The organism is Alloprevotella sp. oral taxon 473 str. F0040, from assembly GCF_000318095.2.
GTDB lineage: Bacteria > Bacteroidota > Bacteroidia > Bacteroidales > Bacteroidaceae > Alloprevotella.
The window spans coordinates 307,875-423,217 of sequence record NZ_KB290714.1; the positions used below are offsets into that span (position 1 = coordinate 307,875).

Here is a 115,343-nt window from a genome sequence, read left to right on the forward strand (position 1 = left end):
CTTTCACAACCTTCACAGAATTGTCACTATTCTATTGACTATTCGTAGATTATATAGGTATTAGGAACAGTGTTCATGAGAGGGCTTTCGAATCGTACGTTAGCACTCTAATGTTGTCCTTCAAATAGGGTAGAGAAGCAGGGGATTTTCATAGATTATCTCCATGCTGCGAAAGATAATCTCCGAGATTTTCTGTAATATCTCCCATGTTTTTGGGAAAATCTCCTACGTTTAGTTGATTAACTCCCATGGTTGTCCGTCAAACTTCAACAGAGAAGAAAGCTTCATTCAAGAATCAAAGATAGATGGCTACCTTTTCATGGATTTCATCACTAGATGATTGCTCTCCTTTTCCGATTGCTCAGCATACTATCATACCAGTTTCAGAGCTCTTTTTCATCCTTATAGGATGCCCTATTTGCTCTTCGGAGGCTGTTGTGTTAAAATATGTCCGAAAGAAGGGCGTTAGAGGTTGTCTTTGAGTGCTTTACAGCGAAATCGGTGAAGGTTGTGAAAGTAAAAAGACTAAAATCCCTGAAATGCGCGCACGCGTATGCGCGCGAGAAGAGATGTTTTAACATTTTGAAAGTGGTCTCTGATGTGTGTTCCTTTTGCTATTTGGAGCTTGTTGAGGAGTCTGTTTAAAAAGTGGGGTGGAAGCGCGAACATATCGCGAATATTTGGTATTTTTGCTGTGGCTTTGCTGAATGCCTTCATGTTGGGGTGCATCAAGAGTCCGAGACTCTGTGGCGCTATCTTGAAGGGCAGCAGCCGATTTCCTTTTTACTACACAAAAACGCTACCTCCAACACTAAACTTCATGTCTTTCTTTCATCGTTTTTTGCCGCAGTCGAAGCAATCGCAACGACTAAGCAATGCTCCGCAACGGCGCCGCAACCGAAGGCTTCGTTGGATACATAAATGGGGTGGACTTTTTTTTACCTTCTTCCTCATTGTCTTTGCTTTATCGGGCATTGTGCTCAATCATCGCGCCTCATTGAGTGAAATGGATGTGCCACGCTCCGTGCTACCGCCAGAGTATCGCATGCAACATTGGAACTTGGGCGCTGTGAAGGGCACGCTTCGTATGTCGAGCGACTCCATCTTGTTGTATGGAGAGAATGGTCTTTGGCTTACCGACTCTGCACATACAGCTTTTACTCGCTTTGATCGTGGACTACGCCCAGGAGCCGACAACCATCTTGTGGCCAATGTGGTGCGCACTCGTAGTGGGCAACTCTTTGCTGTCACCACCTTCGATGCTTACCAGTGGAATTATGTCTCTCAAACGTGGCAAAGGCTGACGGAGCGTTTCAGACCTGCAGACCGAATGACGGATGCAGCAACCAAAGGTGACACCTTGGTGCTACAAAGCCGTTCTGAACTTTTTCTTGCCACGCCACCTTATCAACGCTTTGAGCGCATACAGCTCAAAGAGCCCACTAACAGCACAATCGGCCGCTTCACTTTTCGCACCCTGTGGATGCTACATAGTGGTGAGCTCTTTGGAGCTTGGGCGCAATACTTTGTAGACTTTTTAGGTGTGATTCTCATCGTGCTTTGCATCACAGGGGTCGTGCTGGCCTTTTTTCCAAAGCTCTTAAAGAGACAGCGCAAACGCCAACCACAGGGTAAGAGTGCTTGGCGTAGCATTTTCAGATCTTCTCTCCAGCTTCATAATAAATTGGGAGTATATCTCCTCGGATTTCTGCTGCTGCTCACCCTCACGGGCATGTTTCTCCGTCCGCCGCTCTTGATAGCCATAGCCACTCATCGACATCAGCCTCTGGCTCTAACTCACGAGAACAACCCTAATCCATGGTGGGACAATCTGCGCATGATTCGCTACGACCGTCACCACAATCGGTGGTTGTTGCAGACTCCATTTGGCTTCTTCACGACTAGAGATCTACATGTAGCTCCCACTAAGTTGGAGCATGAGCCTCCTGTAGGCTTTATGGGCACCAATGTGCTTCTGCAGGAAGATGCGGAACATTGGATTGCAGGATCGTTCAGTGGGCTCTATCGCTGGAATGCACGCACTGGGCAGAGCGTTAATCTCTACACAGGGCAGCTCTATGTCGCTCCGAAGCATCAAGGAATCCCAGATTTTACTTATTCTGTATCTGGATACAGCACTGATTTGGGAAAACGTCCCGTCGTGTTCGACTACAATCGTGGAGCGGAGTATGCTCTCGGGCGGCCTTCAAAGCCTGAGGCTCCTGAAAGCTCTGTAGATGCCGTGAGCTATCTTCGTGCTGATTTTAGCGAGATGCCGACAGTCGTCCGTGATGGTCGTTTATCTTTATGGCGAGTCGCATTGGAAACGCATACAGGTCGAATTTACACCTTCCTCCCAAACCTCGTTGTTCAGCTTTTCGTCTTCCTCTCTGGAGTGTTCTTACTCACTGTTCTGGTGTCAGGTTTTATCCTTTGGCGCAGATTCCATCGTTTTGCAAAGTCTAGATGAAAAATAAAGTGGAAAAACTACGAAAATCCATTTTTTATTCCGAACTTTGTAGCTGAGAATGTGGTGATGATTAGCTTCGGTTTAATGAGGTTGTTAGCCCTTTGTTATTGATATATCCTTGTCATCATCATCTCCCTATACTCATCACTCCCAAACATCCTTACGTATGTCTTTATTCTTAGCTTGCAGTTTGCTTTTTAGCCTCGGTGCATCCGCGCAAACCGCACCCGCTTCTAGTGACCACATGCCAGGATTCGCCTATGATCTAAAGGTGAAAACTCCACTCGGCACAGAATGGCAAAGCCCCACGCAGGTGGCACTCAATAAGGAGCGTCCCCACGCTTGGTTCTTCTCTTTTGCTAACGAGCAAGAAGCCCTCAAGGTGCTCCCTGAAGCCTCTACGTTCTATCAAAGCCTAAATGGCGAATGGAGCTTCCACTGGGTGGGAAATCCTGAAGAACGTCCCATGGACTTCTACAAACCCACCTACAATGTGAGTGGTTGGGACAAGGTGCAAGTGCCTATGAACTGGAACATCGTAGGTATTCAGAAAGACGGTGCGCAGAAGTATGGCATGCCCATCTATAGCAACCAGCGCGTGATTTTCCAGCACGAAGTGGCTGTGGGCGACTGGAAAAAGGGCGTGATGCGTGAACCCAGCAAGGATTGGCTCACCTATAAGAACCGCAATGAAGTGGGTTCGTATCGCCGCACCTTCACGATTCCTCAAAATTGGGATGGTCGTGAAGTATATCTCAATTTCGATGGCGTAGATTCTTTCTTCTATCTCTACATCAATGGCAAGTATGTGGGTTTCTCTAAAAACTCTCGCAACTTGGCTTCCTTTGATGTGTCACCTTATTTGGTGAAGGGAGAGAACGTGATTGCAGTCGAAGTTTATCGCCACAATGATGGTTCCTTCTTGGAAAGCCAAGATATGTTCCGCCTGCCTGGTATCTTCCGCAACGTAGGTTTGGTGGCGAAGCCCAAAGTGCAAGTGCGTGACGTCGTGGCTATCCCCGACTTCGACGCAAACCTCATGAATGCTTCTCTAGACATCAAAGCCTCTTTAAGCAATCTCTCCAAGAAGAATCTCAAAGGCTTGCGTGTGCGCTATCGCCTCTTTGAGAAGGAACTCTATGGAGAAAACACGACTCCCGTAGCTGGCGTGAATGCCGAGACAGCTCCAGTGGCAGTGCGCAAGGGGGGTGAAGCCACTGCTGCCGTGAAATTCCAAGCTGGTGCGCTGGTAAAGAAGTGGAGTGCAGAAGCTCCTTGGAGATATGTGCTCGTGGGTGAGTTGGTAGATGCCAAAAATCAAGTGCTCGAAACCTTCTCTACGATTGTCGGATTCCGTAAGATTGAGATTAAGCAAACTGCTGCTCACGATGACGAATTTGGCAAGGCAGGTCGCTACTACTATCTCAATGGCAAGCCCATCAAGATGAAGGGTGTGAACCGTCACGAAACAAACCCCGAGCGTGGTCATGCCATCACTCGTGAGCAAATGGAGAAGGAAGTGATGCTGATGAAGCGTGGTAACATCAACCACGTGCGCAATAGTCACTATAGCACCGACCCCTATTGGTATTATCTCGCCGACAAGTATGGTATCTATCTCGAAGATGAATGCAACATCGAGAGTCACCAGTACTATTATGGCAAGGAGTCTTTGAGCCACGTCCCCGAATTCCGCGATCACCACGTGTCGCGCAACCTCGAAATGGTGCACGCCACAGTGAACCATCCTTCAGTGTGCATTTGGAGTTTGGGTAACGAGGCAGGTCCTGGAGATAACTTTGTGGAGGCCTACAATGCCATCAAGGCTTTCGACACGAGCCGTCCTGTGCAATATGAACGCAACAACGACATCGTTGACATGGGTTCTAACCAATATCCTTCCATCGGTTGGATGAACTACGCTGTTCAAGGCACTGACAAGGGTATCAAGTATCCTTTCCACGTGTCGGAATATGCGCACTCCATGGGTAATGCTGTGGGTAACTTGGTGGACTACTGGAAAGCGATGGAGAGCACCAACTATTTTATGGGTGGTGCCATCTGGGACTGGGTAGACCAAGCCATGTACAACTACACTCCCGACGGCACTCGTTATTGGGCGTATGGTGGTGACTTTGGCGACAAACCCAATGATGGCATGTTCTGCATGAATGGTGTGATGCGTCCTGACCTCACTCCTAAGGGACAGTACTTTGAAGTCAAAAAGGTTTATCAAAATGTCGATGTGCGTGGCGTAAAGCCCGAAGAAGGCATTATCGAAATCTTCAATAAAAACTATTTCACAGACCTTTCTGGCTACGATATTCGTTGGTCGCTCTATGCCGATGGTCTACCTGTTGAGGAGCTCACCAACCAACCTCTCTCTTCTACGCGTCTCACACTTGGTGCTCGCGAACGTAAGAACTACCAGCTCAACTTCAAGGGCTACCAGTTTGATCCTTCAAAGGAATACTTCCTCAAAGTGCAATTCCTCCAAGCTGAAAAGAAACCATGGGCTGAGAAAGGCTATGTGCAAATGGAGGAACAAATCGCGGTGAAACCTGCTGCTGCACAACCTGCAATGGCTAGTGTGGCGAAGGGTCGTGTGGCTGCACCTGTGGTGGATGGCAATTTGCTCCGTGTTAAAGGAGAAGGTTATGATCTCACCTTTGATAAGAACACCGGTGGTCTTTATTCTGCAGCTTATAATGGGGTAACTGTCATCCAACCTGGTCATGGTCCTCGTCTCGATGCCTTCCGTGCTCGCACCGACAACGACAACTGGATGGATGCTAAGTGGCCTAAGCTCGGACTCCACAACTTGAAGCACAAGGCTACGGCATTTGCACAAAATGTCACTAAGGAAGGCAATATCCAACTCATCTTCACTGTGGAGAGTCAAGCACCTTATGGAGGTGTAGACCACTACTCCAACCGTGACCGTGAGAAGGACGAGGTGTATAAGATTGTAGATGACAAGTCTAAGCCTTTCGGACCTAATGACTTCAAATTTACCACGCATCAAATCTATACCATCTATGCCGATGGTAGCGTAGAACTTCAGAGTGCCATCTCTTCCAACATGCCAAAGGTAAAATTACCTCGTTTGGGATATGCCTTTGAAATGCCTAAGGATTATCGTCACTTCACTTATTATGGTCGCGGCCCAGTCAATAACTATGCCGACCGCAAGACTGGACAGTTCATCGAACGCCATGAAGGTATCGTAGGAGAACAAGACATCATGCTCCCCAAACCCCAGTCTATGGGTAATCGCGAAGATGTACGTTGGTGCGCACTAACCAATGATGCAGGACAAGGAGTAGCCTTTGTCGCAGATAGCACCATGAGTGCTTCAGCTCTGCCTTGGAGTCATCTCCAACTCATGGGAGCAGCTCACCCTTATCAGTTGCCAACTTCCGATGGCACTTATGTGCATCTCGATACGAAGGTAGCCGGACTCGGTGGTAACAGCTGTGGACAAGGTGGCCCTCTCGCTCCCGATTGTGTGTATGGTAATGCTTACCGTTTCGGGTTTATCATGCGTCCTGTAACGAACGACAATCTCAACACTGCTGTTAAAGTAAAGCCTGCGGGACAACAGCCCATCAGTGTGACTCGCAGCACAGTTGGAGAAGTAAGCCTCAATTCTCCTGAAACTAACCGCACTGTGCTCTACACCATCAATGGTGGAAAGGCACAAGTGTACAAAGCTCCCTTCAATCTGCGCGATGGTGGTATTGTCAAGGCTTGGTTCAAGGATAATGCAAAACTCTCTGTGGAGCAAGCTTTCACAAAGATAGAGGATGTACCCCTCAGTGTTGCTTTTGTGTCTAGTCAAGAGACAGGAAGTTATGATGCTGATTTGATGGTCGACGAAGACACCGACACCTTCTGGCACACCATGTACTCTGTCACCGTGGCTCAGTTCCCCCACTGGGTGGACTTTGATGCTTCTGCGGTGAAGACTATGAAAGGTTTCGTTTATGTGCCTCGTCAAAAAGGTGACAATGGTCTCATCAAAGACTACGAAATCTATGTCAGCGAAGACGGCAATAACTGGGGAGAACCCGTGGCAAAGGGTAGTTTCCCCAATAGTAGAGCCGACCAGCGAGTTATGTTTGCTCAGCCCGTCAAAGCGCGCTACATTCGTTTCAAAGCCCTCAATAGCTTGAACGGACAAGACTACGGTTCTGCTGCAGAATTCCGTCTTTTAGCAGAATAAATCACACTGCGAGAGCCTATAATGGCTCTCGCAGTTCTTTTTGACGACAGTTGGTATCTTATGAGATCCCAGACTTAGTCGATGTGTGCGTGATACTTATCTTCAGTCCTATCCTGTAGTTCGGCAGGGTAGGGCTATTTGTGTTAGGAATAGCTGAATGTTCAATTCTCGTGTGTTTATAGATGCGTTTTCTTACAAGTCAAGCATTCGTTTTATCTACTTATTTTGCTATATATATGTTGCTATTAGACGTGTTTTGATTGTTGAGTAATGAATAAATGTAAGTTTCTCTTAGCAAAACTCGTATATAAAGCTAGAAAATATACACATTGTACTCGTTATTTGTTAAAACATAGCACCATAAAGGAAGAAAAGAGCTGGAAGTCTTGCCTTTCTGCCATCTTTACTGTAAATTTGTGGCCAATTAGCGTTGTTTTGAAGAGATTTCTTGCAACTCTAAAACATTTCTTGCGAAATAGGGATTCGCATGCATCTAGATATAGTATATCTTCTTCTATTCCCTGCACATTTCAAAACCACAATTCCTATATGAAAAGCGTCTACAAACTTGCTTTGCTTGCGGCTGTAGTTTTTCCTGCTGCCTTGCAAGCTCAGCCCGTTGTCGATCGTAGCAAATATCCAGACTACGATCCAACTGTTCGCCCCGACCGTTCGCTTCGTCGCTATGGTCGTGCGCTCAAGGTAAAGGGAGCAGTCGCGCCCTCTGTGAGCCAGCGTCCTGCCTATGTGAACAATGCGGCCAATATGTATTTCCCCCCCGTGTTTAACCAAGAGGGAGGATCTTGCGGATCTGCATCCCGTATTGGTTATATGTTCACCTACGAGTTGAACGCCTATCGTGGCACTGATGCTTCAAAGTTTGAGAATCAATATCCCACTCACTTTGTTTGGTTGCTTACCAATGGTAACTCCGGTAAAGACCAATTTGTCCAATTTGTAGGTGTGCCTTCTGCTAAAACCTATGGTGGACGCATGAACTCTGCTCTATTTGGTTATAGAGAAGAAACCAACAACGACTTCGGTTGGATGACAGGCTACGAGAAGTGGTTTGAAGCCATGCACAACCGTATGTATCAGCCGGCTCACATTCCTAACAACTTAGGTACAGAGGAAGGTCGTGAACAAATGAAAAACTGGTTGTGGAACCACAATGGTGATACAGACTTTCGTGCCGGAGGTATTGCAGGTATTGGCGTAGCTTCTGCTGTGACCCCAGAACGCATTCCGAATACTGCTGCTAACCAAGCTGCTGGTGTTGTGGGACAACAATACGTGAAATACTGGGGTGTAGGTGTCGACCACGCCCTCACGCTTGTTGGTTATGACGATCGCATCGAATTTGACCTCGACGGCAATGGTAAGTATGGTGAAAAGGAAAAAGACGAAGTAGGAGCTTGGATTATCGCCAACTCATGGGGACTTTGGGCTAACAATGGTCTCATCTATTGTCCCTATGCCAATGCCTTCCCCGCCCATACACAGCCTGATGCTAAGGGAGTGCGCCACCAAAGTGGTGGATATTGGCAACCAGAAATCTACCACGTGCGCAAAGACTACCGTCCATTCCGCACCATTAAGGTGAAGATGGACTATTCACGTCGCTCTGAGCTTCTCTTGCAAGTGGGTGTCTCTGCCAATCTTGATGCCAAGAAGCCCGATGCTATCATCGATCTTCACCACTTCCGTTGGGCTGGTGATGGTCACGGAGGAGACATCGGCACTGGTGAGAAAGACCAAAAGGAATTGCCCGAAATGCCTATGTTGGGACGTTGGGCAGATGGTCAGTTGCACACCGAGCCCATGGAGTTTGGTTATGACCTCACCGATTTGAGTGCAGGATTCGACCGTTCACGTCCTTTGAAATACTTCTTCATCATCAACTCCAAAACGAAGTCTGGTATTTCTAGCAAGGCCAAAGGTTCTGGTCATCTCTATGACGTAAGCATTCTTGACTATGAGTTTGACAAGGAAGGTGTAGAAACTCCCTTCGTGCTTGAAAAGAAGGAGGGAGCTAACAGTGTAGACATCAACAAAGGTACGGTTGCAACTTACAGTACGATTGTCTATGGTGAGCAATTCTTCGCTCCCACCAATGCTGCTGTGAGTGACAACAAGTTTACTTGGTCTGCACCTCAAGCTAATGGTCACAAGATTAAAGAATACAAAGTCTTTGTCAATGGTGCGCTTCGTGGCACCACAAAAGAGCTTTCTTACCCTGTCACTGATGCTGGTAGCTATGCTGTAAAGGCTGTATATGAAGGCGGACATGAGACATCTATGATCTCTGCCATTTCTTCTGTAGCTCGTCAAGAGAAGAATGTGGCTGTAGACTTTAAGCAAGCAGGTTTCACCATTCCCGATGTGTTCAAAGACACATATCCCGAGTGCACCATTGAGTTTTGGATGAAGCCTCACTCTGTGACCAACTGGAACCAACAAGGTGGCCCTGGTTGGGGTAGCTTCATGTGTCACGCTAATGCCGATGGCACTTACACCGCAGGTTGGGATGCAGCAGGTAATGCACGTGCCAACGCTTCTGGCGCACTTCGTGTGAACCAATGGAGCCACATAGCCATGGTCGTACAACGATCCAACTTCCGTATTCTAGTTGATGGTAAACCACAGGCTTCGGCTCCTGCCTCTGGTGGTCATAGTGGTATTGGAGGTTTTGGAAATCTTGTTTTTGCTGCTGGCGATAATGGTCAGGATGCCATCTATGATGAAATCCGTATTTGGAACAAAGCTCGTACCAATGCTGAGCTAAGTGGTGCCCACACCAAAGAGTTTAGTGGCGAACTTATGCCACAAGGTCTCTTGGCTTATTATAAGGGTGATATTATCACAATTGATGGTAAACCTTATCTGCGTGACTGTGTGGGCGGATATCATGCCCCCCTCACGGGTTCTGGCTACAAGCAAGTAGATTCCGACATGAAGTTGGGTGAGCCTTCAGGTTATAGCTTTACGAATACTTCCATTTCAGGGGCAAGAACCATTGAAGCTGGTCAGCCTCTCACGCTTAAGGCCAATTATCAAGACCACGTTAAGCAGCTAGAGTGGAGTGCTCCCGATGCTAATGTTGATAAGTATGCTGGTGCAGAACTCACTCTCGTATTCCCCAAGGAAGGTAAGTATAAGGTGACACTGACAGTGAAGGGAGAGAAGGATAAGACAAGAACAGTGACCAAGGAAATCATGGTGACAGCTCCAGCTCCTTGTTCTGCTGACTTCGTTGCATCTCTCAAGGAAGTACCCGCTGGTCAGCGAGTGAGCTTCAATCCTGTGAATCCCGTGGCTGGATACCAATATGCATGGGCCATGCCTGGGGGTAGTGTTGTAGCCTCTAACGCAGTTTCTGCAGGTACTTCTTATGAGACTCCTGGCAAACACGAGGTGACCCTCACCGTAACGTCTTCTACTGGTGAAGTAAAGACCAGTAAGCAAGCAATCAATGTAGTGAATGTTGCTCCAGAAGCTGCATTTAGTATCCAGAACCCCGTAGTTCTTAAAAACGAAAAGGGCTGGATGACGAGCGAATCTAAGTTCCGTCCTAGCACCCTCGAATGGATTTTCAATAGTGGCAAGAACGTACTTGTGAAGCAGGTAGCTCTCAAGGACAAGAAGGACAACGCACTCCCCTATGAAGTAAAGCAGCCAGGTGTTTACGATGTAACTCTCAAGGCCAGCAACGAAGTAGGTAAGAGCGAAACAACTCAAAAACGTGGCTTGATTGTGGTGAATGCAGACTCCAAGAATGGTCTTTCGTTCAACCATCTCGGCGCAAGTGTAGAGTTGAGTCAACAGCCCATTACGAAGGAGACCAACAACTTCACCATCGACTGGTGGATGAATCCTGCTAAGCTCTCCGATTTCTGCTGCGGTATAGGTGATGTAGATGCCACTTTCCAAATCAAAGCAGACTATCGTGGTCGCTTGCAAATCCATAAGAATGGTCGTCTGGTTCAAACTGGCGAAGGCGTTGTTAAGTCTGGCGAATGGCACCACTATGCTGTTAGCGTAAGCAATGGCAGCAACGTCAAGGTTTATTGCGATGGCGAGCTTGTTGGAAGCTCAGGCAATATCTCTGGTAGCCAAATGCCTAACCTCTCTCGATTTACCATCGGTAATGAGTCTGCCGACATGAGCGGTCAAATCGACGAATTCCGCATCTGGGAGAAGGTACTCACCCCTGCAACTATCCAAAAGTATGCCAATGTACCTCTCGAAGGAGAGCTGCTCAACAAGGCGAAATCAGAAGATAAGTTGAAAGTCTACTATAATTTCAACCAAACTTCTGGCAACGTGGTAGACCAATCTGGCAACGGCTACGAAGGTGTTCGCAAGAACTTCGGCCCTGAAGGTGATGCTTGGGCACTCTCTCGTGGTGTCTTCAGCTTGAACTTCGATAACACGATGGAAGACGTAAGCAGCGAACTCAAGAACAATCGTGCTTACTTTAAGCATACAAACAAGAAAGTCAATGGTTCAAACTCTCGTTGGTATGAACTTGCTGATTGGCTTGTAGAAAACACTTCTAAGGAAGGTAACATCACAGCTGGTGCGCACTACGACAATGCTAAGGGCGGTGCCTTCACCGTAACTTCTGGTTGGGACGGATTCCCCAATTTGAAGGACCACAAGGTGTATCAAGTGCTTCACCTCAAGGCTGGTGCTTATGCTCTCACCACTTCCTTCGGTCAGCATGGCGAAAGTGCAAACTGCTTCCTCGTTGCTGCTTTGGGCAACAAGTTGCCCGACTCCAACCAGTTGGATCAAGCATTGTCTAGCACTCCGCTCAAGCCTGGCAACATGGGTGCTGAAAACACGCTCAACTTTGTCCTTACTGAAGACACGGATGTGGCACTTGGTATCGTGGCCAACATGATTGGCAACAAGATTTTCTGCATCCACAACTTCAAGCTCGTGCGTAACAGCGTTGAAACCATCACCAACATCGGTGGCGTGAAGACTAACGTGCAAATCTCCAATGCAGAAGGCACATTCGACCTCTCTGGACGTCGCGTAGAAAAGACTGAAAGCGGTCAAATCTACATCCAAAACGGTCAACGTGTAGTGGCTCAGTAATTCCTGAGTATTCTGATGTCTCTTTAGAGATACAGAAAATGATGAAATGATCAACGGACATATCCAGCAATGGGTATGTCCGTTTTGCGTTGAAACCGACATTTTTATCGCCACATTTTTTTTAGCCCCGTAACCAATGTTACGCTTTTCAATTGTTACACTTCGTACCTTTGCATCACTAAACTTAAAGACTTTGTTGTTTCCCTGTCTTGCTCATTTATGCAAGGGAAACATCCTGCGATGATTTCGCAGCCCATTAACCAACACGAGATGACCTAGCTATTCTATTCATTTGTCTCTTGCAAACACAATTCAAGAAGGTGCACCCACAATTGGGTGCACCTTTAATTTGTCTAGGCAATCCTAGTAGAAAGTAATTTTTCCAATACTGCCTTATAATCTCCCCCTCTATCTATTATATGGGTAGATATTAGGCAAAAGAGAGAAAAAACGATGGAAATCAGCAGAAAAATTTTTTACACCCTCTGTTTTGCTATTTATACATGTCAGAATGCAGTATAGTGATGCTGTTTTGTATGAGTGTTAATTTCTCTTTTCCTTTGCGCTGGCCGATGTTTTGCGCTCCTCTCGAGCAATACTTCCACCTCAACTCGTTGCAAACCTTTGTGCAGCGTAGAAATGAGACTCTCGCGCCCGCGTACGCACACGCACTACAGGGATTTTGCACTTTTTGCTTTCACAACCTCACACTAGTCCCATCTGTTCCTCCCTTTTTTGCTTAGAAATCAAGGAGATGTCGTCTAAAATGTCGGACTTTTTTCCACTTTTCTCCGACGTTTTCCCGCACATCTCCGACTTTTCTCTCAAAAACTCCAACATTTCCGTTTTTCTCTCCCCAAACGACAGGTGACGTTCTCGCTTGTTCAAGCTCCCTTTTTCGCCTATTTTCTGCCTCTTTTCAGTCGCTCAACCTGGATATTCTGAAAATATGTTTAAAAACGTGTGGTAATAAACAGATTAATAGCCACTTATAAAGAAATCTGTGAAGGTTGTGAAAGCAAAAAGTGCAAAGTTGCAGGGTGCGTGCGCATGCGCGCACGCGAGAGAGGGTGATGTAATCTTTCTTAACAGATGAAAAGGAGGGCTTTGCAGGCTCTAATACCCTAATCGTTTGATCATACTCATTTTTGCAGGATAAACATGCGCAACCGTAACTGATGTTACGTTTTCCTCCTGTAGCACTTTGTATCTTTGCAACGACATAAACAAATATAGACATAATATGGATCCTAGAATGTTCTGTTTTCAGTGCCAAGAAACGGCACGCAACACAGGTTGCTTGATTAAAGGAGTATGTGGCAAAGAAGCCTCTACGGCCCGTTTGCAAGACCTTCTTCTTTTTGTAGTTCGCGGTATTAGTGTAGCTGAAACACTGCTTCGCCAACGTGGTGAGACAATTCCTGCCGAGGTGTATCATTTCAACACAGATGCTTTGTTCTGCACCATCACCAATGCTAACTTTGATGATGACAGTATTGCTGCCCGCGTGGAGCGCGGACTAGAACTGCGTGACCAACTGGTGGCACGTCTGCAAGAAATCGGTGTAGAACTGCCCGCCACTGATGCCCTCACCTGGCGTGACGTACGTGACAACTTTGATGCAAAAGCAGGCGAAGTGGGTGTATTGGCAGAGACTGACGAAGACAAGCGTTCTCTCACCGAATTGATCATCTATGGTCTTAAGGGAATGGCTGCCTATGTAGAACACGCAGAACGCCTTGGCTATGAAGACCTCACCATCAATCATTTCACTTGTGACGCTTTGTCTGCGCTCACAGTGGGAAATCTTGACGTTGCTGCACTCATCGACCTCACTTTGCGTACCGGTGAATATGGCGTGAAAGCTATGGATGTGCTCGACCGTGCCAACACGGGCACTTATGGACATCCTGAGGTGACAGAGGTGTCAATCGATGTGCAAAATCGTCCTGGCATCTTGATCAGTGGTCATGATCTCAAAGATTTGGAACAATTGCTCGAACAATCGGAAGGGCAGGGCGTAGACATCTACACTCATGGCGAGATGCTTCCTGCTCACTACTATCCAGCGTTCAAGAAATATAAGCACTTTGTGGGCAACTACGGTAATGCTTGGTGGCAACAACGTGCAGAGTTTACGACTTTTAATGGTCCGATTCTCTTCACCACCAACTGCATTGTGCCTCCGCTTCCCAATGCCACCTACAAAGACAAGGTCTTTACTACCAACGCTACGGCCTTCCCAGGATGGAAACACATTGTGGCTGATGCAGACGGCCGCAAGGATTTCTCTGAAATCATAGCCTTGGCGAAGACTTGTCCTGCTCCTCAACGCCTCGAAACGGGTAAAATTGTTGGTGGCTTTGGTCATAACCAAGTGTTTGCGCTTGCCGATAAGGTGGTGGAAGCTGTGAAAAGTGGAGCCATCAAGAAGTTTGTGGTGATGAGCGGTTGTGATGGTCGTCAAGCAGGTCGCGACTATTATGGTGATTTTGCGAAAGCACTCCCACAAGACACGGTGATCTTGACTTCTGGTTGTGCAAAATATCGCTACAACAAATTGGCGTTAGGCGACATCAACGGCATTCCTCGTGTGCTCGATGCTGGTCAGTGCAATGACAGCTATTCGCTCGCACTCATTGCATTGAAATTGAAGGACATCTTTGGCCTTGAAAGTGTGAACGATTTACCCATTGCTTATAATATCGCATGGTATGAACAGAAAGCAATCATCGTTTTGCTTGCGTTGCTCTATCTTGGTGTGAAGAACATCCACGTGGGTCCCACGCTTCCTGCTTTCCTTTCTCCTAATGTGGCGAAAGTGTTGGTAGAAAACTTTGGCATTGCTGGCATCACAGATGTAGAGAACGATATGAAGATTTTTGGCATTGAATCTGTTTCCCAAACCAGCTGCTAAAAGTCTTAGGATGGTGCATCGCTCCATCTAAAATGAATCATCCCCATTGACACCGATATGGTCAATGGGGATGCTGTGTTTTGGCTTACATGGTCACCTTAGTCTTGATGAGGCTAGGACTATTGTTCGTCTTTACGGTGCCTTGCAAATCCATCGTCATGGTGCCTTGCAAATCCATCGTCATGGTGCCTGGTATTTGCTGGCCAGTGGTGCGATCGTATTGTACCTCAGTTTCAAAGGTGAGATTATTCTCTGTGTTCATTTTCAATACGCCTTTACTCTTGATGGTCAGAGTGCTTGGTGTAATCTTCGTCAAGCAATATTCTACTTGCATCTCCCTTTGGTCGTCTTTGATGTTGTTTTTCCAGGTGTCACCTTCACCAATGGGGGTGCTTGGGAAGTGTTGAATCTGGCTGTTAAGCTCCATTTGCTCTAATTGCGAGAAAAATTGCCCCAACAACTCTTGGGGTAGTCCTTTGATTTCTACATTTTTCACGTTACCATGTTTATCCTTTTGGCTGGTGATCGTGATTTGAGAAATCTGCTCATTGAATTTTTTCAACATAGCTTCCATTGCTGCATTTTGGGGCATATCTGGAAGAGAAATAGCGAGGTCGGCCATGCTCATGTTCATCGTATAGACTTCATTTTCCAGTGAGGTTGCCTTGATATGAGTTGTCATACTCGTTTCCATCTTCTTGGGGTTGTTGCTGGAGTTAGAGTATTCTATCGTAGAAGTCATGCGATAGGTGAGGGTTTTGCCCAATTCTGGAGCGAAACGGTAGGTGATTTTTTCGCCTGCGACGGCGAGGAGGGTGCCAAGTGCAAAGACGAGGCAAAAACTAAGCAATCGTTTCATCATGATGTTAAGATTTTAGGATGAATAAATAGGATTAGAGGGATGGAGTGAATAGCAGATGCTCACTGAGAGCTTGTCTGACTTTCCGAGAAGAATAGGGGTATAAACAATTACTCACCAGAACAGACCTTAGGCCTGTCCGGTGAGAATTTTACGAATTTCATGCAAGCGGTTGAGGGCTTCCATAGGGGTGAGATTGTTGATGTCGAGATGGAGTATCTCATCGCGCACAGCCGTGAGCACGGGGTCGTCGAGTTGGAAAAACGACAGTTGGGTGTTGGGAGCTGCTACATTGAGTGTTTCGGTGGTAACATCTGAAGTCGCTCCTACGTTTTCGCGGTCGTCGGCTCGGTTAGCTTCAAGATGGTGGAGGATGCTTTCGGCTCTACGCACGATGTTGCTGGGCATACCGGCTAAGCGCGCCACGTGAATACCAAAGGAGTGTTCGCTACCACCGCGTGCGAGTTTGCGGAGGAAAACGATGCGGTGATCCACTTCGCGCACCGACACGTTGTAGTTCTTGATGCGTGCAAAGCGATTTTCCATCTCGTTCAACTCATGATAGTGGGTGGCAAAAAGCGTGCGCGCATGAGCAGTAGGATTCTCGTGGATGTGCTCCACGATGCTCCAGGCGATGGAGATGCCATCGTAGGTGGAAGTGCCTCGGCCGAGTTCGTCAAAAAGCACGAGAGAACGCTCCGTGAGATTGTTCATGATGTTGGCGGCTTCGCTCATTTCCACCATAAACGTACTCTCACCCACGGAGATGTTGTCGGATGCTCCAACACGGGTGAAGATTTTGTCGACCAATCCTACGCGTGCGCTGTCGGCAGGAACGAAAGATCCCATCTGCGCAAGGAGGGTGATTAAGGCTGTTTGGCGCAAGAGTGCACTCTTACCCGCCATGTTAGGACCGGTGACGATGATGATTTGCTGACTCTCGGTGTCGAGCAGAATGTCATTGGCGATGTATTCTTCCCCCACGGGCATTAAGGTTTCGATCACGGGGTGACGTCCAGCTTTGATGTCGAGGGTGGTGGTGTCACCCACCACGGGGCGTACATATTTTTGCGTTCTAGCCAGATGGGCGAGAGAGTGGTAGCAGTCGAGGTCGGAGAGGGCTTGAGCATTGTGTTGGAGTGCCACGATGCACTCCGCTGCAGCAGCCACCAACTGACCATAAAGGCGGGTTTCGAGAATGAGAATCTTGTCTTCCGCACCGAGGATTTTCTCCTCATATTCTTTGAGCTCTTGCGTGATGTAGCGTTCCGCATTGACCAGGGTCTGTTTGCGAATCCACTCTTCGGGCACAAACTCTTTGTAGGTGTTGCGCACTTCCATGTAGTAGCCGAAGACGTTGTTGAATCCTATCTTCAAACTTTGGATGCCGGTGCGTGCGATTTCGCGCTCTTGGATTTGGAGCAAGTAGTCCTTGCCCGAAGTCTGGATGTTGCGCAGTTCGTCGAGTTGCGCATCCACTCCTTCGTTGATGACTCCCCCTTTGTTCACCAATAGTGGTGGGTCAAGGCGCAGTTCGCGTTCGATGCGCTGGCGCAGTTCTGTGCAAGGCGCGAGTTTTTCTCCAATGGCGCGGATGCTTTCTTGTGGAGAAGCCAAACACACGTTTTTGAGCACCATTACCGTTTCCAAGGCTGCGCGGAGTTGTTGCATTTCGCGAGGGTTGATGCGTCCTGTAGCTACTTTAGAAACGATGCGTTCGAGGTCGCCCACCTTGCCGAGTTCCATCTCGCAGAGTTCGCGAAATTCGGGTTGGCGGAAGAATTGTTCCACACTGTCGAGGCGCGTGTTGATGTCTTTGACCGAACGTAAGGGGAAGAGTACCCATCGGCGCAGTTGGCGCGCTCCCATCGGGGTGAGGGTGCGGTCGAGCACTTGCAGAAGCGAACGTCCGTCGCCGTGGTTGGTGCTCACCAATTCGAGATTGCGGATGGTGAACTTGTCGAGGCGCACGAAGCGTTCTTCTTCGATGCGTGTGATGCGTGTGATGTGGTCGGTGTGGTGGTGCTGCGTTTGCTCGAGATAGGTCAAGATGGCTCCAGCTGCTGTGATGGCAGCATGGAGGTGGTCGATGCCGAAGCCTTTGAGATTCTTGACATCAAAGTGTTTCAGCACTTTGGTGCGCGCAGAAACATCGGCGAAAGCCCAGTCGTCGAGTTCAAAAACAAAATATTTTCCAGCGAAGAGATTGTCAAACTTTCCCTTCAAACCGCGTTCCACTAGGATTTCTTTAGGGGAGAATCCAGCTAAAAGTTTGTCGATATATTCCACATCTCCTTCGGCAACCAGATATTCTCCCGTGGAAATGTCCAACAAAGATAATCCCACGCTTGCGGCTCCGAAGTGAATGGCTGCCAAGAAGTTGTTTTCCTTGCTCGCTAGCACGTTGTCACCTAGTGCCACACCAGGCGTTACCAATTCGGTGATGCCACGCTTCACGAGTTTTTTAGTGAGTTTGGGATCTTCGAGTTGGTCGCAAATTGCCACACGATGTCCAGCGCGGATGAGGCGTGGGAGGTAGTTGTCGAGCGCATGGTGTGGAAAGCCAGCCATAGCAATAGAACCCGACGAACCTTTTTGGTTGCGTTTGGTGAGCGTGATGCCCAAGATTTGTGAAGCCACCACCGCGTCGTCACTATAGGTTTCGTAGAAGTCGCCACAACGGAAGAGGAGAATCGCATCGGGATTCGTCGCCTTCATATCGTGAAACTGCTTCATCATTGGGGTGAGTGCTTCTTGCGCCATATTGGGATATAGTTGTTTACAGAGAAATCTTATTTGATAGTGGTTGGAGCAAAGTTACAAAAAACCAGTGGTTTGAACAAATACAAAGAAGTTGACTTCGGGTTACCCAGTATCCCTTTGGAGTTGGCTGCTGAATGTGGAGAAAAAGAAAGCGGAGTTGCACCAGAAAAGACTGGTACAACTCCGCTGGAGGTTGTTGCGTTTGCAATCAATCGTTGCTGTTTACTTGGTGAGGTTCACAGGCGTAAGACGCAAGCGGAATGATTGTGGAGCTTGTGGCACCCAGAAAGGCTTGATAGTGTCTACACCACCGCAGGAAGCGTTGCCCACACCGCGATAAGTAGCATCTATTTGCAGCACGAGATAAGGACGTTTCACCAATTCCCATGCGTGCTTAGCTTTCGCTAAATCTTCTTCGCTGTAAGGGAGGGCGGAGAATCCTACTTCACCTTCGGTCTCGATGCGTACACCCTGCCCCTTTTTGTCGGTGAAAGTGGCTTCACGGAGTTCGTAGCGATAGCCAGAACTTTGGGGCTTCATGTAGCTTTCCATCGAGCTGAGCGGAGTGGTGGAGTAGCGTCCCACGGTGACACCGTCACGACGGTCGTTGTAGTTCTCCCAAGGACCGAGTGCCCAGTAGTTGATGTGCTGGAGCGTGCTGTCGAGACCGACTTGGAAACCGGTGCGACGGAGGTCTCCGCGCTTAGGATCAAACTGCACGTTCATGTCTACCACATTTCCACCACGAAGGGTGTAGAGAATGGTCATATCACTCAAACTACCGCTGCGCTTGGTGAGGATTTGGTAACCATCAGCCGTGCGAGAAGCTGAAATCTTGCCTTCTACAGCCATACCATTGCTGGCGTTGGACTGGCGGTCGTTTTCAATGAAGCGGAAGTTGGTGTAGTCGAGGTTGAGACCTTGACCGAGGATTTCGCGATTACCCCAACGGAGGCTCTTTAGTTCGGCTGTCTTCGCGTCGAAAGTCAGTTGCACTTGGTCGGCAGTGTAGGAAATTTCATTGCCGTTGCGGGCTTCTTTGACTTCTGCAGCGAGAGATTGTGCTTGAGCTAAAGGAGAGCGTTGAGAGAGGACGAATTGTTTCATCGCTTCTTCGTGCTGCTTGTTGCTCCAATGAGTGGCAGCACGACGGAAAGCATAGAGATTGAGCATCCATTCTTCGCCATTGGCTGTAGCTTTCGCAAGTTTCACCTTGGGAAGTGCGAGGGTGAGCATCACACTGTCGCCAGGAGCCACAGTGGGGAGCTTCATCTTGCGTGTGCCTTGAGCATATCCATTGCGCAAAGTGCTCCAGTGGAGATCAAAGTCACGGAGATTGGTGAAAGCATATCCGTTGCGCACCACCACTTGTGCCGTGTTCTTTTGCGTATCTAGGCTAGCCAGACGGAATTTCACAAACTGGTGTGCTGCTTTCACCTCCTTGAGTTTCGCACTCTCCTCACGTGTGCCGGGGAGAATACCATTACTCATGAAGTTGCCTTGGTGAGGACCAGGGTAGTCATAGCCAGTGTGGAGGCGATAGATGCCTTGTTTCATCTCCTTTGGATCGTAGATGGTCTGGTCTACCCAGTCCCAAACGGCAGCACCGATGCAAGAGTTGCTGGCTTCAATGGCATCCCAGTAAGCACCAAAGTTACCCATAGCGTTACCCATGGCGTGAGCGTATTCACAGATAAACATGGGTTTGTCCATGTTGTTGGTGTATTGGCTCATCCAGTTCATGTCGGGATACATCTTAGAATACATATCCGAGAAGCGTTCTCCACCGAAGGGACGGTGGATGCGTGTGCCTTCGTAGTGAATGGGGCGTGTAGGATCGAGCTTTGCGGCATGATTGTAGCAAGCACCAAAGTTTTCACCATTACCTCCTTCATTACCCAAGCTCCACATGATGACAGAGGGGTGATTGAAGTCGCGCTTAACCATGCGGTCTATGCGATCCACGAAAGAAGGTTCCCAACTCTTGAGGTCGGAGATGCTTTGGTTAGCGTGGTCTTCGAGGTCAGCTTCGTCGCAGGTGTACAAACCATAGTAGTCGTACATCGCATACATGCGCGCATTGTTGGGGTAGTGTGAGGTGCGAATCGTGTTGATGTTGTTTTGCTTCATCAACAAGATGTCGCGGAGCATCGTTTCGTTCGTCACAGCACGGCCGAGTTTGGGATCGGTGTCTTGACGGTTTACGCCTTTCAAGAAGACGCGCTTACCATTGACATAGAGGAGTGAGCCTTGGATCTTCACTTCGCGCATACCTACTTTGGTGCTCCATGCCATTTCCTCTTGTCCTTGTGCATCGCGTTGTACGAAGCGCACGGTGTAGAGGTTGGGAGTTTCTGCAGTCCAGAGAGCGACATCGTTGAGCTTCAGATGGAGTGCATATTGGCTGAAGGTGGAGTCTTTGCGCGCTTCTGCGGTGAATTGTAAGAGGTCTTTCGCCACCAGTTTACCCTTGGGGTCGAACACCTTCACATCGAGTTGCTTTTCTTGCTTTTGATTGCTAGGATTTCTCACGCTGAAGTTGAAATGCACCGTCGCATCTTTGTAGTTCTGGCTGAGACTTGTGGTGATGTTGTGGTCAAACACGTAAGCAGTGGGCACGTTGAAGAGATAAACATCACGGAAGATGCCCGACATGCGGAACATATCTTGGCATTCCAAGTAAGAGCCATCGCTCCAGCGAAACACTTGCACCGCAAGACGGTTTTCACCTTCGCGGAGATAAGGTGTCAAATCATATTCGCTCACATTGTTCGCTCCTTGACGGTAGCCTACAAAGTGGCCATTCACCCAAATCATTGCGGCACTATATACGCCAGCAAAGTGAATGATGGTGCGTTGTTTCGACCATCCTTGGGGAAGGTTGAAGGTGCGCACATACGAACCCACGGGGTTGATACCATAGTTCGCACCGCCATCGTTGTATCCTGGACGCGCCATGATGTAAGGTGGCGTGTTGGCGTGAGGATATTCCACATTGCAGTAGATAGGATGGTCATATCCTTGCATCTCCCAGTTAGAAGGCACAGGGATGTCGTCCCATTTTGACACATCAAAGCCTTCTTGGAAGAAAGTTGTGGGACGAAGTTTGGGTTCGCTCACCAAATTAAACTTCCACGTGCCGTTGAGCGAAAGATAACGATCGCTCACTGGCACAGACCATGGGGTGTTGTAGAAAGTCTTGTCTTTGAGCATCTCTGCTTCGCTCGCATAAGGCTGATAAGTGGCGTGAGCAGGCAAGCGATTGAGCGCAAAGATGGTTTCATCTTCCCACCAAGGAGATTTGATTTTAGGCTTGTTCACCTCGTCAAAAGCCACCCAAGCCGTGGAATCTTTGAGATTGAGCGGCACAATTTTCATTTCATCTCCGCGCAACGCAAACATCTTCTCTTTTTTGTTGAAAGAAGCAATGACGTAAGCATCTTCTTGTCCAGGAACAGGCAGGATGGTGAGTTGCGCATTTCCGGGATTTCTCAGCGAAGCCGGCCACTGCAACAAGTAGTCAATCGAAGCATTGTTGCCGCCATCGTCAAAATGTTGCACAAAATAAGCATTTTCCACCACGCGGCGGTTGAGATCGAGCATTTTCACCGACCAGTATTGACCGCGATGCGTAGAGTCTTGAGGTTCTGCTAAGATGGGACGACCATTTTCAGCCACTTCTCCGTTACCCAACACAAAACCTGGTTTGTTGACAAGACGCAAACGATACGTTTGTTGATCGTCAAATCCCGAAACACCTGCCGCAACAGCGCGAAGTTGAGGTTGTTTTCCTTTCAAACTCGCCAAATCAACGAGGTGAAAGTGTCCATTTTTGTCCAAACTGACAGCTTTGTCGCGACGTGTTGCTGGCACAAGCACCACACCAGCAGGCGATTGTTCGATGCTCCACATTTGGTTTTCGTCCGAACCATTGATTTCCCCAGTCTCCACGCGGTTACCGTTGTGTCGCAACGCTTGTTGGGTAAAGGGGTTAAGGATGCGCCATGCTCCAGAAAGCGGAGCGATCGTCCAGTATTGCTGTGTGCGCTGGGCATCGGTGGGCGCAGTCACGGCTGCTGAGCCCGAAACATCAAGCACGCGTCCCGAGGTTGTAGCTTGGAGTTGATAAAGTGCTCCCTTGCGCCAGCTCGTCGTTTGTGCTATCGTCGGGAGCGAACATGTCATCAACATGGCTCCTAGACAAAGTTTGCTGAAGAAGTTCATTGGAATGTTTGGATAGAGTGATAGAATATGCGACAAAGATACGCAATTCTCTTGAGATAACCACCTAAAAATCCCATCCGATGCCGATTTCTGCAAAGTCCGCTTTCAATTTATGCGCTTTTATCCCGAGGCTCAAAGTAAGTCCCTGGTGCTTCAATCCTTGCGAAAGGCTTCCCAAGTGATAGCGCAGTCCCACACGTTCGTAATAGGGTGTCTCGTCTGTGGAAGGCAGTCCTCCAGTCTCTCTAAATAGATAGTAGCCCAGATGGACATAGCTCGACAATCTTTGATAGTAGCTCTCGTGTTTCAATGCTATGCCCAAAGAAAGCGGAGCATATTTGCGTCCTTCTCCATGATGAGGCGCATAATTGCGGAGTTCATTGACATAAGGCAAGGTGAAAACGTCCAACCCTCCACCGACAGCCCAACGGCGTGCATAGCGACGCATTACATCGCCTTGAAGATTATAGACGTAATATCGTTTGAAGTGATCAGTGCGATAGTCGGGAGCTGAGGGAGAAGTGTTATACTGCGTGCGCAACCATTCTTCGAGTAGCGTGCGTATCCCTAAATTCCCCTCTAGATGAACAAACCAGTGCGGTGAGAATTTGGGAAAACTCCCCGAATTCACCGCGTTTCTTTCGCCTGTTTGGTCGAAAATGCTCGGTTTCATCGCAGCTTTTCTGAAAGAGATAGGTTGAAGCTCGTATTGCAATGCGAGTGTAGGTTGCCACATGTTCGCCCCCTTGTTGGGACGATAGGTCGCCCCATTACTCACGTGTCGAAAAGCCAAATCCGCGCGCAGAGAAATACGAGAGGAAAGTCGAAGTTCTCCGTAAAGACTAGCTCCAAAATGGAAAAGCAAAGAAGAACCTGTGAGTTCATTGTCGGCATTGTTCTTCTTATTATAAGGATGCGTGTTAAAAGCTAAACCTTCCTCAATGGCATACCCCCATTCTCCCCAAGAACCACGTTGGAGCGGTCGCGAAAAACTCCCCACGAGTGCAAGAAGATGACCAGGATGTGAGGTGTAATTCACGGGGTGCAGCAGCCCCCAAGCCGAGGAAGCCTTCTTTTGCATCGTGGCGCGAGTAAGATTTGCCCATTGTAGTGAAAGCCCCCAGGTGGGGTGATTATAATCGCGGGCAAAAAGGTCTGTAGAATCAGATAAAGTGCGATGGCGCAGCGTGAATATCACATTAGACAGAGCTGTTCCACTAGTCCAAGCGCGTTGATATTGATCCATCACAAGCACATTTCCCAGCGACCCTCCTACTTCCAAAGCATCAATGCGTGAAAGTGAAGACCGATATGGCTGAGGGGGCAAGGGTTGCCCTCCGATGGAGACTACATTTTGCGCCCAGAGGGGCAGAAAAGATGCGACAAACCAGCCACTTAAAAAGAGAAAAAGGGAAAAGCGCATGGGCGGTATTCAAAGAGTTAGAAGTAGAATATCTGTATTTCAGACTAAACTATCCTTTAATGAACGACAAAGTTACTCAATTCGTGGGAGCTAAGCTTCGTGTTGTTCTTAGAAAATCGTATTTTTGTAGGGAACACCAACCTAGGCACTAGAGTTTAGTGCTTCGACTTTTGTTGATGTTACGTGCAAATCCATCATTATCCGTTTTCTCATCCTATGTGCATTGCTTCTTTTTCCCTCTATCTTTTATCTTTGTGGGGGAGTGTTCCGAATGCTCATGTAGCTATATCGATCTCCCAGACCAAGTCTCCCACTGAGCAGCGGATGGAAGCACAAGGGTTAGTGGACGTTACTACGGTGATTCCTGATATTCATGTTAGTCTTATGTATGCACGTGCGGACAATTTTGTTGGACGAGTGATGTATCGCGACTTGCATCGCGCTTACCTTCTTCCCGAAACGGCAGCTGCATTGAAGAAAGCCCAAACAGCTTTGCAAAAAGCACACCCCGAACTTAGTTTGAAGGTCTATGATGCTACGCGCCCTATGTCAGTGCAACAGCAAATGTGGAATATCGTAGCAGGGACGTCTAAGTCCATCTATGTGAGCAATCCTAAGAATGGCGGAGGACTGCACAATTATGGCTTAGCAGTAGACATCACTCTCTGCTGGCGCAACGATGTGCGCAATGCTCAGGGGAAACTTTTGCACACCGCAGGAGACACCACCGGTTTGTCGATGGGAACACCTATTGATTATCTAGGAAAACTTGCTCATGTGCGCGATGAAACCGAATTTTTAGAAAGAGGATGGCTCAAGAAAGAGCATATCCAGAGAAGACAATGGTTGCGCACAGCCATGGCAGCCGGAGGCTTCAAAGTCTTGCCCACAGAATGGTGGCATTTCAATTTCAAAACTCGCGCACAAGCCAAAGCACACTACAAAGTGGTGCGATAGAATAACGCCTTAATAACTTTCAAGTCTTTTAGACCCTCAGTGATATGAACCCAGATTTTTCGGTATTTTTACTAAAAACATCCGATTTCATCGCGGAACATCGACATGAACGTCCCGATGCTGTAGCTCTTGTTTTGGCTAATCAAGGAGAAAAAATGGGCTTCGACAAAGAGGAATCAGCTTTTATCGTACGCCAAATCGAAGGTTGGCAAAAGCTCTCTGCCAAAGTTCCCCGTTGGACTGAATCTTCTACACTCATCTATCCCCCTCGTTTGTCTTTAGAACAATGTAGTAGCCAGGTTGCAGCTGAGTATAAAGCCAAGTTGGTGGAGCGTATCATTACCACAAGCACTTCTTCTGAATCTCATCTCAAGACAATGGTAGATCTCACTGGTGGACTTGGAGTAGACTTCTCGTTTATGGCTCCTTTGTTTGATGAGGCCACTTATGTAGAGCAACGAGAAGAATTGGTGCAACTCGCTCTTCATAATTTCCCTTTGCTAGGATTGTCGCACGCAAACTGCCTTTGTGGAGATGCTGTGACTCATCTTTCTGCGATGAAATCGGTGGATTTGGTCTATCTAGACCCGGCGCGGCGTGACGAACATGGTCGAAAAACAGTCCGTATCGAGGACTGCACACCCAATGTGTTGGAACTGTTGCCGAAGTTGCGCGAGAAGGCGAGATGGTTGTTGGTGAAACTCTCTCCCATGTTGGATGTGCACCAAGCCATCACCGCGCTTGGGTGTGTGAATGAAGCCCACGTGGTGGCAGTTGATGGAGAGTGCAAAGAAATACTTTTGTTGTGTGATTTAAGTTTACAGCGAGAAACACAAACTAGATCCCGCGCGAGTTCAGAAGAACCAACATCAGGAACTGCGACACGCTGGATTTGTACGAGTGAAAAAGGAATATTTGCCTTCACGCAGCAAGAAGAGCAGACAACGCTTTGCCCCATGGCTTCGCTGATAGAGGGATATCTCTACGAACCTGACGCAGCAGTCATGAAGGCTGGAGGCTATAAAACTTTTGGTATGCGATATGGGTTGAAAAAGCTTCATCCCAACACCCACCTCTTTGTGGGTGAGCACGCCGACTGCACTTTGCCCGCCCGCTGTTTTCGTATTCTCGAGGTCGTAGGTTTTCAAAAGAAAGCACTCCGCACGATTACGGCTTTGAAGAAAGCTAATCTTACCGTGCGCAACTTTCCCACTTCAGTGGCAGAACTCCGCAAACGACTTAAACTAGCGGAAGGTGGTGAGTATTATCTTTTTGCTTGCACCACCGCCCAAGATGAGAAAGTCATCATTGTGACGGAAAAAGTGATTCCTACAGTTCCCTTAGTATAATCATCCTTTTCATCTTTTGCTTCAAGACAGTTCTTTTTTTCTCTATCTTCTTCCAAACATTAGACAAATATCCACATTTTCCATTAGTGCGTTTTTTACTGTATCTCATTGTTTATCAGGTGTATGATTGGGGGTTTCTAGTATAGCTCAGCAAAAAAAGAAATTTTTCAGAGAAAAAAATGCGATTTCTTGTAACTTTTCCTCCCCCTTGTCCGTCTTACCTATAGAGGCATGAAAGAAATAGACTTCCTTAATGACTTGCTGCCGCTCAAACATAAGCTCTATTGCTTGGCGCAGCGCATCACCCTCGACAGCCTCGAAGCTGAAGACGTGGTGGAAGATACCCTCGTCCGTGTTTGGGAACGTCGCAAGACGCTCACCGAAGTGGATAATTTGGAAGTTTATTGCTTGACTATCTGTCGAAACCTAGCTCTTGACCGAGCAGAGCGCAAAGATGCTCAGCACGCGACTATAGATGCTAATTTTGATGCACCAGCCGACACGACCGCGCTCCCCGATGCACAATTAGAAGCTGATGAGCGACTAGTTTGGGTGCGCCGCTCTTTTGAGACATTGCCCGAGAAACAGCGTACAGCATTGCAGTTGCGCGACATTGAAGGACATAGTTATCAAGAAGTAGCCACGGCGATGGATATTTCCGAAAGCGATGTCAAAGTAACGCTACACCGCGCTAGACAAGCTCTCAAAGACAAACTCAGTCATTTGAGGTCTCACCTCTAATTATCCTAAGAAACTTCTCGTCATGAACTACCAGTACATTGAACAATTGATTGAACGCTACTTCGCAGCTGAAACTTCAGTGGCTGAAGAACGCATCCTCCGTGCTTTCTTCGCGGAGAGCAACGTGCCCAGTCATTTGCAGCAATATGCTTCAATCTTCCGATTTGCTGCCGAAGAAGCCGAAGCTCCCAAAGTACTTGGTGCAGATTTTGACGAAAAGGTGTTAGCTCGTCTGCGTGCAAAGGGAGATATGCCCGAAATGCATGTGCGTGCCATCAAGATGACAATCGGTGCTCGCCTTCGTCCTTTGTGGCGTGCTGCAGCAGCGGTGGCTCTTCTTGTGGCCGTCGTAGGTACAGCAGAGGAAGCTATCGACAAAACGACAAGTGTACCGATGGATTTGCAAGCTATAGAAGCAACTCAGTCTGTTGACAGCACAGATGCGGCTCACAATCCTTACCGCCAAGTGCAAGAGGGGTTGAAGATGGCCGTCACCAATGATTCCCTACCTCAAGAGTCGCCAAGACCTTGACAACCACATACGAGATAGACTGACGCACCAATTGCTTATTAAAACACCTCCTGAACCCTTTGGTTTCAGTTCTCTCTCTCCTTCGTCCCACTAAACGATGACTATAACGCTCGTTACTGACGAACGATCACACCAGGAAGTAGCTCCGCTGCTTTCTGGTGTGTCGTTTTATGGTATGGTAGGGTGTTATGAGATATTTCGCGCCCTTTTTCTTGCATTTTTTCTCCAAGTTGTCTAGTCTAAGTTCGCATATCACAGAAAATCTTGTTAGATTTTGTGTCTCTTGTTGTAATCGCTGGTAAGATTTATACGATATTGTAGCAGTTCTCGCTCAAATTCTAGGAGGACTGCTGTTCAACTCTAGGAGAGTTTATAGAAAAAGTCGGAGATTCATGAAAGAATCTCCGACTCTTTTGTGATTAGCTTGAAGAGAGCTCTACTTGAGATGAAAAGCACTAAAAACCATCTTTGTGAATTAGTGTTTATTCAGCCTTCTCACGCGCGTGCGCGCCCGCACACTACAGCAAATTTGTGCTTTTTGCTTTCACAACCTTCACAGAAAGCTCTGTAAATATATGTGAGTGAGGGTTTTAAACGTGTATTTCGGACATTTTTTAACTAAGTGATCTTTCAATTGCATGTAGAACTCCAAAATATGGCTCGCGGGAGGTGTTTTGAGTCATGATTTTGCTGATGGTGTGAGAAAACCTTAAATCACCATTTTACGCTCCGTTGTGTGAAGGTTGTGAATGCAAAAAAGCTAAATCTCCAGGGATGCGCGCGCGTACACGAGAAAAACGAGGGGCTAAAATCAATGCCAAAATGATGGAGGTGAGATCACAAATGCTCACATGCTTCTTCTGTCGTATGATAGGCAAATTGAGGACAGAATATCATTCAATATACTTGATTTTGCTTTGTGTACTTTTCAATATTAGGGGTGACTCAAGAAAAAACTTCACTTTTCGGTTGATTTTTCACGCTTTTCCCCTATTTCAACCCCTATATAAGTAAGGGGGTATTTGGGAAAAGGAATGCAGAATCAACCCAAAAGTGAAGTTAGCAATGAGCAATCACTACGAATAGTCAGAGACTAGGGGAGTGTGGGGGTAAGTATGCGGGCAGAAAGAATCCGCACATCAACGCGTGGGCGGTCATTGCGATCGGTATTGACCTTTTGAATTTTGTCGATAATCTCTAACCCTGTCGATACTTCTCCAAAGACAGTGTATTGACCATCCAGGTGGGGCGATCCGCCACGCGTGTAGTAGTCTAGAGCCATATTGTCAGTGATGAGGCCATTAGCTCCTGTTTCCGCATCCACATGTTCACGCACGTTGGCCAGTTCGTTAGGCGTCCATCGTTTGCCCCATACTACGTAGAACTGGGTGGCACTACTTCTGCGTTCTGGATTCACATCATCACTTTCACGTGCTGCCGCCAAGGCTCCGCGGTGATGATAGTGGAGAGGTGTGCGAAATTCTGGGGCGAGGGTGTAGTTGCGGTCGGCTTCTCCCAAGGGTTGGTTGGGTTTAGCGGTGCGTGAGGTCGAGTCGCCAGCTTGAATCATGAAGTTGCGGATGACACGATGGAAAAGGAGTCCGTCGTAATACCCCTCGCGGACGAGCTGAGCAAAGTGTTGGCTATGAATGGGAGTGTCGCTGAAAAGGCGTACGCGAAAATCCCCCATTGTGGTTTTGAACTCTATTTCAATGTCTTGATTGAGCGAAGCAGTGCTAGAAGACTGCGCAAACGTAGGTGTAGTCAGCAGTAAAAGCAGAAAGAGTAGTATTTGCTTCATGACAAGCGAAGAGCTAGAAGTTAATCTTTGGTGAATTCAGCTGCTGTAATAGCGTCAGGAGCATCGGTGATGGCTGCTGCATCATCGGGGCGTTTGCGCTTTATGGTGCGGCTTGCAGAGAGGATGATGCCGATGTAGGCTCCTGTGATGATGGTAGCTGTTCCCCCTTTGGAGATGAGTGGAAGGGGTTGTCCCGTGACAGGGCCAAGACCCACAGCTACGGCCATGTTGATGAGAGCTTGCCCCACTAGCATGATGGCAAAACCCATGGCCACAGCAGCTGGGAAGACTCGGTCGGTTTGCGAAGCGATGCGCCCGCAGCGGAAAAGGAGCCATAGGTAGAGCATCACTACTAGGATACAACCACCAAGCCCAAGTTCTTCGGCGATGATGGCATAGATGAAGTCCGAATATGCTGCTGAGAGATAGTCGCGTTGAACGGAACGCCCAGGGAGTACACCAGTGCCGTGTGAACGTGCCACAGCGATGCGTGCATTGACCACTTGACGATTGCCATCGGTGACTTCAAAATCCTTAGGATCGGGAGTCATGACAATCTTCTTGTCGCCCGAAACACGAGATCGCCAAGTAGTGACACGATGCATGAGGGGGTTCTTGTAAATCTCCGCATCAGGATCTTTGGGCAGAAAACTAATGCTGATGGCTGCAAACAAAAATAGACCAGCCAGTATGCCATATGTCTTAATCATCGCTTTGCGAGGAGGACGATATAGGATAAACATGGCATTGACACCAGCGAAGATGATGGCTGCTGTGGAAAAATTTTGAGTGACAATAAGTCCGCAGTGCACTAGAGCGCAGATGACGATGCCATTGAAGGTGGTGGCACTGATTCTCCCATCTTTTTGCCAACTAGCGATGGCTGCTGCAGCGGTGATGACCAACACCCCTTTTGACAGTTCGGAGGGCTGGAAGTTGAAGAGGCCTAGAAAACTGACCCAGCGCGCACCATTGTTCAGCATCTGACCATTGAGCAAAGCATATATGAGCAGAGGGACACAAATGAGGTTGCCAAAGATCATGACAGCTTTGTAGATGCGACAGGGGATGTGATGAAGCACCCAAGCAGCCGAGAGAGCAACGGTGACATAGGTAGCCTGCTGTATCATGGGTTTGGCAAAACTCCCCTCTTTAAGCACGAGATAGGAGCCCGCACTGGACACTTCCACAACGGAGATGATGCAGAGCAAGATGAAGATGGCCCAGATGACTTTGTCGCCTTGTAAGAGATTATGCTTCATGAAGAGAAGAGATTAGCGTTGGCGTACGAGTGTTTTGAATTGATCACCACGATCTCCCATGTTCTTAAAGAGGTCGAATGAGGCACAGCAAGGAGAGAGAAGGACTGTGTCGCCTTCTTGTGCAAGATTAGCGCATGCGGCTACGCAGTCGAACATCGAACTTGTGTCGGCTATGGCGATGCCGTGTTCTGCACAGAGATTGTCGAAGACTTCATGCAAGGGAGCATTGTTAGCACCGAGGAAAACGAGGGCGCGACATTTGCGGGTGATGAGGGGGAAAAGTGTCGAGTAGTCGTTGCCTTTGTCGAGTCCACCGACGATGAGCACCACAGGGGTGGTCTGAGCATCGAGTGCAACGTAGCAGGCATCGACATTCGTAGCTTTCGAGTCGTTGATATAGTGCACACCATCAAAAGTGCCTACGCGTTCGAGACGGTGTGCCACGCCTGAGAAGTCGCTCAAGCAGCGCGTAAGGGTGACTTCGTCTACGCCAGCTGCAAGAGCTGCAAGAGCTGCAGAAAGGCAGTTGCGGAGATTGTGTTTGCCAGGCAGTGAGAGTTGAGAGAGGGCGATTTCAAACGGATGTGGTTCGTCCACCTTGAGTTGCGCCCCGTCAGCGAAACCGTAAGAATCATTGCCACTCTCGCCTTGTCCGTAGGCTACGATGCCTTCGCGCTGATGATCAGCAAAGGGAAGCATACGCTGACCGTGGTCGTGCGTAGCCAGCTGGCTAGGAATATATTCATCGTCTGCCCAATAGATGAAGCAGTCGTCTGCTGTTTGGTTTTGAGTGATGCGCATTTTAGAGCGTACGTAGCGCATCATCTCAAAGTTGTAGCGGTCGAGATGGTCGGGAGTGATGTTGAGCAAAACGGCAATGTTGGCACGAAAATCGTACATATTGTCGAGTTGGAAAGAAGAGATTTCCAATACATACCAGTCGCGATCTCCCTTGTCTTCGATCTCGGCCACTTGTAGGGCTAGTGAGCGGCCGATGTTGCCAGCCAATCCTACGTTGAATCCTGCTGATTCGAGGATATAGTAGATGAGGGAAGTCGTGGTGGTTTTGCCGTTTGATCCAGTGATGCAGAGCATCTTGGCATTGGTGTAGCGCGCGGCAAACTCGAGTTCGGAGAGGATGGGGATGTTTTTCTCTCGCAGTGCCACCACCATAGGAGCATTGTCGGGGATACCCGGGCTTTTCACCACTTCGTCGGCATCGAGGATGCGCTCGGGCGTGTGTTGGCCTTCTTCCCACGCGAGGTGGTGGGTATCAAGCATCTCTTTGTAATGCGGACTTATGGTGCCCATGTCAGAGACAAAGACATCATAACCTTTTTGTTGAGCAAGGATGGCGGCACCAACACCACTTTCGGCGGCACCGAGAACAGCTAGTTTCATCGTGAGGAGAGGGTTTGCTGGGAGAAGGGATTAGCGAATCTTCAGTGTGATGATGGTGAGTGCGGCAAGGAGGATGGTAGTGATCCAGAAACGCACGGTAATCTTTGATTCATGCCATGCACCACGAGGCCAGTTGCGGAAGATGTACTTGGAAGTTGGATCGAGCTGGCTGTCGAGACGACGGAAGGTGTCGTGGATGGGAGTGCTCTTGAACACACGGACACGTTTGCCTTTGCGCTTGAAGAATTTGAAGACTTGTGTTTGGATGATGACACTCAGACTTTCGATAAAGAAGACCCCACAGAGGATAGGAATCAAGAGTTCCTTGTGAATAATGATGGCAAAGACGGCAATGATGCCTCCGATGGTGAGTGAGCCCGTGTCGCCCATAAACACTTGTGCTGGATAAGCATTGTACCACAAGAATCCGATGAGTGCTCCCACCATGGCACAGATGAAGACGACTAACTCTTGGGAACCAGGCACAAACATGATGTTGAGGTAGGAGGCGTATTCGATGTGGCTCGACACATAGGCTAGTATGCCGAGCGCGATACAGATGAAAGCACTGTTCCCCGCTGTCATGCCATCCATGCCGTCGTTGAGATTGGCACCATTGGACACGGCTGTGGTGACGAGTATCACCATCAATACAAAAACCATCCAGCCTACGGCTTGTTTATGGTCGCCAACAAAACCGATGATGTCGGCATAGTCGAGATTGTTGTTCTTAAAGAAGGGGATAGTGGTCTTAGTGCTCTTCACAGCTTCGCTTTTGTGCACAATCTCCACTTTGTCTCCTACGCGACCGCGTTCCACATTTTCGCGAATCACAGCGTCGGGACTAAGGTAGAGGGTGAGTCCCACTATAAGACCCATGATGACTTGCCCTATAATTTTCCACTTTCCTGCCAATCCGTCTTTGTTCTTCTTGAATATCTTGATATAATCGTCTAAGAAACCGAGAAGTCCGAACCACAATGTGGTGACAATCATGAGGATGGTGTAGATGTTGCGCAGACGTCCGAGGAGAAGTGTAGGCACGAGTATGGCGACAATGATGATGATGCCTCCCATGGAAGGGACACCAACTTTCTTTTCGCCGAAAGGATCGATGCTAGCATCGCGTGCTGTTTCGCCAATATTGCGACGGCGCATATAGCGGATGAAGCGTTCTCCAAACCACATGGAGATGATGAGGCCAAGCATCAGTGCCAACAAGGCGCGGAATGAGATATATCCCCAAATGGCGGAACCAGGGATGCCGAATTGTTCGAGAAAACGAAAGAGATAGTAGAGCATTGTCCTATACTATATGAATGAGTGGGTGCATCAAAAGTGGTGATGCGTGTTGAGAGGTAACAAAAGAGAGGGAATACTAGGAGATGCCAAAGGCGGCACGCACTTCCTCATGATCATCGAAATGGTGTTTTACTCCTTCGATTTCCTGATAAGGTTCGTGTCCCTTGCCAGCTATGAGGATGACATCGCCTGTTTGTGCCAAAGCTGCTGCTGTGCGAATGGCTTCGCGGCGGTCTGTAATGGTTAGCGTCTTGGCACGTCCTGCTTCATCTAAGCCAGCAAGCATGTCGGCAATGATGTCTTCTGGGCGTTCAAAACGTGGGTTGTCTGAGGTGATAATGACACGATCGGAGCGTTTGACTGCTTCCTGCGCCATGAGTGGGCGTTTTCCCTTGTCGCGGTTGCCACCAGCACCGCAGACAGTGATGATCTGTCCTTTGCCGTTTACGATTTCCTGAATAGCGGTGAGCACATTTTCGAGGGCATCTGGAGTATGGGCATAGTCGATGACGGCACTGCATCCTTTGGGAGAGCGGATAGCCTCAAAACGACCATTGACAGGACGAAGGGTGGAGAGCACGCGGAGCACTTCGGATGCATCTTCGCCTAGCATTACAGCGGCCCCATAGACACCGAGCAGATTGCTTACATTGAATCGACCAACGAAGGGCACACTCACTTCACTACCGTTGATGTCGAGCAACATACCTTCGATGCTTTCTTCTACGATGCGGCCTTTGTAGTCTGCCATGCTGCGCGTGCTGTAAGTGCGTACTTGTGCTTTGCAATTTTGCACCATGACTGCGCCATTGCGATCATCGAGATTGGTGATGGCAAAGGCAGATTTGTCCAAACCATCGAAGAACATCTTCTTGGCATCACGATAGTTCTCAAAGGTCTTGTGATAATCCAAGTGGTCGCGGGTGAGATTGGTGAAAATCCCTCCCATAAACTTGAGACCACCAATGCGATGCTGGTGGATGGAGTGTGAAGAACATTCCATGAAGGCATATTCACAGCCTGCCTCTACCATATCGGCAAGGAGCTTGTTGAGGGAGATGGGATCGGGAGTGGTGTGAGTGGCTTCCACGGCATGGTCGTCGATGTAGTTGCACACAGTCGATACCAGGCCAACTTTGTAGCCAAGTCCGCGGAAAAGCTGATAGAGCACAGTGGCGATGGTGGTTTTACCATTGGTTCCTGTGACTCCTACCAGTTTCAGTGTTTTTTTTGAAGTTGGCTCTGATGAAGAGCTCGGTAGAGTTTGAGTCTTAGTGTTTGAAGACGTGGGGGTAGAGTGGGTAAATTTGCCCGTAGGATCGCCATAGAATGTGGTGGCAATCACGCCCACAGCTTGTTCGGTGTCAGCCACACGGACGAAGGTGACCTTATCGGAGAGATTGGAGGGGAAATCCTCACACACTACCACTGCGCGCGCACCTTGCTCCACTGCTTTTTCGATAAAAGCGTGACCATTAGTTTGAGTGCCCTTGACAGCAACAAAAAGATGATTTTCTGTGACCTGTCTGGAATCAATGTCGATGCCGCAGATGTTGCAGTTTAGGTCGCCATGGCTCTCGAGAATCTCTACATGGCTGAGAATTTCTTTTAAAATCATTGAGGCTGAGTGCTATATTGCTATGCGTGTAGAAACACGTTATGCTTGTTTTTTATTGGTTTTTGGGGAAACGTCGTCTTTCTTTTTGACTGCGGTCTCCTTAGGTTTGGCAGTGCTGTCTTTCTTTTTGGAAGTCTCGTCTTTTTTCTTGGAAGAATCGACCTTCTTTTGAGCAGGAGTTTCCTTTTTCTCTTTAGAGGAAGAGTCTTTTTTCTTTGTACCCTCTTCTTTCTTTGAAGGTTTTTCTTCCTTCTTCACTGCTTTGTCTTCTTTCTTCGGCTTCTCTTTTTTCGTGTTTTCTTCCGATTTAGAAGTTGTTTTTGATTTCAGTGTTCCCTTTTCTTTAGAAGAACTTGTTTTGTTAGGGGAGGCTTCTTCCTTTTTCTTGGTTTTGTCTTCCTTTTTTTCAGTGGGAGCTGTCTTCTTCTCTACCTTTTTCTCTGATTTTTGCTCAGATTTAGCAACAGTGCTAGGGGGTGAGGTCTCTGTTTTAGGCTTTGCTTCGCTGCCTTGTGGATGAGTCACTGCAACAGCGGTGGCAGATGCTTCAGAAGCAGTTTCCGTTGTTTCGATCTCACTCATGTCAATTTGGGGTTTACGCTCCATAGAGAGGGCTATCTTTACGACCATTCCTCGTTTTAGGGGTGTTCCGGCTGGGAGGCTTTGTGCGACAACGTGACCAAATCCTGTGGTCTTCACTTTTACACCCATACGTTCTAGGCGATACACGGCATCTCGCAAGCCATAGCCGATGACGGAAGGTAGACCTCTAGTGGCTGTTTCATTGTTGAGCGTTACTGACCCTTGGTGAGTTGGTGCGCCCCATGCGAGACCTTCGGATGTGCGGTAGTTGTTGTGGTGGGGAACTTGTAGTTCTTTGAGCACCTGGCTGAGGGTGACCAAATTACCGCTTTGCATCATGGGTGGAGCAGTGCGGTGTGCGGTGGTGTCAATGGCGGCTTCGTAGTTCGTTTTTCGATTCTTGGCCATCACTCCTTCTGCTATTTTTTTGAATACTGGGCAGCAGTGGATACCCCCATAGGCTGGTGCTCCCTTTTCGATACAGACAATCATGGAGTATTGTGGGCGATCGGCTGGGAAATATCCAGCGAAGCTCACTAAATAGTTGGAGGCAAAGCCCCCCTTGCTCCAAATCTGTGCTGTTCCTGTCTTGCCTGCTACTGAGAAGTATTTGGAGTAAGCTAATTTGCCCGTACCCGTGTTCTTGCCTACCACTCCTTCTAAGCAGATTTGGATGTTGCGCAGTACATCTGGTTTGCACATGCGTTCGCGTAGTACTATGGTGGGATATTCTTGCATCACCTCCTCTCCACGGCGCACCTCTGTTACGAAGCGAGGCGCAACAAGTTTGCCACCATTGGCCACACCATTGTAGAAAGTAAGCGTGGAAATGGGAGGAATCTGTGTTTCATATCCGATGCTCATCCAAGGGAGTGTGGTTCCATACCAACGATCGGGGTTGTCTCTACGATAGCGAATGCGAGGCTTTTTGTAGCCTGGAATGGGGATATGAAGATCTTCCATGATACCGATGCGCTGCAGTCCAGACACAAACTGGTCGGGATTGCTGGCATAGGCATTGTCGATGAGGGTGCTCACTCCGACATTCGATGATTTTTTAATAATCTCGGGGACTGTGAGTACACCATTACCGCCTTTACGCCAGTCAGAGTCGCGCATCTTTCGACCGTGCATTTCTCGAATACCATTGCCTGTGTTGCAGGTGGTGTTCATGGTAATCTTGCCATCGTCCATGGCCACCATAAACGACATGGGCTTGAACACAGAGCCAGGTTCCATCATATTGGTCACAGCACGCGGGTCAATCTCTGCATAATTGCCGTTCTCAAGACGTGAAAGGGAGGAAATTGCCTTCACATTTCCTGTTTGCACCTCCATGAGAATGCACATACCTGCTCTTGCCCCAATAGAGCGGAGCTGATCTCCAAGTACTTTTTCTGTCAAATCCTGCATCCCCACATCAATGGTGGTGACCACATCGTAGCCATCCACGGCAGGGGTGTCCACCAGATTGATGTATCTGTTGGAGACTTTTTGTTTGTGATAGATGCCTGGCTTTCCACTCAATACCGAATCGAAGGCTAATTCCAAACCATTGAGTGGTTCGTCATTCTCGCTACGTAGATTGCCAATAGTGCGAATGGCCAGACGTCCATAAGGATTTTTGCGACGGCGGAATTCCTCTGTGTAGAGTCCACTTTTGCCAACGGGGAGATTGAGCAGAGGCACTTTTTTCAACTCCGTTAGTTGAATGTAAGTGACGCGTTTGGGATAGAGTGAAATCGAGTGACTTCGTTTGGCACGTCCTTTTAGTATGGCTTCTCTGGTTTTAGCCACATCTAAGTCTGGGATAATGCGTTTCATGCCAGTAAGCATGCTGTCCATCTTGGTGTGGAGGATAGAGTCACGCTTTATTTGGTCTTTTTCTCGTCGAGCAGAATCGGGTTCCCAGGACATGGGATCGAGATAGATGCGATATTCTGGCAACGAAGTAGCTAGCACCTGTCCGTCTGCCGATAGGATGTTTCCTCGGGTGGCAGGTAGTGGCTTGAAGCGGCTCTCAAACTTCGCGCCCACGGCAATCCAATAATCATGTTGTACAAACATGATGTAGGCCGTCTTACCCAGCACGATAAGACCTGCAATGATGAATAAAGCCATGAGCAACGAGTAACGATGCACGGCCTTTTGATTGGAAGTATTGTTAGGTTGTTTAGCCATGAGAGTCAGAGCTCGCTATAAATCTGTTGGGGGAAGGGATGGGAGGCAGGGATAGCTACCCAAAGAGTTTGAAGACTGGATGTTATGAGATGTCTTATTCTTCTTCGGAAGTCACCGGCAGCTCAAAAGGTGCATCCGTGGAAGTTTGGATAGTTGAATCTTGTAATTGATTTTCGATTTTAGACCCTAATGTGCGTTCACGTAATTCGCTGGAGCGTGTCAATGCTTTGTAACGGCGATCTAGCAATTCTCTGTTGAGTTTGTCATTTTCTATCATCAAGTTGCGATGATGATAGCCCAAACTCACATAGATCATCATGAAAATCATGAGCAAAGTCACAAAAAGCCAGTTTTGACGTAGGAAAGCCACTAACGAAATACCGTTGAGTAAGTTCATCATCATCTGTTTGTTGAACTTTACATCATCGTCAATGATCCACTGTCGCCATGTTTGCATACGTACCTCCTCTGGACGTTTCTCTCGAGAGCGTCCTTTGTTTTTATCTTTGGGTAGATCCTCCGATTCAGGCATCGTAGAGTCAGCTTCGTTGGTCGCATCCTCGGCTTCCATCTCAGTTATCTCTGCTTCTTGGGGGGCCACTGAAGGTTCGTCTTCAGGGACAATAATATCAAAATCAACTTCTTTCATAGGGTCTTCATCGGGAGTGTGCGCTCCTAAGTTTTGTGGGTGCGTGTTTCGAGTGCGGTTACACTATAGTTTTTCAGCGATGCGGAGTTTAGCACTACGGCTACGAGGGTTGGCCAGTTGTTCTTCCTCAGAAGGAATGATTACTTTGTTGTTTACGGGGCGCAGCGGAGAAAGGCGGTTGCCATAGAAGTCTTGTTCCACTTTGCCTGCAATATTGCCCGAACGCATGAAGTTTTTCACCATGCGGTCTTCAAGACTATGATAGGTGAGCACCGATAGTCGTCCACCAGGTCGCAATACGCGGAGGGCAGCTTGCAACATTTCTTCCAGTGCATCCATTTCGTGGTTCACTTCTATGCGCAAGGCTTGAAACACTTTTGCTAAATCTTTCTTTTCGCGATCGCGGGGCATGAGAGGTTGTACTACCTGCAGCAAGTCATTGATGGTGCTGAATACTCTTTCTCCACGTTGTTTCACCACCGCAGCTGCGAGTCGACGACCATTTTTTAGTTCACCATATATCTGAAACACCTTGGTCAGTTGCTCTTCACTAGCCGTGTTGAGCACCTGTGCTGCTGTATTGCCACCACGGACGTTCATGCGCATGTCGAGGGGAGCATCAAAACGGAACGAAAATCCACGTTCTTCTGCATCAAAGTGGTGACTTGACACACCGAGATCTGCCAACACCCCATCCACTTTGCCCACTTGGTCGTAAAACCTCATCCATCGTGAGAGGAAACGGAAATTGCTAGCCACAAAAGTCAAGCGTTTTTCATGCTCTGGTACATTGGCCACAGCATCAGCATCCTGGTCAAAGCTAAATAGACGGCCATTTTCACCTAGTCGAGCGAGAATCTCGCGACTGTGTCCGCCACCCCCAAAGGTAGCATCGATGTACACGCCATCGGGTCGCATGTTGAGGCCATCGACAGTGGGGTGTAACAGCACCGGAATGTGATATGTGGGACAGATTGTATGCATTTCGTTGTGAAAGTCTTATAGTAGCAAGCAAAGTTACTAATTTCTCTTCACTTTTATCCTCTATTTCTCGCTTTTTTTTTGAGGCTTTGAAAGATTACTTTAGGGGATGGTTTGTAATATTTTGATAGTCAGGGGTGATTGTGGGTAGTTGGAAGTGGAAAAATATGTAGGTTTAGAGTGGCTTAATACTCTGTTTGTCGTAAAGTGAACGACTGTGATGATAATGGGAAAAGAGAAGTGCGAATGTGGCTTTTGAAGCGTAAAAAATACAGGTTGAATTCTGGGTAGGAGGTCGGTGTTTTAGTTGTACAATGAACAAGATTTAATCTAGGATGATAGACGTTGGTGATTCTTTATTGGCGAATGTAAGAATTTTAGAATAGTAGAAGGGTGATTTTTGTAGAAGTAGTGTGTTTAAATAGTCCCAAGAGTTATAGATAAGGCTCTATTCCTTTTGGGGAATCTCAAACTTTTTGGTGGTGAAATTTGGAAGGTTGAGCGTTTGTAGAGTACTCTATAGAGTTTGAAAACGATGGGAGGAGAGGAGGCTGTTTCGTCTGAACGATCGTGAGCAACATGAAATAGTGGAAGTTGTGTCTTGTTAATCACAATAGCAAAGGCGAGCAAAGATTTTGTAAAGGTTATTTGGCAGGATGTTGATTATTAGTTCTTTAAAATGGGATGGTTGTGGTGTTTTGGGGTGACTGTGATACTTTCGTTGGTTTTCTATCACTATAATTATGAAGGCTCATGCAAGAAGCCAATCCATAATTTGTAACTTTGCGCCCATGTTGTTCGCCCTTCTAAGTCTATTCTCGCTTGTTGTTCCCGCTGTTCCTAATGATTGGCGGGATACTACCCGACAACTCCTGCCTGTGGAGGTTATTGCTTCATCTCGAATGCAGCAGCAGATGGTAACACATCAGCAGTGGAATATGGGTCAGCGCGATTGGCAACGACAAGGTGCTGTGCAATTTGCTGATGTTCTGCGCAGATTACCTGGTGTGCAACTGCGCGACTATGGTGGAGCGGGTGCACAGATAAGTCTGGCGTCGAGAGGACTAGGTGCTGCGCATACTGTGGTCAGTTTAGATGGATTTCCCGTGACGGATTTCTCTAGTGGAACTGTCGATTTGGGACGTTTTCGTTTGAGTGACTTCGGTCAAGTGCAGTGGACTATTGCTGATTCCCCTGCTTTGCTAACGAGTGTGCGCAGTTTAGGCACGGCACATCTTGCCCTTAGTTCGGCCTCATCCGTGCCGCGATTAGGAGTGGAATGGGGTAGCTTCGGGCAAATAGCTGTCGATGCTGCCGCACATCATCGCAGTGGAGCTCATACTCTCGGAGTACAAGGCAGTTATGCGCGAGCCGATAATGATTTTCCTTATCGAGTGGCCAATGGTGACACCTTTGAATATGCTCGCCGATCTCAAAGTCCGTGGCAACGATGGCAAGGTTCTGCGCATTGGCTCTGGCAAACCCCACAGCATAACACCCAAGTGCGGCTGAACCATCAGCAGCACATGCAGCAGCTTCCTGGAGCAGTGACTCTCTATACCACTCTTGATGGCGAGGAATTAAGAACTCACCGTTCGGCAGTTCAGGCTTCTCACGTTGTGCATGGCGAACAATGGCAATGGCAGTGGGCTGGTCAATATGCTGCTCAGCGGCTGCAATACATTGATCGCGGAGAAGAATACCCTGATGCCATGCATGAGGAAGATTATCACCAGTATGAACTCTGGAATACGCTCGGAGCGCGTTATGATCTTTCTTCTTTCTGGCAAGTGGCTTATGCTGTCGATGCTTCGCATACTACTTTACGGAGCAATATAGGACGTTTTGAAAGGGTGGGGCGTGCAGCGTTGCAACAGAGTGTGTCGCTTCGTTTTTTGCTTCCCACCACGATGTTTACTTTGCGTGGGTTGCGCCATGACTTTTTTCATACGGTTCTTGGACATGCTACTGAGGCTTTGCCCTTGATGCCATGGGAGTCAACTGCTGTGGCTTCCGATGCACACGAATGGACGTGGAGTGTTTCGGCTGCTCAACAACTGTGGCAGACTCGCGCTACGCGTGGTACGTTGCGTGGATTGGTACAAACCCTCTTCCGTATGCCAAGTTTCACCGAGAACTACTATCATCATTACGGAAATGCTGGATTGCGTCCAGAGCGTACTCAGCAGTTTTCTCTGGGGTTGTCGGTCGAAAGTATACGGCTGTCTTCTTCCTTTGAATGGAAAGGCAGTGTCGATGTCTATCACAACAGAGTGTTAGATCGCATCATGGGAGTTCCTGTGAATCAAACCGTTTGGCGCACCACCAATCTTGACCGCGTGCGAGCTTGGGGAGTAGATGTTGCTACACAATTGCAGTTCAAACTCGCCCCAGGCCATAGTTTGGAGGGTGCAGTCACGACTTCGTGGCAATCAGTTGTCGATGATAGTGAAAGGAAGTCTGCGACCTATGGTCTGCAACTACCTTATATCCCTGAGGCTACGGCACATGCGGTGGTGGTATGGAGCAATCCATGGTGTGACTTTTCCCTCACTGCCGATTACGCTTCCGAACGTCATGCCACTGCCAACCATTGGCCGTCGGCACGTCTAGAACCTTATGCCACGCTTCACGTTGCCGTGGGACGTAATCTTCGTTGGGGATGCTGCAACTGGCATACTCAGTTTGTAGTCAATAACTTGACCAATGCCCACTATGAACTCGTGCGCGGCTATCCTCTACCTGGGCGTAGTGTGCTGTGGCGCAATACCTGGCTATTCTAGTGGCGCAATTCGTTGATTAGATTATGATTATAGAGCACGGATAATACGCTTTATTCTAGATATTACTTATAAGAACTATCTCATTACAAACTTTGTTTTATGAAACAACTCAAGTTTTTTGCCACGCTTTTCGTGGCTGCTTTGAGTTTCGCTTCTTGTGTGGATGACGAAACTCCTAAGTTTGTCCCCTCTCCCTCTACAGTGTTGGGAGAAGGTGCATTTGTACTCAATCAAGGTAACCAGCGTGCCAAAATTGGAGGCAGTTATTCGTTCTATGATTGGGAGAATAATGAGCTAAACAACAGTGTGTTTAGCACGGTGAATAATCGTTCGCTAGGTGATGGCCCACAGGATGGAGTGGTCTATGGTTCCAAGCTGTATGTGAGTTTATTTGGCTCAAATGCTGTTCAGGTGATTGATGCCAAAACACATAAGTTCATTCGTACGATTTCTACCCCACAGCCTCAAGGCATTGTGGCGCATGGTGGTCATGTCTATGTGGCTAATAACACAGGTCATGTTTCCAAGATTGATACCCTCAACCTCTCTGTGAAGCAGCGGGTAGAAGTTGGCCCAAATCCCGTGGATTTGGTAGTGCGCGATGGTGTGCTCTATGTGAGCATCAGTGATGGCTATAATTACAATAAGGGCTATGCCAATGGTAAACGCCTCGATAAGATTGATCTCGTGCGCTTCCGCAAGGTGGGAGAGGTAAAACTCCTGTATGCTGAGCCTGTGCCCCTCGATAATGGTCGTGGAAGTGCTGAGGGTAATTGGGAAGGTGTGAATCCCACTCAAATGACCATGGATGAAGATGGTAATATTTTTGTCGTGTGCTTGGGTGACTATGCAAAGATTCCTGCTAAGGTGTGGAAGGTGACCAAAGAAGATAAAGCAAGCACCTTTGCATTGGGCAACATCGCTGCTGCACATCGCCATTCGCTCTATGTCATCAATAGTCAGACAGACTGGAAGACGGGTGCGGTGAGTGTGAAGTGGGATGTCCTTGACACGCGTACTGGTAAGGTGCTTGTGGAGAAGTTTGCTCAAAACAATTTGCCTTTGGATCCTATTGCAATGAACGTACACCCTCGCACAGGGCGCGTGCTCGTGACCTCTCGTGGTTCACTCGATGCTAAGGTGAAGTACACCTCTCCTGGTTTGCTCTACACCTACACCAATAAGGGTGATTTGCTCAATCGTTCTACTGTAGGTATTGAGCCTTACGCAGTGGTGTTCCGTTAATCTGGAAATGTTTGCGTGAGGGTATCTGAAAAGTTTTATTCAGATGCTGTCCAAACGCTTATGAAACAAGGTGAAAAATGGTTTTTATATCCTTGTTAAACAGCACGTATCTTCGGAGATTTCTTGTTTTGAAATCCGAGATACGTGCTGTTATTTTTGTTGCAAACTGAATGGCGAACCAGCTGAATTGACGTGCCGAAGTTACGCTTCCCCTTATAAAAGATGAGTGAGGGAACAAAAAAAGCTTGTTTTTCTTGTAATATCTCACTATGTGGCGTAATTTTGCAGCAAATAAAAATGCTATGCAAAAGAATTTAGTCATAGTGGAAAGCCCCGCCAAGGCCAAAACCATTGAACGATTCCTCGGCGATGACTTCAAGGTCATGTCTAGTTTTGGGCATATCCGCGACTTAGATAAGAAGAACGATGGGGTGGATCCTGACACATTCCAGCCGCACTACGAGATTCCTGCCGACAAACAGAAGGTGGTGAGTGAACTCCGTGCAGCAGCAAAGAAGGCGGAGATCGTTTGGTTGGCATCCGATGAGGACCGCGAGGGAGAAGCCATCTCATGGCACCTTGCGGAAGTCTTGAAATTGGATCCAGCTACGGCACGACGCATCGTTTTTCACGAAATCACCAAGCCTGCTATCCTAGATGCAATTGCCCATCCTCGCACGATTGATTTGAATCTTGTGGATGCGCAGCAAGCACGTCGAGTGCTCGACCGCGTACTTGGTTTCCGTCTTTCTCCAGTTTTGTGGAGAAAGGTGCGTCGCAATCTCTCCGCAGGTCGTGTGCAGAGCGTAACCGTGCGCCTAATCGTGGAGCGCGAGCGCGAAATTGAGGCTTTTCAAGCAGAAAGTGCCTTCCGCGTTACAGCCTTCTTCGGTGTTCCTGGCGACAACGGACAGATGGTGTCCTTGAAAGCAGAATTAAACCATCGTTTTACTACGATTGATGAGGTGAATGCTTTCTTGGAAAACTGCAAAACAGCGGAATTCCGCATCGAAAGTCTTACGACAAAACCTGCGAAACGCACACCAGCTCCTCCGTTTACAACCTCGACACTTCAACAAGAAGCCGCACGCAAGTTTGGGTATGCCGTGGCTTCAACCATGCGCATCGCACAAAATCTCTATGAATCGGGATTGATCACCTACATGCGTACCGACTCGATGAACCTTTCTACCCTCTGTCTAGACACGGCTGAGCCTGTGATAGCAGAGCGCATGGGGGCGAACTATCACAAACGTCGTAACTATCATACCAAATCCAAGGGAGCACAAGAGGCACACGAAGCGATTCGACCCACCGATATGTCCAGAGAAGACATTTCGGGTACGCCTCAAGAACGTAAACTCTACAATCTGATTTGGAAGCGCACCTTAGCTAGCCAGATGGCTGATGCGCAGTTGGAGAAAACCACCGCAGTAATCAGCGTGAGCGGCTCAGAATATCAGTTTGCTGCTACTGGAGAAGTGGTGAAATTCGACGGTTTCTTGCGTCTTTATCGTGAGAGTGTGGAAGAAAATGAGGGCGATTCAGAAGAAAGTGGCCTGCTTCCTCCCATGAGCGAAGGACAGGTGCTTCAGCGACAAATCATCACTGCGCAAGAACGCTTCACGCAAGCTCCTACACGTTACAGCGAAGCCTCCTTGGTGCACAAGTTAGAAGAATTGGGTATCGGACGCCCTTCCACGTATGCGCCTACCATCTCTACGATTCAAAAGCGCGAATATGTGGCGAAGGGAGAAAGCGAAGGTAAAGCTCGTAGTTTTGTAATGGCGACTTTGGAGGGAAATGATATCTCTACCGAAACACGCACCGAAAACTTCGGCAGCAATCGCGGAAAACTGGTGCCTACCGACACGGGTATTGTGGTGAATGACTTCCTGCTCAGTCACTTCCCAGAGTTTATGGACTATAATTTCACTGCGAAGGTGGAACACGACTTCGACCGCGTGGCAGAAGGTGAAGAAGAATGGACGAATATCATCCGTTCGTTTTGTGAAACTTTCAATCCTCAAGTGGATCGTGTGATGGCAGAACGCAGCGAAACTCGCGTGGGTGAACGACACCTTGGCGCAGAGCCTGAGAGTGGACGTCCTGTGAGTGTGAAAATTGGTCGTTTTGGCCCAATGGTGCAAATCGGTGGTGGTGAAGGCGATGACGAAACACCTAAATTTGCAAGTCTAAAAACAGGACAAAGCATCACGACCATTACTCTAGAGGAAGCTCTCGAGTTGTTCAAACTCCCTCGCACTGTGGGAGAATTTGAAGGCACCACGGTGACGATTGGTGCAGGTCGCTTCGGTCCTTATGTGCTGCACGCGAAGAAATACACCTCGATTCCTAAGGGTGAAGATCCAATGTCGGTGACGCTGGAACGCGCGATTGAACTGATCGAAGAAAAGCGTGCGAAAGATGCGAGCAACCACCTTCGTTCCTTTGAGGAAGAGCCCGAACTTGAGGTGCTCAACGGACGTTATGGTCCTTATATCAAATATAAGGGCAATAACTATCGCATTCCCAAAGATCGCCATGGAGAGGCGGCTTCACTCACGCTTGAAGAGTGCATGAAGCTAATCGAAGCTGAAGGCGAAAAAGCTCCCAAAAAGGTGGCAAAGACGTCAACGAAGACAGCCAAGTCTACAAGCAAGACTGCTTCTAAGCCCACAAAGTCTGCCACCAAAGCAAAAAAGTCTACTTCAACCACCAAGCAGCGACGAAAGCTCGAGCCACGAAGGCGAAAACAGAAGAATAAAAAGGTGTATCATGTCCAATAAATGTAGCTGCAAATGAAGTGTATCGTGCTCGTAGGTTATATGTGTGTGGGTAAAACCACCGTAGGCCGACAACTCGCTAAACGACTAAACTGCGGATTCTACGACTTGGATTGGTATATCGAGGAGCGATTCCACAAGAAAATCCCCGCTATCTTTGCCGAAGAAGGTGAAGAACGATTTCGCGATCTGGAGCGGCGTATGCTCCGGGAGGTCGCTCAGTTTGAAAACATCGTGCTAGCCTGCGGAGGAGGGACACCCACGCGCTTCGACAACATGGATTTTATGAACGAAGTGGCGGAAACCGTCTATCTCGAAGCCCAGCCAGAGACTGTCCTCGCGCATCTGAAGGTGAGCAAAGGTACGCGTCCCCTCCTTCAAGGCTTGTCGCCTGAAGAAACCGACCGCTTCGTGCGACAGCAGCTCCAAGAGCGCAGCCCTTACTATCAGAAGGCAAACCACACGGTGAATGTAGATATACTCGATACGTTTGAGAAAATCAAAGATGTGGTGGAGATGATCCTGGAACAGCTCAATCTTCCAACCTAGTTTTTGCATGAGTGCCGCTCCCATACATACAAATATAATAATAAGAATCCCATTTCCCCCATATAACACCTCTGACAGACGATGAGAAAATGGCGTATTGAAGACTCCGAAGAACTATATAATATAAAAGGATGGGGCGTGAACTATTTCGGTATCAACGAGAAAGGTCACGCTTTTGTGCGTCCACGCAAAGACAATGTAGAGATAGACCTCTGCGACATTGTCAATGATCTCACGGAACGTGATATCAGTGCTCCTGTACTTCTACGTTTTCCTGATATTTTGGACAATCGTATTGAGAAGACTGCGGCCTGCTTTGAACAAGCTGAGAAGGAATACGACTACAAAGGTGAGCATTTCATCGTCTATCCCATCAAGGTGAATCAGATGCGCCCCGTGGTAGAAGAGATTATCTCCCACGGTAAGAAGTACAATCTTGGATTGGAGTGCGGCTCAAAGCCCGAACTTCATGCTGTCCTTGCTACCAACATGGACTCGGACTCTGTGATTGTGTGCAATGGTCACAAAGACCAAAACTTCATTGAGTTGGCATTGCTCGCTCAGAAGATGGGGAAGCGTGTGTTCTTGGTCATCGAGAAGCTCCACGAACTTGAGATTATCGCACAGGTGGCAGAACGCATGGGAGTACGTCCTAATTTAGGTATCCGTATCAAACTCGCCAGCCGATCTACGGGTAAGTGGGAAAGTTCTGGTGGTGATGCTTCAAAGTTTGGTTTGAATAGTGCCGAATTGCTCACGGCATTGACCCGTTTGGAGGAGAAAGGTTTGAAAGATTGCTTGCAACTCATTCACTTCCATATCGGTAGTCAGATTCCTAAAATTCGATTGATTAGTACAGCCCTCCGCGAGATGGCTCAGTATTATGTGCAACTCCGCAAGATGGGCTTCAACATCGACTTCGTGGACTGCGGAGGAGGTCTTGGTGTGGACTATGATGGCACACGTTCGTCTAATTCAGAGAGTTCGGTGAACTATTCTGTGCAGGAGTATGTCAACGACATTGTCTACATCCTCCGCGAAGCGGCCAACGAGAATGAAGTGCCACATCCCAATATCATCACTGAAGGTGGTCGCTCTTTGACAGCTCACCACTCTGTGTTGATTTTGGAAGTACTCGAAACCACCGAAGTGCCTCACATGTCAGAGGATTTCCAACCTTCAGAGAATGATCACAAGTTGGTGCACGACCTCACCGAGATTTGGGACAAGCTCTCCACACGCTCCATGCTTGAAGATTGGCATGATGCCGAAGATATTCGAGAAGAAGCACTAGGATTGTTTCGTCACGGTCTTTTGGATCTTCGCACTCGTGCGCAGATCGAAAGCCTCTATTGGAGCATCTGTTCGGAGGTGGCAGAATTGGTGCACCACCAAAAGCACGCTCCCGATGAACTACGCAAGTTGGACAAGATGATGTCGGAAAAATATTTCTGCAACTTCTCTTTGTTCCAGTCGCTTCCCGACCACTGGGCACTTGACCAACTGTTTCCTATCATGCCGATTCATCGCTTAGACCAACGTCCTACGGTGAGTGCTTCGTTGCAAGACATCTCTTGTGACAGTGATGGTAAGATTTCTACCTATGTCAATTACAATCAGCAGACCAACTATATTCCGCTTCACCGCTTTAAGCAAGGCGAAAAGTATTATATAGGTGTCTTCCTTGTGGGGGCTTATCAAGAGATTTTGGGAAATATGCACAATCTCTTCGGAGATACTAATGCGGTGCACATCTCAGTCAATGCCGATGGCTACACCATTGACAAGACGATTGATGGCGAAACGGTAGCTGATGTGCTGGAATATGTGCAATACGATCCCAAACGCTTAGTGCGCCGTCTCGAATCTTGGGTGACTCGTGCGGTAAATGAAGGTAAGATTTCTGTCGAAGAAGGCAAGGAATTTATTTCCACCTACCGCGCTGGATTGTATGGTTACACCTATCTTGAGTAATCTCACATCGAGCAATTGAATTGAAGACTCCGCACAAGCTCTGGTTTGCTGCGGAGTCAGCCTTATTTTCACCTTATATATAAATGGAGAAAGTCGGAAACGAATCTCCAACCATTATAGTCGTCGGCATGATTAAAATAGAAACATCTTGGTATAATGCACTTTCGGCCGAATTTGCTGCTCCATATTTTGAACAACTCACTGAGTTTGTGCGCCAAGAATATACGCAAACGACTTGCTATCCTCCAGGAAGGCAAATCTTTGCTGCCTTCGATCTTTGTCCATTTGATCAGGTGAAGGTCGTCATCATAGGACAAGATCCTTATCATGGGCCTGGACAAGCCGAAGGACTCTGTTTTTCGGTAGCATCTGGAGTGCGAATCCCTCCCTCGTTGCGTAATATCTTTAAGGAAGTGTCCGACGATTTGCAACAACCCATTGCCACAGATGGCAGTTTGCGCCATTGGGCTGAGCAGGGAGTGCTCTTGCTCAACAGTACCCTCACCGTGCGCGAGGGAAAACCTGGCTCTCACTTCGGTCGAGGCTGGGAACAATTCACTGATGCTGTCATCGACAGAGTGAATCGCGGTCGCGACAATGTGGTGTTCCTCCTATGGGGGCGCAAAGCTCAAGAGAAGGCAAAAAATATCGACACGCATCGACATCTCGTGCTCACCGCAGCGCATCCTTCTCCTATGGCATTAAACCACGGTGGAGCTTTCTTCGGTTTGCATCATTTCTCGCGAACCAACGCTTATCTGGCTCAGCATGGTCTTACTCCCATCCAGTGGTAAATCCTGATTGCTGAAGATATAGAGCACTATCGTGGCTTTCTCTTCGTATTCGTCTTTAGAGGTGAGCTTCTACTCTTGCATATTCACAGGCTTACCCTCACTTTTACAGACTTTTTCCTTTCATTCATAGACTAACATACTCATGCTTCCGATTCTTCAAGTGGGGGACGTATTACTCTCACCCGACATTTTCACTGAACATTTCTGCTGCGACCTCGAAGCCTGCGGCGGTGCCTGCTGCATCGAAGGAGAAGCTGGTGCTCCCATCACGCCTGCTGAGGTGAAAGATTTGGAGCGCGTGCTCCCTGCGGTGTGGATGGAACTCGATCCCAAGGCACGAAAGGTGGTCAATCGTCAAGGAGTGGCCTATCGCGACGAAGATGGCGATTTAGTCACGAGCATCGTTAATGGCAAAGACTGTTGTTTCACCTGCTATGACGAGCGCGGCATCTGCCTCTGTGCCACTGACCGTGCTCATCGTGAAGGAAGAATAGATTGGGCAAAACCTATCAGTTGTTACCTCTATCCCATCCGTGAGCAACAGCTCTCGAATGGCAATGTTGCGCTCAACTACCATCGTTGGTCAGTGTGCAAGCCAGCTGTCAAACTAGGCCGAGAACTCAAATTGCCCATCTATAAGTTTTTGAAAAATCCGCTGATTCGCCGTTTTGGACAAGCGTGGTATGACGAGCTTTTGGCGTTAGTTGAAGCCTTGAAAGCCGAAGGTATGTTGCCTAAGGATGAAGAACAAAAATGAAAGTTCTGAGTGCAGAATAAAAAACTCGGAGAAAATTGAAAAAACGTGGGAGATAATTTTGATTATCTCCCACGTTTTTGTTTATATCTCCCAGTTTTTAGGGATAATTCTCCTAGATTTCTCTTGCCTATCCTTGAGAATAGGTATCTCACTTGAGATAGGAAGCACCGGTAAACCCTCTCCTCGTTAGTCATCTTCTGTGGCGATAGGCACTTTGTGCGCATTTTTCACTTCGCCAATGACGAAGATGCTATGCAGACTACCGATGCTATCAATCTTACCTAGCTTGTTGAGCACAAAATCTTGGTAGTGTTCCATGTCGCGCACGTAAATCTTCATCATAAAGTCGTAGTCGCCCGAAGTGTTGTAGCATTCTGTCACCTCTTCGATACCACGCACGGCCTCCATGAAAGCCCGACTAAAATTGCTGGTGTGCTGCTTTAGCTTGATGTTGCAGAGGGCAATGATTGTGTTGCCCACTCGTTTCGGATTCACGACGGCCACGTAGTTCTCAATATATCCTTCTCGCTCCAAACGCTTCTGACGTTCGAAGGTGGGAGAAGCCGAAAGGTGCACTTTATCTGCCAATTCTTTCACGGTGAGTTTGGCGTTGCGCTGGAGTTCTTTCAGTATCTGAATGTCAATATCGTCTAGTTTTTCCATTTCGATAAGTGAGGTTTGGGTAGAATATTATTCTGCTGTTTGTGCTTGTGTTCGGCAAAAATAGTATATTTTTCCGAACTGAACAAGAAATTTGTGTAGCTCGAGAGAACCTCATACCTTTGCATCATCCAATTACAAATGAGGTGAAATCTTGTGTGACATGAGCATCGTTGGGATTGTCCCTTTGGTTTGCTATACTGCACTGTCACTCACTTGTGGAATCCTTCTATTTCCCTCACAGAACTTTACCTTGTGTCAGAGCTGTACAGAATGACTATCTCTCGCATCAGCATTGTTACTTGAGACAAGGGATGAAAATTTTAAAAGACTATCGTATGAGTAAGAAATTTGCCCCACATCGTGCCGACATCGTCGGCAGTTTCCTTCGTCCTGTTCGTTTGCATGAAGCCCGTGCTCGTTTTCAGCAAGGTGAAATCTCTGCAGAGGAACTCAAGAGAGTGGAAGACGAATGTATAACAGAACTTATTCAAAAACAACTGGATGCGGGCCTCAAGGTGATTACAGATGGTGAATTCCGTCGCAGCTATTGGCATCTTGACTTCACTTGGGGACTTCAGGGCGTGCGCCACATCGAGTTGGAACAAGGCTATCTATTCCATGAAACAGAAACCACCCGTGGTTCGTGTGAACTAACAGGGAAAATCTCTGGTGAGCACCATCCCTTTGTCGAACATTTCAAGTTTGTAAAGCAGTTTGAATGTCCAGGAGTCGTGGCTCGTCAGACGATTCCTGCTCCAGCACAGTTTTATGCAGAGCTTTTCCGTGGCAAGAATGCAGAAAATACGCTCAAGATCTATCCCAACCAAGAAGAGTTGATTCTGGACATCGCAGCAGCTTACCGCACCGTTATCAAAGATTTGGCAGAGGCAGGCTGTCGTAACATCCAGTTGGATGATTGCACTTGGGGGGCCTTCTGTGATCATTCTTATTTCGAGGAGAAAATTGGCAGCAATGCAGATCCCGAAGAACTTAAGGCTGTGAGTCTTCGCCTGAATAATTTGGCTTTAGAGAGACGTCCTGAAGGAGTGACCATAACTACCCACGTGTGTCGAGGTAATTACCATTCCGATTGGGCTTGTAGCGGCCCTTATGATGCTGTGTCAAAGACACTCTTTAGTCACGAAAAAGTAGACGCCTTCTATCTCGAGTTTGATGATGATCGTTCAGGCGGTTTTGAGCCTTTGGCCGATGTGGCTGAAGGGGTGGATGTAGTACTCGGATTGATTACTAGCAAATATCCACAGCTTGAAGAAAAAGCAACAGTGATTCGCCGTATTCATGAAGCAGCGAAATATTTGCCTCTAGAACGACTCTATCTGAGCCCTCAATGTGGTTTTGCTTCCTGTGAGATAGGCAACAAAATAACAGAAGAGGACCAGTGGCGCAAGATAGCTTTGGTGCAAGAAATAGCCAAAGAGGTGTGGGGATAAACTGCACTTAGATTGTTGGGAATTTTTAGATAGACAGAGAGCCTAAAAGGGGGTTCTCTGTTATTTTTTGTGGATATGCTGAGCAGAACTGCCTTTGAGGAAGTGGGGAAGAAGAAAATATCACTAAATGCAGTGAGAAAAAGGTGCAAGATTGGGCTATTTCAAATAAACTTCTTATATTTGCACCATAAAATTCACTACATGCAGTGATTGCGGTTGCAAAGAAAATGTATTACCTTTGCTGCTGATATTAGTAACCTCTCAAAAACTTACGACAATGATCGGAATTTTCTATGGCAGCACTACTGGTAACACCGAAGCAGCTGCTCAAGACATCGCCGCAGCACTCGGCACAGACGCTGTTTTCAACGTAGGTGAAGTAGACGCAGCTTCTGTAGCTGACTACGATACCCTTCTTCTCGGTTCCTCTACTTGGGGTGCTGGTGATTTGCAAGACGACTGGTATGACTTTCTCGATGCTTTGAAGGCTCAAGACCTCAATGGCAAGAAGGTAGGTCTCTTCGGTTGCGGTGACTCTGACGGCTATGGTGATACTTTCTGCGGTGCTCTTCGTCAAATCTACGATGCACTCCAAGACTGTGGTTGCACTTTCGTAGGTGCTTATGAGCCAGAAGGCTACCAAGTGACCGATAGCGAAGTGAATGTAGACGGCAAGTTCGTAGGTCTCTGCCTCGATGAAGCTGACGCAGACAACAATGCTGCCCGTATCGCTGCATGGGTAGAACTCGTGAAGTAATATCTTTTCGATACATACTCAATCTAAATTCACATACACACGATGAAAATTGAAAAAATCGTAGCACGCGAAGTCCTCGACTCTCGCGGTTTCCCCTCTGTAGAGGTTGACGTAACTCTTGAAAACGGTGTTCTCGGCCGTGCTTCTGTGCCCTCTGGTGCATCTACTGGTGAGAACGAAGCTCTCGAACTCCGTGACGGCGACAAGGCTCGCTATGGCGGTAAGGGTACGCTCAAGGCAGTTGAAAACGTGAACAAGGTGATTGCTCCTGCTCTCGTAGGTCACTGCGTGCTCGACCAACGTGGCATCGACAACCTCATGCTCCAACTTGATGGCACAAAGACTAAGTCTAAGCTTGGTGCTAACGCCATCCTCGGTGTATCTCTCGCTGTGGCTAAGGCTGCTGCTGCTGGCCTCGGTCTTCCCCTCTACCGTTACATCGGTGGTACTAACACCTTCACGCTCCCCGTGCCCATGATGAACATCATCAACGGTGGTGCTCACTCTGATGCTCCTATCGCATTCCAAGAGTTCATGATTCGTCCCGTAGGTGCTCCTTCTTTCCGTGAAGGTCTCCGTTGGGGTGCTGAAGTGTTCCACGCTCTTAAGAAGGTGCTCCACGATCGCGGCCTCTCTACTGCAGTAGGTGACGAAGGTGGTTTCGCTCCTAGCCTCAATGGTACTGAAGATGCTCTCGACACTATCATCTCTGCTATCAAGGCTGCTGGTCTCGAACCTGGTAAGGACGTAATGATCGGTCTCGACTGCGCTTCTTCTGAGTTCTACGCTGATGGCGTTTACGACTACACTGAGAAAGAAGGTGCTAACGGTGCTAAGCGTAGCCGTGAAGAACAAGTGGCTTACCTCACCGAACTCGTAACTAAGTACCCCATCGACTCTATCGAAGACGGTATGGCTGAAAACGACTGGGAAGGCTGGCAAAAGCTCACCGCTGCTATCGGTGATCGTTGCCAACTCGTAGGTGACGACCTCTTCGTTACTAACGTAGAATTCCTCAAGAAGGGTATCGAACTCGGTTGCGGTAACTCTATCCTCATCAAGGTGAACCAAATTGGTTCTCTCTCTGAAACCCTCGACGCTATTGAAATGGCTCACCGCGCTGGTTACACTTCAGTAACTTCTCACCGTTCTGGTGAAACTGAAGATGCTACTATCGCTGACATCGCAGTAGCTACCAACTCTGGTCAGATTAAGACTGGTTCTTTGAGCCGTTCTGACCGTATGGCGAAGTACAACCAACTCCTCCGTATCGAGGAAGAACTTGGTGACCTCGCAGTTTATGGTTACAAGCGCATCAAGAAGGCTTAATCCCTCTTGGTTCTAAACCATTGCAACTCTGTTTCTTCCCTAACTCTCTCTCGGGGTTGCAATGTATAGCGCGACATTTTTTGCGCTTTCTATGCCAGCTATCTTCTTTTAGATAGCTGGCTTTTTTTGTAAACATATTTGGTGGTTTCGAGAGAAATCATTACCTTTGCTTATCGAAAAATGGTATTATCCTTTTTGGACTTGTAGCTCAGTTGGTTAGAGCAACAGACTCATAATCTGGAGGTCCTTGGTTCAAGCCCAAGCTGGTCCACAAATAAAAAATCAAGCACTTACGAGTTTCTCGCAAGTGCTTTTCTTTTATTGGTGACCTTCAGGTGACCTTTGTGAAACGAAACTCGACAACGGTGGGCTTCTGATATTCCATGAGATTGCAGAGGATTTTTATCCTATTGTGGACTTGATACAGCAGAATGTGATGCCCATTTTTATCAAAATACCCCACACAAACATCATTCTACAATCTATTTTCATGTCCAAAATGGGGAAAGTCACTTGAACATAAGAGAATATCAAGGAATAGATGTAACTTTGCAAATGGAGAGAGTCAACTCTTTCCAAGACATTTGAAATAAAAAGGAGCGTTATGCTACTCTTGTAAGTGCGAAGCCTGAGAAACTGAAACACGAAATCAACAAGAATTGGCATGGCAGTTCCCACGTTATAGCGTGGGCTGCTTAACTATATCTGGTGGTTAAGGTTTTCTCATGGCCTGCACTTTAAGACGTGGTTATTGGAAGTTCCACGCTTCTCATGTTTAACGATTATAAAAGATTCTGCTATGGTTGATATAAATAAATGTCGTGAAATAGTAAAAGGAGAAATGGAAATCCTTCATGAAGAGATTGAAAAATTCAATCAAAATCATTATACAGCAAAATTGAACGCAGCAGACTTTTTAGAATGCGTAAGACCTCACTTAGTATCAATTGAACGGAAGATTGGTAGAAACTCAATTGAATATATTAGTATTTCTACACAAATAGTAGATGCGATTTGTGAAAAAATTCTTGTTTTCACAAATCTAGCGTCTGCGGATAGTATTGTCAACAAATTACCTCCATCAGATATGGTGAAATATTATGCAAATCAAAGAGACAATCTTACAGAAGCGCTTAATATATGTCGTAAACTAGAAAAAATGAATATGGATTACGCATACCAGATAAAAACTTTCAATAAAATAAAAGGCGATATAGAAAGAACTTGCCATGAAAAAGGAATTGAGACAAGAACATCAATTCAAAAAGATATTGATCATTTAAAAACTGTTGGAACTGTAATAGGGGAAGTTACTATGGAAACAGCCGGTTGTTTAATTTCAATGGCGGTTAAAGTTGCAATTTTACTGGTTATATTTCTGATATTAATGGCAATTTTTGGTGTAGAAAGATGACATACGAGGAAGAACAAATCAAGTATGCAAAAGAGTTAAAAGATATTACTGATGCAATAAGATTGCTTGAAAAACTATTCAAAGATTCCAACCAAGCAAATGCAAGAATATGGGAACACTATACCCAATTAAATCCAACAGATGCTCGGTTATCGTTTAGCTTTGAAATTCAAGAAAAGGTAATGACTAGGCAACTTTTAGAGGGGGATTATCGAAAAAAAGTAGCTCGAAAGAAAGAATTAGAACGACTATTGTCTCAGACCCCATCAGAAAGGACAAAAGAGAATTTGTATGTTAATATAGGAAAAGCGGTAAAATATATGGCCAGCATCACACCACAACATGTATCAGGCCGAGTATATAAGGTAGAAAACGGAGATGGTTGTGGAATGTTTTGCTTGTGGTTTATCGTGATAGATGTCATTATTGGTTTTCTATGGTATATAATTAGCGGAGGAAATTGATATGGGAACATTTTAATGCTTATTACCAATACTTTTGTGGCACACAAGAGTTCATTCCCAGTGCGCCCTGTGCCTCTTCTGAATTGATACACTTTCGCAATCGCATTGGAGAAAAGGGGGTAGAACTCATTTTCCAAGAAAGCATTCGGGGCAATAACGAAGAAGATGATGATCATCATCACGACACGACTTTTATTGATTCGACCGTTCAAGAGAAGAATATCACCTACCCTACAGATGCCAAGTTGCATAAAAAGATTGTTCGTAAGGTTCTGGATATCGTCCACAAATTAGAGCTGCCATTTCGCCAAAGCTATGCTTTTGTTCTCAAGCGCATTTATCGTGACCAGTGTTTTCGCAATCATCCCAAGAATCGCCAAAAGGCGGTTAGGGCGGACAGGAAATAGTGAACCATGGTAGATAGATTAGTCCGAGAACTCAAGCGCAATCTTGTAGAGTGTTCTGTTTACACTGGACTGATTGAAAGATTTGAGGCGATTCTTGCACAACGGCATCATAGTGGGTAAAAGATTTATTCTATTCACGAGTCTGATGTACAATGTATCAGCAAGGGTATAGAACATAAGAAGTACGAATTTGGCAACAAGGTCTCCATCATCCGCTCTGCTACGGGGATTATTCTTGGCGCACAATCTTTTCGTAATGAGTATGATGGTCATACGCTAGAAGCCTCGTTGGCACAAGTTGAACGCCTGACCCAGAGAAAGATCAAAATCCTGGCAGGAGACAGGGGTTATCGGGGTAAGAAAGAGATTAATGGCACTCAGATTTTAATAACAGATGTCCCTAAATCTTCAGATAGCAGGTATCAAAAGCGGAAGAAATACAAGCTATTCTGCAAGCGAGCAGGCATAGAACCCATCATCGGACACTTGAAATCAGACCATCGTTTAGGACGCAATTTTTACAAGGGCATGACAGAGATGCTGTGAACATACTATTGGCGGCAGCCTCTTACAACTTCAAAAGAGCCATGAGAGCTCTTTTGAATCTGCTCAAAAGAATAAGCGAAATGCTAAGCGAGAGGGTATCCACGAATGACTTCTCGCTTAGCAATGCTTTTTAAGGGAGGACTAGTTATTTGTTATTGCATGCTCTACCTCTTGAAATATTCTTTCTTCACTCCATTCATTGGGGAAAAACGTTGATCTTCCTCGGTTATTTCTATTAATAATTTCAGTGCCATCTTCTAAGATAATCACAGGAGTTGCTTCATAGACACCACTCCTTGATAGATCCATTACTTTATTTCGCAGCTCATATCGCATTCCAGGATTCTTTGCAACATAATCTCTAAAGCGACCTTACTATGATATCCTGTAAACTTACGCCCCTTTGCTTCTATTCATATCACATGCTCAAGTCGAGCTTTTACCTTATTAGCGACATCTGCAATTTCGACCAAACAACCAGGGTGAGAGGTGCAGCGCATCTAAAACTCTGCAGACTGTGAGAGCGCCTAGTATGCAGAGCGGCAAGGATAAGGTGAGAAACAATATGCGTGAGGAATCGAATGTAAGATACGGGATGAATATCTTACACACCATTGTGAAGATGGGAGAGAAGAGGAATAGAGCAAGCGAATTGCGCCCCAAGAAGAGTGCGGCTCTTTTAATACTTGGGAGAAGATGCGGGAAAACCGCTAATGCTGCTGAGATGACCAAGTAGACCGTTATCAAACCACCCAAAGATCCTTTGTGGAAAGTTTCAGGATAACACCCCAACCATAGAAGGGCTATGAATGCCAACCACGAGGGACGAAAGGCTTGTAGAAACGAGAGTTTACTTTGGCGAATAACAACACCCAGGAAGAAGTATAAACTCACATCCCATGCCACGAGTTGTACAAATGACAAGCCAGCAAAATAGAAGCCAAGCAGGATGAGGCGCGATATTGTGCTATAGTTTCTGCCTTTCCATACGATGAAATATCCTATGCCGCAGAGAATGAGGGTGTGTAAATACCAATATGGGCCAAGAGGGTGTAAGAAAAACTTGTCTGCAAAGGTAGACAAGGTGAGTTGTTCAATTCCATCGCGTACGGGCATGAAGGCGGAAAGCGTGATATAGCTCGATTCTAATATGAGATAAGGGACAGCAAGCCAAAGCAGTGTACGTGAGAATTGATGTAGAGTTTTATCTACGCGCATAAGATAACCAGAGATGAGTAGGAACCCTGGCATGTGAAAGGTGTAGACCCATTGTTTAAGTAGAGGGTATCCGTCGGCAAAGTAGGCAAGATGGAACGCCACCATGAGCAGCACGAAAAGGCATTTGAGGTAGTCCAAAGCCTCAATGCGAGTTGTGGATAGAGTAGTAGAATTTTTGTCTATAAATGGAGGTGTAGATGTGCTCATACTAGGATGTCAATCATGGATTTCTCTGCAAATGTAAGGATAAGTTTTGGTTTTTCATAAACTTGATTATGAGATTTTCTAAGCATGTTATTATAGCTAAATAAAAGGATGATGAGCAAATGATTTAGCTGTTTGATAATCTAATCGAGGAATAGCTATGATTTGAAAGTTTTTGCGTATCTTTGCTTTGCAGAAATTGCATTTTCTTGTGGTTTAATAGCCAGCTTACCGGCTGATTTGTTTAATCATGAGAATGGAGACCGCTAGATATGTGGTACCTGAATTGCTTTCTGCCAACTTATCTCCCAACTCTTCAATATCCCCCACCCCATGACCGACATCGAAATTGCAAGATCAACACCTCTGTTGCCCATAGCAGAAGTGGCACAACAAATTGGTATCGAAGCTGAGCATCTCGAGCAATATGGCAAGCATATCGCCAAAGTGCCTCTCGCGCTCATTGATGAATCAAAGGTGAAACGCAACCATCTTATTCTTGTCACTTCGATTACGGCCACCAAAGCAGGGATTGGTAAAACAACTGTGAGTATTGGTCTGGCACTTGGACTTAATCACATTGGTAAACGTGCAGTTGTTGCGCTTCGTGAGCCTTCTCTTGGTCCTTGTTTTGGTATGAAAGGTGGTGCTGCAGGTGGCGGTTATGCGCAGGTATTGCCCATGGAGAAAATTAATCTTCATTTTACGGGAGATTTCCATGCCATCACCTCTGCGCACAATATGATTGCTGCACTGCTCGACAACTATATTTATCAGCATCGTGCTGAGGGTTTTGGACTCAAAGAAGTGTTGTGGCGCCGTGTGCTTGATGTGAATGATCGTTCGCTTCGTCAGATTGTCACAGGTCTTGGCCCTGCCACCAACGGTGTTGAGGCGCAAGCTGGATTCGACATCACACCAGCTAGTGAATTGATGGCCATCCTTTGTTTGGCCACTGATGAGGCAGATCTTCGTCGTCGTATAGAGAATATCCTTCTCGGTTACCGCTACGATGGTTCACCTTTCCGCGTGAGCGACCTTGGCATTGCTGGTAGTATCATGGTGCTTTTGAAAGATGCTCTCCAACCCAATTTGGTGCAAACCACGGAGAATACCCCTGCCTTTGTGCATGGCGGGCCATTTGCCAACATTGCGCATGGTTGCAACACCATCATTGCTACCAAGATGGCGTTGTCACATGCTGAATATACTGTCACTGAAGCGGGTTTTGGTGCAGATTTAGGAGCTGAAAAGTTTTTCGATATCAAATGCCGCAAGTCAGGTTTGCAGCCTTCACTCACTGTTCTCGTTGCCACAGCACAAGGATTGAAGATGCACGGTGGAGTTGCCCTCGATGCTATAGCGCAGCCCAACTTGGAAGGCCTGAAGAAGGGATTCCCTAATCTGGATAAGCACGTGCGCAACCTTCGCAGTTTCGGTCAAACTGTCGTGGTGGTTTTTAATCGCTATGCGGCAGATACAGACGAAGAAATGGCACTCTTGCGCCAACACTGTGAAGAAGAGTTGAAGGCCCCGTTCGTGATCAATCACGCTTACATGGAAGGCGGTAAGGGAGCTGCTGAAATGGCCCAAATCGTGGTAGATGCCATCGAGAAGAATCCTTCTCAACCGCTCACTTTCCCTTATGCAGATGAAGAAAGTTTGCAAGACAAGATTGTAGCAGTCGCTACCAAAATCTATGGTGCTGGACAAGTGACCTTTGCTCCTGCTGCCCTGCGCAAGCTCAAACAGGCCACAGACAACGGAATGTCGCGCTTCCCCGTTTGCATCGCCAAGACACAATTCTCTTTCTCTGCAGATGCTACTCAATACGGAGCTGCAGAAGGTTTCGATTTCCACATCCGGGACATCGTTATCAATGCCGGTTCGGAAATGATAGTAGCCTTGGCTGGCGATATCATTCGCATGCCTGGTCTGCCCAAATCCCCACAAGCTCTTAGAATCGACTACAAAGACGGTGAAATTACCGGATTAAGTTAATATAGATATCATTCGCTATGCGTATAGTCATCAACCCTAAATACCAATACCTTACAGAATACCTCTCGCACATCGATGAGCATTTCGAGAGAGACGGTCGCGAACTACATCGTGGTCGCAATATGCTTCGTACCCTTCAAGTTGATGGGCTAACCCTAGTTGTGAAGCGTTACGGGCGTATGCCACTTACCACACGTCTTGCTACTCGTATTTACAAGAGCAACAAAGCCAAACGAGCTTATGTTTCGGCACTGATGTTAAAAGAAAGAAGTTTTGATGCACCCGAACCCGTTGCTTTCGTGAGTTATCGTCAGAACTGGCTCAATGCGACCTACTATTTTGTAAGTCTTCGCTCAGAATACCGCCATTCGATGGAAGAAATTCCATCTTTGGAGCCTGAGATGTTGGAAGAGGTGACAGCTGACTTTGCGCGCTATGCTGCAAGATTGCACACTAATGGTTTCTTGCATCGTGATTTCTCAGCAGGAAACATCCTTTTTGATCGCGAAGGAGACCGTTTTCACTTCACCTTGCTCGACACAAACTCCGTGAAATGGGGGAAAGCGGTGAGCATAGAGAAGGGATGTGCTAATTTTGCACGTCTTATCGGCACTCCTGTTTTCTTTGAACGCCTAGCACATCATTATGCTGCCGTTCGGGGAGCTGATGCTACTCAGTGTTTAGAGATGATTATGACTGCAGCAGAAGAGTATCGCCGTCGTCCGCATCCAAATCATAATAACGTTACAGGCATTGTAGAGGAGGCATAGTTTAAGCCTTTCCTTACTGCTTTTGAAAATCACAGATAGATACAAAAAAACTCCTCAATCATCGCGATTGAGGAGTTTTTTGTTGAGGTTATAGTTGTGGATGCTTAAGCATCGATAGTCGCATATTTCGCGTTGCGTTCAATGAAGTCGCGACGAGGTTCTACGTCATCGCCCATAAGCATAGAGAAGATATGGTCGGCTTCTGCAGCATTTTCAATCGTAACTAGCTTGAGCATGCGAGTTTCAGGGTTCATCGTGGTATCCCACAATTGCGTAGGATTCATTTCACCAAGACCTTTATAACGCTGTAGGGTGATGGAGTTTTCACCCTTGGTGGGATCACCATATTTTTCGATGAAGGCGTCCTTCTCACGATCGTTGTAGCAATACTCTTCCGTCTTTCCCTTGCGGCAACGATAGAGCGGAGGCATAGCGATGTAGAGGTGATTTTCTCGAATCACTTGTGGGAAGTAGCGGTAGAAGAGCGTCATAATCAGCGTTGCAATGTGCTGACCGTCGACGTCAGCATCCGCCATAATCACGATCTTGTGGTAGCGGAGTTTGTCGATGTTGGCTTCCTTAGAATCCACTTCGCCTGTTTCACCTTCTTTCTGAACTCCAAAACGGATGCCCAGTGCTTGGATGATGTTGTTGACTTCGTCGCTTTCAAAAGCCTTGTGCCACATTGCCTTCTCCACATTGAGGATCTTACCACGGAGGGGAAGAATAGCTTGCGTAGCACGGCTACGTCCTTGTTTGGCAGAACCACCTGCCGAGTCACCCTCGACGAGGAACAATTCGCATTCTTCAGGCACTTTGCTAGAGCAGTCGGCGAGTTTACCAGGAAGTCCACCACCGCTCATAGGGTTCTTGCGTTGCACGGTCTCACGAGCCTTGCGAGCAGCCACACGCGCTGTAGCAGCGAGGATCACCTTGTCCACTATCAGCTTAGCTTCTTTGGGGTGTTCCTCAAGATAGTAGGTGAGTGCTTCACCCACAGCTTGATTCACAGCACCCATCACTTCACTGTTGCCGAGCTTCGTCTTAGTTTGCCCTTCAAACTGAGGTTCGGCCACCTTCACACTGATCACCGCAGTGAGACCTTCACGGAAGTCTTCACCCGTGATTTCGATTTTCGCCTTTTCAATCTGCTTTTGAGCAGTTTCTTCAGCATACTTTTTCAATACGCGAGTCACGGCAGAGCGGAAACCAGCAAGGTGAGTACCTCCTTCAATCGTGTTGATATTATTGACGTAAGAATGGAGATTTTCTGAATAACTGGTGTTATATACGATCGCCACTTCCACAGGGATACCTTCCTTCTCCGTGTTGATGTAGATTACATCAGGGATGAGCGGATTGCGCATGGAGTCTTGGTAGCGCACAAACTCACGAAGACCTTGTTCTGAGTAGAATGTCTCACTGAGAGGCTTGCCATTTTCGTCGATCTCTCGCTCATCTGTAAGCGTAATGGTCAATCCAGCATTGAGGAACGCCAGCTCGCGCATACGATTCGCTAAAATATCGTAGCGATAAGTCGTAGTGGTGAAGATTTCAGGGTCAGGCCAGAACTGTTGTCGCGTACCACGACGATCGGTTTGGCCCACGACCTTCACATCATAGAGGGGCTTACCTGCACTGTATTCTTGTTGGTAGATCTTGCCATCGCGGAACACTTGTGATTTCATGTGAGTAGAGAGTGCATTCACGCAGGAAACACCCACACCGTGAAGACCGCCAGAAACCTTGTACGATCCTTTGTCGAACTTACCACCGGCATGGAGCACCGTCATCACAACTTGCAGCGCACTCACCCCTTCTTTTTCGTGAATGTCCACGGGAATACCGCGACCATTGTCTTGTACTATGATCGAGTTGTCCTTGCAGATGGTCACTTCGATGTGGGTGCAGTAGCCAGCCAAAGCCTCGTCGATGGAGTTGTCCACCGTTTCGTAGACCAAATGGTGTAGACCTTTTTCGCTGATGTCGCCAATGTACATGGCAGGACGCTTACGAACGGCTTCAAGCCCTTCGAGCACCTGGATATTTGATGCGGAATACCCCGCTGGTTTTTGTTCTTTTTCTTCCATACAAATGTGTGGTTATAACGGAGCAAAGTTACAAAATAAATATGAGATGACCAATTCTAACCTCGTGTTTCTCATGGCTATAAATAGACACGCGAGGATTATTGAATTGTGTTTCTGAATCCGTTTCTGTAAATCCAAGATATTAAATGAATACTTCTTAGATTTCTCCGAGAAAATCAAGAACTTCATTTGGATATATCATTTCTGTTTGTTAAATTTGCCCTTAGACTATTGGGTGTTTGCCCAGATTTCTCCTGTGTATCTTTCTCCTTTTATCCAAGCATGGGAGGGAAAACCTTTCTTCCAGCCATAAATCTATATATGACTATGCATAAGTTTCATTTATCTCTTTCTTCGACTGCTGTTTCCAAATCTTTGGGAGCAGGTCTACTCTTATTCAGCACACTTGTCACAAGCTGTGGTACTATTGATTTACCAGAGGATCCTAGACCCAGTGGCAAACCTCATAAAGTTACGATTTACACTCGGGCGGTTACGCCTAATGCAGTGACACTCCCTATCGAAGTCGTGGCGTTTGCAGAAGGTGGACAATTTGTCTCGCATCAACGATTGACTAAGGCAGAAGACAAGCTCACCCTCTCGCTTCCAGAAGGTCGCTATCGTTTGGTGGCGTTCTCGGGAGTAGGCAATTATGTAGTGCCTACCGAAGGAGTCACTCCCAAAAGCACTATCAGTCAGAAAGTGCTGACTACATCATCATCCACCGCTACGCCTGGTTCAGCGGCTACTGCCTTGATGCGTGGAGAAGCTGAAATAGAAGTAGGAAAGAAGCGTAATATGGTGGACATCCTCCTCGGACACACCATGAGTGCGGTTGAATTTCATCTTTCTCAAATACCACAAGATGTGGAGCAAGTGCGCGTACGCCTATCCTCGGTCTATGGCGAAATCAATTGGGATGGCCATTATGCCCAGTCTACCACAGCCACCTTGTTGGCGCATCGCACCGATGATGGAGTGTGGGCAACCGAGGTGGGCTATCTTTTTCCTACAGTCAATGAAACGACTGTTGCCACGATTTCCCTCGTCAATCACGATGAAGAGCGAAGTTATGCCTATACGCTTCGTCAACCACTGACGGCTGGCACTCCTTATCGCTTTTATGGTGCGTTCAAAGCCGAAGCCAAACGCCTTGCTTTAGAGGGAAATCTTACCGCAGCCGAATGGCGACCCTGGGTAGAACAAAACTTCTCCTTTGGCAACGCCTCTTCAGGTAATGGCTCTGGCAATCCTTCTCCAGAACATCCCTCTCCTCTGCCTGATAATCCTGCACAACCCCCTCAGGGAGATACTCCTCCATCTGGAGACTTGAAAGGATTTCCCCAAGTAGGCAAGTTGTGGAAAGGAAAGTTTCTCGTTGCTTCCGTGCAGCGCATCACAGCCGATGAGGCCGATGTGATGTTGCTGGCCAAGGAACAATTGGAAGAAGCAGAATCCGCCCATTCCACGCAAGGAAATGCAGATGATGCAACCCGATATGCGCTTAGTTATAAGGAGGAGGGCGAACAGAATTGGACAATTCCGACTAAAGAAGAAGCACAAATCTTAGCCAACAACTTCCATGGTGATCGACTCAAAGCAGTGAATGCCGTGCTCACTAGTGTGCGTGCCACAGAGATTTACGACGTAGTAGGCAAAAGCAAAATCCGCTATCTTTGCGATGAAGGGCGCACCTCCTTTATGTTTGCCGAGAATCCCCAATTTCGTAAAGGCACATCCAGTGGACACTCCTTTGTCGTTCGTCTGGTGAAGCACGTTCGGGTGAAGAAGCAGTAAGACAAGTGCTGTAGTGATATAATAATCCAGGTGAAACTCAATATCGTTGAGTTTCACCTGGATTATTTTTCTGATCTCTGTCAGCTTTCTATTTCTTTCTGAGTAATGCCCTTGCACGTTCTAAGATAGTATCCACTCCGCGTTGATAGTCTTTGCGCGTGATACTTACCCGTATGTCTGGTTCGATGCCAAACTCCGTGTGTTCCATCTTTGTGTTGTAGATGGGACTTGCCGAAAAGCGGATGCTCCAACCGCCAGGAAGTTCAGAGGAGAAAGGAAGTCCCGAACCGCCTCCTGTGTGGTCGCCCATAAAGGTCACGTTGGGTAAGGCCTTCATATACATCACAAAGGCATTCGCTGCACTATACGTGCGACGATTCGCCAACACCACAATCGGTTTTTGCCACCGGAGACCTTTCCCTGGTTTCAGAATGATGGGTTGAGGCTGAGAGAAATCGGAGTGACCAGGCCCTGTTTTGTGTGAGATGTATCCCACGGTCACCGTTTCATTGGTGAACACCGAAGCCAAAGTCTGTGCAGCGGTGAGCAAGCCCCCGCTATTGCTGCGTACATCCACGATCAAGCCATCGCAAGTGGCGAGGTAGCGCATAATCTCGTGGAGATTTCCAGCTCCTATTTCGTTGTTGAATGAGGCGCAACGCACATATCCCACATTGTCGTTAAAGACTTTATATTGCAGTCCAGAGGCGAGTCGATATTCTTCTGCAGTGCCGAGAGCACGACGGAGCAAACTATCACTGAAATTCACTGGATAAGCCTCATACCATCGAGTGTAGCGCGCCGTGTTTTGGGGTGACCAGAGATTGACATGTCCGTCACGCAACTCGTTACACATCTTGCCCAGCACCTGAAACAATGCTTGTGGTGACATCGAATCCGACACCTGCGCTGCATAGCGTTGGTGCACTTCGTTCCAGTCCAAACCATATTCTTGCTTCTTATAATCAAAGAAGCAATAGTGGCGGTCGAAGATGCGCCACAATGCCTCAAAGTCATCTCGAGGAGCGGTGGTGAAACCTTCAGAGGTGACGCAAGAAGCGCTCATGAGCAGTGTGAAGCCACAGCAAAGATAGGCGACTATTCGCTGGATACGTGCAGAGAGTAGAGTCATCGTTTCAGAAATTGCAGCGTTTTTGTGTAACCAATGAGGAAGGTGTGGTGCCAAGCATGGCGATCGAGGTGATGCACTGTGCTTTGTCGGATGTCGGCTTTGTATCCCAAAGTCAGACTACTTGTTCCGAAAGGTATGGAGATTGTCGAAAGCAATCGCACTGAGGGAGCATTGAAAGGATGTGAAAATACGATATTCCTATTGGCATGACCTAAGATGAAAATCTCGTAGTACGACTGTCCATAATTAGGCGTGAAGAATGTCCCCATCACAGGAATGTCGCATTGAGTGCGCCATGTCCAGCGTTTCTTCCACAAGGCAAATTGTCGAGCGGCTACTGCCGAAACTGCCAAATCAAGAGCCATGCGCAATTGTCCTGGGTTGTTGCCATTGCGCGTGTTGTACGTACCGCCCAAATGTGCTCCCAGCAAACCACCGAGAGCAACATTCCACTTCGGTTGCGCCATCAGGTGGTAGTGTTGACCGTAGTTAAATTGCAGTTCTCCGTCCCAAGTGGTTGCATTCCCCACAGGATTGTGGAGTTGTGAAGCATTGAGGTCAAAATAGGTTATTTGGCTCCAGCGGCCTTGCCCACGTTGCATCGTTCTTTCGCCAATTCGGGTAAATCCCAGCGTACTACCTGCGTAGTCTAATGGCGAAAGATAACTGTCATAGACGTGATTCTTACCCATTCCTAAGAGATAGGTGCGCTCTACCACCCCCGAAAGCGGCAGGTGTTCGAGAGAGGTTGCAACTTGTGGTGTGGTTGCAGCTGGAGAAGCGGTGTTCGCCTCTGGTATGTTGGGTAAATCCTTATTTTCTGCTGCTAGCCACAGCGGAAGGCAAGCCCAAAAGGCGAGGAGTAGAAGGCGCATGGGGTTGATATTTAGGGAGAGGAGATTCGTTGCCATAGGCATCCATTGCTACGACAGCATAAGTGTCGTGCAGCAGGCTAGGCAATGCCGGGGTGTAGTCAAAATGGGTGCCGCGGAGATGGTGTGCCAGGAGTTGAGCCCCTTGTTCGGTGAGTCGATAGAGGTTGTAGACCACAGGTGTATTGTCTCCCACGGGCTGCCATGAGAAGCGTAAAGTTTGTCCCACAATTTGAGATTGCCACTTCGGACTCGCAGGAGCTATGCTGTCGAGCCACGTCATGGCAGGTGACAAGGCAGGTTGTCGATAAGCATCGGTCACAAAGTCCAGCAAGCCTTTGACATTATTGAGTAGAAAACGACTGCGGAAGTAAGCCTGACCGCTCATACCCAGTTGTCGGGTGAAGTTGATTTGGCGCATCACGCGCATCACGTCCCAGTCTTTCTCACGAGGATCTAAAAAATAGATGCCGAGTCCTGGAATTACAGGGCGACCGCTCGATTGTTCGTGCCAGTTCACCGCAAAAGGGTAGAAATGTTTCCCATCGAAATACATCATTGGGAAGAGCATGTCCATCCAGCCCTCGCGGAGCCATGCTTGCGCATCTTGGTTTACCGCATCGCGTGCGTTCCATCCATAGGAAAAGTGGAGGGGAAGATCAGCATATTTCCCAATGGGAGAGCAAGATATCTTCACCCAAGGGCGCACACTGCGCACAGCTTCGGCCACCTTGCGCACCGTCCTCGTCACATTGTCGCGCCGCCATTGCGCTTTCGGTTGACCGTGTCCGTAGTGCGCATAGGTTTTGTTGTCGTTAAAAGGAATTTCCTTTTCGGGATAGCGGATATAATCTAAATGGATCCCGTCCACCTCATAGTTTTCCACAATCTCCTTTGCCATTGCTGCGATATGTTCTGCCGTGCCTGGTCGCCCTGGGTCCATCATCCATTTGTCGCCAGCGCGCACGCAGAGGTCGGGACGTCGCGCAGGGAGCGACTGTTTGCCTAGTTGTTTCGCCAAAGCTACCGAACAGATGGGATAAGCCACCAAATAGGCGTGCAATTCCATGCCACGGCGGTGCGCTTCTTCCACGGCAAAAGCCAAAACATCGTAGGGCGGAGCCACACCAGGTGTGCCCGAAAATGCTCCATCCCAAGGTTCGTAGCGCGAAGGGTAAGCCGTTGTAGAGCGCAGACGTGTTTGGAAGAGAATCGTGTTGATGCCAGCACGTTGCAACTGATCAAAGGTCTGGCACAAGAGTTGCTTTTGCAGTTCTGCTTTGTAAGCCGTTTGAGCATATTGATGTCCGGGCCAGTCCATCCCACCGAGGGTGCAAAACCATACAGCGCGCACTTCGCGCTGAGGAGAGGGAACGATGTAACTCTGCGCAGCAATCGGGAGTAGACAGCTGAACGTAAGCAACATCGGGAGGATAAGTCGAGAGAATACTCGCATGTAGTAATATAGGTTCTTGTCGTGTTATTTGAGTTTCTGCAACTGAGCTGGCAACTCCTTATGGGGATAACCAGCGTGCAGCAACTTCTTCACCGCTTCTTTGGCTTTGGCTTTCATGCCCAATGCCAACAGCAGCTCTGCGTGCGCCACTTGGTAAGATAGTTTTTGAGGGTTCTCCTTCATCAAAGTGTCCCAGTCTGCCAATGCAGCCTCTTCATTCCCCATTTCGTGGTGGAGTTTAGCGCGTGCTTCTAGCAGTTCTTCGTAATTTTCATATTTTAGCACAGCGTTGAGATAGAGCAAGGCTTCGTCGTCACGCTTCAGTGCGTGCAAAGCTTGTGTCAAGGGGAGTAGAGCTTCGCTGGCATTAGCTTCCATCTTCAGTGTATGCTTGTAAGCAGCGATGGCCGCTTCGTAATCTTTGAGTGCGAGGTGGCAATCTCCCAAGAGGGTATAAGCATCCATCTCTTCGTGGGGCGACAGTTCTGGGTTGTTCTGCAAGAATGCCTTTAGGCTGTCTGCCGTTGCTGGGTATTTTCCCAAACGATAGAGCGTGTTGCACTGCCAAATGTAAGTTTCGTTGATGAGCGATTGCAAATTACTTTTGGGAGCAGCCTCAAGAGTGGTCGTGACATTGCCTTTCTGTGCCAACTGCTGCATAAATTCAGTACGCACCTCACGCAGCGCGCGGTCGGCATCGCGCCATTGTTCACGCCAATAGTAAATCTTGGCAAGGTTCAAGCGCAACACTGCATTGGTTTCAGCCTTCGGCAGCAAGCGGAGCGCACGTTCAAGTTCGTGCTGTGCTTGTGGCAAAGAGTCGTGGCGCAACAAGAAGAAAGCCTTCGCCACGGCTTCATTGTAGGCTATGGAGTCTTGTGTAGCCAGCACGCGATCGCGCGCCATGATGCGCTGTTTGCTCATCGGGTTCTCGTTGGGAGCTGCGTTAGATACCCGTCCGGTGTGCATATCAATTGCCGTTTGTGCCTTGGCAACGGTGGAGAATCCGCAGCTGAGTCCGAGCAAAAGAAGGACAATAAGCGAAAGTCTGATTTTACACATGATATATAGGATGTTAGGGATAAAAATGGAATTCTCACCTATCCTAAATTAGTAATGATGAGGGAGATTATTCCTCCTTGAGGAAATCCTTAAGCACTTCGTCGATAGTCGAAAAGATCAAATCCGCTTCAAATCCTCGTGAAGCAGCGTGTCGCACGAGCTTTTGCGAAGCAGCAAACACCGCTTGTTTGTCGGAAGCATCGAAGCGAAGAGAGCGCAGTTTGCTCGCAATCACCGCACGGAGTGCCTCGCGATAGGCATCGGCTTCGATCATTTCAGAGAAAGCCTCGGTGATGTCACATTGTGGGATGCGTTTCAGCCGCAAGGCTTGTTGCATCTTGAGCCGTCCCCATCGGTCGTAGGCTAGTTTGTCGTGCACAAAAGCGCGCGCATAGCGTGCCGACTCTATGTATTTCTCATCCTCTAGGGCATCAAGCACCAGTTCGCGGTCAGTAGCAGAGAGAGGCGTCTCACGGAGCTTCTGTTCGATGTCAAAGCGACAACATTCTCGCCGTGCGCATCGGTCGGTAGCCCACGACCAAGCCGTGTCTTTGTCGGTAATCTTCATGCTGAGATAGGAGAGGGTGGAAGAAAATAGGGAAAGAGGGAGGTTTATCGTTTGAGTAGGGCGCGCACCACAAACCAGACATGTTGCGCTATTGTCTTGGAGGTACCGAAATAGCGTTTCATGATATGGAAACGCTCTTTGAGTGAGGCACGGTGGTTGCGTGTGGTCATCCCTTCTGCCAAATAGTCTGCCACGACGAGGTGCGTGTTGTGGAGGGGAAGTGCCAAGGCTTCGGCGCGCTGCATGATGCGAAGGCACCAGTCGTAGTCAGCCGAAAAACGATAAGACAAATCGTAGTTGATCTCACGTCCTAGGTCGGTGCGTACGAAGAAGGCTTGGTGACATACGAGCATCCCTTGTCGGAAATCCTGCCATCGCAACTGCTCGGGAGGAGAAAGACGGCGATGACGAAGGAATCTGCCTGCATCGTCCACCAAGTCGGTGTCGCCATAAAGCACAGCAGGAAGCTGGCTGTCTGGATATTGTGCGGATTGGATGCTCCGTGCGATGTCGCTGAGTGTAGTGGGGGAGTGGAAACAATCGCCTGCATTGAGAAACAGCACGTAATCTCCCGTTGCCAAGCGCAAAGCTTTGTTCATCGCATCATAAAGCCCTTTGTCGGGTTCGGACACCACCACCAATTTATGGGAAGTCGGCATCTCCTCTTGTTGCTTTTCCCAAAGGTGCAGGTGATTGAGGGTCGCATCTTTTGACGCGCCATCGATGATGAGATGCTCCACAAAGGGATATTCTTGTGCGCCCACAGAATGCAGGGTGCGCTCTATGGTGTCGGCTGCGTTGTAGCAAACCGTGGCAATGGTGAAGGAGATATTAGACATTAGACGTTAGAGAGTAGACGTTAGAGGGTCGCGGACCCTTTTTGCTCGCCACGACAAGCATGGCTCGGGGTATTTAGACAAGTTAGACGTTAGACTTTAGAGGGTAGACGTTAGTGCCTGTATGCCTGCCCTTGGGATTGGCTGTGCTGTGAGGGAGGTTGGGTAAATCCTATTTCCCCTCGTAGATGGCGAGATATTGTTGCGCCACACTCTGTTGTGAGTAGCAGCGGTGCACCTTATCGAGGGCCGCTTGTTGGAGCGTTGTGGCATCCGACTGAAGCACCCAGTGCAATCCATCAGCTAAATCTTGCGTGTCTTGTGCGCGCGCCACATAACCGTTGGAGTGATGATCAATCATCTCGGGAATGCCGCCTGCTGCAAAACCTACGCAGGGGAGTCCGCAAGCCAAGGCTTCCATGATGGTGTTGGGCAAATTGTCCGACACAGAGGGGATGACAAAGAGGTCGGCAGCGTTGTAGGTCTGCACGATGCGTTCCACCTCTTCCGTATATCCCACTGGAAAAACAGGGACGTCAAAAGCCGAGGTGTATTGTTCGGCTGCACCACCGAGGATGAGCAGGGCCGTGTTGTGGCGATAGTCGGGATGCGCTGCCAAGAGTTTTTGGAACGCCTCAATGAGGTAAGGACCGCCTTTGCGCACATTGGTAATCTGTTGTGCCACGAAAAGCACGATTTTCAGATTCGGATCAGTGGGAAGTCCCAAGGCTTCGCGAGCTGCTCGACGGTCCATGGGGCGAAACACCTGCGTGTCGATGGCATTGGGGATGCTCACCACGCGATGTCCTTGCGAGAGGGAAGCCATTCGCGCTTGTGTTGCCAACCATTGGCTGCAAGCTACGAAGGTGATTTGCCCTTCTCGGTAAACTTTCTCTTTCTGTTTCCACACTTGGTGCGACAAGTCTTTGCTGCTGGGATGAGGTAGTTGGGGACAGTGTCCGCAGGCGTTGTGAAAACCGGTGCACTCTTCGGCATAGTGGCAAATGCTCGACACGGGCCAGAGGTCGTGCATCGTCCACACCACGCGTTTGCCACTCTGGAGAATGCGTTGCAAACTCTTGAGAGAGAGCCAACCTTGGTTGATCCAGTGTAGGTGAATCACATCGGCTGCCTTAAACTCAGGGCGCGCGGTGATGTCTGTGCCCACATTGGCGATGTCGATGGCAAAAAGTCCTTTGCGCGAGAAGCGGAGATGAATGAAGATGACGAGTCGTTCCCATAGGAAGCACCATTTGAGCCACCATTTGCAGTGGGGCGCATGCACGAGCGTATCGCTAGTGCTGCGGTTGCGCACCAACATTTCTGCCTCCACACCATTGGCGTGGAGGGCATCCATAAGGCGGTGGGCAGCAACGGCTGCTCCGCCAGTGGATTCGCTAGTGTTGACGATGAGAACTTTCATCCAAGTGGGGATAGTATATCTGACAAAAGTAACCAAAAATGCGGATATGACCAAATCAATTGCAGTAATCATAGTACTCTATCTATTAGAACAAAGGCTTAGTGCCATTGTCTTCCTACTTATATATGGGTCGATATGGGGGCAAAGAGTGAAAAATCAGCAGAAAAGGGCAGTTTTTTCTTCAGAAGTGGTTAGTATTGCTATGTCTATATTGCAGAAAGTATATTTTCGTTGTCATTTTGTCGAGAGTCCAGCACAATAGGGACAACCTCCCGATTCGGTCTAATGTCCAACTTGTCTAAGTACCCCGAGCCATGCTTGTCGTGGCGAGTAAGAAGGGTCTGCGACCCTCTAACGTCCGAAATAGAGATTAGAAATTAGACGTTAGACGTTAGAGTCCTGCGGCGAAGATGTCTAACGTCTAACGTCTAATATTCTCCTCGTACACGCGTGTCACGCGCGCGCCTTCCCTGGGATTTTTGATTTTTTGCTTTCACAACCTTCACCGAAGCGAGGAATTTCAACGGATCATGTGCCGAGAATGTGGGGTTGAAAAGTCTGCTTCTTGATGCCGATTTGACCTACATTTTTCTGGATAAAAAGATGATTTGTTAAAATATGTCCGAAAACCATGCGTTATCTCTTGTTTTTGAGTAGGTTACAAAGATTTCTGTGAAGGTTGTGAAAGAGAAAAGTGTATAATCCCTGTTACGCGCGCGCGAGGGAACTTGAAAACCTTGATTTTTTGATGAGTTGTCGAAGAATGTTAACTGTTTCAGAGATACCCTCTGTAGTTCGTTCCTAAACCTCCCACATGTTGAAAAATCTCTCCGACATCTTCTAGAAATACTCGGAGAGTTTTGGGCATTTCTCCGACGAATTATAGAAAGTATCTGAGGGTTTTGTCGTGCTCTCCAAGATTCCTTGGCACTTCTTGAAAAAATCGCTACATTTGTCGTGAGTATATCAATGCCAAGTCTTATGTTAGTAACAACGCCATGTCTACTGAAAATCTGCCGCAGGTGCATTCTGTGGAGCTTTTATACAATTCTTCTCGGATTATTGATGACGCCCTTATCGTCTAGGGCGATGGCTTTTCGTTATGGCAAGAATTTCATCATGATGGAGAGTACTTTGTTTTATCAAGACAAAGTGCTGCCCCATGAAGTGGGCGTGTCTTCTACCCTGACACATTGTCTGATGGATTCTACCTATGCCGTGAATGTGCTCAAGGTGGATGTTGCTCATCTAAAGTCGGCAGTAATGAATAAGAAAGAAGGAGGATACTATTCTTTGCAGTTAGACTCTTTGAATTTCTGCGGTGAAACCTATCGTAATGTACTGTTTGTCGTGATGGAAATGCAGCAACAGTTCAAAGGAAAGGTGCCTGATATCGTGCTGGGCAACAGCATTCTGAGCCATCGCGCTTGGCATGTCGATTTGCAACGACACACTTTCACTCCATGCAGTCCTGATCGGTATTATGGGAAAATCCGTCTGAAATGCTCAATCGGTAAGGGGGTGGAATATGGTTACGTTTTTCTGAAAGCAAAGGTGGGAGGACGGAAGGTGCGCATGCAATTTTCGCTCAATAAAGGGCTACATCTCTTACCGCATGGGGTGTATGGTTTTCCTTGGCAATCTCTGACCAGAGAAGGAGGGAGCTTTGATCGCCCTTTCTCGTTAGAGACCTTGCCTCTCTATAAGGACGTTGCTACACAAATCGGAGATTTCCACTTCGTCGCGGACTACAGGCTAGGATATCCAGGCGAAGACAAGGTGGGTACATTATTTCTCGATGCTTTAGAAGGCAAATCCTTTGTGTTGAACTACCCCAAAAAGGTGATAGAAATTTTGGAATAGGGGCTATTGCTGTTGGCACTTTTGTGGTGTTTCATTTGCTACTTTGTTGCACCTCGATTTTGAAAGTATAATAATAGACCCAGACAGAAATTTAATTGTGAAACACCAAAAAATGAGTTCTACAAAAGAATATTGTAATTTTACATTTGCTAGTTGACTCTACGACTATAAAATCTTTGACGTTTCCGAGAAAAGTTCTCACATCTTTTGACTAATATATTGAAGAAATCGCTACCTTTGTCGTGAGCATTTCATTCGCATCGTTTATGCACCCTAACACAATATCTTCAGATGATACACTACAGGTTTTTCCGCTGGTGTTTATACAGCGTTCTTGTCGCACTGTGGATGATGCCCCTAGCATCTAGTGCAATGGTTTTTCGTTATAGCAACAGTTTCATCACACTGGAGAGTACTTTGTTTCATCAAGACAAAGTGGTGCCCAGTGAAGTGGGCATCTCTTCTACCCTGACGCACTGTCTGATGGATTCTACCTATGCCGTGAATGTGTTCAAGGTGGATATTGCTCAACTAAAGTCGGCAGAGGTGAATAAGAAAGAAGAAGGGTATTATTCATTGTGGTTGGACTCTCTGACTTTCTGCGGTGAAACTTATCGTAATGTCAAGTTTGTGGTGATGGAAATGCAGCAACGGTTCAACGGAAAGGTGCCTAATGTCGTGTTGGATAACAGTATCCTGCGCCACCGCGCATGGCATATAGATTTGCAACGACACACTTTCACATCATGCAGTCCTGACCAGCACTACGGCAAAATCCGTCTGAAATGCTCAATGGGCAAGGGAATGGAAGACGGTTCTATTTTTCTCAAAGCTAAGGTGGGAGGACGGAAGGTGCAAATGCTATTTTCGCTCAATAAAGGTCTACATATCTTACCGCATGGGGAGTATGATTTGCAACCTCAGACTAATATTCCGTGTCCTCTCGCGTTAGCGACCTTGCCTTTATATAAAAACGTTACTACTCAAATAGGAGATTTCAACTTCGTCTCCGACTACAAGCTCGGCTTTCCAGACGAAGGCAAGGTGGGCACATTATTTCTCGATGCTCTAGAAGGCAAATCTTTCGTATTGAACTACCCCAAAAAAGTAATCGAAATTTTAGAATAGCGGCTATTGCTGTTGGCACTTTTGTGGTGTTCGATTATCTGTTTTTTCGCACTTCACGAGGTGTTTGATTAGAAACCAACAGCATCTCTGCAAGGTCAAAGCTGACGATGCAGAGATGCTGTTGATTTTTATGTTGAATGAGGGCTTTTTAGCCGCCAATAAATCGATGTGGAACTATCACTAGAAATATCCTCCAAAGGAAACACCCATCATAAAGGCGTTGAAACCAGTGCGACCTTCCATCTTGCGGAAGTTGAGACCTACATACGAGTTCTTCGTGCAGAGATATTGCAGGCTAGCACCAAGGTTGAGAGTCGTAGTCAGATATTCTTTGTTTTCATTCGTGTGTCCTTGCACCAGTGCCAGACCGATGGAGGTGACCACGCGCACTCTGTCTTTAGAAAAAGAATAGCTCTGAAGGTCGAGCGACAAATAGCGTGGATTGTATTTCCATTCGTAACCGAAGGTGGCACCAGAAAGTTCCAAACCCAGGCGTTTGTTGAAGGTGTATCCTAACATGAGCGCAGTGGCAGATTTCGCATCTCGTCCATAACGTGGATTGTTGTCGAAAAGCACGAATTCATCGACGGAAGAATAGAACTTACCACCTTTCTGCACATCGGCAAAAGACTGCGAAAATCCGCTGAGGGAACATAGGGTGCAAAGCAAAGTAAGAAATAGTTGTTTCATTTGCGATAAGATTTAGTGAAACTTAGATGCAGAGATATAGTTAATATCTCTTTTAATTGGGGGGGGGATGTAAAAATCTGCTACAAACTTATCAATTCTTATTGAATCTACCAAGTGAAAACCTACTTTTTGTTGAAAAGTTTATTTTTTGTGCTTTTCTTCTGTTTTTGTGATGTTTTGATGATTTAGTCAAATGACTATTTGTATTTCTCTTTTCTAGGTTGCATAAAGTAGATGAATAAAAAGAGTAGTAAACTGCTAAAAGCGTTGCAAAGGAATAAAGGGTTATCTGATGGGCGAAGTAGCAGGTCAAAGCTGTCATCCGGATGGTCGAGGAAGTATGGTACAACTTTTGATAGGCATACTATAAAGTTCTGAAATGCAGGATGTACGCTTTTAAGAAAACTGGCATGATGAATAACAGATGACCTGGTTTACCCAAATATATACTCCTAGTTCAGTAGCAAACGCAGAGATTATTCCTTCTACCAAGACAGCGTATGCGATGATTCTCTGATGAAAACGTCGCAAAATATGCGGTATTTAGTCGATTCATTTGGTTGTTCCGTGTGATTTCTCTATTTTTGTCGCAGAATATGCGACGTTTAATGCCGCATTTTGTCGCACATAAAAATAAGAAGCTCATGTATATACACGAAAGAGAGAATTGGACGCATTTCCGTTGGGATAATGCTGAGGCATCAAAACTTCTGGAATTAGTCTGTCGTAAGCAAGGTGGGCTTTACGGCAGATTGAGTTCACTCGGGTTTGATAGTAAACTCAGAGCAATGGCAGAGAACCTGACACTTGATGTCGTTCATTCCTCTGAAATTGAAGGCATACGCCTGAACGAGGACCAAGTGCGCTCTTCCGTAGCTCGAAAGCTAGGAATAGAAAATGTGAAATACACAGCTCCTTCGCACTATGTTGATTCAGTAGTCGGGGTCATGCTTGAAGCGGTGCAAAACTATGATCAACCTCTTAGTAAGGAGAAACTCTGCGCTTGGCAATCTGCGTTCTTTCCAACTGGCTTCAGTGAAGGTCGTCAGATAGAGATAGGACAATATCGCACTTGCGAGGAACATATTGTCAGCGGTATGTGGGGAAGAGAGAAGATACACTATGTGGCTCCTTCTCCTAATCGTGTAGAAAGCGAGATGCAAAAGTTTATAGCTTGGTTTGATGGTGATGACGCTGAGGGTAGTGTTATTCGTTCTGCGATAGCCCATTTCTGGTTTGTGAGCATTCACCCCTTCGAAGATGGCAATGGTCGTTTGGCTCGCATTCTTTCTGACATGCTTCTTGCACGTGGTGAGAAAAGTGAATTGCGGTTTTACAACATATCCTCTCAAATCAATAAGGACAAAAAACACTATTATGACATACTGGAACGTATGCAGCGCAGCGATGGGGATATCACGGAGTGGCTGGTCTGGTATATGATGAAATTGGTTGATGCGTTGGACGAAGCAGAAGCCATTGTCTCCACCATCTTAAACAAGAGCTTTTTCTGGCAGAAAGTATCCTCCGTAGCCATGACAGAGCGACAGACGCAGATGCTCAATCTATTTCTTGACGGCTATGAGGCGAAGATAACTTCAAAGACCTGGGCTTCGTTGGCAAAGTGCTCCAAAGACACTGCTATACGCGACATACAAGATCTTGTGGCTAAGCATATCTTGGTAGAAGACATTCCTGGAGCCAAGCGTCCGAGCTATTCCATTGTTTGCGATGCAGAAGACCTAACCCAGTTCTTTACAGATGTGCAGATAACTCTAAAGAACGGCATGCCTTATCTCACTGCCCTGTTCAAAGGGGATAGGATTTGTGAAAGAGTATTGCCACTCGATGCAGAACGCTATCAGAAGGGAGAGCTTCCACTCTCCAATCTGCTCAACAAGTACTGCTCGTATTTGATGGCAAACGCCTAAGAGTGCGTCAAGTATAATCACATAGTCTTCTGATTTGGATATTGGCAAGTCCAAGGTCAGAAGACTAGTTTTTTGTAAAAGGAGAGTAGCTTTTCTTTTGTTTGTTTAGGCTAATATCGGAGGGTGTGAAAGAAAAACTTGAAAACTTTTGGGATTAATACAAAAAAAACTGTAATTTTGCGCTGACAGGCTGCGCAACGTCTAGTGAGTGCATTTGTGCAGCATGGGCTTTTCACAGACCACACTCTCTCCTTTTCAATACTTATTATACCATGACAAAAAGGCTGCTAACCTTCTTCCTCTTCTTCATTTTCTTTTTAGGGAACACCTATGCTCAAAAGCTGGTAGGTGCTCGAGTTGTAGATTATATTACAAACATAGACATCGCAGCAGATTCACTATTAAAAGTGGAGCTACTTGCTGCAGATAGTAGTTTCATTGCTGAAGGCTGGGCTGCACGAATGGGTAATGAGCCCAAATACAAAACTTATGCTGAAGCAGTAGTTGAACGTGAAGGTTCTTACATCATGCGTGTAAGCCATCCCGACTATTATACCCTATACGCTCCTATACAGATTAAATTTTATCGTAGAGAAAGTAACATTCTTCTCGGCAAGTTCGCTCTTAAACGTAAACTAAGAGAAAAAACAACAGAGTTGGGTGAAGCTCTAGTGACTGCAACAAAGCTCAAGTTCTATTTTAACAACGATACTTTAGTCTACAATGCTGATGCTTTTATCACTCAGCAAGGTTTTGTGTTACAAAACATCTTACAGAAAATGCCTGGTCTTACCATCAACAACGATGGTGAGATTCTGTCCAATGGAAGAAAAGTAGAAACGCTTTTGCTCAATGGTAAGGATTTTTTCAACAACGACCGAAAGACTTTGCTTGAAAATCTGCCAGCTTTTATGGTGAAGCACGTGAAGGTGTATGAGAAAGAAAAAGATACGACATCACTCTTCGAGCGCGAACGCGAACTCAAAGGTTTGGTGATGGACATTCGACTGAAACCAGACTACCACTCCAACTTTTTGTCCAGCATAGATGCGGCAGCAGGCACGGACAAACGCTATTATGGACGAGCATTAGGACTTAAGATAAATGATTTTCATCGTTGGTCTGTTTTTGCAGGAGCTAATAATACCAACCACAACGAAGAGCTAACCCGTAACGGTCAGTTCTACAATATTGACAATGGTATTGGGCAAAAAGATTTCTATAATGCGGGTGTTCTCTACAATGTTGATGAGCGTGAGGGACGCTATTCATTGGAGGGGAAGGCACGCATACAATGGAGTAAAGAAGATGTAGATTTGAAGCAAGTAGTTCAGCAATTCTACGATAAATATCATATTTTTCAACTTGGTACATCTAGCAGTAGTAGTAGAAACTTTTCTTTTCAAACTGAGCATTCTCTCTCGTTGTTTTCTACTACTCCATGGAGCTTTACCATCAAACCTTCGTTCTCTAAGGTTACATTGAAAAACCACTCAGAAAACAGTGGTGCGTCATTCGACCGCAATGTTAGTCATCTCTTGGGCAAAGCTTGGAGTGATAGCATTCGTCTTTTTTCTCTTGGCGAAACGCTCAACGCATACGGTATTAGTCATGCTAATGTATTGTCTTTTGCACCATCCACAATAACCAATGCAAAGCTCGAAATAGAGAAAAGTATCGACATACCACACACTGACGATAAGCTAACCTTAAACGCATCAGCCTATCGAGCATGTATCACGCAAGAGGATTTTTCATTGCGGCATGTAGATTACATACGTAATGCACAAAAACAATCACAGCATCAATACCGAAACGAGGACCATGACAAATGGACATGGACTGCGCAAGCTAATTACCTTCTCCGTTGGAGCGATCATCATAGTTTCAGTGGAAAGCTATCCTACGAATGCGATCAATTAAATTCTAGCGACCAATTTTATCAACTACACCATTTGCCTGGATGGACGCTACAATCTGATGTAGAGAAATTGCCTAATAATGATCTTTTACAGCAAGCAAAAGACTCACGCAATAGTAAATCATATCAAGAATGGGGGAATAACCTTGTAGGGGAACTAGGTTATATGTTCCAAAAAGGCAAGTATGACTTAAATGTAAGTATTCCCCTACGCTATTTGCATCGAAAATTAGATTTCTTCCAGAAGAATAACGACCAAACCGTCTATCGCTCTCAATTTTTCCCAGACGTAAATGTGCGGTTTGCTACTTGGCTAGGTGGACAAACAGGCTATAATTATAGTTTTAGCTATGAACTTAAGCATGAAATGCCTATGATGCTGCTTCTGGTGCCACAAACAAACGATATAAATCCTCTATCAGTGGAACAAGGCAACCCAGAACTTGATAATATCACTCAACACAAGATAAATGGCAGATTCTATTGGGCTCCAACAATGAGACACAATCATACGGTGAACATGAACTACACCTACACCGATGGGCTCACCTCTTCCATGTCGTTATACAATGAGCGTACAGGGGTAACAACATCCAAGTTTAGAAGCGTCAACGGCAATCAGTACCTGCAAGCCTCTTTGGAAGACGCAGTGTTTCTCACTCCCAGATACACTCATAAACTCACCAATAAAATTTCCTTCAACTACACGAAAAGTGTACAATATAATGGTCTATCGCTTCAAGAAGCTGACAAACCAAGCACGGTGCACAACTATTATTTCATTGAGGAAATAAACTATTCGTTTGCTATTCCAAATACAAAGATACGCGGTGAACTAGCTCCGTATGTTCATTATCATCGTTCGACTTCTATTCGCGAAAATTTTAAGCCACTTCATGCAACAACTTTCGGTTCTCATGTAAGTGTGTATGCGGAGCTCCCTTGGTCAATGCGTTTGCAAACAGACTTACGCACCATTAGTCGCCGAGGATACAACGATGAGTCAATGAATGACAATGAGTTTATCTGGAATGCAAACCTCACCAAGGCTTTTTCCAATAAGTTTTCCATAAGTCTTGAGGCTTTCGATTTACTTGGACAGCGCAAGAATGTAGTACGCTTTGTGAATGCACAAAGTACTACAGAGAGCATATATAATAATCTACGTCAGTATGTTATGCTCCATCTTACGTGGTCACTGAACAAGCGATAGAACATTTTGGGGTACACGAAAAATCCTCCCATTCTCAACTTGAGAGTGGGAGGATTTTGTATGCGTGTGGCACAACTTTTCATGCTGGGATGAGCGGTGCGCAGGAACTATTTGAGGAAGTCATCAAAATAGCGGGTGATGCGCTCGTGGAGGTGGAGCATGTCGCGACCAGACATGTTGTGACCTTGACCAGGATAGACAAAATAGTCGGGTTGCGTGCCTGCATCTTCCGCAGCGCGGAGGAACATGAGAGAATGTTGCAAAACGCAAGTGGGGTCGTTGTAGCCTACGATGATTTGCAAACGACCTTTCAAGTCTTTGGCGCGATTGACGAGGCTAGAAGCTGCGTAGCCTTCGGGGTTGGATTGTGGCGTTTCCATATAGCGTTCGCCATACATCACTTCGTAGTATTTCCAGTCGAGGACGGGACCACCGGCTACACCAACTTTGAAGACGTCGGGGTGGGTGAGCATGAGGTTGGTGGTCATGAATCCACCGAAGCTCCAACCGTGGACACCCAGACGATTGGCATCGACATAGGGCAGCGAAGTGAGTTTTTCCACACCCTTCATTTGGTCTTCCATCTCAATCTTACCGAGATGGCGGTGGGTGCAGCTTTCGAAGTCGAAACCACGATCACCAGAACCGCGGTTGTCGAGGATGAAGAGGACGTAACCGCGATTTGCCATGTAGTATTCCCAAGGGCGGGCTTGATAGTTGAACGACTCCTTGACGTTGGTGGCATGAGGACCGCCATAAACATAGACCACAGCAGGATATTTCTTCGTGGGGTCGAAGTCTACGGGTTTTACCAAACGATAGTAGAGTGGGGTCTTACCATCGGCAGCGAGGATAGAACCATTTTCCACCTCAGGCATGGTGAAGTTGCGCCATGGATTTTCGGCATTGAGGAGGCTAGAGACGGTTTGTTTCTTCTCAGTGCTCTTGATGTCGATGTGGCGATAGTCGGTGGGAGTGCTCCAAGTGTCGCGAAGATAGCGGCCGTTTTCAGAAAGGCTAGCGCGGTGCAAGCCTACGCCATTGTCCAACAAAGTGCGGCGACCGGTCTTGAAATCCACGGCATATAGGTTTTCGCGAATGTGTCCGCTCTCATTGGTGCGAACGATGATGCTGCGCTTTGCGGTGTTGAATCCGAGGAGGTCGAGCACCTCAAACTTGCCCTGCGTGAGTTGGCGGAGCATCTTGCCGTTGGTGTCGAAGAGATAGAGGTGATTGAACCCATCGCGTTCGCTTTGGTAGATGAACTTGTGGTCATCCCAAGGGAGGAAGGTGAGGGGATTTTGAGGTTCTACGAAGCGTTCGTTAGTCTCGGTGTAGAGTGTCTTTAAGCGTTTACCAGTGGTGGCATCATAAGCCACGAGGTCGCAACGCTTTTGGTTGCGTGGCACCTCCATGATGTAGAGGGTTTTGCCGTCAGGACTCCAAGAGAGGTTGGTGAAATAGCGGTCGGTGACGTCGCCCAATTCCAACCAAACGGTGCGGTCTGTGGCAGGAGAGAAGATGCCAACAGTGACTTTGTGCATCGCCATACCTGCCATGGGATATTTGTCGGGATCGGGCTGAGCAATGCGCACTTCTGGGTTCACCAAAGTGTTGACTTGTGGATAGTCTGTCACCATGGACTGGTCCATGCGATAGAACGCTAGTTGGTCGCCCTTGGGGCTCCAGAATGTACCTTTGTGGATGCCAAACTCATCGCGGTGAACAGAGGTGCCGTAGAGCAGTTCGCGGTTGCCATCTGTAGACACTTGATGGGTGCGACCATCGGAGGTGGTGACAAAGAGGTTGTAGTCTTTGGTGAAAGCGAGGGAACGAGAGGCATTGCAGAAGTCTTGATGACCGATGCCCCTTTGGAGCGGAAGGGACCAAACGATGGCTTTTTGCTTCCAGTCGTAGGCAACAATAGCCTTGGTGAGTGTGATCTTGGCTACGGTTTTTGTGCCTTCGGGGAAGGTGGTTCCGATGAGATTGCGTGCTTTGCCATAGCGTGCGGTGTCGAGGACACTATTGAGGGCTGCGAGATCGAAAAGCACTTGTCCGTCTGTGCCGAGCTTTTTGCCTTTGGCATCGAGAATCATGCGCACATCGTTGACATTGGTTTGTACTAAAGCATCCCCCCACCATGTGGTGTGAATAGATTGGGGTTGGAGATTCCAATAGTTGGTGCCGCCCCACATGAGGTCATCGAGAGTGGGACGTTGTTTGGTTTGTGCCATAGCAGTGAGATATAGAAATGGCAGAAGCAGGAAGAAGAAAAATTTGTATTTCATGCCAATATGATAGTAGGTTTGCGTGAGGTGTGGGGAGAAAATTGTTCATTCCCACAAGCTGATTTTGCCAACTTGTGGGAATGATGTAGGGTGTGAATCTTTAGTCTTCGCGACGTTTGCGGAGATTGCCACCACGTGCGGGGCGAGAGAAGCCGCCCTCTTGACGGGGCTTGCGGTCGAAACCACCGCGCTTGTCGTATCCTCCACGTCTTTCGCTGCGGTCACCGCGGTCACGATCACCGCGGGTGCGGTCGCCACGTCCTTCAAATCTGTCATCGCGATGCTTGAATTCGCGGTTACCGCGGAAGTCGTCACCTTCTCTGCGTGGAGCACGAGAGAAAGAACGGCGGTCGTTGCGCTGACCACGAGAGCGGTTGTCGTCTCTGCGTTCAAACTTGCCACGTTCACCGCGTGCTGCGCGCTCTTTGGCGGCACGTACGCCTTCGAATGCACTGTGACGAGCACGGAGGGTGCGGTAGGTGGCAGCGAGTTCTGGGTCATCGGAGAAGTCGAAACCTGAGCGGTAGTCGCTCTCTTCATAGCGTGGACGGCGATCTTCATAGCGGTCTTTGCGGTCGAAGGATTTGCGGTCTCTGTCGGAGCGTTCACCATGATCGGAAAAGTCGCGGTCGTCCTCGTCGTTGAAGCGTTTGCGAGAAAATTCACGCTTGCGACCATCGCGGAAGCGGCCTTTTTCACCCATGCGCTCACGTTCAGCATCGGTCTTCACTTCGTTGCCCTCTGCACGGAACTTGTCGAGCTTGCCATCGAAGGTGACATACTTGCGGAGTTCGCAGTCGAGAGAACCATTGTTGAGAGGCACGCGGAATGAGGGGCGCAGGCGCATATCATCGAACAATTCTTCCTTAGAAGAAATGACCCACGCATCGCAACCTTGACAGTCTTTCTTGAGCTTGGTGCCGAGTGTGCGGTAGATTTGTGAGAGATCCTCTGGACGGAGACGCTCACCGTAGGGAGGATTGGTGACGATAATCGCCTTTTCGCAGCCTTCCGGAAGGACGAAGTCGCGGATGTCGCGCTGCTCGAGGGTGATGAGGTCGGCGACGCGTGCCGCCTTTGCGTTATCTTGCGCAGCTTCGATGGCACGAAGATTGAGGTCGTAGCCATAGAGCTTGTGGTTAAACTCACGTTCGTGGCTGTCGTCGTCGAAGATGGTGCTCAGGAGTTCGGGATTGAAGTCTTTCCAGTTTTCAAAACCAAACTTGCGGCGGAAGATACCAGGATAGATGTTACGTGCCATGAGGGCGGCTTCTACCAAAATCGTACCCGATCCGCAGAAGGGATCGATGAAATCGCTGTTGAAGTCCCATCCACTCATCTTGACCAAAGCAGCAGCGAGCACCTCGTTGATGGGAGCTTCTACCGTTGCTGTGCGATAGCCGCGGATGTGGAGGCTTTCTCCACTGGAGTCCAAAGAGAGGGTGCAACTATCTTCTGCTATGTGCATGTTGAGGCGGAGGTCGGGATTGGCCACGCTGATGTTGGGGCGTTTGCCGGTAAGCTCCATGAAGTAGTCGACAATCGCATCTTTGACCTTGTAGGCAACAAACTTAGAATTGCGGAATTCAGTGCTATAAACGGTGGTGTCTACAGCGAAAGAAGTGTCGAGATCGAGGATTTCGTTCCACTCAATTCCCTTCACTGCCTTGTAAACAGCTTCCGCATCCTTGGCGCGGAAGTGGAGAATGGGCTTCAACACTCTGACTGCCGTGCGGAGGCAGAAGTTGGCACGGTACATCATTTCTTGATTACCCGAGAAAGAGACCATGCGGCGGCCGATTTGCACGTCGTCGGCACCGAGTTCGATGAGTTCCTGTGCCAAGACTTCTTCCAGACCTTGGAATGTTTTGGCGATGAGTTCAAAAGTTTGTTGCATTAAATGGGGCGATTGTTGCAGATAGACTGGCGAATATATAAGCTAGTAAGGAGCAAAATTACAATTTTGTGGCGACTACACCAAAGAATCAGCGTAATATACGTGCAAAGAGGGTGCAATCTCTAAGAATATAGAGATGGCACCCTCAAATTTCTTTCATCTTTAGGCTCAGGAAGGCAATTCATGTAGCACTGAGATGTTGAACGAATCAGCGATAGATTAGCCTTGTTGGAAGGCGGCAAAGATAGCAGCGGCTGTTTCAGCCATTTGTTCTGGTGCAACTTCCAATTTGGGTTTGCGGAAATCCATATCACCTTCTTCTTTCAGTGGGATGAGATGAATATGTGCATGAGGCACTTCCAAGCCTATCACAGCCATACCCACCTTGCGACATGGAAGTACGGACTGGATGGCGCGAGCAACTCGTTTGGCAAAGACATGATATTCGGCTAGGAGTTGGTCATCGAGGTCGAAGATATAGTCTGTTTCTTGGCGAGGAATCACCAACGTGTGGCCGAGAGCAACGGGGTTGATGTCGAGAAAAGCGTAGAACTTATCGCTCTCAGCACATTTATAAGAGGGGATTTCGCCAGCGGCGATTTTGGAAAAGATGCTCATATCAGATATAGATATAATGAGAGTTGGTGTATCTATGGAAGGGGTAAGTATGACTGCCCCATGAAAAGGTTTGACTATTTGCGGCCACCCACCACAGGAAGCAATGGAGCGTTGAGAGTATTTACGTTTTCAGAGGCTTCTCCTGCTGCGTTTTGTACGCTTCGCAGTCCATTCCACGACCATTCATCGAAGGGGCTGTCAAAGTCGTTGAGAGCATAGTTGCCCCAATAGCCATAATTCAACTTGCGGAGGCTAAAACGGAAGCGACTATCTCCAGCATAGCCCGTGAAATAGGTGTTGCTCAGTGCATAATCATAGATGGCTACGTTGAGGGCGGGTTCTCCAGGATAGCTGAGATAAAGCACTCCATTGCGCACTTCCCAAAGGAAGCGGTGGTAGCGTTGGCGAAGAGGACCATAGTTGTAGAAGTCGATTTGTTTTCCCGTGCCTCTTCGAGCATCTAGATATTCATTTTGGAAGAGAATGTAGGTGTGGCTAGCATCAAATTGTACGCCACGTTGTGTGTAAGGATTGACTGCAGTATAGAACATACCGAAGTCGCCTTGCCATTCTCCAGCAATGACATTGGCACGTCCACGATCACCGCGGCCATTGGGGTAGTAAGGGTCGTATTCGTTGTCAATGTAGATGTCACAGGCTGAGAAACTCATAGCTGCAATGACGAGCATGACGAGAAATGCGGGGAAAGAGTAAATTTTCTTCATAAGATGCTTAGTCTAGATGCTACTCTTGTTGTTACTCTCAGAAGGCTTCTTTTCGATAAACTATGATTTATCGCTTTTTTATGGAAGCTTTTTCTAGCGAATAGCAAGAGAAGCAGGTTTGTATAGGAGCAAATGTAAGCCATTCATGGCAGTCTACCAAACTTTGACCATAGAAAAAACGCTTTCTCCCTTCTTATTTTGCATTTAAGAGGAGAAAGCGTTGTGTTTAGTTGGTGAATTATTCACTATCCTATAAAGACATAGGGAAATCCAACTAGAGGGTTGCTTAGTAATAGCCCTTTGCTCTTAGTCTACTGAGATATTAAGAATCTCAAGTTGTATAACGCCGCGTGGGGTTTGGGCATCCACTACATCACCCACTTTGTGACCAAGCAAGGCTTGAGCGATGGGGGTGGTGCTGGAAATCTTACCAGCGCGGAGGTCTGCTTCACTTTCGGAAACGATGGTGTATTTCATCACTGCACCAACCTTCACATTTTTCATCTCCACGGTAGAAAGGATTTGCACTACATCGGTGCGAATCTTAGAAGTGTCGATGATTTTAGCGGTAGCAATGGTAGCTTTGAGTTCGTTGATTTTGGTTTCGAGAATAGATTGCGCCTCTTTTGCAGCATCATATTCTGCATTCTCGGAAAGGTCGCCCTTGTCGCGCGCTTCCGCAATGGCAGCGGAGGCCGCAGGACGGTCGATTTGCTCCATGTGACGGAGCTGAGCTACGAGCTTATCGTAGCCTTCTTGGGTCATATAGGCCATGTTAGTGTGATATGTCTATCTTATCTGTTTCTAAAATATAGAAGTACTTCCCAGGGAAGGGAAGTAGCTTCTGTGATTTGTGTGAAGAATAAGGATTATCCTTCTTGAGAGGTGGAGGCAGAAGATGAGGCTGTGTCACCACCATCTTTGCTTTCTCCTTGAGTAGCATTGGTGCGATTTCCGCCACGTCGGCGGTTGTTGCCTCCGCGACGTCCACCACGCGAGCGATTATTCTTGCGCTTCTCTTCTTGCGCAGCAACATTTGGTGCTTCGTCAGCCTTAGTAGGCATAGGATTGTTGGTAGGAGTCGTTTCTACTACCATGAAATCATCAATGTCTACATCGAGTTTGAAGGTTTCTGCAAGTTCCTGCTGCACCTTTTTTACTTGACGTTGACGAGCTTCTTCCTTATGCTTCTCCGCTTGTTCTTGGAGTTTGCGCTCTGCCTTTTGAGGGCGGTGGCTCTGTTCGGCAGGAGGCAGCGTGGTGTTGGTAAATGCTGCAGCATTTTGTCGTTTATTCTGACGACGTGCACGCTTTTTCTCTTGCTCAGTACGCACTCGATTAACTTCCCCTTCCGCAGTGTTATTTGCTTCTTGGGGAGTTTCCGCAGTGTTTTCTTCCGTTTGTTCAGCTGGCATTTGAGGAGTAGCCACCTCTTCTGTAGCTTCTTCCACTACTGTCTCTTCGGTAGGGAGAGTATCTGCGGCCCCCTCTGCCATTGCTACGGGGGGGGCCACCTTCTCGTCAGAGATTTGAGGAAGATCTTCTGTAATAATTATTGCAGTATCGGAAGGCTCAGAAATCTGTTGTTCCATTTGAGGAGTTTGCGCTGAAGTCGCAGACACATTCTCCATCATTTGAGGTTCCTCCTGAGCAACTTCTGTTGCAACGGAAGTTTGTTCAGCAACAAAAGAGGGCGTTTCCTCTGTGGCTACAGGCGCATCACTAGGCGTAAACTCACAGGGATGGTCGGCAGCTTCCGTCCATTGTTCGAGTTCATGTTGCAATTCTTCCATGGAAGCCTTAGGTGCTTCAGCAGCGTTTTTCACAACTTCATTTCGGGATTGTTGTGCGCGTTGCTTCTGCTGCTTTTCTTCTGGAGATTCCACAAACTCTACTGTGATGATGGTGGGAGTTTCTTCCACAGGTTGGGTTGGCTCCTTAGTCATCTCAATGGCAGGCGTTGCCACTTCTTCAGCAGGAACCTCGATACTAGTTTGAGAAGCTCTTTTAGCGCGTGGCTGATCAGCAACCTTCTCTTCGCGAGAATGTTGAACTGGACTCTGAGGCATCATTTTCGTTTCTGCCACAGCTGCTACCACTTTAGCCACTTCCTCTGTAGTTTTTTCTGAGGACTGTTGAGGCATTTCTGCCTTCACTTCTGGCTTCTCCGCTGCTACTTCCAGCTTCTTGGGTTTCTGTGCATGAGGAGTAGAAGCCTTCTGTACACTACGTTCCTTACGTTCTTCTTTGGCTACCTGTTGAGCCGCGCGTTCCTCACGATCGCTCTTGCGTTCAATGCGATGATCATTTTGCTCTTCACGAGGACTCTTGCGTTCTTCGCGATTTTGCTTCGTGTTGTCCCGCTCATGCTTGCGCTTCTCTTCACGGACAGCATTGTCACTTTTTCGCAGATTGCGGTCTTCGCGCTCAGCATTATCGTTGTTTTCTTTGCGCTCGTTGCGTTCCGCCTTTTCGTTTTTGCGTTCTTGCTTACGCTCATTGCGTTCGCCACGATTGTTGTTGCGCTCAGTCTTAGCAGCACCACGTTCTTTGGCAATTTGTTCGTCAATCTCTGAGATGTGAGGAAGCGCAAAGAACTCTTCTGCTCCCATAGCTGTGCGCTTCTCTTTGGCACGGAACATTGCATCCAAGAAGTCTGCATCACGACGCATCTGAGTGAGCGCGTCTTTAGCTGCTGCTTGGTGACTTTCTTTCTTAGAGAATCCCTTGCCTTCTCCAGCAGGGATACCTTCTATGACCACCGAAGTGTGGAAAGATGGGCTAGTGCTGTTGGAATTGTTGGAGATATTGTCTACAAAATCGAGATGAATGCGATTCTTTTGTTTCCATTCCAAGAGTTTACTCTTGAAGTTCACCTCCTTGTTTGCCACCGTGTCGAGATCGAGCACTGCACCAATGATGCGTTTCTCGATGAATTGAAACGCATAGCGGAAGCCGCGGTCGAGATAGATCGCTCCCATGAGGGCTTCAAAGCTGTTGCCTTCGAGGTAGGAATTGTGTGTGCGACCGTGGGTTTGACTTTGGATGAGACGATCTATACCCAACTCCTTCGCCAGTTTGCCGAGCGATTCGCGTGATACAATCTTGGAACGTGTGTTAGTAAGAAAACCCTCACGCTTGTTGGGATATTGTCGATAAACGATGTGGCTCACGACCGTTTCGAGCACGGCATCACCGAGAAACTCCAAACGTTCGTTGTTGAGGGGCTTGTTGCCCGTTTTCTTGGAGCGGTATTCGTGAGATTTATGGGCAAAGGCTGTGCGATACAAGTCAATGTTGTGCGGACAGAAGCCCATGATTTGATAGAGAGCGGAGCGAAACTCTTTGTCTTTACTGAAGAAGAGTCTAGCTCTGTCAAAAATATTTTTCATACGTTGTTGAAGTTGGACGACACAAAATAGTTTTGTACGCTTAGCCGATACAAGGTATCTGCCAAGCGTACAAATAAACTTATAAAATGTATGTGCGATGTGTCGCCCAGACTGGGATTAGTCTTGATACTTCTTCACGATGCAGCAGGCGTTGTGGCCACCAAATCCAAAGGTGTTGGAGAGGGCAGCACGCACAGTGCGTTGTTGAGCCTTGTTGAACGTGAAGTTCATGTTGTAGTCGATGTCTTCATCGCGGTCGTCCTCATCGTGGTTGATGGTGGGAGGAATGATATCGTTTTGCACAGAGAGGCAGCAAACGATAGCTTCCACTGCACCAGCAGCACCGAGGAGGTGACCGGTCATAGACTTGGTGGAGGAGATGTTGAGCTTGTAAGCGTGTTCACCAAACACCTTGCTGATAGCCTTTACTTCTGAGGGGTCGCCCACAGGAGTAGAAGTGCCGTGCACATTGATGTAGTCGATGTCTTCGGGTTGGAGTTCAGCATCTTGGAGTGCGCGTTGCATCACGAGGCTTGCACCCAGACCTTCGGGGTGAGAAGCGGTGAGGTGGTGAGCGTCGGCACTCATGCCAGCACCTGCCAATTCGCAATAAATCTTAGCACCACGAGCCTTAGCGTGTTCGAGTTCTTCGAGGATGAGGATACCAGCACCTTCACCCATCACGAAACCATCGCGGCTGGCACTGAATGGGCGGCTAGCGCGTGTGGGATCATCATTGCGGGTAGAGAGGGCATGCATGGCATTGAAACCGCCAAGACCACCAGGGCTGATAGCTGCTTCGGCACCACCGGTTACCATCACGTTAGCTTTACCCAAACGAATGAGGTTGAAGGCATCAGCAATGGCATTGGTAGAAGAAGCACAAGCCGAGGTAGTGGTGTAGTTAGGTCCGTGGAATCCATATTGGATAGAGATGCGGCCCGAAGCTATGTCGGCAATCATCTTGGGGATGAAGAAGGGGCTGAAACGAGGTCCCTTTTCTTCGTGGGTAAGTGCGTATTCTCCGATTTGTTCTTCAAAAGTGTGAATACCACCGATGCCCACTCCGAGTACCACGCCGATGTTGTCCTTGTCGATAGTCTCGAGGTCCATACCGCTGTCCTTAACAGCTTCCATTGCTGCTACGAGTGCATATTGCTCATAGAGGTCCATTTTGCGGATCTCTTTGCGGTCAATGAAATCTGCTGCCACAAAATCTTTGATTTCGCAGGCAAAGTGCGTTTTGAACATAGAGGCGTCGAATCCTTTGATGGGGGCGGCACCGCTTACACCCTTGAGAAGGTTGTCCCAAGTAGATTGAATGTTGTTACCAACGGGGGTAATTGCACCAAGACCGGTGACTACTACTCGTTTGAGTTCCATTGTGAGTGTGAGTTGAGGTAGTGAAGAATGTGCTTCTCGGCTGTGAGAGCTTGAGAAGCCAGTCTGCGCTAGCGCAGTAAACTTAAATGTGCTAATATGTAGGCATCACAAGGAGCCTGGACACATTAGCACATTCAATCTGCAAGGAGGTCGTGCGTGGCGACCTTACCTTTTCGGCGCAGGCTAAGATTACTTGGCGTTAGCTTCGATGTATTCGATAGCCTGACCTACAGTAGCGATCTTTTCAGATACTTCTTCAGGAATAGTGATGTTGAATTCCTTTTCGAGATCCATCATGAGTTCTACTGTTTCGAGAGAGTCAGCACCGAGGTCGTTGGTGAAGCTTGCTTCGTCCTTAACGTCAGCTGCGTCAACGCTGAGCTTCTCAACGATGATAGCCTTTACTTTTTCTGCAATTTCAGACATGATTGTTGTTTTATTTTGGATGAGTAAAATTATCGATTTACGTAATTACGGCTGCAAAGGTAAGCCTTATTTTCAATACTCACAAATAATTAGCGAGGAAAATGTATGTTTTTTGCTCAAATAACCCTTATTTGTGCATTTTTTATCCCCCTTTTGAGCAATTTCTCTGGTATGAGAGTGGCTCATAAGGTGCACAAATTGGCTAAATGTGCCGTTTCGTCGGAAGTCTAGGGCTAGCGAACAGCGATGCACTCGATTTCTACACGCGCATTCTTGGGCAATGTCTTCACTGCCACCGCCGAACGTGCTGGGAAGGGAGCAGAAAAATAAGTGGCGTATACCTCGTTCATTGCTGCGAAGTCAGCAAGGTCGGCCAAGAATACGGTGGTCTTCACCACGTTTGCCATAGTGAGTCCAGCTTCTTCAAGCACATGCTTGAGATTTGTGAGAGATTGGTGGGTGAGAGCTTGAATGTCGCCTTCGGCAAATTCGCCAGTCTTGGGGTCGATGGGCAGTTGTCCGCTCACGAACACCATGCCGCCTGCCTCGATGGCTTGTGAATAAGGACCGATAGCTGCTGGAGCTTGAAGGGATTGGATAGGAGTCTTCATTGTAGTGATTTGTTGTGGAGGGCATTCCTCCGTGTGATGAATGCAAAGGTAGGAAAAAGTTATCGTAAACACCGCGACTCTACCCTAAAAACCAACATCTTCTCTTTCGACTAGTGATGGTAGTAGGTTTCACCTCCCTCATGTTAGTGCTCACTAGTGCGCTGCTCACGATGATTGGCAAGGATAGACTTTGTAATGATGGAGAAGGTCGAAGACTTGATGGAGAGTCTTGTAATAATGTCGGAGTTATAGGAAGGTATGTCCGAGTTAAACGGAAAAATATCGGAGATATTCCAAAAAACGTCGGAGATTTTCTGACAATTGTCGGAGTATCGTGCAGTATTTTAGGCACGTTGTTTGGTGGAGTGCTGCAAAGGTTGTTGAATCGTTTCCTTTCGCGCGCGTGTACTGCAATTTTGTACTTTTTGCTTTCACAACCTTCACAAATCTCTCTGTTATGATTTGTCTATCAGTGTGTTAGTAGCTTGGTTTTGGTGCAAATTTTCAAGTAATGTATTCTCTCAGCTTTTCGCAGACTATTCGTAATTGTTAATAATTGTCCGAAAGATGCTTCTTATTCGCTGTGTACGAGTGAGTTACAGCGAAATCTGTGAAGGTTGTGAAAGCAAAAAGTCGAAAATACTGTATGCACGCGCGTGTACGCGTGCGCGAGAATGCCTATTTTAAGGAATGTTTACTTTCACGTCTTCCCCTTGTGGAGCAGTAAGAATTGAGTTGAGGAAGATTTTTAAGAAATTTCCTCGAAGGGCTACCCAAAGAAGAGATAGCAAATGCCGATGGCAGAGATGATGCCTGCGAGGTCGGCGAGCAGTCCAGCCATGACAGCGTGGCGGGTGTGGCGAATGCCGACACTGCCGAAATAGACGGCAAGAATGTAGAAGGTGGTGTCGGTGCTGCCTTGGAAGATGCACGACAAACGACCTACGAAAGAGTCAGCACCGTGGGTTTGCATCGCATCGACCATCATGCCGCGCGCGCCAGAACCTGAAAGAGGTTTCATCAAGGCTGTAGGAAGAGCACCCACCCATTGGGCGTCGAGTCCGCATTGAGCTACACACCATTGCACGCCGCCGATGAGGGCATCCATGGCACCACTGGCACGAAACACGCCAATAGCAACGAGCATGGCGACCAAATAGGGGATGATGCGCACGGCTGTTTCAAAGCCCGACTTTGCACCTTCCACAAACGTTTCGTAGACGTTGATGCGGCGGCGCATTCCTGCGATGAGAAAGGCTATGATGATGGAAAACAGAATGACATTGGCAGAGGTGGTGCCTACGAGATCCATCATGGTTTCGTCGAGCGAAGCCATGCCGTAGATGATGCCAGCTACTACCACACTTGCGCCACCGAGGGTGAGGAGAAGAGTGCGGTTGAGCAGATTGATGCGCTGATAGAGAGCTGTAACGATGATGCCGGCCAGTGTGGAAAAGAAGGTGGCCAGGAGAATGGGAATAAAGACATCGGTGGGGTTGGCAGCACCTTGCTGAGCGCGATAGACCATGATGGAGATGGGGATGAGGGTGAGTCCGCTCGTGTTGAGCACCAAAAACATGATCATAGCGTTGGTGGCGCGTGTTTTTTGTGGATTGAGTGCTTGCAGTCCTTCCATAGCTTTCAGACCAAGTGGAGTAGCTGCGTTGTCTAGTCCAAGCATGTTGGCCGAAAGATTCATAAAGATGTTGCCCACCACGGGATGTCCTTCTGGGATTTCTGGGAAGAGTCGTTTGAAAAGTGGCCCAAGCCAGCGCGCAAGCACCGCCACTACGCCTCCTTGTTCGCCGATGCGCATGATGCCCATCCACAACGATAGCACTCCTGTGAGACCGAGAGAGATTTCAAAGGCCGTTTTGGCAGTGTCGAAGGTGGAGGCCATGATGGCAGGAAAGACTTCTGTGTCGCCAAAGACGAGAAGTTTCACGATGGCGATGACAAAAGCGATGAGAAAGAATGCTAACCAAATATAGTTGAGTACCACTGGAAAGAAAGATTATAAAGTCGTGAGGTAGAATTTATGTCTTGTAGAAGAGGGCACCATCAAAATGGATGGTTTCTGCATCGAGTAGTTGTGCGATGGCTTCCTGCACGCGAGGTTCGTCTATGTGAGTAAACCGAAACTCACTGGCTGAGTGCCCTTGACCATCGCCTAAAAGGTGGAGGATGTGCGCACTCACCTCTTCACTGCTAAGGCTGGAGAGAGGATGCTGTTGGCAGACATCGCAGTGACCGCAGGGAATGGTGTGGGTTTCATCAAAATAAGCAAGGAGCAGTTGGCTGCGGCAGCTGGTGGAGTCCGTGCAATAGTTGACCATGCTGTTGATGCGATGCTCATATTGTGCCAGTCGTTCCTCGTAAACCTCGGGAGTGAGTGCCAACTTCTGAGCTTCGACTCGTGGAAAGAGGTAGGTGATGGTAGCGACACTTTTGCGGGGGATATAGTGTATGATGCGTTCAGCATTGAGGGCTTTGAGCGCATGATAAACTTCGTTTTCGGTGAGGTCGCAATTTTGAGCTAGTGTAGCTTCTTCGATAAAGATGTAGTCTGAGAAGAGGCCGGTGTAGTGTCGCAACAGTGCGGTGAGGATTTTGTCACCTCCTTGCACGCGGTGATGAATGCGATAGAGTTCGTCGCGCTGCACAATCATCATGACACGCGACCTTGTGTCGTGCTTATCGCTGTAAGAGAGATAGCCTGCTCGTTCCAAAATGGTGAAAGCATTGACCACAGTGAGGGGGAAATGTTTGAACTTGATACAGAACTTTTCTAAATCAAATTCGCGAACTTTACCCTCTGCCTCTCCCTCTCCTACTTGCAGATAGTAGGCAACATCGGCATAAATCTCTCGTACCTTGTCTTTGGCGGGGAAGGTCTGCCCGATGCGTTGGGCTAAACTTCGAGTGTCGCGAGCATTGAACAAGAGTATCGCGCGAGCAGGAGCACCATCTCTTCCCGCACGTCCTGCTTCTTGAAAGTAGGCTTCAATGGAATCGGGAGGATCGAGGTGAACGACGAGTCGCACATCAGGTTTGTCGATGCCCATGCCGAAAGCGTTGGTGGCGACCATCACGCGTGCTTCATCGCGTTGCCACGATTCCTGCCGGAAAGTCTTGTCGGCAGTGGGCAGTCCTGCATGGTAGTAGAGGGCTGAGAGTCCTGCGGCTTGAAGGGCAAGGGCTGTGTCGCGAGTGCCTCCACGAGAACGGGTGTAGACGATGGCCGATCCTTCACTTTGCTCCAAAAGGTGGATGAGATCGCCCATTTTGTCGTCGCTCAACTGTACAAGGTAAGTGAGGTTGGGGCGTGCAAAGCTCATGCGGAAGACGCGTTTTTCTCGAAATCGAAGCTGCTCTTGGATGTCGTCTACGACGGTGTCAGTGGCTGTGGCCGTGAGCGCAAGGATGGGGGTGTGGGGGAGGAGTTGGCGGATTTCCTTGAGCTGAAGATAAGAAGGGCGGAAATCGTAGCCCCATTGTGAAATGCAGTGTGCCTCGTCCACAGCAATGAAGCTAATCTTCATATAATTGAGCTTGAGCTGAAAGAGGTCGGTATGCAACCGTTCGGGCGAAAGATAGAGAAACTTGTAGCGGCCAAGGATGACATTGTCAAGTTCTTGGTTGATTTCGTCGCGCGAAAGTCCAGAGTGTATGGCCGTGGCGCGGATGCCCTTCTTGCGCAGATGCTCCACTTGGTCTTTCATTAGTGCAATGAGCGGGGTGATGACCAAGCAGGTGCCTTCCATCATCATGGCGGGGACTTGGAAGGTGAGGCTCTTGCCACCTCCGGTGGGCATGAGGCCGAGGGTGTCGCGACCTTCCAATATGCTGTCGATGATGTCGCGTTGGATGCCTCGGAAGTCGGGATATCCCCACACGCGTTGGAGCATGAGGCGCGGGTCTGTGGGAAGTTTGCCCGATTCGTCTGTACCTAGAGGGGTCACAGAGGGGAGGGCCGAAGATGGGGGAACGTAGTCGGTGGGTATATCAATGGGCGCACCTAGTACCTCCTGCAGTTGTTGGTCAAGTGCAGAGAGAGAAAGATCATCGGGAGAGGAGATGTCGCTCATGAGGTGGAGAGGTGGCTTGAGAGGCGGAGAAGGTGTGGCTAAGGCTAGCGAATGGGCTGAAGGATGTGGGGACTAGTAGCCAGACTTAGGCAAAAGCGGCTATTCGCAAGGGCGAATGTCTTCAATCTGCAGCTGCACTTCACCGCGCTTGTGGCTGTTTTCTTCGATGGCGTAGCAGATGTCGAAGGCACGACGCGTTTTGATGTAGCGGGCTTGCGAACTCTGTCCGAAGGCGATGCCGTTCATGATGGTGTTGGACTTGTTGTCTACTAACTCGAGTTTGATGTGCTCTTGTCCACGACCGACAACTTTGGAAGTGCCGTAGTCGTAAACGCGGTGGGTGCAGAAGAGGGGACGCTCATTGCCTGGACCGAAGGGAGCAAACTTGCGCAGCTGTTGATAGAAATCAAAGTTTACATCTTGAAAATCTAATACCGCGGTGATGTCTAAGCTGGCTTGCGTTTGTTCGTCAAGGATGTGATGGGTCACATACTCTTCAAATCTTCGCGTGAACTCTGCCACATTTTCTGCAGGGAGTGTGAGACCTGCGGCATAGGGGTGTCCCCCGAAATTCTCTAGCAAGTCAGCACAGCTGTGAATGGCTTTGTAGACGTCGAAGCCTGTGACAGAACGTGCAGAACCTGTGGCCATGTCGCCCGTGCGTGTCAGCACCACGGCAGGGCGATAGTACTGTTCGGTGACACGAGAGGCAACAATGCCAATGATGCCTTTGTGCCATTCTTCATTGTAAACAACAATGGCGCGACGTTCGTCCAAACCTTCCATTTGGCTCACCTGGTTGGTGGCCTGCTCGGTCATTTGTCGGTCAAGGTCTTTGCGAGCTTCATTGTAGAGATTGATGTGGGAGGCTTGTTCGAGAGCTACTTGATAATCCTTTTCCACCAAAAGTTGCACGGCTTCTTTGGCATTCTGCATGCGGCCAGAAGCGTTGATGCGTGGCCCAATCTTGAAGATGATGTCATTCATCGTGAGTTCGCGATCGCGAAGCCCGCACACTTCGATGATGGCTTGAAGTCCGATGGAAGGATTGGAGTTGAGGCGGCGTAGACCATGGTGTGCCAAGATGCGATTCTCACCCATGATGGGGACGATGTCGGAAGCAATGGACACCGCACAGAGGTCGAGAAGCTCGTGGAGTCGATTGAACTCAATCCCATTGTTGGCCGCAAAGGCTTGCATGAACTTAAATCCAACGCCACAACCAGAGAGGTGGGTGTAGGGATAGCGGTTGTCGCGACGCTTGGGGTTGAGAATTGCTACCGCAGGAGGGAGGACTTCGTCCGGCACGTGGTGATCGCAGATGATAAAGTCGATGCCGAGTTCTTTGGCATAGGCTATTTCTTCGGTGGCTTTGATGCCGCAGTCGAGTACGATGATGAGGCGCACGCCCATTTCTGCCGCTAACTCTACGCCTTTGCGTGACACACCGTAGCCTTCGTCGTAGCGATCGGGGATATAGTAGTCTATTTGTGAGTAGTGGTGGCTGATGAATTTGTAGACTAGTGCGACAGAGGTGACTCCGTCTACGTCGTAATCTCCATAGACCATGATGCGCTCCTTGCGTGCAATAGCCTCATTGAGACGATCCACAGCTACCTGCATGTCGTTCATGGGGAAGGGGTCGTGGAGGTCTGTGAGTTGGGGGCGGAAGAATCGCCGTGCTTCAAAAGGAGAATAGATGCCACGATCGCGTAGCATCTGACCAAAGACGGGGTGCACGCCTACTTGTGCAGCGAGGCGGGCGGCTTCGTTGGTTTCTTCTAAGGAAGGGGTGTGGTAGTTCCACTTATATATCATGGGGCAGGAGCTTTTGTGGAGAGCAGTTCTCCCAGGGTGGAGACAATCATCAGTTGGAGCGCTTCTTCACCTTGTCATTGAAAGAGGAGCTGCGAGATGTAGATGAACGATATCTTTATCTGTTGGCGATAAATATACTCTCAAATCATGGAGGTGAGGGACATCCGAGATGAACTGTTGGACGAAATGAGCCGTATTTCGGCACGCTAAGTTAGTGATTTTTTCTGAGTTGTTGGTCGAAAGTCGGGAGGTTTTTCTTGATAAACAAGAAAACCCACCCATGTAAATCAGAATACATGGGTGGGTTGTAGGGAGGGTGAGGAGAAATCCTCGTGAGTTGCGAAAGAGTTGCTGGTCAAGGTTAGCTCAATAGTTCTTTGACCTTGGTGCTAATGGCACGACCGTCAGCGCGACCTGCTAAGCGAGCTGAGGCTACGCCCATCACCTTGCCCATCTCTTTGGGAGAAGTTGCGCCCACTTCAGCGATGATTTCGCGCAGTGCAGCAGCGAGTTCTTCCTCTGTGAGAGGTTTGGGGAGGTAAGTCTCGATGACAGCTACCTCAGCTAGTTCGCCTTCAGCCAAATCGGGGCGGTTTTGCTCTGTGTAAAGCTGAGCCGTGTCGCGACCTTGCTTTGCCAGTTTGGCGAGAATCTTCATGGCAGCTTCATCGGTGAGTTCGCCATTGCTGCCTGGCGCGGTTTTGGCTTCGATAAAATATTTCTTGATGTTGCGCAGTGCTTGGGTGCGCACCTTGTCTTTGCCCTTCATAGCGGCCATAATGTCTGTGCTGATTTGATCGAAAAGCATAGCGTAATAGGTGTTGAGGGATGATTCAAAGAAGTAAAAGATACTCTTGGAGTTAACGAAGCAGAAGTAACTTTAGCATTATTCAGTTTCGTCAGCGAGAATCTCAATAGGATTACGGCTTCCTCCAATTTCGTGGAGCTGCGCTAGGTCGCTGTCAGTGCGACGCACCGTGGGACGTGCTTCTAACTGAAGTGTCAGTTCTTCATTGTCTAGCTCGTCATCTGCGAAGATGTAGATGCGAGGACGACGACGTGTTTTCTCATTGTTCGGGTCGTAGTAGCGTCCTCGGCGTTCGTCACGTATCTTCTCTTGTTCGCGCGACTGTGGTGTTTCTTCTTCTGCTGCAGGCTTCTTGTGGAAACCCGATGCGATGATGATGACTTTGATTTCTTCTGTGAGTCGAGGATCTTCCACAAACCCATGCTTGAAGTCGGGATTTGTCTCAAAGCCTTTCATGAAGTCATCGACTTCATTCAACTCTTCTACCATGAGAGCATGACCTGTGCCTTCTGGTGGACTGAAGATGGCTAGGCGTAAGGACTGACTCTTCTGAACATCCGTGTCGTTGAGTAGAGGAGAGTTGAGTGCACTTTGGATTGCTTCGCGCAATCTGTGTTCGCCTTTTCCAACTCCAGATGACATGATGGCTGCTCCTCCTCCACGAAGACAGGTGTCAATGTCTTGGAAGTCAAGATTCATGCCGAAGAGACCTTCACGACCGCGCATCTTGATGACTTCAACAATCGAGTTAACGGCGTTGGTGAGTGTCTGATCAGCCTTGCGGAAGGCATTCAGCATCGAAAAGTCAGAGTAGATTTCAAGCAGTCGTTGATTGTTGATGACAAGTAGCGTATCTACTTCTTTGGCAATGCGAGTTACCCCATCAAGAGCTTTGTCTATCTGCTTGGGCATCTCGAACTTGAAAGGGATGGTGACGATACCCACAGTGAGGATGCCCAACTTCATCGCTTCACGAGCAATGATAGGAGCAGCTCCAGTGCCTGTGCCACCTCCCATGCCTGCAGTGATAAAGAGCATGTTGGTGTCGGTGCCAAGAGCTTTGATGATTTCGTTCACATGCTTTTCGGCAAGTTCAGCTCCCTTTTCTGGACGTCCACCTGCTCCCAAACCAGGTCCGAGTTGCACTTGGTGGGCTATGGGAGAATCTTCGAGTGCTTTGGAATCGGTGTTGCACACGATGAAGTGTACGCCTTCAATACCCTCACGATACATGTTGGCCACGGCATTACCACCACCGCCACCTACACCGATGACCTTGATATTGGCAGGTAGTGCCGGTGCTGTAGGAGGCAATTCTATTTCGAGAGAAGAGCTGCTGAAGTGTTCTGACATATAGTGAGACGGCGTTAGGATAGATGAAGCCTTAAAGGGGAGTTGTCTGAAAGGCTGTACAGAAGATGCGGAAGGCTTGTGTGAGTTGTCCAGTTAAGGCTTTGCCACAGCTAACAGAAGATTATACAATACATCAGATAGCTGTGGCAAGGGGAGATTAGTTATCTATAATCTCTATGCCTTGTGTCTTGCTGCGGATTTCGCTGAGTTGTTCCTTCGTGCGACGGCAAGTGGGGATTGCTTCTACGAGAGAAACTAGTTCTTCGTTCTCAAGATCTTCGGGTTCGAAGAGATAAATTTTGTAGAATCGGGGTTGTACGCCCTTAGGATTGTTGGTTTGATAGTAAAGACCACGACGTTCTGCGCGTTCGTTTTCCTCTTGTGCGTTGCGTTGTTCCTCTTCTGAGTTCTTGGCTGCAAGGTGTTCTTCCATGCCAGGGATAGAGTTAACATCGAAACCTGTGGCGAGGATGGTGACTTTAACCTTCTTGCCGAGTGTGCGGTCGATAGAAACACCCCATTTAGTCTCGACATCTTTGCGGAACTCTGACATGAATTTGTCCACTTCGTTGATTTCTTCCATCATCAACTCTTGGGGTTCGTTGTCTTCGTCCGTGAGATCGTTGAACGAAATAGAAAGGAGTATCTTCGTCGAACTTTTGATGTCGCGGTTGTTGAGCAGTGGAGAATTGAGTGCATCTTCAATCGCTTCTCGTACACGATTCTCCCCTTCGCCATAGCCTGTGCTCATGAGGGCGATACCTCCTTGGCGCAACACTGTGCAGACATCTTGGAAGTCAAGGTTGATGATACCATGCATCGTGATGATCTCTGCGATAGATCGTGCAGCAGTAGAGAGCGTTGTATCAGCCTTTTCAAACGCCGAACGGAAAGTGAGGTCGGGATATACTGTGCGCAACAATTCATTGTTGATTACCAGAAGCGCATCCACCTCTTTGGCAATAGCATCTACACCATCAAGTGCTTGGTCAATCTTTTTATTCCCCTCGAATTGGAAGGGAATAGTGACAATACCTACGGTGAGTATGCCGCGTTCTTTGGCTTCATGTGCAATGACAGGGGCAGCACCTGTGCCTGTGCCACCACCCATACCAGCAGTGATAAACACCATCTTGGTGTTGGCATCGAGCAAGGCACGGATTTGTTCGATGCTTTCGTTGGCTGCTTGTCGGGCGCGTTCAGGGCGGTTGCCTGCACCAAGACCATCTTTACCAAGTTGCACCTTATAGGGTACTGGCGAATCGTGTAGTGCTTTGGAGTCTGTGTTGCAAACTGCGAAGTTTACCTCCTTGATACCAGTGCGATACATGTAGTTGACAGCGTTACCACCACCACCACCCACACCAATCACTTTGATGATGCTAGGGGTTGTCGCAGGATTGCCCATGTCTACAATCATATCTTCGTTGGAAGTAGTAGATGCTGTAGTAGCAGGTTCTGCCACGACTTCGGTAGTGTCGTTGGCATTATCTGAGAAAGAGACCATAGTGTCATCATCAAAGCTCATGTCGATGATGGGATCCTCTTGAAAGTTGTCGTTGTTCTCGCTCATAGGGAAGGGGGATTAGGGAGAAGAAACTATGATGAAGGGAAGAATACGAGTTGTGGTGCAGCTCATTGTTCTATGATAATTGAGACTTTTCGCTTTTACCTAGCCTATATTAAAGTCCTCTCTGAGCGTAAGCAAATCAGAGATAATGTCATTCCCATGAAGGGGAGTTCTAGTTTCTAGGGAGAGAGACTTACTAATCAATGATGTTCGATTCTCTGTTTCTCAAAGGTCTCGTCTCTTTTTGAACAAATGCACCAATCTCAATCGCTGACTATTCGTTGTCGCTGACGAGAGAAGAGAGGTATTTTCCCACACGCTTAAAGATGTTTTCTTTTGCGGGTTTGGGAGTCTCTGGTTCTGCTGGTTCTTCGACAGCTGGAGCTACAACAGGAATCTCTGCGTTAGTTTCTGCTGCCTGCGAATGTTCTTCCGTGAATAGCGTAGGTTCTTGGGGAATAATGCGTTCACCACCATTGCAGTCGATTTCTCCAGTCTCAATAATAGCCAATCCAACATTATAGGTGCCACTTTGATTAAAGCGATGATCATCTGCAATGACACTCAAACGAGGAGGAGTATTAACGATGCGAAGATTGAGGTCTTTGAAATGTTGCTCAAAAGCTTTGCTGATGTTGCGTAGTTGTGCGGCTCCTCCTGTGACGATAACACCATTGACGAGTTTGTCGAAACTGATATTGGCACGTTTAGCTTGTTCTGCCACGTTTTGAATAATCTCTTCCACGCGGGCTTCGATGATTTCTGCTAAACTCTTTTGACTATATTTGCGACCGCCTTCGAGAACAATGTGATTTTCTTCGCTGTCATCCAAGCTTTGGAAATCAGGATAGCCGTAGGTGCGCTTCAATTCCTCGGCTCGGTTTTCGTCACAATTGAACACTTTCACAATGTCCTGCGTGATGTTGTCGCTACCCAAGGGAATAACGGCTAGATGACGCAATAGGCGGCTCTTATACACGGCGACAGTGGTGGTTTGGCTACCCATGTCCACAAATATACAACCGGAATTGCGCTCTTGCTCTGTCGGAATCACATTGCCCAAATCAGTAGTAGAAAGGGTGAGTTTTGCAATCGTGATGCCAGCACGACGGAAGCATGTTTCGATGGTCTCAATCACCGTACTGTTGCAAGATATATTGAGGAAGTCGGCACGGATGTTATCGCTCTGCATCCCCACAGGTTCGTTGGTAATCATAGTTCCCACACGATACTCCAAAGGAATAGCTTCCAAATAGAGATGATCATTGCTGCGTGTTTCTTGGTTGTGTTCAAGCACCATACGCACCACATCAGGTGTAATTGTTTCCCGTGAGCTGAAAGGGATGGTCACGCTATTGGTTACAGAACGAATACCCATGCAGTTGACCGATACATAGAATTTCCCTATGTTGCAGTTTATTTGTTCCTCCAGATGTTCTTTGATGTTTTTCAGACAATTGGTCATTTTTTCCAGGTTGTAGACGCGACCTTTGCTGATGAACTCTGAAGAAAGTGCGGAGGTGAAGGAGAGCACCTTGATGCTTCCGTCAGTGGTCTTCTGACCTACGATACCAGTGGTCTGGAATGATCCGAGGACGATGGCTGCAATGAAGCTGTCTTGTGGCATAGGAAGATAGTTTTCTTGTTATCGGTTGGGGGAAGGAGGATTTATATTGAGGTTCAGTGTCGAAGCACTGAGAGATAGTAGCTGTGCTTTGGACTTGAAAGTCAGGGTGCTCTTCGAAGTGTCGTGGAAAAGCTAGGGATGCTGTTTGATGCCAATCACTTGATTCTCGTAGGCCACAGAAATGGCTTGATAGCGATTCCATCCAACATTGGGCAATACTTTTTCGTAGAAAGCTCGGAGGTTGCAAAGTTTTCGGTCGAAGTTCTCCGCTTTCCCTAAATGTACCAGAGCATTTCCTACGCGGAGCACCAAATCAATATCTTGATTGGGTTGCACATGGATTTGCATCACCTGATTGTTCCAAAAATCATCTTGACTCAACAACTCGCCTAAAGCGATGAGTCTTTTCTTTACGAAATCATTAGTGACTTGTCCTGTCACTACGGGCAGGTCGGCTTCATAACCGCGGGCTGCCATGGGAAAACCTTTACCATCCACATAGTAATCGTCGCCATTGTCTGCCATGATACGCAGAAGTGGAAGGCGTTGCACGACAAATACATTGACATTTTCGCCAGGTGTCTTCATGCAGATGGCTTCGCGGATAAAGGGATCGCTCTGCAATTTTTGCTGCATCTGCACTAAATCCACATCTTTCATACACTTGCCAATGGGGTAGAGGCCAGTCTTGCGCAACATTAGGTCAACATCTTTGCCTGTGATGAGGGTGGCTTGAGCACTATCTGCAATCACAATGTTGAGATTTCTGCACTGCGCAGTGTCTTCGCGCGTGATGAAAGTGAAAAACGCGAAGATTAAATAGGCAGTCATGCCAAAGAGCATCAGAAGTTTGAACAGTGGACGCATGAAATGTGAGCTGCAGAGGTAGGTGTGGGAGAGGCATTCACAAGGAGGTGAAGTGTTATCTCGAAGACAGGTACTCTCCATCTGAAGTCTACGAGGTCTCTCTCGAGAGAATTGGCTAAGCGTTAGCTTCTTGTTTTTTGAGGAGTATATCCGTGAGCTGAGGGCAGAAAGTATCGGCATCTCCAGCACCTAGAATTACCAACACATCGAAGTCACCTTCCGAAATGATTTGTGGCAATTCAGATAGATGCGCCATTCGCTTAGTCATATCAGGACGTAGACGATCAAATATGAGTTGTGAAGTAACACCTTCAATGGGCAACTCTCGAGCAGGGTAGATGTCGAGCAGAATCACTTCGTCGAGTAGTGAGAGGGAGTCTGCAAAATCAGAGTAGAAATCGCGTGTACGTGTGTAGAGGTGAGGCTGGAAGATTGCTGTAATTTTGCGACCGTCAAACACCTCACGTAGAGAAAGGATGCTCTGTCTGATCTCTGCTGGATGATGAGCATAGTCACTGAGGAAAACGCAGCGGTCGTTTTTAATCTTAAAATCAAAACGTCGATCCACCCCTCCAAAAGAGAGCATCGCTGCGCGAATCTCTTCGGCAGAAACCCCAGCTAGTTGTGCCAGTGCGCAAGCAGCAATACCATTGTCAATGTTGATGCTCACAGGCACACCGAGTTCAATGTCAGCGATGTTGCCTAAGGGAGACACCAAGTCGAAGACGATGCGGCCTCCACCGATGCGGATGCGTTCAGCGTGAAAATCACCTTCTGTGCGACTATAATCGTAGCGACGAACTCCAGGCTGGAGTCGTTCTTCAAATCGCAAACCGCGATGCACGACCAATGCGCCACCAGGTTGGATGAGCGAAGTGTAGTGTGCAAAGCTCTCGAGGTAGGCCTCTTCCGTGCCGTAGATGTCCAAATGGTCAGCATCGGCAGAAGTTATTGCAGTGGCATAAGGACGAAGATAGTGGAAAGAGCGATCAAATTCATCCGCCTCAATCACCACATACTCACTGGTCGGTGAGAGCAGATAATTAGTGCCATAGTTCTTCGTGATACCGCCTAAGAAAGCATTGCAGCCCACTTTACTTTGGTGTAGCAAATGAGCAGTCATGGCTGAGGTAGAAGTTTTGCCATGCGTACCCGCTACACAAAGCCCTTTCATAGACTGAGTGAGGGTGCCCAATACTTGTGCTCGCTTGTGAAGTTCAAATCCATTTTTGCGAAACCAAGCCATTTCTTGATGGTCGGCAGGAATTGCAGGAGTGTAGACCACTAAGGTTTGTTTGGGATCACGGCAAGGAGCAGGAATCAACTCCGGATTATCTTCAAAATGAATCTCTATGCCTTCAGCTTCTAGGGTGTCGGTGAGGGTAGAAGGGGTGCGATCGTATCCAGCCACAAAGAGACCATGCTGGCGGAAATAGCGTTCGAGCGCACTCATGCCGATACCACCGGCACCTAAAAAATAGACAGCATTAAAATTCATGTATAGAGAAATATGTCGAGATTCGTAATGATAAGTTTGTAGTCAGCGTGCTTCGAGAATAAAGGGTAGCAATCCTATTTTTTAGCTACTCCACCTTCTGTTGGGCTAGTGCAATGGCAAACTCTGCAATGTCACGTGCCGCATTGGGTTTTGCTAGTTTCAGTGCGTTAGCTGAGAGCTGTTGTAGTGTAGGCTCATCACGTACCGTAGCCACTGCTAATTCAAGCAATGCGCTGGGAGCATCCGCATCCGTGACATAGCGTGCAGCATCTTTGTTCACCAATGCTAGCGCGTTGTGTGTTTGGTGATCTTCTGCCACGTTAGGTGAGGGAACCAGGATAGAAGGCTTGCCCAGCAGGCAAATTTCACTGATGCTTGAAGCTCCTGCTCGACTCACCACCAAATCGGCCGCAGCATAGGCGGCACTCATGTCGCTCACAAATTCCGTGACGTGGAGTTGTTGAGGTTGAGTCGTTTGAGACAATCGTTCTTGGATATTCCCACTGTAAAACTTGCCCGTTTGCCACAATATCTGCACATCCTCTTGTTGGGTCAGCCAGTCGAGGTGATTGAGTACACTCTCATTGAGTGTGCGTGCACCAAGGCTGCCGCCAATGATCAAAATAGTCTTCAAATCAGGGCGCAATCCCAGTTGCTGGCGCGCTTCTTGTGGGGAAAGACTATGGTGTAATAGGTTTTGGCGCACAGGATTGCCAGTCAGCACGATGCGGTCTTTAGGAAAAAAGCGTTCCATGCCTTCATAGGCCACGCAGATTTTTTTAGCGCGCTTGGCAAGAAGTTTGTTCGTCACACCAGCATAAGAATTCTGTTCTTGTAGCAAGGTGGGGATCCCCATTTTACCACTTACATTGAGAGTAGGGCCACTGGCATATCCCCCTACACCCACGGCAACCATGGGCTTGAACTCCTTGATAATGCGTTTCGCCTTGTTTTGAGAACGCCAGAGTTTGAGAAGAACACCAAAGTTGCGCCACAATTTTTTGCGGTCAAATCCCGCTACTGGTAATCCGACGATGCGATAACCTGCTGCGGGCACGCGCTGCATTTCCATGCGTCCTTCAGCACCGACGAAGAGTATTTCTGCTTCGGGGCGTAAGGCTTTTATTTCGTTAGCAATAGCGATGGCTGGGAAGATGTGTCCACCTGTGCCTCCACCGCTGATGATGACTCTCAATTCGTTCATGTTCAGAGACTTTTCAGCAAAACATGCCTATTAAGGGCAAGTTAGTGTCAATATCTGAGCAAAAGTAACAAATAAATTCCGAGTTTTGCCCTCTTTTACAGAAAAAAGTAGCAAAAAAAATTAGGGGTCATAACTTATGACTCCTAATTCGTTATTTTTCACATCGAAAAACCTCTATTTCGATTGTAGTGCCTTTGCTTTGAACTATTTCACAATAATGAGGTAGTAGTTCTTTTTACCCTTTTGTGCCAAGAGATATTTGCCATCGAGCAAGTCGTCTTCTGTGAGTTCACGGTCGAAGGCTTCTAGTTTCTCTTTGTTGATGCTCACACCACCACCTTGAGTGAGTTTGCGCATCTCACCCTTAGAAGGGAATGCCTTGGTGGTTTCTGCCAAGAGGTCTACGGCTTTTGCACCCACCACCTGGTCACGGCTCACCTCAAACTTCTGCACACCATCGAACACAGCCAAGAGTGTTGCTTCGTCGAGCTTGAGCAAGTTTTCCTTTGTCGCCTTGCCGAAGAGTATGTTGGTAGCTTCTACGGCCATTTCATAATCTTGCTGGCCGTGAACAAGCACGGTTACCTCTTGACCGAGACGCTTTTGCAGGCTGCGAAGACCTGGGTTTTGGCGATGCTCTTCGATGAGACCATCGATTTCCTCCTTGGTGAGATCGGTGAAAATCTTGATGTAGCGTTCTGCTTCCTCATCACCCACATTGAGCCAGAATTGGTAGAAAGCATAAGGGGTGGTGCGATTGCGATCGAGCCAGATATTGCCTTGTTCGGTCTTGCCAAACTTCTTCCCATCTGCTTTCGTGATGAGGGGACATGTGAGGGCAAAGGCTTCGTTGTCAGAACCCAGTTTGCGGCGAATCAACTCCGTACCAGTAGTGATGTTTCCCCATTGGTCGCTACCGCCCATCTGGAGTTTGCAGTTCTTCTCTTGATAGAGGTGGAGAAAATCGTAGCCTTGGAGCAATTGGTAGGTAAACTCAGTGAACGACATGCCTTCGGCAAACTCACCATTGAGACGACGCTTCACGCTATCTTTTGCCATCATGTAGTTTACGGTGATACACTTACCAATTTCGCGAGCGAAGTCGAGGAAGCTGTAATCCTTCATCCATTCGTAGTTGTTCACCAACTCAGCTGCGTTAGGAGCGTCACTTTCAAAATCAAGGAATCGTGACAGCTGCTCTTTGATGCACGCCACATTGTGACGGAGCGTTTCCTCATTAAGCAAATTGCGCTCTGCGCTCTTGCCTGAAGGGTCTCCGATCATGCCCGTTGCACCACCCACTAGGGCGAGAGGCTTGTGGCCTGCTTGTTGGAGATGGCGAAGCATCATCACGCCACAGAGGTGACCAATGTGGAGCGAGTCGGCTGTGGGGTCGATGCCTACATAGGCCGTCACCATTTCTTTTTCAAAAAGTTCTTCGGTGCCTGGCATCATTTGGTGGAGCATGCCACGCCATTTGAGTTCATCTACGAAATTCATCGATGTATTATAGCTATTTGGAATTGTCGATTAGCAAATGCTCAAGGGGCACTAAAAAGTAGCAGCCTTGAGCGCAATATGTCATCTGCAAAATTACGATTTCTTGCGCGGTCTACCAAATTTTAAGCTTAAGTGTTGAAAAGAAGTTGGCCTCAGTCGCGAATGAAGCGGCGACATAGCGAAACTAGCGGTTGTGCCGCGTAGGCCACCCACACGCCTGCTATGAGATGATAGAGGGAAGGCACATCAATAGGCAGAATCGCTGCTATAATCGCTATCTCTGTGTGTACCAAAGCCACTGCCTCTCGGGGCGTCACCTTGATGTTTAGAAATTCACTGCACCATTTAGCTAAGGAGAGAAAGGCTGATTGTTCAGCTAGCCAGCTGATGAGAGAAAAACGAAGAATAGCCATGAAAAAAGTTGTTTTACGTGCCAAGTTCGGACTAACAGCGCGGAATGTAGAGGGAGCAATAGTGGTGTGGTTCATGGTGTTGAAGTAGTTCTATGTGGGTTGTTGATTGTTTGATGGTGCAAAGGTATCCTTAGTTTGTGACGTGTAGTGTCAAAGTTGCAGATGTAAGGTTAAATCTTTAAGTCCTTTGAATAGAGAGGCCAGTCTGGAAAATAAGAAAACTCGAGGTGAAAATAGACGTGAAAAAGGATGCTTACTTTGTGCTTGAAATAGATCATTTTTGATGCCCCTCGCGCGTGATGCGCGTGCGCATCCCTAGAATTTTGAACAAAAAACCTTCACAACCTTCACACTGAGTAGCTCTTTTCTCCGACTTTTTAGAGAAAACTTGGGAGAACTTTTAGCAGATCTCCTAGACTTTTCTACGCAGCTCCCACTTTTTTCCAAAAGTCTCGGACGAATGACTGAGTGTGAAGGTTGTGAAAGTAAAAATATCGAAATCCCTGTAATGCGCGCGCGTGTGAGAGGAGGTTGGAAATAGTGTGGGTAGGATTGGATGATGTTGTGTGTGTTTTTCTCTTCTTAGACCGTTCTGGTTCGATCTTAAACATTTTCTAAGATATAAGTTTGATTTGCAATGTCAGTATTTCAAAAATGGCAGCAGCTAAAGTTTCTTCGTCACTTTTTCTCTGTTTTTTCACTCTTTGTGCATTTTGCTATCCCTATACTTATAGAGGGGGGAAGCTACTAAGGGGATAAAAAGCTTCCTCCCCCAAACTGATGATAGTTCGAGGGAGGAATGATAAAGTGTCAGGATTAGCGTGTTATTTCACGATAACCTTGTGTCCGTTGATCACATAGATACCAGCAGGGAGGTTCTTCACGTCATCAACACGTACACCAGAGAGGGTGAATGTACCCTTTGTCTTGTGTGCAGGAGCGAGTACTCCAGTCTTGATGAGAGTGATGATTTGGTTAGCAGGAATCACGAGGTCACCATTTTCGGTAGTTTCGGGAAGCTTGCCGAAGTAGCCTGTGTTAGGTGCAGCCTTGTCTCCTTGTTCTGAGAGAACCACCTTACTACGGTCAGGACTAAACTGTCCGTTGTTTTCAGGAAGCTGAACGAAGTCAAATGTACCATAGAGACCGTTGACAGGATCAGTGGGCTTGTTGGTAGGCTTGAGGTCCTTGATGTCTTTAGTTGTAGTAAAGAGTGTTACAGTACCCTTGTTTTGTGTACCAGGTTTGAACACGTAACCTTGACCAGCTTTGAGTTTCTTGTCTCCTACAGCTTTAAGGACAACGTCCTTTGTGTCGGCCTTTTGACCAATGACGGTGTAGAAGTTGCCATTGTTTTCATCAGCATCAAACTCGGCATCAATGGGGAGAGTGATAAACTGGAATCCTTCTTTCGCAGCGAGTGTGTAAGAGAAACCATTCTCAAGGATTTCCTTGAGCTGATCCGCTTCTACTGGTTGGAAAGAGAATGCAGAGTTGTCGTTCTCCTTAGCAGCAAGCCAAGTAACGATGGTCTTTGATGAAGGATCCGCGTTGACATAGGGATAGTTGTCTTCTGTTGGGTCGGTAGACACGAAACGGAAGGCACCAGGGAAGTTGATGAACTCTACTTTGAAGACGTAAGGAGTTTCAGAGAGCATCATAGCACGCTGTTTCTTCTTGTCATCACGAGAGAGGTAGAGACCGTTGAAGATATTGCGGAAAGTGTATCCACCATCTACCTTTTCTACTTGCCAGAAGTAATCGAGGTGCTGTTTGCGATCGGGTGCATCCTCAAATTCGCCTGTAGTAGTGGCAGAGGCTTGGCGGCCAGCTATGCACACTTGGTCATTCGAGGTAGTTGAGGAGTTGCGCACAGCTAGCACATTGTGATATACTCTCTTATTAGATGATTCGCTTTGAATCATGTAGAGTCCAGTGTTGGGCATGCGTAACTTGCTCTCGAAGGTGGTGAGAGCAGCGTTGAGTTGTGCCACGATGTTGTTAATTTCAGCTACAGTAGCTGCTTTTACATCGGTGATAGCCTTGAGGTCAGCGATTGCTTTATCGTGAGCTGCTTGGAGTTCTGTCTTGGCACCATTTTGATAGTAACCGAGTCCATCTCCTTCTTGAGCTTTCTCGAGACGTCCCTTGATGATATTGGCAACATCGGTGATACGGGAAGCATCGGGATAGTTCTCGCGGAATTTATCGTAAATCTTCTTGAAATTCTCGATCGTAGCTTCAGTAGCGGCTTTAGCGGCGAGTTCTTTTTCTGCTGCCTTGATAGCCTGTTCTAGGGCTTGCATCACGTCTGCAGGAACACCAGAGTTAGGAGAATTGAGTTTATCATATTCTCCCTTATAAACACGGAGCTCATTTGCGTATACAAAACCACTCACATTATTGTCCATTCTGTTGACAATCTCAAGACGGAGATATTTGTGTGGTTCGTTGAAAGCAAGAGTAGCGAATCCTACCTTACGTCCGTTCTCTGTACCATCTACAGTGAGCATTTTGGTCTTGAAATCGAAAGTTCCAGTTGCTAGAGGTTCCCAGCCCTGCTTTTTCCAAGCATCATAGTCGTATTGATCAGCGATAGGTTGACCACTTTCGTCTACCTTCTGCACCTTTCCCTTATCCAGTGCAGCTTCGTCCTTAGCTCCCCAGAGAACAACCTGTTTAGGAGAACCAGAAGCGGCATTGCCCACGAGACGTTCACCCCATTTCACAATGATACTGTTGACAGCTTCATTAAGTTTGAAGTTGAAGAAGTGATGTGCATTCCAAGCGTGTTCTCCACCGTGCCATGTGGTGTGGAAGAAGCTGCTAAGGTCTTTGTCAAACAAGACGTTGATATCCTTACCTTCATCGGGGTCTGCCATGGGGCACGAAATCTGATCCTTGGAAGTTACTATACCATCCAGTTCGTTGAAGTCTCCCTTAAGAGCGGTTTCAGACTTCTTGCCATCAGTACCAAGTGGGTAATACACATTACCGTTCTTGATAGCGTCTTTAGCTTTCTCCACAAGGCCAGTGAGTTCTACGTTGCGCTTAGGCTGAGCGATGAGAGCCATGAGTTGCTTCACCTCTTCTGGGGTGATAGTGCGAGTGTGCCAAGAAGAAGGTTTCGCGTTGGCAGTCCAAACTACAGTGCTATAGCCACTGACTTGAGCGTGAATACCACCATTGCCGACGAGTTTATCGGAAGTGAAGGTGAGATAACCAGGTTCGTCGGCATTCGCTCCGATAGAGAATGCGGCCTCAGGTTTCTCGGTCATGGTGATATTTCGGTAGTAGTTTGGTTGAGGGCCGATGTAACGACCTGTCTCGAGGTTGCGGAAATAGAACTTACCTTCTTGGTCAGTAGCTATAACCTCCCATACGAATTTTGCCAAGTTGTAGCTGATGGGATCATTGTGGTAGTATTCCACCTCATCCTTCTCTTTACCAGACCAACTCAGACCATTGGCACCAAACTTAACTGCACCTTGGTCGTAGAGTGCAGTGCCATCATATCCCGATTCGTTCTCACCACGCCAGTTGGTGATGATGTAATAGCCAGGTACAAGAGGATTGATAGCCGTTACAAATGCATTGTAAGTAGGCTTGAGTTCGTCGATTATTTTATAAATTTCAGCCTCTGGCAAGTTGCTGTTGCCATCAGTAACATCCTTAGCCTTCTTCCATAAATCTACCAAAGCCTTATGTTTTGTAGCATCATATTCACCAGAACCACTACCAATGCGATAGTTTTTGATGGTTTCTTCGAGAGTCTTGCCTTCTGGGACTATTTCGCGCATAGCGGCTTCAAGTGCTTCACGCGCCTCAAGTTTAATGGCGGGGCGAAGAATCCAAGCATTTTGATTGTAGTCTGTGCCAATAGAAGCATTGTTTCCGCTCAGTAAGAACTGGTATTGTGAGTACTTGTTCTTAGCATCAATAGGGTATGCAGAAGCGATAATCAATTCACCTGGGGCTGCATTCGTAGGGATGTAGGAGGCTTTCTGAAGATCAAGGTCTTCATTATTAGCTTTTGCACGCCAAATGTAGGCATCGATTCCTTTGTATTTCACTGGATCTTTGCCATCTTCTACGTAGTCGTAGGATTCTTCTGGATTCTTTTCTTCTACTTCAACTACTACTACTTTCCATGCACGTTCTACTTGTTTAGTAAAGAAAGAAGCAGAACCAGGAAGTGCTACATATTCTCCAGTTTGGCACTTGATGTAGTACACTTCATTGCCATTCACTTGCTCGTTAGCTTTCTCAAATGAGAATACACCTTTGTCATTGAAGCCAGAAGTGGAAGTGATAAACTGATTGCCAAAGAGATAAGCTGCTGATCCAGCTTTAGCGGAGGCTGCACTCTGGAATACATATTGCTTGCCTGCCTCAATCTCTGTGGCTTCAACAGGGTCTTGGCTGACAGTTACTGACCAATAGTCAGCAGATGCACTAATAGCTCCCACAGAGGTGAGAACACATGCGGTCATCATGGTTTGGTAGACGTGTTTCATGATAGAATATTTGAATAATTATTTATTAAATTCGTGGATGAAATGCCAACTATCTAATATAGCATAACGGGAGCAAAGATACAAATGTTTTTGTAATTACAAAAAGAATTTTGTTACTTTCTATCTGTTTTGTAATGTTTATATTTCAAATATAAATGCAGTTTTGAGGAACGTGGCTGAACAATGGGAAAAGAAAAGTCCACCTCTTTGTGAGAAGTGGACTTAAATATTAAGAATGTGCTTGCAATATGTATAATTTTACAAGCTGCTGGATTATTTTTTTTGCATCACACCTTGGGGGAGCATAATGATTGTTGCGCGGTTGCGGTCACGAAGGATTACGCTATTGACGAAGGTTTTGATGTCCTCTGAGGTGACAGCATCGAGGGCTTCAAGGTAGCCTTTGCGACCATCCTTGCCCCAGTTGTTTTTGGCCGCAATCAGGCCTTGCCAGTAGCCATTGCGACGTTGGCTTTCTTCATATTCCTTGTGTTCGAATTGCTTCACTTCGTTCAATTCCTCGCTGGTGACACCATCTTTAGCGATTTCATTGAGGCCTTGATCCATGAGGAGGAGCACAGAGTCTACCTTCTCGGGAGTGAAAGGAGCAAAAATTTGAAGTGAATAGAGATCTTTCACTCCGTAGCTAAGGCTTGCATCGGCACCAACATTATAGGCCATACCACCATCTTCGCGGATAGACTTCAAATAACGCTTGGTCAAGATAGCACCAAACACGTTGGCCACTTGGGCTTCCTTTAGGCTATAAGGCTGGTTGCCTTGCCACACTTGGATGAGCATAGCTTGAGGCGTTTCCATCTTGCGCTCAAAGCGGTTTTCAACAACACCCTTGCGAGCATCGAGGTTGAGCTTGGTGTAAGCTTCGCGCTTCTTCACTGCGGGAAGAGAAGCGATGTATTGTTCGGTGAAGGTGCGGAGTGAATCTTCGTTGATGGCTCCAGTGAAGTAGAAGTCGAAGTCTCCACCCTTGTCGAAACGTTGAGCATAGAGTTGCTTGATTTTCTCGTAATCAGCTTTGCCGAGATCATCTAGAGAAAGCTGGGCCTTGCGAGGATTGTTGCCGTAGAGTGTGTGACGAAGGGAGTCGCCAAATGCCTTTTGTGGATTCTTATCGGCGTTTTCCAAAGCTGTGCGGAGCGTGTTGAGGACGGTGCGGTAAGCATCAACATCGTTCATGGGATTTTGGAAGCGGAGATAGATGAGTTCGAAAAGGGTGCGCAAGTCTTTGGGAGTGGCACTACCAGAGAGGCTTTCACTGTAGTTGCTTACCTTGGCAGAA

74 protein-coding genes, 1 tRNA gene and 1 pseudogene (1 of these 76 only partly in view) are annotated in these 115,343 nt (G+C 47.6%); 29 read left to right on the forward strand and 47 right to left on the reverse strand.

The window, feature by feature from the left end; genetic code table 11:
• Positions 1-820 precede the first annotated feature (820 nt).
• The 4 genes from HMPREF9999_RS03765 (at position 821) to hcp (ending at position 14,718) form a co-directional block, all read left to right on the forward strand.
• Positions 821-2,470, forward strand: a complete 1,650-nt coding sequence (locus tag HMPREF9999_RS03765) for a PepSY domain-containing protein (protein ID WP_198144613.1) — start codon at positions 821-823, stop codon at positions 2,468-2,470.
• A 166-nt stretch (positions 2,471-2,636) separates the two neighbouring features.
• A complete protein-coding gene (locus HMPREF9999_RS03770; RefSeq protein WP_044063040.1) occupies positions 2,637-6,695 on the forward strand; it encodes a glycoside hydrolase family 2 TIM barrel-domain containing protein in 4,059 nt (1,352 codons plus the stop codon).
• A gap of 549 nt (positions 6,696-7,244) precedes the next feature.
• Positions 7,245-11,801, forward strand: a complete 4,557-nt coding sequence (locus HMPREF9999_RS03780; protein WP_009437061.1) for a LamG-like jellyroll fold domain-containing protein — start codon at positions 7,245-7,247, stop codon at positions 11,799-11,801.
• 1,243 nt (positions 11,802-13,044) lie between these two features.
• Entirely contained in the window at positions 13,045-14,718 is a 1,674-nt protein-coding gene (gene hcp, locus HMPREF9999_RS03785; RefSeq protein ID WP_009437064.1) for a hydroxylamine reductase, read from the forward strand.
• Positions 14,719-14,803: 85 nt separating this feature from the next.
• Here the strand turns inward: hcp and HMPREF9999_RS03790 are convergent, their stop codons facing one another.
• The 4 genes from HMPREF9999_RS03790 to HMPREF9999_RS03805 form a co-directional block, all read right to left on the reverse strand.
• Positions 14,804-15,580, reverse strand: a complete 777-nt coding sequence (locus tag HMPREF9999_RS03790) for a DUF6263 family protein (protein ID WP_009437065.1) — start codon at positions 15,578-15,580, stop codon at positions 14,804-14,806.
• Positions 15,581-15,706: 126 nt separating this feature from the next.
• Positions 15,707-18,340 (reverse strand): DNA mismatch repair protein MutS, encoded by a 2,634-nt coding sequence (gene mutS / locus HMPREF9999_RS03795; protein WP_009437066.1) that lies wholly within the window; start codon positions 18,338-18,340, stop codon positions 15,707-15,709.
• Between the two features lie 222 nt (positions 18,341-18,562).
• Positions 18,563-22,564: a glycoside hydrolase family 2 TIM barrel-domain containing protein gene (locus HMPREF9999_RS03800; RefSeq protein ID WP_009437067.1), complete on the reverse strand. Its 4,002-nt coding sequence runs from the start codon at positions 22,562-22,564 to the stop codon at positions 18,563-18,565.
• Between the two features lie 64 nt (positions 22,565-22,628).
• Positions 22,629-23,987, reverse strand: a complete 1,359-nt coding sequence (locus tag HMPREF9999_RS03805; protein ID WP_044063043.1) for an acyloxyacyl hydrolase — start codon at positions 23,985-23,987, stop codon at positions 22,629-22,631.
• Positions 23,988-24,311: 324 nt separating this feature from the next.
• Here HMPREF9999_RS03805 and HMPREF9999_RS03810 point away from each other — a divergent pair, with 324 nt between their 5' ends.
• The 4 genes from HMPREF9999_RS03810 (at position 24,312) to HMPREF9999_RS03825 (ending at position 27,566) form a co-directional block, all read left to right on the forward strand.
• Positions 24,312-24,944, forward strand: coding sequence for a M15 family metallopeptidase (locus HMPREF9999_RS03810; protein WP_009437070.1), 633 nt, complete (start codon positions 24,312-24,314; stop codon positions 24,942-24,944).
• Positions 24,945-24,988: 44 nt separating this feature from the next.
• On the forward strand, positions 24,989-26,293 hold the full coding sequence (locus HMPREF9999_RS03815; RefSeq protein ID WP_009437071.1) for a THUMP-like domain-containing protein: 1,305 nt from the start codon (positions 24,989-24,991) through the stop codon (positions 26,291-26,293).
• Between the two features lie 231 nt (positions 26,294-26,524).
• Positions 26,525-27,034, forward strand: a complete 510-nt coding sequence (locus HMPREF9999_RS03820) for an RNA polymerase sigma factor (protein WP_009437073.1) — start codon at positions 26,525-26,527, stop codon at positions 27,032-27,034.
• Positions 27,035-27,056: 22 nt separating this feature from the next.
• A complete protein-coding gene (locus HMPREF9999_RS03825) occupies positions 27,057-27,566 on the forward strand; it encodes a hypothetical protein (RefSeq protein WP_009437074.1) in 510 nt (169 codons plus the stop codon).
• A gap of 1,093 nt (positions 27,567-28,659) precedes the next feature.
• Here the strand turns inward: HMPREF9999_RS03825 and HMPREF9999_RS03830 are convergent.
• The 8 genes from HMPREF9999_RS03830 to rsmH all read right to left on the reverse strand — a co-directional run bounded on the left by HMPREF9999_RS03830 (position 28,660) and on the right by rsmH (position 39,346).
• Positions 28,660-29,367 carry a peptidylprolyl isomerase gene (locus tag HMPREF9999_RS03830; RefSeq protein ID WP_009437079.1) on the reverse strand — a complete coding sequence of 236 codons (708 nt, stop codon included), beginning with the start codon at positions 29,365-29,367 and terminating at the stop codon, positions 28,660-28,662.
• 20 nt (positions 29,368-29,387) lie between these two features.
• Positions 29,388-30,629: an FtsW/RodA/SpoVE family cell cycle protein gene (locus HMPREF9999_RS03835; protein ID WP_009437080.1), complete on the reverse strand. Its 1,242-nt coding sequence runs from the start codon at positions 30,627-30,629 to the stop codon at positions 29,388-29,390.
• A 12-nt stretch (positions 30,630-30,641) separates the two neighbouring features.
• Positions 30,642-32,030, reverse strand: a complete 1,389-nt coding sequence (murD, locus tag HMPREF9999_RS03840) for a UDP-N-acetylmuramoyl-L-alanine--D-glutamate ligase (protein ID WP_009437081.1) — start codon at positions 32,028-32,030, stop codon at positions 30,642-30,644.
• 30 nt (positions 32,031-32,060) lie between these two features.
• On the reverse strand, positions 32,061-33,332 hold the full coding sequence (locus HMPREF9999_RS03845; RefSeq protein ID WP_009437082.1) for a phospho-N-acetylmuramoyl-pentapeptide-transferase: 1,272 nt from the start codon (positions 33,330-33,332) through the stop codon (positions 32,061-32,063).
• 76 nt (positions 33,333-33,408) lie between these two features.
• Complete coding sequence (locus HMPREF9999_RS03850; RefSeq protein WP_009437083.1) at positions 33,409-34,950, reverse strand: UDP-N-acetylmuramoyl-L-alanyl-D-glutamate--2,6-diaminopimelate ligase; 1,542 nt, start codon at positions 34,948-34,950, stop codon at positions 33,409-33,411.
• A 39-nt stretch (positions 34,951-34,989) separates the two neighbouring features.
• Positions 34,990-37,713 carry a penicillin-binding transpeptidase domain-containing protein gene (locus HMPREF9999_RS03855; RefSeq protein WP_009437084.1) on the reverse strand — a complete coding sequence of 908 codons (2,724 nt, stop codon included), beginning with the start codon at positions 37,711-37,713 and terminating at the stop codon, positions 34,990-34,992.
• Positions 37,714-37,807: 94 nt separating this feature from the next.
• A complete protein-coding gene (locus HMPREF9999_RS09925) occupies positions 37,808-38,362 on the reverse strand; it encodes an FtsL-like putative cell division protein (protein ID WP_009437085.1) in 555 nt (184 codons plus the stop codon).
• A gap of 63 nt (positions 38,363-38,425) precedes the next feature.
• Entirely contained in the window at positions 38,426-39,346 is a 921-nt protein-coding gene (rsmH, locus tag HMPREF9999_RS03865; RefSeq protein WP_044063044.1) for a 16S rRNA (cytosine(1402)-N(4))-methyltransferase RsmH, read from the reverse strand.
• Positions 39,347-40,134: 788 nt separating this feature from the next.
• Between rsmH and HMPREF9999_RS03870 the strand changes: the two genes are divergently transcribed.
• The 7 genes from HMPREF9999_RS03870 to HMPREF9999_RS03900 all read left to right on the forward strand — a co-directional run bounded on the left by HMPREF9999_RS03870 (position 40,135) and on the right by HMPREF9999_RS03900 (position 50,231).
• Positions 40,135-42,126 carry a TonB-dependent receptor gene (locus HMPREF9999_RS03870; protein WP_198144614.1) on the forward strand — a complete coding sequence of 664 codons (1,992 nt, stop codon included), beginning with the start codon at positions 40,135-40,137 and terminating at the stop codon, positions 42,124-42,126.
• A gap of 99 nt (positions 42,127-42,225) precedes the next feature.
• A complete protein-coding gene (locus tag HMPREF9999_RS03875; protein ID WP_009437089.1) occupies positions 42,226-43,371 on the forward strand; it encodes a hypothetical protein in 1,146 nt (381 codons plus the stop codon).
• 302 nt (positions 43,372-43,673) lie between these two features.
• Entirely contained in the window at positions 43,674-46,160 is a 2,487-nt protein-coding gene (gene topA, locus HMPREF9999_RS03880; protein WP_044063101.1) for a type I DNA topoisomerase, read from the forward strand.
• A 12-nt stretch (positions 46,161-46,172) separates the two neighbouring features.
• Positions 46,173-46,706: a shikimate kinase gene (locus HMPREF9999_RS03885; protein WP_009437092.1), complete on the forward strand. Its 534-nt coding sequence runs from the start codon at positions 46,173-46,175 to the stop codon at positions 46,704-46,706.
• 81 nt (positions 46,707-46,787) lie between these two features.
• Complete coding sequence (speA, locus tag HMPREF9999_RS03890) at positions 46,788-48,680, forward strand: biosynthetic arginine decarboxylase (RefSeq protein WP_009437093.1); 1,893 nt, start codon at positions 46,788-46,790, stop codon at positions 48,678-48,680.
• A gap of 128 nt (positions 48,681-48,808) precedes the next feature.
• On the forward strand, positions 48,809-49,474 hold the full coding sequence (ung, locus tag HMPREF9999_RS03895; protein ID WP_044063102.1) for a uracil-DNA glycosylase: 666 nt from the start codon (positions 48,809-48,811) through the stop codon (positions 49,472-49,474).
• 142 nt (positions 49,475-49,616) lie between these two features.
• A complete protein-coding gene (locus tag HMPREF9999_RS03900; protein WP_009437095.1) occupies positions 49,617-50,231 on the forward strand; it encodes a DUF3109 family protein in 615 nt (204 codons plus the stop codon).
• A 186-nt stretch (positions 50,232-50,417) separates the two neighbouring features.
• On the opposite strand, the gene HMPREF9999_RS03905 is transcribed toward HMPREF9999_RS03900, so the two are convergent.
• Positions 50,418-50,894: an Lrp/AsnC family transcriptional regulator gene (locus HMPREF9999_RS03905; protein ID WP_009437097.1), complete on the reverse strand. Its 477-nt coding sequence runs from the start codon at positions 50,892-50,894 to the stop codon at positions 50,418-50,420.
• 335 nt (positions 50,895-51,229) lie between these two features.
• Here HMPREF9999_RS03905 and HMPREF9999_RS03910 point away from each other — a divergent pair, with 335 nt between their 5' ends.
• The 7 genes and pseudogenes from HMPREF9999_RS03910 to HMPREF9999_RS03940 all read left to right on the forward strand — a co-directional run.
• Positions 51,230-52,345, forward strand: coding sequence for a 5-methyltetrahydropteroyltriglutamate--homocysteine S-methyltransferase (locus HMPREF9999_RS03910; protein ID WP_044063103.1), 1,116 nt, complete (start codon positions 51,230-51,232; stop codon positions 52,343-52,345).
• Between the two features lie 277 nt (positions 52,346-52,622).
• On the forward strand, positions 52,623-53,102 hold the full coding sequence (locus tag HMPREF9999_RS03915) for a flavodoxin (RefSeq protein ID WP_009437101.1): 480 nt from the start codon (positions 52,623-52,625) through the stop codon (positions 53,100-53,102).
• A 42-nt stretch (positions 53,103-53,144) separates the two neighbouring features.
• Entirely contained in the window at positions 53,145-54,431 is a 1,287-nt protein-coding gene (eno, locus tag HMPREF9999_RS03920) for a phosphopyruvate hydratase (protein ID WP_009437102.1), read from the forward strand.
• A gap of 197 nt (positions 54,432-54,628) precedes the next feature.
• Positions 54,629-54,702, forward strand: a tRNA-Ile gene (locus HMPREF9999_RS03925).
• 528 nt (positions 54,703-55,230) lie between these two features.
• Positions 55,231-55,845, forward strand: a complete 615-nt coding sequence (locus tag HMPREF9999_RS03930; RefSeq protein ID WP_009437104.1) for a hypothetical protein — start codon at positions 55,231-55,233, stop codon at positions 55,843-55,845.
• Positions 55,842-56,309 carry a hypothetical protein gene (locus HMPREF9999_RS03935; RefSeq protein WP_009437105.1) on the forward strand — a complete coding sequence of 156 codons (468 nt, stop codon included), beginning with the start codon at positions 55,842-55,844 and terminating at the stop codon, positions 56,307-56,309. The genes HMPREF9999_RS03930 and HMPREF9999_RS03935 overlap by 4 nt, the downstream gene beginning before the upstream one ends.
• A 14-nt stretch (positions 56,310-56,323) precedes the next feature.
• A pseudogene (locus tag HMPREF9999_RS03940) lies at positions 56,324-57,396 on the forward strand (IS5 family transposase); the annotation flags it as partial.
• Between the two features lie 7 nt (positions 57,397-57,403).
• On the opposite strand, the gene HMPREF9999_RS10895 reads toward HMPREF9999_RS03940, so the two are convergent.
• Positions 57,404-57,598 (reverse strand): EndoU domain-containing protein, encoded by a 195-nt coding sequence (locus HMPREF9999_RS10895; protein ID WP_009437110.1) that lies wholly within the window; start codon positions 57,596-57,598, stop codon positions 57,404-57,406.
• A 111-nt stretch (positions 57,599-57,709) separates the two neighbouring features.
• Positions 57,710-58,687, reverse strand: a complete 978-nt coding sequence (locus tag HMPREF9999_RS03945; protein ID WP_009437111.1) for an acyltransferase family protein — start codon at positions 58,685-58,687, stop codon at positions 57,710-57,712.
• Positions 58,688-59,017: 330 nt separating this feature from the next.
• Between HMPREF9999_RS03945 and HMPREF9999_RS03950 the strand changes: the two genes are divergently transcribed.
• Together HMPREF9999_RS03950 and HMPREF9999_RS03955 are read left to right on the forward strand one after the other, a co-directional pair.
• Positions 59,018-60,685 carry a formate--tetrahydrofolate ligase gene (locus HMPREF9999_RS03950; RefSeq protein ID WP_009437114.1) on the forward strand — a complete coding sequence of 556 codons (1,668 nt, stop codon included), beginning with the start codon at positions 59,018-59,020 and terminating at the stop codon, positions 60,683-60,685.
• 17 nt (positions 60,686-60,702) lie between these two features.
• Positions 60,703-61,455, forward strand: a complete 753-nt coding sequence (locus tag HMPREF9999_RS03955) for a lipopolysaccharide kinase InaA family protein (RefSeq protein ID WP_009437115.1) — start codon at positions 60,703-60,705, stop codon at positions 61,453-61,455.
• 104 nt (positions 61,456-61,559) lie between these two features.
• On the opposite strand, the gene gyrB is transcribed toward HMPREF9999_RS03955, so the two are convergent.
• Positions 61,560-63,551: a DNA topoisomerase (ATP-hydrolyzing) subunit B gene (gene gyrB, locus HMPREF9999_RS03960; protein ID WP_410488779.1), complete on the reverse strand. Its 1,992-nt coding sequence runs from the start codon at positions 63,549-63,551 to the stop codon at positions 61,560-61,562.
• 321 nt (positions 63,552-63,872) lie between these two features.
• Here gyrB and HMPREF9999_RS03965 point away from each other — a divergent pair, with 321 nt between their 5' ends.
• Positions 63,873-65,342 carry a FimB/Mfa2 family fimbrial subunit gene (locus HMPREF9999_RS03965; RefSeq protein ID WP_198144615.1) on the forward strand — a complete coding sequence of 490 codons (1,470 nt, stop codon included), beginning with the start codon at positions 63,873-63,875 and terminating at the stop codon, positions 65,340-65,342.
• Between the two features lie 88 nt (positions 65,343-65,430).
• Here HMPREF9999_RS03965 and HMPREF9999_RS03970 read toward each other — a convergent pair whose 3' ends face one another.
• From HMPREF9999_RS03970 to HMPREF9999_RS03995, 7 genes are all read right to left on the reverse strand, one after another.
• On the reverse strand, positions 65,431-66,474 hold the full coding sequence (locus HMPREF9999_RS03970; RefSeq protein WP_009437118.1) for a S41 family peptidase: 1,044 nt from the start codon (positions 66,472-66,474) through the stop codon (positions 65,431-65,433).
• Positions 66,471-67,349, reverse strand: a complete 879-nt coding sequence (locus tag HMPREF9999_RS09930) for a DUF3316 domain-containing protein (protein WP_052316475.1) — start codon at positions 67,347-67,349, stop codon at positions 66,471-66,473. The genes HMPREF9999_RS03970 and HMPREF9999_RS09930 overlap by 4 nt, the downstream gene beginning before the upstream one ends.
• A complete protein-coding gene (locus HMPREF9999_RS03975) occupies positions 67,288-68,802 on the reverse strand; it encodes a glycoside hydrolase family 10 protein (protein ID WP_157049599.1) in 1,515 nt (504 codons plus the stop codon). The genes HMPREF9999_RS09930 and HMPREF9999_RS03975 overlap by 62 nt, the downstream gene beginning before the upstream one ends.
• 24 nt (positions 68,803-68,826) lie before the next feature.
• Positions 68,827-69,864 (reverse strand): tetratricopeptide repeat protein, encoded by a 1,038-nt coding sequence (locus HMPREF9999_RS03980; RefSeq protein WP_009437121.1) that lies wholly within the window; start codon positions 69,862-69,864, stop codon positions 68,827-68,829.
• 67 nt (positions 69,865-69,931) lie between these two features.
• Positions 69,932-70,432 carry a regulatory protein RecX gene (locus HMPREF9999_RS03985; protein WP_009437122.1) on the reverse strand — a complete coding sequence of 167 codons (501 nt, stop codon included), beginning with the start codon at positions 70,430-70,432 and terminating at the stop codon, positions 69,932-69,934.
• 44 nt (positions 70,433-70,476) lie between these two features.
• Positions 70,477-71,271, reverse strand: a complete 795-nt coding sequence (locus HMPREF9999_RS03990) for a glycosyltransferase family 2 protein (RefSeq protein WP_009437123.1) — start codon at positions 71,269-71,271, stop codon at positions 70,477-70,479.
• A 169-nt stretch (positions 71,272-71,440) separates the two neighbouring features.
• Complete coding sequence (locus HMPREF9999_RS03995; RefSeq protein WP_009437124.1) at positions 71,441-72,691, reverse strand: glycosyltransferase family 4 protein; 1,251 nt, start codon at positions 72,689-72,691, stop codon at positions 71,441-71,443.
• 1,089 nt (positions 72,692-73,780) lie between these two features.
• On the opposite strand from HMPREF9999_RS03995, the gene HMPREF9999_RS04005 reads away from it, so the two are divergent.
• The gene (locus tag HMPREF9999_RS04005) at positions 73,781-74,554 is read left to right on the forward strand and encodes a hypothetical protein (protein ID WP_009437126.1); all 774 of its coding nucleotides are present in this window, start codon (positions 73,781-73,783) and stop codon (positions 74,552-74,554) included.
• Between the two features lie 372 nt (positions 74,555-74,926).
• Positions 74,927-75,682 carry a hypothetical protein gene (locus tag HMPREF9999_RS04010; RefSeq protein ID WP_157049601.1) on the forward strand — a complete coding sequence of 252 codons (756 nt, stop codon included), beginning with the start codon at positions 74,927-74,929 and terminating at the stop codon, positions 75,680-75,682.
• A gap of 180 nt (positions 75,683-75,862) precedes the next feature.
• Here HMPREF9999_RS04010 and HMPREF9999_RS04015 read toward each other — a convergent pair whose 3' ends face one another.
• Positions 75,863-76,372: a hypothetical protein gene (locus HMPREF9999_RS04015; protein WP_009437129.1), complete on the reverse strand. Its 510-nt coding sequence runs from the start codon at positions 76,370-76,372 to the stop codon at positions 75,863-75,865.
• Between the two features lie 644 nt (positions 76,373-77,016).
• Between HMPREF9999_RS04015 and HMPREF9999_RS04020 the strand changes: the two genes are divergently transcribed.
• Positions 77,017-78,303 carry a Fic family protein gene (locus tag HMPREF9999_RS04020; protein ID WP_044063104.1) on the forward strand — a complete coding sequence of 429 codons (1,287 nt, stop codon included), beginning with the start codon at positions 77,017-77,019 and terminating at the stop codon, positions 78,301-78,303.
• Positions 78,304-78,575: 272 nt separating this feature from the next.
• On the forward strand, positions 78,576-81,437 hold the full coding sequence (locus HMPREF9999_RS04025) for a hypothetical protein (protein ID WP_009437131.1): 2,862 nt from the start codon (positions 78,576-78,578) through the stop codon (positions 81,435-81,437).
• Between the two features lie 107 nt (positions 81,438-81,544).
• Here the strand turns inward: HMPREF9999_RS04025 and HMPREF9999_RS04030 are convergent, their stop codons facing one another.
• From HMPREF9999_RS04030 to HMPREF9999_RS04145, 23 genes are all read right to left on the reverse strand, one after another.
• The gene (locus HMPREF9999_RS04030; protein WP_009437132.1) at positions 81,545-83,728 is read right to left on the reverse strand and encodes a S9 family peptidase; all 2,184 of its coding nucleotides are present in this window, start codon (positions 83,726-83,728) and stop codon (positions 81,545-81,547) included.
• 100 nt (positions 83,729-83,828) lie between these two features.
• Positions 83,829-85,625, reverse strand: coding sequence for a THUMP domain-containing protein (locus HMPREF9999_RS04035; RefSeq protein ID WP_009437133.1), 1,797 nt, complete (start codon positions 85,623-85,625; stop codon positions 83,829-83,831).
• Positions 85,626-85,844: 219 nt separating this feature from the next.
• Positions 85,845-86,243 (reverse strand): HIT family protein, encoded by a 399-nt coding sequence (locus HMPREF9999_RS04040; protein ID WP_009437135.1) that lies wholly within the window; start codon positions 86,241-86,243, stop codon positions 85,845-85,847.
• A gap of 74 nt (positions 86,244-86,317) precedes the next feature.
• On the reverse strand, positions 86,318-86,968 hold the full coding sequence (locus tag HMPREF9999_RS04045; protein ID WP_009437136.1) for a hypothetical protein: 651 nt from the start codon (positions 86,966-86,968) through the stop codon (positions 86,318-86,320).
• A gap of 306 nt (positions 86,969-87,274) precedes the next feature.
• Entirely contained in the window at positions 87,275-87,742 is a 468-nt protein-coding gene (gene greA / locus HMPREF9999_RS04050; RefSeq protein WP_009437137.1) for a transcription elongation factor GreA, read from the reverse strand.
• 95 nt (positions 87,743-87,837) lie between these two features.
• On the reverse strand, positions 87,838-90,360 hold the full coding sequence (rnc, locus tag HMPREF9999_RS10240; RefSeq protein ID WP_009437138.1) for a ribonuclease III: 2,523 nt from the start codon (positions 90,358-90,360) through the stop codon (positions 87,838-87,840).
• 117 nt (positions 90,361-90,477) lie between these two features.
• Complete coding sequence (fabF, locus tag HMPREF9999_RS04060; RefSeq protein ID WP_009437139.1) at positions 90,478-91,743, reverse strand: beta-ketoacyl-ACP synthase II; 1,266 nt, start codon at positions 91,741-91,743, stop codon at positions 90,478-90,480.
• A 189-nt stretch (positions 91,744-91,932) separates the two neighbouring features.
• Positions 91,933-92,169 carry an acyl carrier protein gene (locus HMPREF9999_RS04065; protein ID WP_009437140.1) on the reverse strand — a complete coding sequence of 79 codons (237 nt, stop codon included), beginning with the start codon at positions 92,167-92,169 and terminating at the stop codon, positions 91,933-91,935.
• A 233-nt stretch (positions 92,170-92,402) separates the two neighbouring features.
• Positions 92,403-92,780, reverse strand: coding sequence for a RidA family protein (locus HMPREF9999_RS04070; protein WP_009437142.1), 378 nt, complete (start codon positions 92,778-92,780; stop codon positions 92,403-92,405).
• A 769-nt stretch (positions 92,781-93,549) separates the two neighbouring features.
• Complete coding sequence (locus HMPREF9999_RS04080) at positions 93,550-94,782, reverse strand: nucleoside recognition domain-containing protein (RefSeq protein ID WP_009437144.1); 1,233 nt, start codon at positions 94,780-94,782, stop codon at positions 93,550-93,552.
• Positions 94,783-94,816: 34 nt separating this feature from the next.
• On the reverse strand, positions 94,817-96,868 hold the full coding sequence (locus HMPREF9999_RS04085; protein WP_009437145.1) for an ATP-dependent DNA helicase RecQ: 2,052 nt from the start codon (positions 96,866-96,868) through the stop codon (positions 94,817-94,819).
• A gap of 99 nt (positions 96,869-96,967) precedes the next feature.
• Positions 96,968-98,686, reverse strand: a complete 1,719-nt coding sequence (gene recJ, locus HMPREF9999_RS04090) for a single-stranded-DNA-specific exonuclease RecJ (protein WP_009437146.1) — start codon at positions 98,684-98,686, stop codon at positions 96,968-96,970.
• A 361-nt stretch (positions 98,687-99,047) separates the two neighbouring features.
• Entirely contained in the window at positions 99,048-99,494 is a 447-nt protein-coding gene (locus HMPREF9999_RS04095; protein WP_009437148.1) for a GatB/YqeY domain-containing protein, read from the reverse strand.
• A 78-nt stretch (positions 99,495-99,572) separates the two neighbouring features.
• A complete protein-coding gene (locus HMPREF9999_RS04100; RefSeq protein ID WP_009437149.1) occupies positions 99,573-100,847 on the reverse strand; it encodes a cell division protein FtsZ in 1,275 nt (424 codons plus the stop codon).
• Between the two features lie 157 nt (positions 100,848-101,004).
• Positions 101,005-102,267 (reverse strand): cell division protein FtsZ, encoded by a 1,263-nt coding sequence (gene ftsZ / locus HMPREF9999_RS04105; RefSeq protein ID WP_044063110.1) that lies wholly within the window; start codon positions 102,265-102,267, stop codon positions 101,005-101,007.
• 424 nt (positions 102,268-102,691) lie between these two features.
• A complete protein-coding gene (gene ftsA, locus HMPREF9999_RS04110; RefSeq protein ID WP_009437151.1) occupies positions 102,692-104,044 on the reverse strand; it encodes a cell division protein FtsA in 1,353 nt (450 codons plus the stop codon).
• Between the two features lie 132 nt (positions 104,045-104,176).
• Positions 104,177-104,911: a cell division protein FtsQ/DivIB gene (locus HMPREF9999_RS04115; RefSeq protein ID WP_009437152.1), complete on the reverse strand. Its 735-nt coding sequence runs from the start codon at positions 104,909-104,911 to the stop codon at positions 104,177-104,179.
• Positions 104,912-105,026: 115 nt separating this feature from the next.
• Positions 105,027-106,409 carry a UDP-N-acetylmuramate--L-alanine ligase gene (locus HMPREF9999_RS04120; protein WP_009437153.1) on the reverse strand — a complete coding sequence of 461 codons (1,383 nt, stop codon included), beginning with the start codon at positions 106,407-106,409 and terminating at the stop codon, positions 105,027-105,029.
• Between the two features lie 85 nt (positions 106,410-106,494).
• Positions 106,495-107,613 (reverse strand): undecaprenyldiphospho-muramoylpentapeptide beta-N-acetylglucosaminyltransferase, encoded by a 1,119-nt coding sequence (gene murG / locus HMPREF9999_RS04125; protein ID WP_009437154.1) that lies wholly within the window; start codon positions 107,611-107,613, stop codon positions 106,495-106,497.
• A 204-nt stretch (positions 107,614-107,817) separates the two neighbouring features.
• Positions 107,818-109,113: a tyrosine--tRNA ligase gene (gene tyrS, locus HMPREF9999_RS04130; protein ID WP_009437155.1), complete on the reverse strand. Its 1,296-nt coding sequence runs from the start codon at positions 109,111-109,113 to the stop codon at positions 107,818-107,820.
• Positions 109,114-109,265: 152 nt separating this feature from the next.
• A complete protein-coding gene (locus HMPREF9999_RS04135; RefSeq protein WP_044063048.1) occupies positions 109,266-109,601 on the reverse strand; it encodes a hypothetical protein in 336 nt (111 codons plus the stop codon).
• Positions 109,602-110,350: 749 nt separating this feature from the next.
• A complete protein-coding gene (locus HMPREF9999_RS04140) occupies positions 110,351-114,043 on the reverse strand; it encodes a hypothetical protein (RefSeq protein ID WP_009437158.1) in 3,693 nt (1,230 codons plus the stop codon).
• A gap of 273 nt (positions 114,044-114,316) precedes the next feature.
• A protein-coding gene (locus HMPREF9999_RS04145) for a M16 family metallopeptidase (protein WP_009437159.1) crosses the window boundary here: on the reverse strand, positions 114,317-115,343 show its final stretch. Its footprint extends 1,805 nt past the window's final position; 1,027 of the gene's 2,832 nt are visible here — the last part of the coding sequence; its start codon lies off the right edge, out of view; it ends in the stop codon at positions 114,317-114,319.

Coding starts and splice junctions, on each gene's coding strand:
- HMPREF9999_RS03820 (WP_009437073.1), top strand. CDS start 26,525: ATGAAAGAAATAGACTTCCTTAATGACTTGCTGCCGCTCAAACATAAG.
- HMPREF9999_RS03850 (WP_009437083.1), bottom strand. CDS start 34,950: ATGATTTTAAAAGAAATTCTCAGCCATGTAGAGATTCTCGAGAGCCAT.
- HMPREF9999_RS03975 (WP_157049599.1), bottom strand. CDS start 68,802: ATGCGAGTATTCTCTCGACTTATCCTCCCGATGTTGCTTACGTTCAGC.
- HMPREF9999_RS03970 (WP_009437118.1), bottom strand. CDS start 66,474: ATGACTCTACTCTCTGCACGTATCCAGCGAATAGTCGCCTATCTTTGC.
- HMPREF9999_RS03855 (WP_009437084.1), bottom strand. CDS start 37,713: ATGGCTAAACAACCTAACAATACTTCCAATCAAAAGGCCGTGCATCGT.
- HMPREF9999_RS03900 (WP_009437095.1), top strand. CDS start 49,617: ATGCTTCCGATTCTTCAAGTGGGGGACGTATTACTCTCACCCGACATT.
- speA (WP_009437093.1), top strand. CDS start 46,788: ATGAGAAAATGGCGTATTGAAGACTCCGAAGAACTATATAATATAAAA.
- HMPREF9999_RS04025 (WP_009437131.1), top strand. CDS start 78,576: ATGACAAAAAGGCTGCTAACCTTCTTCCTCTTCTTCATTTTCTTTTTA.
- HMPREF9999_RS03870 (WP_198144614.1), top strand. CDS start 40,135: ATGTTGTTCGCCCTTCTAAGTCTATTCTCGCTTGTTGTTCCCGCTGTT.
- HMPREF9999_RS04115 (WP_009437152.1), bottom strand. CDS start 104,911: ATGCGTCCACTGTTCAAACTTCTGATGCTCTTTGGCATGACTGCCTAT.
- HMPREF9999_RS03780 (WP_009437061.1), top strand. CDS start 7,245: ATGAAAAGCGTCTACAAACTTGCTTTGCTTGCGGCTGTAGTTTTTCCT.
- ftsZ (WP_044063110.1), bottom strand. CDS start 102,267: ATGATTGTAGACATGGGCAATCCTGCGACAACCCCTAGCATCATCAAA.
- HMPREF9999_RS04010 (WP_157049601.1), top strand. CDS start 74,927: ATGGTTTTTCGTTATAGCAACAGTTTCATCACACTGGAGAGTACTTTG.
- HMPREF9999_RS03800 (WP_009437067.1), bottom strand. CDS start 22,564: ATGAACTTCTTCAGCAAACTTTGTCTAGGAGCCATGTTGATGACATGT.
- HMPREF9999_RS04140 (WP_009437158.1), bottom strand. CDS start 114,043: ATGAAACACGTCTACCAAACCATGATGACCGCATGTGTTCTCACCTCT.
- HMPREF9999_RS03930 (WP_009437104.1), top strand. CDS start 55,231: ATGGTTGATATAAATAAATGTCGTGAAATAGTAAAAGGAGAAATGGAA.
- fabF (WP_009437139.1), bottom strand. CDS start 91,743: ATGGAACTCAAACGAGTAGTAGTCACCGGTCTTGGTGCAATTACCCCC.
- tyrS (WP_009437155.1), bottom strand. CDS start 109,113: ATGAATTTCGTAGATGAACTCAAATGGCGTGGCATGCTCCACCAAATG.
- HMPREF9999_RS04065 (WP_009437140.1), bottom strand. CDS start 92,169: ATGTCTGAAATTGCAGAAAAAGTAAAGGCTATCATCGTTGAGAAGCTC.
- topA (WP_044063101.1), top strand. CDS start 43,674: ATGCAAAAGAATTTAGTCATAGTGGAAAGCCCCGCCAAGGCCAAAACC.
- rnc (WP_009437138.1), bottom strand. CDS start 90,360: ATGAAAAATATTTTTGACAGAGCTAGACTCTTCTTCAGTAAAGACAAA.
- HMPREF9999_RS03815 (WP_009437071.1), top strand. CDS start 24,989: ATGAACCCAGATTTTTCGGTATTTTTACTAAAAACATCCGATTTCATC.
- HMPREF9999_RS03810 (WP_009437070.1), top strand. CDS start 24,312: ATGGAAGCACAAGGGTTAGTGGACGTTACTACGGTGATTCCTGATATT.
- HMPREF9999_RS04020 (WP_044063104.1), top strand. CDS start 77,017: ATGTATATACACGAAAGAGAGAATTGGACGCATTTCCGTTGGGATAAT.
- eno (WP_009437102.1), top strand. CDS start 53,145: ATGAAAATTGAAAAAATCGTAGCACGCGAAGTCCTCGACTCTCGCGGT.
- HMPREF9999_RS04040 (WP_009437135.1), bottom strand. CDS start 86,243: ATGAGCATCTTTTCCAAAATCGCCGCTGGCGAAATCCCCTCTTATAAA.
- HMPREF9999_RS03835 (WP_009437080.1), bottom strand. CDS start 30,629: ATGAAGCATAATCTCTTACAAGGCGACAAAGTCATCTGGGCCATCTTC.
- HMPREF9999_RS04035 (WP_009437133.1), bottom strand. CDS start 85,625: ATGCAACAAACTTTTGAACTCATCGCCAAAACATTCCAAGGTCTGGAA.
- HMPREF9999_RS04030 (WP_009437132.1), bottom strand. CDS start 83,728: ATGAAATACAAATTTTTCTTCTTCCTGCTTCTGCCATTTCTATATCTC.
- HMPREF9999_RS04120 (WP_009437153.1), bottom strand. CDS start 106,409: ATGAATTTTAATGCTGTCTATTTTTTAGGTGCCGGTGGTATCGGCATG.
- HMPREF9999_RS03875 (WP_009437089.1), top strand. CDS start 42,226: ATGAAACAACTCAAGTTTTTTGCCACGCTTTTCGTGGCTGCTTTGAGT.
- HMPREF9999_RS03995 (WP_009437124.1), bottom strand. CDS start 72,691: ATGAAAGTTCTCATCGTCAACACTAGCGAATCCACTGGCGGAGCAGCC.
- murD (WP_009437081.1), bottom strand. CDS start 32,030: ATGAAACTAGCTGTTCTCGGTGCCGCCGAAAGTGGTGTTGGTGCCGCC.
- ung (WP_044063102.1), top strand. CDS start 48,809: ATGATTAAAATAGAAACATCTTGGTATAATGCACTTTCGGCCGAATTT.
- HMPREF9999_RS03885 (WP_009437092.1), top strand. CDS start 46,173: ATGAAGTGTATCGTGCTCGTAGGTTATATGTGTGTGGGTAAAACCACC.
- recJ (WP_009437146.1), bottom strand. CDS start 98,686: ATGATATATAAGTGGAACTACCACACCCCTTCCTTAGAAGAAACCAAC.
- HMPREF9999_RS03905 (WP_009437097.1), bottom strand. CDS start 50,894: ATGGAAAAACTAGACGATATTGACATTCAGATACTGAAAGAACTCCAG.
- HMPREF9999_RS09930 (WP_052316475.1), bottom strand. CDS start 67,349: ATGCGCCTTCTACTCCTCGCCTTTTGGGCTTGCCTTCCGCTGTGGCTA.
- HMPREF9999_RS03910 (WP_044063103.1), top strand. CDS start 51,230: ATGAGTAAGAAATTTGCCCCACATCGTGCCGACATCGTCGGCAGTTTC.
- HMPREF9999_RS04100 (WP_009437149.1), bottom strand. CDS start 100,847: ATGTCAGAACACTTCAGCAGCTCTTCTCTCGAAATAGAATTGCCTCCT.
- HMPREF9999_RS04045 (WP_009437136.1), bottom strand. CDS start 86,968: ATGAAGAAAATTTACTCTTTCCCCGCATTTCTCGTCATGCTCGTCATT.
- HMPREF9999_RS03830 (WP_009437079.1), bottom strand. CDS start 29,367: ATGAAGCAAATACTACTCTTTCTGCTTTTACTGCTGACTACACCTACG.
- HMPREF9999_RS03955 (WP_009437115.1), top strand. CDS start 60,703: ATGCGTATAGTCATCAACCCTAAATACCAATACCTTACAGAATACCTC.
- mutS (WP_009437066.1), bottom strand. CDS start 18,340: ATGGCGCAAGAAGCACTCACCCCAATGATGAAGCAGTTTCACGATATG.
- HMPREF9999_RS09925 (WP_009437085.1), bottom strand. CDS start 38,362: ATGAAAGAAGTTGATTTTGATATTATTGTCCCTGAAGACGAACCTTCA.
- HMPREF9999_RS03765 (WP_198144613.1), top strand. CDS start 821: ATGTCTTTCTTTCATCGTTTTTTGCCGCAGTCGAAGCAATCGCAACGA.
- rsmH (WP_044063044.1), bottom strand. CDS start 39,346: ATGCATACAATCTGTCCCACATATCACATTCCGGTGCTGTTACACCCC.
- hcp (WP_009437064.1), top strand. CDS start 13,045: ATGGATCCTAGAATGTTCTGTTTTCAGTGCCAAGAAACGGCACGCAAC.
- HMPREF9999_RS03945 (WP_009437111.1), bottom strand. CDS start 58,687: ATGAGCACATCTACACCTCCATTTATAGACAAAAATTCTACTACTCTA.
- HMPREF9999_RS04005 (WP_009437126.1), top strand. CDS start 73,781: ATGGCTTTTCGTTATGGCAAGAATTTCATCATGATGGAGAGTACTTTG.
- HMPREF9999_RS03965 (WP_198144615.1), top strand. CDS start 63,873: ATGCATAAGTTTCATTTATCTCTTTCTTCGACTGCTGTTTCCAAATCT.
- murG (WP_009437154.1), bottom strand. CDS start 107,613: ATGAACGAATTGAGAGTCATCATCAGCGGTGGAGGCACAGGTGGACAC.
- HMPREF9999_RS04135 (WP_044063048.1), bottom strand. CDS start 109,601: ATGAACCACACCACTATTGCTCCCTCTACATTCCGCGCTGTTAGTCCG.
- HMPREF9999_RS03770 (WP_044063040.1), top strand. CDS start 2,637: ATGTCTTTATTCTTAGCTTGCAGTTTGCTTTTTAGCCTCGGTGCATCC.
- HMPREF9999_RS10895 (WP_009437110.1), bottom strand. CDS start 57,598: ATGCGATATGAGCTGCGAAATAAAGTAATGGATCTATCAAGGAGTGGT.
- HMPREF9999_RS03825 (WP_009437074.1), top strand. CDS start 27,057: ATGAACTACCAGTACATTGAACAATTGATTGAACGCTACTTCGCAGCT.
- HMPREF9999_RS04095 (WP_009437148.1), bottom strand. CDS start 99,494: ATGCTTTTCGATCAAATCAGCACAGACATTATGGCCGCTATGAAGGGC.
- HMPREF9999_RS03790 (WP_009437065.1), bottom strand. CDS start 15,580: ATGATGAAACGATTGCTTAGTTTTTGCCTCGTCTTTGCACTTGGCACC.
- greA (WP_009437137.1), bottom strand. CDS start 87,742: ATGGCCTATATGACCCAAGAAGGCTACGATAAGCTCGTAGCTCAGCTC.
- HMPREF9999_RS03990 (WP_009437123.1), bottom strand. CDS start 71,271: ATGTCTAATATCTCCTTCACCATTGCCACGGTTTGCTACAACGCAGCC.
- HMPREF9999_RS03950 (WP_009437114.1), top strand. CDS start 59,018: ATGACCGACATCGAAATTGCAAGATCAACACCTCTGTTGCCCATAGCA.
- ftsA (WP_009437151.1), bottom strand. CDS start 104,044: ATGCCACAAGACAGCTTCATTGCAGCCATCGTCCTCGGATCATTCCAG.
- HMPREF9999_RS03805 (WP_044063043.1), bottom strand. CDS start 23,987: ATGCGCTTTTCCCTTTTTCTCTTTTTAAGTGGCTGGTTTGTCGCATCT.
- HMPREF9999_RS04085 (WP_009437145.1), bottom strand. CDS start 96,868: ATGAGCGACATCTCCTCTCCCGATGATCTTTCTCTCTCTGCACTTGAC.
- HMPREF9999_RS03915 (WP_009437101.1), top strand. CDS start 52,623: ATGATCGGAATTTTCTATGGCAGCACTACTGGTAACACCGAAGCAGCT.
- HMPREF9999_RS03980 (WP_009437121.1), bottom strand. CDS start 69,864: ATGTGTAAAATCAGACTTTCGCTTATTGTCCTTCTTTTGCTCGGACTC.
- HMPREF9999_RS03845 (WP_009437082.1), bottom strand. CDS start 33,332: ATGCTCTACTATCTCTTTCGTTTTCTCGAACAATTCGGCATCCCTGGT.
- HMPREF9999_RS04070 (WP_009437142.1), bottom strand. CDS start 92,780: ATGAAGACTCCTATCCAATCCCTTCAAGCTCCAGCAGCTATCGGTCCT.
- HMPREF9999_RS03985 (WP_009437122.1), bottom strand. CDS start 70,432: ATGAAGATTACCGACAAAGACACGGCTTGGTCGTGGGCTACCGACCGA.
- HMPREF9999_RS04015 (WP_009437129.1), bottom strand. CDS start 76,372: ATGAAACAACTATTTCTTACTTTGCTTTGCACCCTATGTTCCCTCAGC.
- HMPREF9999_RS03935 (WP_009437105.1), top strand. CDS start 55,842: ATGACATACGAGGAAGAACAAATCAAGTATGCAAAAGAGTTAAAAGAT.